Source organism: Geothermobacter ehrlichii (assembly GCF_008124615.1).
Classification (GTDB): domain Bacteria; phylum Desulfobacterota; class Desulfuromonadia; order Desulfuromonadales; family Geothermobacteraceae; genus Geothermobacter; species Geothermobacter ehrlichii.
Window position 1 is genome coordinate 1 of the sequence record NZ_VNIB01000015.1, and the last position, 87729, is coordinate 87729.

Annotated in this window: 74 protein-coding genes and 1 tRNA gene; 59 read left to right on the forward strand and 16 right to left on the reverse strand. The window is 63.1% G+C overall.

The features are described 5' to 3' along the window. The 12 genes from EDC39_RS13230 to EDC39_RS13285 form a co-directional block, all read left to right on the forward strand. Positions 1–1644 (forward strand): hypothetical protein (locus EDC39_RS13230; RefSeq protein ID WP_222862886.1); only part of this gene is annotated, 1644 nt, incomplete at its 5' end. Beyond that, complete coding sequence (locus EDC39_RS13235) at positions 1634–2845, forward strand: glycosyltransferase family 4 protein (protein WP_246140258.1); 1212 nt, start codon at positions 1634–1636, stop codon at positions 2843–2845. The genes EDC39_RS13230 and EDC39_RS13235, both read left to right, overlap by 11 nt. Next, positions 2842–4152, forward strand: coding sequence for a lipopolysaccharide biosynthesis protein (locus EDC39_RS13240; RefSeq protein ID WP_148896872.1), 1311 nt, complete (start codon positions 2842–2844; stop codon positions 4150–4152). The genes EDC39_RS13235 and EDC39_RS13240 overlap by 4 nt, the downstream gene beginning before the upstream one ends. 90 nt (positions 4153–4242) lie before the next feature. Beyond that, positions 4243–5052 (forward strand): sulfotransferase domain-containing protein, encoded by an 810-nt coding sequence (locus EDC39_RS13245; protein WP_187426804.1) that lies wholly within the window; start codon positions 4243–4245, stop codon positions 5050–5052. 191 nt (positions 5053–5243) lie between these two features. Then, a complete protein-coding gene (locus EDC39_RS13250) occupies positions 5244–5981 on the forward strand; it encodes a class I SAM-dependent methyltransferase (protein ID WP_187426805.1) in 738 nt (245 codons plus the stop codon). A gap of 137 nt (positions 5982–6118) precedes the next feature. Continuing rightward, on the forward strand, positions 6119–6919 hold the full coding sequence (locus tag EDC39_RS13255) for a glycosyltransferase family 2 protein (RefSeq protein ID WP_148896875.1): 801 nt from the start codon (positions 6119–6121) through the stop codon (positions 6917–6919). Then, complete coding sequence (locus EDC39_RS13260; RefSeq protein ID WP_148896876.1) at positions 6916–7992, forward strand: glycosyltransferase; 1077 nt, start codon at positions 6916–6918, stop codon at positions 7990–7992. Before EDC39_RS13255 ends, EDC39_RS13260 begins: the two co-directional genes overlap by 4 nt. Then, complete coding sequence (locus tag EDC39_RS13265; protein WP_148896877.1) at positions 7989–9179, forward strand: glycosyltransferase family 4 protein; 1191 nt, start codon at positions 7989–7991, stop codon at positions 9177–9179. Before EDC39_RS13260 ends, EDC39_RS13265 begins: the two co-directional genes overlap by 4 nt. Before the next feature lie 16 nt (positions 9180–9195). Next, positions 9196–10920, forward strand: coding sequence for a tetratricopeptide repeat protein (locus EDC39_RS13270; RefSeq protein ID WP_148896878.1), 1725 nt, complete (start codon positions 9196–9198; stop codon positions 10918–10920). Further along, positions 10917–12419: a tetratricopeptide repeat protein gene (locus EDC39_RS13275; protein WP_148896879.1), complete on the forward strand. Its 1503-nt coding sequence runs from the start codon at positions 10917–10919 to the stop codon at positions 12417–12419. The genes EDC39_RS13270 and EDC39_RS13275 overlap by 4 nt, the downstream gene beginning before the upstream one ends. A 103-nt stretch (positions 12420–12522) precedes the next feature. After that, on the forward strand, positions 12523–13965 hold the full coding sequence (locus tag EDC39_RS13280) for a tetratricopeptide repeat protein (protein WP_148896880.1): 1443 nt from the start codon (positions 12523–12525) through the stop codon (positions 13963–13965). Then, a complete protein-coding gene (locus tag EDC39_RS13285) occupies positions 13966–14733 on the forward strand; it encodes a tRNA1(Val) (adenine(37)-N6)-methyltransferase (RefSeq protein ID WP_148896881.1) in 768 nt (255 codons plus the stop codon). Here EDC39_RS13285 and EDC39_RS13290 read toward each other — a convergent pair. Both EDC39_RS13290 and EDC39_RS13295 read right to left on the reverse strand, forming a co-directional pair. Next, positions 14721–15224, reverse strand: a complete 504-nt coding sequence (locus tag EDC39_RS13290) for a DUF721 domain-containing protein (RefSeq protein ID WP_148896882.1) — start codon at positions 15222–15224, stop codon at positions 14721–14723. The genes EDC39_RS13285 and EDC39_RS13290 overlap by 13 nt on opposite strands. After that, positions 15221–15475 carry a hypothetical protein gene (locus tag EDC39_RS13295; protein ID WP_148896883.1) on the reverse strand — a complete coding sequence of 85 codons (255 nt, stop codon included), beginning with the start codon at positions 15473–15475 and terminating at the stop codon, positions 15221–15223. Before EDC39_RS13295 ends, EDC39_RS13290 begins: the two co-directional genes overlap by 4 nt. Before the next feature lie 139 nt (positions 15476–15614). On the opposite strand from EDC39_RS13295, the gene EDC39_RS13300 reads away from it, so the two are divergent. From EDC39_RS13300 to rplS, 8 genes are all read left to right on the forward strand, one after another. Beyond that, a complete protein-coding gene (locus EDC39_RS13300; RefSeq protein WP_148896884.1) occupies positions 15615–15878 on the forward strand; it encodes a DUF3343 domain-containing protein in 264 nt (87 codons plus the stop codon). A gap of 82 nt (positions 15879–15960) precedes the next feature. Continuing rightward, positions 15961–17304: a signal recognition particle protein gene (gene ffh / locus EDC39_RS13305; protein WP_148896885.1), complete on the forward strand. Its 1344-nt coding sequence runs from the start codon at positions 15961–15963 to the stop codon at positions 17302–17304. Positions 17305–17407: 103 nt separating this feature from the next. After that, positions 17408–17680: a 30S ribosomal protein S16 gene (gene rpsP / locus EDC39_RS13310; RefSeq protein WP_148896886.1), complete on the forward strand. Its 273-nt coding sequence runs from the start codon at positions 17408–17410 to the stop codon at positions 17678–17680. 310 nt (positions 17681–17990) lie between these two features. Beyond that, positions 17991–18224, forward strand: coding sequence for a KH domain-containing protein (locus EDC39_RS13315; protein ID WP_148896887.1), 234 nt, complete (start codon positions 17991–17993; stop codon positions 18222–18224). Next, the gene (gene rimM / locus EDC39_RS13320; protein ID WP_148896888.1) at positions 18224–18748 is read left to right on the forward strand and encodes a ribosome maturation factor RimM; all 525 of its coding nucleotides are present in this window, start codon (positions 18224–18226) and stop codon (positions 18746–18748) included. Before EDC39_RS13315 ends, rimM begins: the two co-directional genes overlap by 1 nt. Beyond that, positions 18748–19476 (forward strand): tRNA (guanosine(37)-N1)-methyltransferase TrmD, encoded by a 729-nt coding sequence (trmD, locus tag EDC39_RS13325; protein WP_148896889.1) that lies wholly within the window; start codon positions 18748–18750, stop codon positions 19474–19476. Before rimM ends, trmD begins: the two co-directional genes overlap by 1 nt. After that, positions 19466–20074 carry an RNA methyltransferase gene (locus tag EDC39_RS13330; protein WP_246140259.1) on the forward strand — a complete coding sequence of 203 codons (609 nt, stop codon included), beginning with the start codon at positions 19466–19468 and terminating at the stop codon, positions 20072–20074. The genes trmD and EDC39_RS13330 overlap by 11 nt, the downstream gene beginning before the upstream one ends. Before the next feature lie 10 nt (positions 20075–20084). Continuing rightward, entirely contained in the window at positions 20085–20432 is a 348-nt protein-coding gene (gene rplS, locus EDC39_RS13335) for a 50S ribosomal protein L19 (protein WP_148896890.1), read from the forward strand. A gap of 84 nt (positions 20433–20516) precedes the next feature. Here rplS and EDC39_RS13340 read toward each other — a convergent pair whose 3' ends face one another. Next, the gene (locus EDC39_RS13340) at positions 20517–20711 is read right to left on the reverse strand and encodes a hypothetical protein (protein ID WP_148896891.1); all 195 of its coding nucleotides are present in this window, start codon (positions 20709–20711) and stop codon (positions 20517–20519) included. A 160-nt stretch (positions 20712–20871) separates the two neighbouring features. Between EDC39_RS13340 and EDC39_RS13345 the strand changes: the two genes are divergently transcribed. The 4 genes from EDC39_RS13345 to rsmI all read left to right on the forward strand — a co-directional run bounded on the left by EDC39_RS13345 (position 20872) and on the right by rsmI (position 24856). Continuing rightward, positions 20872–21510 carry a ribonuclease HII gene (locus tag EDC39_RS13345; protein WP_246140260.1) on the forward strand — a complete coding sequence of 213 codons (639 nt, stop codon included), beginning with the start codon at positions 20872–20874 and terminating at the stop codon, positions 21508–21510. After that, on the forward strand, positions 21497–21868 hold the full coding sequence (locus tag EDC39_RS13350) for a YraN family protein (protein WP_148896893.1): 372 nt from the start codon (positions 21497–21499) through the stop codon (positions 21866–21868). Before EDC39_RS13345 ends, EDC39_RS13350 begins: the two co-directional genes overlap by 14 nt. Positions 21869–21955: 87 nt before the next feature. Beyond that, entirely contained in the window at positions 21956–23938 is a 1983-nt protein-coding gene (locus EDC39_RS13355) for an NAD(+) synthase (RefSeq protein ID WP_148896894.1), read from the forward strand. 93 nt (positions 23939–24031) lie between these two features. Beyond that, entirely contained in the window at positions 24032–24856 is an 825-nt protein-coding gene (rsmI, locus tag EDC39_RS13360) for a 16S rRNA (cytidine(1402)-2'-O)-methyltransferase (protein WP_148896895.1), read from the forward strand. 4 nt (positions 24857–24860) lie between these two features. Here rsmI and EDC39_RS13365 read toward each other — a convergent pair whose 3' ends face one another. After that, complete coding sequence (locus EDC39_RS13365; protein ID WP_148896896.1) at positions 24861–25139, reverse strand: acylphosphatase; 279 nt, start codon at positions 25137–25139, stop codon at positions 24861–24863. Then, positions 25136–27151 (reverse strand): NAD-dependent DNA ligase LigA, encoded by a 2016-nt coding sequence (gene ligA, locus EDC39_RS13370; protein ID WP_148896897.1) that lies wholly within the window; start codon positions 27149–27151, stop codon positions 25136–25138. The genes EDC39_RS13365 and ligA overlap by 4 nt, the downstream gene beginning before the upstream one ends. A 123-nt stretch (positions 27152–27274) precedes the next feature. Here ligA and EDC39_RS13375 point away from each other — a divergent pair, with 123 nt between their 5' ends. The 21 genes from EDC39_RS13375 to EDC39_RS13475 all read left to right on the forward strand — a co-directional run bounded on the left by EDC39_RS13375 (position 27275) and on the right by EDC39_RS13475 (position 53366). After that, positions 27275–28543: an HlyC/CorC family transporter gene (locus EDC39_RS13375; RefSeq protein ID WP_148896898.1), complete on the forward strand. Its 1269-nt coding sequence runs from the start codon at positions 27275–27277 to the stop codon at positions 28541–28543. 262 nt (positions 28544–28805) lie between these two features. Next, entirely contained in the window at positions 28806–29261 is a 456-nt protein-coding gene (locus EDC39_RS13380; RefSeq protein ID WP_148896899.1) for a division/cell wall cluster transcriptional repressor MraZ, read from the forward strand. 6 nt (positions 29262–29267) lie between these two features. Then, positions 29268–30212, forward strand: coding sequence for a 16S rRNA (cytosine(1402)-N(4))-methyltransferase RsmH (gene rsmH, locus EDC39_RS13385; RefSeq protein WP_148896900.1), 945 nt, complete (start codon positions 29268–29270; stop codon positions 30210–30212). A 19-nt stretch (positions 30213–30231) separates the two neighbouring features. Further along, positions 30232–30549 carry a cell division protein FtsL gene (gene ftsL, locus EDC39_RS13390; protein WP_148896901.1) on the forward strand — a complete coding sequence of 106 codons (318 nt, stop codon included), beginning with the start codon at positions 30232–30234 and terminating at the stop codon, positions 30547–30549. Then, a complete protein-coding gene (locus tag EDC39_RS13395) occupies positions 30549–32528 on the forward strand; it encodes a penicillin-binding protein (protein WP_148896902.1) in 1980 nt (659 codons plus the stop codon). Before ftsL ends, EDC39_RS13395 begins: the two co-directional genes overlap by 1 nt. A 30-nt stretch (positions 32529–32558) precedes the next feature. Then, complete coding sequence (locus EDC39_RS13400; protein WP_148896903.1) at positions 32559–34061, forward strand: UDP-N-acetylmuramoyl-L-alanyl-D-glutamate--2,6-diaminopimelate ligase; 1503 nt, start codon at positions 32559–32561, stop codon at positions 34059–34061. After that, a complete protein-coding gene (locus EDC39_RS13405; RefSeq protein ID WP_148896904.1) occupies positions 34058–35458 on the forward strand; it encodes a UDP-N-acetylmuramoyl-tripeptide--D-alanyl-D-alanine ligase in 1401 nt (466 codons plus the stop codon). The genes EDC39_RS13400 and EDC39_RS13405 overlap by 4 nt, the downstream gene beginning before the upstream one ends. Further along, the gene (gene mraY, locus EDC39_RS13410) at positions 35458–36534 is read left to right on the forward strand and encodes a phospho-N-acetylmuramoyl-pentapeptide-transferase (RefSeq protein ID WP_148896905.1); all 1077 of its coding nucleotides are present in this window, start codon (positions 35458–35460) and stop codon (positions 36532–36534) included. Before EDC39_RS13405 ends, mraY begins: the two co-directional genes overlap by 1 nt. A 1-nt stretch (position 36535) precedes the next feature. Next, the gene (gene murD / locus EDC39_RS13415; RefSeq protein ID WP_148896906.1) at positions 36536–37894 is read left to right on the forward strand and encodes a UDP-N-acetylmuramoyl-L-alanine--D-glutamate ligase; all 1359 of its coding nucleotides are present in this window, start codon (positions 36536–36538) and stop codon (positions 37892–37894) included. Beyond that, positions 37894–39000 (forward strand): putative lipid II flippase FtsW, encoded by a 1107-nt coding sequence (gene ftsW / locus EDC39_RS13420; RefSeq protein ID WP_148896907.1) that lies wholly within the window; start codon positions 37894–37896, stop codon positions 38998–39000. Before murD ends, ftsW begins: the two co-directional genes overlap by 1 nt. After that, positions 38997–40070 (forward strand): undecaprenyldiphospho-muramoylpentapeptide beta-N-acetylglucosaminyltransferase, encoded by a 1074-nt coding sequence (gene murG / locus EDC39_RS13425; protein ID WP_148896908.1) that lies wholly within the window; start codon positions 38997–38999, stop codon positions 40068–40070. The genes ftsW and murG overlap by 4 nt, the downstream gene beginning before the upstream one ends. 5 nt (positions 40071–40075) lie before the next feature. Beyond that, on the forward strand, positions 40076–41449 hold the full coding sequence (gene murC, locus EDC39_RS13430) for a UDP-N-acetylmuramate--L-alanine ligase (protein WP_148896909.1): 1374 nt from the start codon (positions 40076–40078) through the stop codon (positions 41447–41449). Further along, the gene (gene murB / locus EDC39_RS13435) at positions 41446–42354 is read left to right on the forward strand and encodes a UDP-N-acetylmuramate dehydrogenase (RefSeq protein WP_148896910.1); all 909 of its coding nucleotides are present in this window, start codon (positions 41446–41448) and stop codon (positions 42352–42354) included. Before murC ends, murB begins: the two co-directional genes overlap by 4 nt. 11 nt (positions 42355–42365) lie before the next feature. Next, positions 42366–43292, forward strand: coding sequence for a D-alanine--D-alanine ligase (locus tag EDC39_RS13440; protein WP_148896942.1), 927 nt, complete (start codon positions 42366–42368; stop codon positions 43290–43292). A gap of 19 nt (positions 43293–43311) precedes the next feature. Continuing rightward, a complete protein-coding gene (locus EDC39_RS13445; RefSeq protein ID WP_148896911.1) occupies positions 43312–44157 on the forward strand; it encodes a cell division protein FtsQ/DivIB in 846 nt (281 codons plus the stop codon). Positions 44158–44173: 16 nt separating this feature from the next. After that, the gene (gene ftsA / locus EDC39_RS13450) at positions 44174–45403 is read left to right on the forward strand and encodes a cell division protein FtsA (protein WP_148896912.1); all 1230 of its coding nucleotides are present in this window, start codon (positions 44174–44176) and stop codon (positions 45401–45403) included. A gap of 71 nt (positions 45404–45474) precedes the next feature. Next, positions 45475–46608 carry a cell division protein FtsZ gene (gene ftsZ, locus EDC39_RS13455; protein ID WP_148896913.1) on the forward strand — a complete coding sequence of 378 codons (1134 nt, stop codon included), beginning with the start codon at positions 45475–45477 and terminating at the stop codon, positions 46606–46608. A gap of 1433 nt (positions 46609–48041) precedes the next feature. After that, entirely contained in the window at positions 48042–49766 is a 1725-nt protein-coding gene (locus tag EDC39_RS13460) for a radical SAM protein (protein WP_148896914.1), read from the forward strand. A gap of 254 nt (positions 49767–50020) precedes the next feature. Further along, the gene (locus EDC39_RS13465) at positions 50021–51307 is read left to right on the forward strand and encodes a hypothetical protein (RefSeq protein WP_148896915.1); all 1287 of its coding nucleotides are present in this window, start codon (positions 50021–50023) and stop codon (positions 51305–51307) included. Positions 51308–51336: 29 nt separating this feature from the next. Then, positions 51337–51813, forward strand: a complete 477-nt coding sequence (locus EDC39_RS13470) for a cytochrome C (protein ID WP_148896916.1) — start codon at positions 51337–51339, stop codon at positions 51811–51813. A 14-nt stretch (positions 51814–51827) separates the two neighbouring features. Continuing rightward, on the forward strand, positions 51828–53366 hold the full coding sequence (locus EDC39_RS13475; RefSeq protein ID WP_148896917.1) for a hypothetical protein: 1539 nt from the start codon (positions 51828–51830) through the stop codon (positions 53364–53366). 78 nt (positions 53367–53444) lie between these two features. On the opposite strand, the gene EDC39_RS13480 is transcribed toward EDC39_RS13475, so the two are convergent. Further along, complete coding sequence (locus tag EDC39_RS13480) at positions 53445–53669, reverse strand: hypothetical protein (protein ID WP_187426806.1); 225 nt, start codon at positions 53667–53669, stop codon at positions 53445–53447. 169 nt (positions 53670–53838) lie between these two features. On the opposite strand from EDC39_RS13480, the gene EDC39_RS13485 reads away from it, so the two are divergent. From EDC39_RS13485 to EDC39_RS13495, 3 genes are all read left to right on the forward strand, one after another. Beyond that, positions 53839–54900, forward strand: coding sequence for a hypothetical protein (locus EDC39_RS13485; protein ID WP_148896919.1), 1062 nt, complete (start codon positions 53839–53841; stop codon positions 54898–54900). Between the two features lie 131 nt (positions 54901–55031). Next, on the forward strand, positions 55032–56219 hold the full coding sequence (locus tag EDC39_RS13490; protein ID WP_148896920.1) for a vWA domain-containing protein: 1188 nt from the start codon (positions 55032–55034) through the stop codon (positions 56217–56219). 36 nt (positions 56220–56255) lie between these two features. Then, entirely contained in the window at positions 56256–56663 is a 408-nt protein-coding gene (locus EDC39_RS13495; protein ID WP_148896921.1) for a hypothetical protein, read from the forward strand. A 7-nt stretch (positions 56664–56670) separates the two neighbouring features. On the opposite strand, the gene EDC39_RS13500 is transcribed toward EDC39_RS13495, so the two are convergent. The 6 genes from EDC39_RS13500 to rlmD form a co-directional block, all read right to left on the reverse strand. After that, positions 56671–56886, reverse strand: coding sequence for an RND transporter (locus EDC39_RS13500; RefSeq protein WP_148896922.1), 216 nt, complete (start codon positions 56884–56886; stop codon positions 56671–56673). Between the two features lie 2 nt (positions 56887–56888). Further along, positions 56889–57062, reverse strand: a complete 174-nt coding sequence (locus EDC39_RS15390) for a hypothetical protein (RefSeq protein WP_187426807.1) — start codon at positions 57060–57062, stop codon at positions 56889–56891. An 84-nt stretch (positions 57063–57146) separates the two neighbouring features. Then, positions 57147–59072 carry a selenocysteine-specific translation elongation factor gene (selB, locus tag EDC39_RS13505; RefSeq protein ID WP_148896923.1) on the reverse strand — a complete coding sequence of 642 codons (1926 nt, stop codon included), beginning with the start codon at positions 59070–59072 and terminating at the stop codon, positions 57147–57149. Between the two features lie 22 nt (positions 59073–59094). Continuing rightward, positions 59095–60513, reverse strand: a complete 1419-nt coding sequence (selA, locus tag EDC39_RS13510; RefSeq protein ID WP_148896924.1) for an L-seryl-tRNA(Sec) selenium transferase — start codon at positions 60511–60513, stop codon at positions 59095–59097. Positions 60514–60879: 366 nt separating this feature from the next. Further along, positions 60880–60975: transfer RNA gene (locus EDC39_RS13515), tRNA-Sec, on the reverse strand. A 203-nt stretch (positions 60976–61178) separates the two neighbouring features. After that, entirely contained in the window at positions 61179–62567 is a 1389-nt protein-coding gene (rlmD, locus tag EDC39_RS13520; protein ID WP_187426808.1) for a 23S rRNA (uracil(1939)-C(5))-methyltransferase RlmD, read from the reverse strand. A 297-nt stretch (positions 62568–62864) separates the two neighbouring features. On the opposite strand from rlmD, the gene ispG reads away from it, so the two are divergent. The 10 genes from ispG (at position 62865) to EDC39_RS13575 (ending at position 74542) form a co-directional block, all read left to right on the forward strand. Then, positions 62865–63926, forward strand: a complete 1062-nt coding sequence (gene ispG, locus EDC39_RS13525) for a flavodoxin-dependent (E)-4-hydroxy-3-methylbut-2-enyl-diphosphate synthase (RefSeq protein WP_148896926.1) — start codon at positions 62865–62867, stop codon at positions 63924–63926. Positions 63927–64027: 101 nt separating this feature from the next. Next, the gene (ppgK, locus tag EDC39_RS13530; protein ID WP_148896943.1) at positions 64028–64783 is read left to right on the forward strand and encodes a polyphosphate--glucose phosphotransferase; all 756 of its coding nucleotides are present in this window, start codon (positions 64028–64030) and stop codon (positions 64781–64783) included. After that, a complete protein-coding gene (locus EDC39_RS13535; protein WP_222862888.1) occupies positions 64780–65178 on the forward strand; it encodes a cupin domain-containing protein in 399 nt (132 codons plus the stop codon). The genes ppgK and EDC39_RS13535 overlap by 4 nt, the downstream gene beginning before the upstream one ends. Before the next feature lie 116 nt (positions 65179–65294). Further along, on the forward strand, positions 65295–65669 hold the full coding sequence (locus EDC39_RS13540) for a HEAT repeat domain-containing protein (protein ID WP_187426809.1): 375 nt from the start codon (positions 65295–65297) through the stop codon (positions 65667–65669). A gap of 25 nt (positions 65670–65694) precedes the next feature. After that, complete coding sequence (locus EDC39_RS13545; RefSeq protein WP_148896928.1) at positions 65695–67029, forward strand: UDP-glucose dehydrogenase family protein; 1335 nt, start codon at positions 65695–65697, stop codon at positions 67027–67029. A 677-nt stretch (positions 67030–67706) separates the two neighbouring features. Beyond that, positions 67707–68009 carry a ComEA family DNA-binding protein gene (locus EDC39_RS13555; RefSeq protein ID WP_222862889.1) on the forward strand — a complete coding sequence of 101 codons (303 nt, stop codon included), beginning with the start codon at positions 67707–67709 and terminating at the stop codon, positions 68007–68009. Positions 68010–68146: 137 nt separating this feature from the next. Next, positions 68147–69154: an NAD-dependent epimerase gene (locus EDC39_RS13560; protein WP_148896931.1), complete on the forward strand. Its 1008-nt coding sequence runs from the start codon at positions 68147–68149 to the stop codon at positions 69152–69154. A 1584-nt stretch (positions 69155–70738) separates the two neighbouring features. After that, the gene (gene cysQ / locus EDC39_RS13565; RefSeq protein WP_148896932.1) at positions 70739–71524 is read left to right on the forward strand and encodes a 3'(2'),5'-bisphosphate nucleotidase CysQ; all 786 of its coding nucleotides are present in this window, start codon (positions 70739–70741) and stop codon (positions 71522–71524) included. 1 nt (position 71525) lies between these two features. Then, entirely contained in the window at positions 71526–72545 is a 1020-nt protein-coding gene (gene galE / locus EDC39_RS13570; RefSeq protein ID WP_148896933.1) for a UDP-glucose 4-epimerase GalE, read from the forward strand. 1100 nt (positions 72546–73645) lie between these two features. After that, entirely contained in the window at positions 73646–74542 is an 897-nt protein-coding gene (locus EDC39_RS13575; RefSeq protein WP_148896934.1) for an ATP-binding protein, read from the forward strand. A gap of 73 nt (positions 74543–74615) precedes the next feature. Here the strand turns inward: EDC39_RS13575 and EDC39_RS13580 are convergent, their stop codons facing one another. The 4 genes from EDC39_RS13580 to EDC39_RS13595 form a co-directional block, all read right to left on the reverse strand. Then, positions 74616–74918 carry a hypothetical protein gene (locus tag EDC39_RS13580; RefSeq protein WP_148896935.1) on the reverse strand — a complete coding sequence of 101 codons (303 nt, stop codon included), beginning with the start codon at positions 74916–74918 and terminating at the stop codon, positions 74616–74618. Positions 74919–75031: 113 nt separating this feature from the next. After that, positions 75032–75937 carry a hypothetical protein gene (locus EDC39_RS13585; protein WP_148896936.1) on the reverse strand — a complete coding sequence of 302 codons (906 nt, stop codon included), beginning with the start codon at positions 75935–75937 and terminating at the stop codon, positions 75032–75034. Further along, positions 75934–83757, reverse strand: coding sequence for a hemagglutinin repeat-containing protein (locus tag EDC39_RS13590; RefSeq protein WP_187426810.1), 7824 nt, complete (start codon positions 83755–83757; stop codon positions 75934–75936). The genes EDC39_RS13585 and EDC39_RS13590 overlap by 4 nt, the downstream gene beginning before the upstream one ends. 333 nt (positions 83758–84090) lie before the next feature. Continuing rightward, a complete protein-coding gene (locus EDC39_RS13595) occupies positions 84091–85773 on the reverse strand; it encodes a ShlB/FhaC/HecB family hemolysin secretion/activation protein (RefSeq protein WP_187426811.1) in 1683 nt (560 codons plus the stop codon). A gap of 413 nt (positions 85774–86186) precedes the next feature. Here EDC39_RS13595 and gmd point away from each other — a divergent pair, with 413 nt between their 5' ends. Continuing rightward, positions 86187–87323 carry a GDP-mannose 4,6-dehydratase gene (gmd, locus tag EDC39_RS13600; RefSeq protein WP_148896939.1) on the forward strand — a complete coding sequence of 379 codons (1137 nt, stop codon included), beginning with the start codon at positions 86187–86189 and terminating at the stop codon, positions 87321–87323. Positions 87324–87729 lie beyond the last annotated feature (406 nt).

Genomic DNA, 87729 nt, shown 5'->3' on the forward strand with positions numbered 1-87729 from the left:
AGGTCATCAAGCGAATGGCTTATGGTTTCCGAGACGAGGCTTACTTCTTCCTTAAAATCCGCGCCGCGTTCCCCGGAAATCTACGATGAACCTTTCTTTCTGGTCTGGAAAGGGGCAGGATATGGCGGCATCAGCCTGTTCAAGGGACTGCTGTTATCTGCAACCGCCGGAATCCTGGTCTGGACGGCACGCTTGCGTGGCAGTTCCTGGCCGGCCATTCTCTGTTGTCTGCCGCTGTTTTTGCTGACCAGCGCGGGTTGGCTGGCCAGGCCCCAGCTCTGGACATTCCTCGGCTTTTCGATCTTTGTCTGTTTGCTGGAATATCACCGCAAGGCCGGTAGTTTGCGGCTTCTGTGGCTGCCTCCTCTGGCCGTTCTGTGGGCCAACCTGCATGCCGGTTTCATTCTGTCGTTTGCCCTTCTGGCGGCCTATCTGGTCGGCGAGCCAGGGGCCCTGGTCAACCGCTGGAGCCGGCTTGGACGAAAGGAATACCTGCTGCTGTGGGTTGTGCTTGCCGGGTTGGTGCTGGCGGCATTTCTGACCCCCTATCCGGAACAGTTTTTCAGGACCCTGGTTGCTTCGCCGAATTTGGGCGCCGCGCAGAGCGAAAGCGGCAAGGCAGTAGGGGCATTTACCGCCCTGTTCAACATGGACTGGCGGCCGACGACCTTTCGGCAGGATCGGTGGTTCTACTATGCGCTGGGGCTTGGTGCGAGCTGGATGCTTCTCGGTTGGCGGCGGTTCAATCTGACCGATTTCTGCCTGCTTGCCGGCCTGTCACTGATGGGGCTCAAGCTGAGTCGCCATACCAGTTTCCTCTTTTTCGCTCTGGTGGCTTTTTTGCCGGCGTATCTGGATACGGCCGTGATGCCGGTGGTCAGGATGGTCGGAGAGAAAGGGCGGCATTTCGGTGTGGCAGTCATCGCCGTTCTGGCAGCAACGGCGATGATCTGGCTTGCCCGGCCGATCGTGACGACCGCCGGTTTTTTCGATCTCGGGCTGCGCGAGTGGCACTATCCGGTGCGGGCAACAGAGTTCATCCGACAGCAACGGCTTCCGGGCAATCTCTACAATACCTATGACTGGGGAGGTTATCTTGCCTGGAAGCTCTATCCACGCTACAAGGTGTTCTGGGACGGTCGGCAGGATGACGCCGCTATGTTTCGTCAGGGATGGCGGGTGATGGCGGGCAAGGAGGACTGGCAGGCCATTCTCGACCGGCACCGGGTCAATGTCGTCGTCACCCGTTGTCTGACCATGGATACCGGACAGCGTTATCCGCTGCTCGATCGACTGGAACAAAGCGATCAGTGGGCCCTGGTCTACGCCGACAACTGGTCGCTGGTTTTCGTGAGAAAAAAGGCCGTTGCCGACGACTGGTTGCAAAAGTATCGTCTGGACAAGGCACGCATCTGGCAGACGCTTTACAGCGAGGCCCGACTGTCGGTGGCGGAAAACCGCTGGCGGTACAAGGCATGGTGGGAAATGGCCCGACTGGATCTTCGGCAGCGGCGTTATGCCGAAGCCCTGAACCACCTGGAAGAGTACCTGAGCCGTTCGCCACAGGGCGATCCGGTTGCCGAAAACTATTATCGCATGCTGTATCCGCTGATCAGAGGCAAGGGGAACAGGGATGGCCACTGAGCCGCAGGGACCGAGTCGTCCGTTCAGGATCCTCATGCTGGCGCCGACGCCGTTTTTTTCCGACCGCGGCTGTCATGTGCGCATTCATGAGGAAGCAGAGGCGCTGAGGCGGTGCGGCCATGAGGTCGGAATCGTCACCTACCACCTGGGGCGGGATGCAGGTGCCGGCTCCGTCTGGCGCATCCCCAACATCCCCTGGTACACCAAGACCAGTGCCGGACCGTCCTGGCACAAGCCCTACCTCGACGTTCTGTTGTTTCTGAAGGCTGTCCGGGTTGCCCGAACCTGGCGACCGGATATCATCCATGCCCATCTGCACGAAGGTGCCCTGCTCGGCGTATTGCTCGGGCGCCTCATGCGGCTGCCAGTGCTTTTTGACTGCCAGGGCAGCTTGACTGGCGAGATCCTCGAACATCGCTTTGTGAGGCAGGGGTCGTTTCTGCACAAACTGTTCAATTGGGTTGAAACCTGGATCAACAGACATGTCGACCAGATTGCAACCAGTTCGACCCGAACCATGGCGGATATGCTGGAAGTCTGGCCGGAGTTGGGGGAGAGGATTTTCGCCTTGCCCGATGCGGTCGACCTGGCGGCATTTCGACCTGTGGGCAAAGATCCGGCCCTGTTGCATGAACTTGGCATACCGGAAGATCGGAAAGTTCTGGTCTATCTTGGAGCTTTGAGCGAACCTCAGGGTACTGACCTGATGTTGGAGGTATTGGCGCGCCTGTTTCGGGAACGCAGAGATCTTCATGCCTTGATCATGGGCTTCCCCGAGGAGAAATATCGCGAAAAGGCGAAAGCTCTCGGCCTGGAGGGACAGGTGACTTTTACCGGTCGGATCGACTATGCCAAGGCGTGCAGCTACCTCTGTCTGGGCGATCTCGCACTGTCGCCCAAGCTGTCCAGGACCGAGGCGAACGGCAAGTTGCTCAATTACATGGCCTGCGGCCTGCCGTGCGTTGTGTTCGATACCCCCGTCAACCGGGAACTGCTGGGAGAGACGGGTGTCTATGCCGCCTATGGTGACGCGGATGCATTTGCCGCCAGGATTGTCGAGGTGGTCGACAATCCGGAAGACAGAATGGTGCTTTCGCGGCAGGTGCGTGAGTATGTTGAGAGGCATCATTCATGGGAAGCGAGGGTTCGCAGGCTGGTGGAAGGCTACGAAGATATGCACGCATACGATGAGATGACATGATTATAGCGAAAGATATTAAACAAAAGCTTTTGGAAGGGGGAGCCTGGGTCTTCGGTGGGAAGGTTGCGACTGTCTGTCTGGGGCTGGTGACGCATGCCTTGCTCGCACGGTTGTTGCCGATCGAGGAATTTGGAGCGTATTTTCTTCTTTTGAGCGCTGTCAATGTGGCAGTCATGCTGGCGCAGCTTGGACTGAACCAAACGGTAGTGCGGTTTATATCCGAAGCTTTAGCTGTGCGTGCTTTTGATCGAGCTGCACGAGTGTTGGGGCTAGCGATTTGCTTCTGCGTGTGTGGTGCCATCGTGGTGGCATCACTTTTCGCGTTTTTGGGGGGGCAGTGGGTTGCTAAGGTCGTTTTTTCCTCACCCCCTATGGCGGCAACGACTGGCATTGCTTCATTATGGATTGTGACCCTGGCCTTGCAACAGCTCTTTGCTGAAAGCTTTCGTGGACTACACGACATCCGTTTTGCGACAGTGTTTGGCGGGTTGATCACCAGTGTACTGGTTGTTGGTGCTCTTTTGTTGCTCTGGTTTTCGGGTTGCCGGGTGAGTCTGCATACTGTCGTCAGCTTGTGCGTGGTCGCATCCGGGGTCAGTGCTCTAATGGCCGGGATCCTTATTCTGCGGAGGCTACCATTGCGATTGGCCACACAGAAGCCCAGTGCAGGTGAGGTTTGGCATGTGGCTTGGCCGTTGCTCGGCACGAGTCTTATGCTTTTTGTGCTCACGCAGGTGGACATCTGGATTCTCGGTGCGGTGCGCGGAGCTGATGAGGTCGCGGTTTATGGGGCAGCGACACGACTTATGTCTTTGGTGTCGATGCCTTTACTTATTGTCAATGGCGTCGTGCCGCCGATCATCGCACAGATGTACACACAACGGAAAACAGCTGAACTAGAACACATACTCAGAACAACGGCGACCTTTGCCGGCGTACCGTCATTGATTGTGCTGGTAATATTTATATTTTGGGGAGGTGATGTGCTTTCAATGGTCTATGGACCAAGTTTTTCACAAGCTACGGGCATTTTGCTTTTTTTAAGTGTTGGGCAGATGGTGAATGTTTGGGCGGGGTCATGTGGTCTTACACTGATGATGACGGGACATCAGATAGAGATACTGGTGATCACGTTGTTGACAGGTTTTGTTACGACAATAATGGCGTTGATTACTGTTCAACCCTGGGGAGGACTTGGGGTAGCTGGAAGTGCAATGGGCGGGATGATTCTGCAGAATTTAGCAATGCTTGGAATGACGTACAGGAGAGTTGGGATTCGAACAAATATGAGCTTTGTATTGAGATAATGTTGATCTATGTTTGGATAAATTGCTAAATTTTCTATTGCTTGAAAATAAATGCATATTGTTTGTTAATACTTTATTCGGAGCAAGAATGTGGTCAATAGATTAAAAAAAGCTATTCGCACTTTATTTGTTGAAGAAAATGCTGGTCGAAGTGTTACCGTTTTTGATGACGACATTTTCATAGTGTCATATCCAAAGTCAGGAAATACATGGGTTCGTTTCCTTGTTGCAAATGTTGTTTATAAAGATCGACAAGTTAATTTTGGATCAATTGAGCGGCTTGTTCCTGATATATATCAGCATAGTGATTTTTTTATTAGGTGTGTGTCACGACCAAGATTTATTAAAAGTCATGAGTATTTTGATCCAAGATATAAAAGGGTTCTTTACATAGTGAGGGACCCAAGAGATGTTGTTGTTTCTTATTGGTATTATAAGGTCAAGATTAGGGAAATCAAAGATGGTTTTCCGATGGATGAATTTGTAGATAGATTTGTTTCTGGTGATTTAGATCCGTTTGGATCTTGGGGCGATAACGTTGGAAGTTGGCTTGGAGCGAGAAAATATTCGTCGAATTTTATGTTGGTTCGTTATGAAGATCTCAGTAGTGATCCGGTTCTTGTGACAAAAAAAATTGTACAGTTTTTTGGCTTAGCGAGAAATGAAAAAGACATAATTTCAGCAGTAAATAATTCGTCAATCAATCATATGAAGGATCTCGAGAAAAAAGATGGACAAAATTGGAAACCCATGAAAAAAGCTCGAAGTGATATCCCCTTTGTTCGACAGGGGTCAGTCGGTGGATGGAAGAATGTGCTATCAGATGTATCGGTTGCTAAGATTGAAAACAGTTGGCGCGAACTTCTCGTTGAGCTGGGGTATGATGTGGGGGAGGGATAATGTAAATGGCGCTTGACAAGGAGGTGCTTTGTTGTCCGGATTGCGGTGGGGCCTCGGATATTATTGGGCCTATTCCGGCTTCGATAGTTTTTGCAGGTAAGACCCTGTCTAGACCGCTACCGGGAGGGGCTCTCTGTCGTTGCTCCCGTTGCCATTTGGGGTTTCGTTGGCCCCGACTTTCAAAGGATCGTATGGACCAGCTTTATAGCCAGGGGGGGAGTGAGGTTTGGTCTGTGGGGGGCGACCGTCGTCGTGACTGGCGTGAGGCTCGTCATTGTCTGAAGCGAGTGTTGCCTGTTGGGGCACGTGTTTTGGACGTCGGGTGTTTTGATGGCGGTTTTTTGGAGCCGTTTGTGGGGGACTATCGCTGTTACGGTATAGAGATTCATCCTCGCGCGCGACGACGTGCGGAGGAGAAGGGGGTTGAGATCGTTGGCGAGGAGTTTTCTGAATTGGTGGGTCAATTCGACTGTATTACCGCTATTGATGTTTTTGAGCATGTCGAATTCCCTGGTAAGTTCTTAAGGAAGTGTCTTGCAAGTTTGACCTGTGGCGGGGTGTTGCTAGTTTCGACAGGAAACATTGATAGTTTTACGTTTCGTCTTATGGGTAGTCGTTATTGGTATTGTAATATTGCAGAGCATATTTCATTTCTTAGTCCAAGATGGGTGATGCAACTGTCCGATGATTTGGGTGTGCAGATTGAGCATATGGCTTTTTTTGCTCATGATGATGTCTCTATTGCCAGGGGTATTAAATATACTGTGGCAAACGTTGTTTATTGGCTGTTCCCTAGCCTGATTCGGCGACTCAGGAATATGGGTCTAGGTGCTAAGGATGTGCGGAGGTTCCCTGCGCTCGCTGAGCACCCTCTGCCCTGGGTGTCGTGGTCAAAGGATCATTTTCTTGTTATTTTGCGCAAGCTGTAATGTGTAAATAGACTCTATGCCGCTAGGGTAGGTTTATTATGCTCATCTGGGAAGGCATTTTGTAGTTGTATTTTTTTTGGGTAGACATGATTGTGAAATATGTGTGATGTCACTTTATATTAGTGGCTGATATATCTATGATTTCAATAATTACCATAACATACAATAGTGAAAAATTTATTGAGCAGACGATCAAGAGCGTTTTGTCACAAGATTACCCTTGTTTTGAATATATAATTGTAGATGGTTTGTCTTCTGATAGAACCTTGGACATAGTAAGAAATTATGCTCGATTAGATCATCGTATAAAATGGATATCTGAGCCTGACAGAGGCATTTCAGATGCTATGAACAAGGGGATAAGTCTCGCGACGGGCGAGGTTGTATCTCACCTTCACTCTGACGATACCTATCTGCCGGGGACTCTTGGTGTGGTTTCCGGTTTTTTTCAGAGGAATCCAGAGGCAAAATGGCTAACTGGGTGCCTTCGCTATGTAGATGAAAATGGTAAAGTTCTTTATGATGGTACCCTTAGAAATGATTATTCACTTGATAGTCTCCTTTGTAGAAACATAATATCGCACCCGGCCACGTTTATTAAGCGTGATGTATTCGCTGAAGTTGGATATTTTTCTGATAAATGCCGTTATGCCATGGATTATGATTTATGGCTAAGGATTGCTGCCAAGTATCCTGTTTCTGCTATAAACAAGGTCTTGGCTACCTTTAGAGTTCATAGTCAGTCACTCTCTACCAGTGACATTCTTGAAGCCATTTCAGAAGATTTTAAAATACGGAGGAAGTATAGAAAAATATATGGTCAGACTTATTATATTTCAGATTCTTGTCGATTCATAAAAGATTATTTAATTGCGCTGTTTGGTTTGAGTAATTATTTAAAAATTTTTCGTAGTTATTTGAAAAATATCATTGCATGAAGACTGCTATAAAAGTTTTATATCTCCTTCATGATTCGCGTCGTAGTGGTGTTCCCGCTGTAGCTTCCGCCTTTATTAAGCGTGCGACCATGGTTGGAGTGAAACCAACAGTTCTGTTTGCCTATAATGGTATCTATGCCAGTGAGCTGAAGAATGCTGGGATCCCGACTCTAACTCTTGGCTCAAGAACGCCCTTTCTATGGCGTTTCAAACGTTTTCTGATGAATGTGTTTTTGTTGCTGAAGGGGAAAGAATTTGATGTTGTCCACATCCACAGTGTCAAGCTTGCTTGCTCAGTATTGGTCGCTCGTTTACTTGGCTTGAAGGCCGTTTTTCATCTCCACGAGTTGCCTCGTCGTGTTTCGTACCTGCTTCGCTTGGCGATGGCGTCCGCCGATTGCGTGGTCTTCTGCTCTGAAACCTGCGCTGCTCATTTTGATGGCATTCCGGTCCGGAAGAAAAAAACCATTGTCAATGCCATGGCATTCGGGAGGCAATCACCTACTGTACATTCCGATAACGATGTGTTGCCGGTTGTCATGGTCGCCAGTCTTAACCGTAACAAAGGACAACATCTTCTTTTGAAAGCTTTTAGCCGATTGCGTGACCCCAGGGCACAGTTGTGGCTCTATGGCACCACGGGGCTTTCTGCCCATGGTTACACCAGGTACCTCAAACGATATGCAGCAAAACATGGGATTGCCGATCGAGTTTTCATGCCGGGACCAACCTCTGACGTTTTTTCTGTTTTTTCAAATGCTGCAGTTGTCGTGCATCCATCCTCGACTGAGTCATTCGGAATGGCATTGGTTGAAGCCCAGTCCTGCGGTGTCCCTGTCATCGCTCATGACTTGGAGGGAATGCGGGAGGTTGTTAAAAATGATGTAACGGGGTATCTGGTTTCACCTGGGGATGTGGAACAGATGGCTAGGCGGCTAGAGGAGTTGTTGTCAGACGCTGGGTTGCGGAATCGCATGGGTGCTCAGGGGTATCGAATGGTGAGGGAGTGTTTTGATATCGAGTCGCGGATTCCTGAATATCGAAAGCTTTATGAGGATATGGTCTCTCCATGAACATCGTCTTCCTCGCCCCTTTCGGCATTCGCCCCAAAGGAACGCTCATCGCCCGAATGCTCCCTCTGGCTGTGCAGTTGCAGGCCCTGGGGCATAGGGTCACTATTGTCGCTCCCCCTTACACCAATCCGGAGGATTCCGGTCGGACGGAAGTCGTCGACGGTGTCACCATCCGGAACATCTCTCTTGGTGGTGGCGGCAAGCTGGCCGCTCCCCTGGTTTACGGATATCGAATGATCAGGCTGGCTCGCAGTGAACGGCCGGATCTCGTGCATCTTTTCAAGCCCAAGGGGTATGGTGGTATGGCGGCGTTTTTTCACCTCTGGGGCGGGCTGTTTCGGGAAAGAAATGTCCCTTTGTTTGTCGATACTGACGATTGGGAAGGCCGGGGCGGCATGAACAGTCTGCACGATTATTCCCGGCCGGAAAAAGCGGTTTTCGCCATCCAGGAGCGCTGGTTGCCCCGGTTGGCCCGGGGTGTGACCGTTGCCAGCCGCACCTTGCAGACACAGGTCTGGGGCATGGGGCTTCCTGCTGAGCGGGTGCTCTATCTTCCCAATGGTGTCGACGACAAAAAAGGGGGGGACGGCGCCAGGGTGCGTGACAAACACGGGATTCCTGCGGAGGGGCCGGTCGTGCTGCTGTACACGCGGTTTTTCGAGTTCGAGCAGGAACGGCTTCACCGGGTTCTGACGCAACTGGCGGCGCAGCGAAAGGATATTTCTTTTCTGGTTGTCGGCAAGGGTCGCAATCGGGAGGAAGACCGTCTGCAGGATGTCGCTGAAAGATGCGGATTTGCCGACCGGCTGGTGATGGCTGGCTGGGTTCAGCCGGAAGAGATTCCGGACTATCTTGCGGCCGCGGATGTCGCCCTCTATCCATTGGATGACACCCTGTACAATCGCTCGAAATGCCCGGCCAAGTTGACCGAGATCATTCGTGCCGGATGCCCTGTCGTGGCCGACAGGGTCGGTCAGGTTGCGGAATACCTTCCTTCCGACAGGCTGGGGATCACCTGTTCGCCGGGAGATGTGCAGGACATGGTGGATGGAGTTCTCGATTTGCTGGCGCATCCCGCAAAGCGCAGGCGAATGGGAAGGGCCGCACGACACCATCTTCTGGAAAACTTCAGTTGGCGGGGTGCGGCCGGGGAGCTCGACCGCTTCTACCGCCGGTGCCTGGGCTGAGCGTTCCGATTCATTCATGGATTCCCACCTTCGACATAAGATTTCCCTGCTTGGGGGATGCTGGCTCGCTTTTTTCCTTCTCGCCCTCCGCCCCCTCGAGTCGTTCGATACCTTCTGGCAGCTCCAGTCGGGGAAGTACATTTTCCAGACCGGCCAGTTTCTCTACCGCGATACCTTCAGCCTGGCGGCGGATGTCTTCCGGCTCGAGCACTGCTGGCTGCACGACCTGGTGCTTTATCTGCTCCACGGACTGGGCGGCTATGCGCTGCTGGTCTTGTTCAAGGCGGGCATGATCGCCGCCTGCGGCGTTCTGCTGCTGGGGCAGGCACTGCGCCGGCAGGTGCCTGCCGAGGTGACGGTTCCGGTGCTGCTCTTGTGCCTGGTTGCTTCCGCCGATTCCTGGCTGGTGCGCCCCCAGCTCTGGACCTTTCTCTTTTCCGTTCTCTATCTCGGTCTGCTCTACGCCGGGCGCAAGCTGGGCTGGCGCGCCTGGATCTGGCTGGTGCCGCTGATGCTGCTCTGGGCCAACCTGCACGCCGCCTGTATTTTCGGGTTCGCCCTGCTGGCCGCCTTCGGAGTGGGGGAGCTGTGGCGCTGCCTGCGGCGGGAGACGAACTGGCGGCAGTTCGGCGTTTTTGTCAGTGTCGCGCTGGCGGTTTTCGGCATCTCCTTTGTCAATCCCTACAGCTGGCGCATCCCGCTGGGGCAGCTGGCGGCCCATCTCGACCAGACCAGGGTCCTCACCGGCGAGGCGGCGTCCACGCTTTTCGGCAACATGGAATGGCTGCCGCCGACTTTCGCGCAGGTGCCGCTCTTCTACCTGGTGATGGTCCTGTGGGCGCTGCTGATACTGCTGCGGTTGCCGCGTCGGCAGTGCGATGTCGCCGAACTGGTGTTCTTTCTCGGCTTTGCCTACATGGGGTTCAGCCAGATCCGGCATACCACCCTGGTAGCCCTGCTGGCCGGGTTTTTCCTGCCGCCGGCGCTCTGGCAGGTGGTGCGGACGTGGTTTGCCGACCGGCTGGAATCGCCCGCGATACGCAGGACGCTGCTGGTCCTGTCGCTGGTGCTGCTGGTCGGCCTGCCGGCCATGGCGGCGCTTAAGGGCAGGCTCGGCCTGGGGCTGAAGGCCGGAAACTACCCGGTCGCTGCCGCCGATTTTCTGCTGGAAAAGAAGTTGCCCGGCAACATCTACAATGCCTACGACTGGGGCGGTTACCTGATGTGGCGGCTGTTTCCCGATTACCTGGTCTTTGTCGACGGCCGCTCCGACAGCCGCGAATTTTTCGACAGCTCGACCCGGATCGAAAACGGGCTGCCGGGCTGGCGGCGGGATCTCGACCGCTACGGCGTCAACACCATCATCACCCGCACCTGCTTTTACGACAGCGGCGGGCCGCAGAACCTGATCAGCAACCTGGTGCGTCAGCCCGGCTGGACCCTGGTCTATCGCGACGAGGTGGCGGTGATTTTCGTTCGTGACGTCCCGGCGAGCGAAAAGGTGCGCAGGCGGTTCGGCCTGCCTTCCCGCGAGGCATACCGCACCATGCTGGCCGAGGCCCGCCGGCTGCAGCAGGAGGGCTATCCCCGGCCTCGCGCCTGGCTGGCCATCGGCCGGGCGAGCTACGCCCTGGGCGACAAGGCAACCGCCCTTGTCGCCTACCGGCGCTACCTGCAGGCGGCGCCGCAGGACCGGGAGGCGCGGATGATGGTCGATCTTCTCGGGGGAGGACGACCATGACGGAGAACCGGTTCGATCGTGTCGACCGGATATGGCTGGCCCTGCTGTTCGTGGTGGCTTTCACCGTCTTTGCCAACACCTTCGGCAACGGCTGGACCTACGACGATTTTCCGGTGATCGTCGACAATCCGGATGTGCGTTCGCTGGCTGCCTTTCTGCACGACAGCCATCCGGGAAGGCCGCTGCGCGAACTGACCTATCTGCTCGACTACCGCCTGTTCGGCTATGCTCCTGCCGGCTGGCATGTACAGCAGATTTTCTGGCACGCTCTCTGTGGAGGGCTGGTCTATCTGCTTGGTCGGCATCTGCGAATCGTCCACTGGGCTGCCGGTCTGGCGGCGTTCCTTTTTCTGCTGCATCCGATTCAGGTCGAGGTGGTGGCCAACCTGTCGCATCGCAAGGACAGCCTGGCGCTGGCCTTCGGCCTGTTGGCCATTCTGGCCTATTTCCGCTTTCTGGAGCGCGCGAAAGATGGCTGGGGCTGGCTTGTCGGGGCGGTGACCTGTTTCGGCCTGGCCCTGCTCGGCAAGCAGACGGCCGTTGTCGTTCCAGTGCTGTGGCTGCTGAGCGAGATGCTGGGGATTGCGGGACCGCGTCGGCTGCTCTGGTCGCGCCCTGCCTGGAGTCTTGCCATCGGTTCAGTGGCGGTGCTGGGCGGAGTCTGGTGGCTGGCGGGTTCCGGCAAGGGGATATCCCTTCTGGCGTCGATGCGGGATACGCTTGCCTTCAAGGCCAACTATTTCGGACCTTTTACCGTCGGCATCTATTACCTGACCATTCTGAAATCCTGGATGTTCATGGGCCTCAAGCTGCTCTGGCCGGTGAAGCTGGCGGTGGAGTACACTTTCCCGGTAGCGAAACGGCTTGCCGACCCCTGGGTGCTGGCGGGAGGGGCCGTTCTGCTGGCCGCCGGCTGGTGGCTGTGGACGGGATGGCGGCGTCGGCCAGTCGGTTGCTGGCTGCTGCTGGCGGGATGGTTCTTCTTCCTGCCGACCGCCAACCTGATCCCCATGACCTACCTGGCGGCCGACCGCTATTTCTATGCTCCTCTGGCCTTCTGGTCTCTTCTGGTCGCCTTCGTGCTGCAGAGGCTTTCCCTGTCGAGGCGGGCGGTGGTGGCGGTGTCCCTGCTGGTGCTGGCGGTCCTCGCCGGGCTGAGCTGGCGGCAGTGCGCGGTCTGGCGCTCGCCGCAGACTCTCTGGCAGCGGGTGATCGAAGTCAGTCCGGATTCGGCCTTCGCCCTGAACAACATGGGCAATCTGGCCCTGCAGAGGGGAGACCGAAAAAAGGCTGAAGAGTTTTACCGCCGCTCGGTGGCGGTCAATCCGCTCAACCCGACTGCGCATTACAATCTGGGAATGCTGGCCGAGGCGCGTGGTGACTTGCGCCAGGCCCTGGAGCACTACCGCGACTTTGCCCGTATCGATCATCCGGTCTATCGCAAGCAGCTGCAGGCGCTGCGGCAGCGGCTGCGGTATGTCTATGGCATTGTTCTCTGAGCGATAGGGAAGCATTCAGGTGCGAGGTACGAGCCGAAGAATTCTGCACAATGCCGGTTGTCACGGGGAACTCCTGCTGGTTTTGGTAACGGCCGTTGTCTGTGTGCTGATTGTCTACTGGCAGAGCTTTCATCACCCGTGGGCGCTTGATGACGGGCCGGTCATCCTGCAGAACCCCGACATCCAGTCGTGGCAGAGTTTTCTGAAAAACGCTCGTCCGGGCAGGCCGGTCAGGGAATTGAGCCTGATGCTTGACCGTGCCCTGTGGGGCATGGATCCGACCTGGTGGCATGTGCAGCAGCTTTTCTGGCATGTGTTCAATGGGGTTCTGGTCTGGGTTCTGGGAAAGAAGTTGGGGCTTGGCGGTCGTGCGGCGTTGTTGGCCAGCCTGTTTTTTCTGCTGCATCCGGTACAGGTGGAAGTCGTTGCCAATCTTGCCAATCGCAAGGACAGCCTGGCTTTGGCGGGCATCCTTGTGTCGGTTATCGCTTTGCTGAATTTTCAGAAGGGAAAGGAGAGGCAGCGTTTTTTGTGGCTGGCGCTCGCCTTTGGTGCCGGTCTGCTGGCTTGTGGGGCGAAACAGACGGCGATCGGCCTGCTCCTGCTCTGGCCGGTCATCGAGTATCTCTGGTGTGATCAGGATCGGTATTTCTTGCTGCGACATCGCAGGCTTTTTGCTTCCGCTCTGGGAGCTGGCCTGGTTGCGGTCATGGCATGGTATCTGTTCGGGGGAGGGCGCGAGCAGTTTCTTGCCGATGCCAGACGTTGGTTCTACGTTTACCAGTATTTCGAGCCGACAGACGAGCTCGATCAGCTGCTGATGGTGCTGAAATCGAGCGGTTTTCTCGCATGGCATCTCGTCTGGCCGTTGAATCTTGCTCCCGACTACATCTATCCGCCACCGGCCGGGATTCTGGAGCCCCGGATTTTTCTGACCGGGCTGGGCTGGATTGGGGTCGGCATTCTGTTGCTGGTGCTATGGCGGAAGCGCCATCCGGCCTTTTTTTCGCTGCTGTGGGTGCTGGCCTTCTGGCTGCCTGTTTCGGGTCTCTGGCCGATTTCCTATTTTGCTGCCGATCGATATCTCTATATCCCCCTGGTTGGTCTGGCCATGCTGCTGGGTGGCGTCTACGATCGCTGCAGAAAGTGGGAGAGGGTGCTTGCGCCCCTCTTCCTGCTGTGGTTGGTGGCTCTTGCCGGATTGAGTTTTCAGCAGAACCGGATCTGGTTGTCGCCGGAACGGCTCTGGAAACATGCCGTCGAGGTGTCGCCGGAATCGAGCAGTGCCTGGAACAACCTTGGATTGGTGGTGCTGAACCAAGGGCATCCGGATACGGCCGCGAGCTACTTTGCCAAGGCCATCAGCCTCAACCCCTACAATGCGAATCCCTATTACAACTTGGGGCTGGCCTATGAAAAACAGGGAAATTTGGGGCAGGCGCTCGTCTATTACCGCAAGTTCGTGGAGGGACGCGCTCCGGGGCTGGTGCGGGAACGAGAGGCATTGCGGCAGCGGCTGCGGAGAACTTACGGAATTCGTCTGTGAATGAAAATGAGTTGCCGGCAAAACAGTCATAGCGATCTGCTGCATCCCGACGAAACGCTCGACGAGCTGGGCCATACCGGCCTGTCGCTGATTCAGGCGAAGGCCGGCTACCGATTTTCGCTCGATCCCTTTCTTCTCTGCGGGTTTGCGCCGCTGGCGGAGATGGCCGGCCGGCGGCTGGTCGATCTCGGCTGCGGCAACGGGGTGATTCCGCTGCTGGCGGCCCGGCAATCGGCGGCCGCCCGCATTGTCGGCATCGAACAGCAGCCGGCGATGGTCGAGCGGGCCCGCCGCAGTGTCCGGCTGAACGGGCTCGATGACAGGATCGAGATTCTGGCTGGACGGGTGCAGGACGTACCGGAACTGCTGCCGGTGCAGAGCGTCGATCTGGTTCTGTCCAATCCGCCGTTCCGCCCACCGCGGTCGGGGCGGATCGCCCCCGACGACGAGCGGGCGGCGGCCCGGCATGAGCTGGCGGGTGGTCTGGACGATTTCGTGCGGGCGGCGGCTTTTCTGCTGAAAAACGGCGGGCGCTTCTGTCTGGTGCATCTGACCGAGCGGCTGACTGACCTGCTGACGCTGTTGCGGCAGGCCTCCATCGAACCGAAACGGCTGCGGCTGGTGCATTCCCGGCGGAAGGAACCGGCGCGGCTGGTGCTGGTTGAGGGGCGACGGGCGGGAAGGCCGGGCCTGACCATCGAGCCGCCGCTGGTGGTCTACGAGGGGGAGGGGTACAGCGCCGAGGTTCTCGCCTGTTACGGCGCCTGAGCCTGCCGGCGGGCCTTGGCGTATTCGGCCTGGCGGATTCTGGCGCGCAGCACGGCGTCGGCCAGTTCGGGATCGGCCATGGCCGGCAGGGACGCCCTGATCCGTTCCAGCTCTTCTTCGGTCAGCGGGCAGCGCAGGGGACGATGCTCGTCGTCGGCGTTCCGGGCCGGCTCGACTTTGCCCCGACGCCAGTAGATGTCGGTGATCAGTTTCTCGCCCAGTGCCTGGTTGAGGCGCTGAAGGATCTGCGGCGCCATCATCCGCAGCTGCTGCATCCAGACCGGCTGGTCGACCCGCACCTCGAGCACGCTGTCGCGGATGCGCAGCGGCCTGGCGTGCCGGGCGATCTGCGGGCCGACGACCCTTTCCCACACCTGCCAGGCGCGATACTGCCTTAGCTTCAGATCGTAGCCGCGGCTGCTCAGCAGCTCGGCGGCGATCGATCCGGCGCGGAGCGCCCGTTTCATCGGGGGGCGCTTCGGAGTTTTCATCGCGCCCTCTTGCGCATCCGCCCGCCGAGGATCTGCCCGAGGACGGCGCAGGCCAGGGTCAGCGGCACGATGCTCCAGCCGAAGCCGTAGTGCAGCCGCAGCAGGATGATGAAGGGAATCGAAATGTGAATGTAGACAAACCAGCTCAGGGAAAACTTTCTGGCCCCTTCCCGCAGGTAGCCGAGGGGCAGGTTGGCGCCGAAGGAAACGACGAGAAGGCTGGTCAGGTGCAGTGCGGCCTGTTGCGACATGGAACGCTCCCGGGGTAAAATCTGAGTGATTTTATCGCCTATTCGGCTGCCGGTCAATGCCGGGGTTGCGTCGAGGGGACGCTTCGTGCCATGATGCCGGCCGCCGGCGGGCGAAGTAGCGACGGTTGAGAGGGGTCTGATGGTTGAAGACGGCGATCTGGTCGCCATCTTTCACTCGATTCACCGGGTGATGAAGGCGGAAAAGATACTCAAGGCGCAAAGGGCGGACATCCTGTTGATTCCGGTGCCGCGAAAGCTCAGCTCCGACTGTGGCCTGGCGATCCGGATCGCCGCCGACGGTTTCGAGGCCGTCTGGCGTCTGCTGGTCGAAGCCGGCCTGAGACCGCAGGAGCTCTACCGCAGTTGCGGCGACGATTTCGTTTCGTTGGAACTGCCGGAATGAAGCCTTTTTGCTTGACAGGTGGGGGCTTCCGTCTCTATTATCTCAATCTTTGTAAAAATGCTGATTTTGCGGCCAAAGGGCGATGTTCGATAATCTGACGGAAAAATTCGAGGCCGTCTTCAAGAAGCTGCGCGGCCACGGCCGGCTGACCGAGGAGAATATCCAGGAGGCCCTGCGCGAGGTCCGCCTGGTGCTGCTCGAGGCGGACGTCAACTTCCGCGTGGTGAAGGATTTTGTCGCTGCGGTGCGGGAGCGGGCCATCGGGCAGGATGTGCTCAAGAGCCTGACCCCGGCGCAGCAGGTGATCAAGATCGTCCGCGAGGAGCTGGCGCGGCTGATGGGGGAGGGGGAGGAGAACGACCTCGACCTTGCGGCCCGGCCGCCGGTGCCGGTGATGCTCTGCGGCCTGCAGGGCGCCGGCAAGACGACCACCTGCGGCAAGCTGGCGCTGTATCTGCGGCGGCAGAAGCGCAATCCGTTGCTGGTGCCGGCCGATATCTACCGTCCGGCCGCCATCGAACAGCTCAAGACCGTCGGCCGTCAGCTCGGCATCGAAGTCTTCGACAGCCAGCCAGGCGAGGATCCGGTGCGTATCTGCGAGCAGGCGCGCGAATACGCCGCCCTGAACGGATTCGACACCCTGATCCTCGATACTGCCGGCCGGTTGCACATCGACGAAGAGCTGATGGGCGAGCTGGTCCGCATCCGCGACTCTCTCGAACCGCGGGAGATTCTGTTCGTCGCCGATGCCATGACCGGCCAGGACGCGGTGACCGTCGCCGACAGCTTCAACCAGCAGCTCGACGTCACCGGGGTGATCCTGACCAAGCTCGACGGTGACGCCCGCGGCGGCGCCGCGCTTTCGATCCGGGCGGTGACCGGCAAGCCGATCAAGCTGGTCGGCCTCGGCGAGAAGATGGATGCCCTCGAGCGGTTCCATCCCGACCGGATGGCGCAGCGCATTCTCGGCATGGGCGATGTCCTGACCCTGATCGAGAAGGCGCAGGCCGCCGTCGAGGCGGAAGACGCCGCGAAGATGGAAGAGCAGCTGCGCAAGGAAGGCTTCACGCTCGAAACCTTTCGCGATCAGCTGCAGACCATCAAGAAGATGGGGTCGCTGGAGAGCCTGCTCAAGCTGATCCCCGGCGCCGGCAAGGCGATGAAGCAGATGCAGGGGATGCAGCTGCCGGACAAGGAGCTGAAGAAGATCGAGGCGATCATCAACTCGATGACCCGGCAGGAGCGGCGGAACCACCGTCTGCTCAACGGGTCGCGCCGGCTGCGCATCGCCCGTGGCAGCGGTACCACGGTGCAGGATGTCAATCAGCTCATCAAGCGCTTCACCGAGGCGCAGAAGATGATGAAGAAGATGCAGAAGCTCGGCCCCAAAGGGCTCAAGGGAATGATGCGCGGCATGCCTTTCTGACGAATGGCGAAAACGCCGGCGCGAATGTTCGGGACAAAGAAGAGACAAATCGACAGCAGGTGCTAAGATAATCAACAAGAAGGATATCCAGGAGGATAGCAACATGGCAGTAAAAATCAGGCTGGCCCGCGGCGGCGCCAAGAAGAAGCCGTTCTACCAGGTCGTCGTTGCCGATGAGCGTTTCCCGCGTGACGGTCGTTTCATCGCCAAGCTGGGCCAGTATGACCCGAAAGTCGATCCACCCATGGTCAATCTGAAGGAAGACCTGACCCTGGAATGGCTGCGCAAAGGGGCCCAGCCGACCGATACCGTGCGCAGTCTGCTGCGCGGCAGCGGCATCTGGGCCAAGTTCAAGGAGCAGCAACAAGGGGCTTGAACCTGAATCCGGGAGCTCTCACTGGCGGATAGCACAAGTCATTGACCTGTCTGAGCGTGTCAAAAATCACCGGTGAACCTATGGGTGCACCTGAGATTTTCGACAAGCTCTTTCAAGCCAAGTACTTGCACTCTCCATCCAGCAAGCATGAACTCACGGATCCAGGTTGTGATTCCGAGGGTTGACCTGAAACAGTGAGCCATTGCCGGCGGAAGACGCGAGTTGACCGGCCAGTACTCTTCCGCCCGGCATGACCTCACCGATTCAGGTTGGAGGCCGGGCCAACCCAGACACCAAAGGACGGACCCCCATGAAAGAGCTGATCGAGTTCATCGCCAAGTCCCTGGTGGAAAACCCCGAGGCCATCACCATTTCCGAAGAGGAAGGTGAGGACGGCACCATCCTCATCAAGCTGGCCGCCGCCCAGGACGACATGGGTCGGATCATCGGCAAGCAGGGACGGACGGCCAAGGCCATGCGGACCCTGCTCAATGCCAAGGCCACCCGGGAAAACAAGCGGGCCTCGCTGCAGATCATGGAGTGATGGCGACGGAGAGTCAGCATCTGGCCCTGGTGGGCAAGGTGGTTGGCACCCATGGACTGCAGGGGGACCTGAAGGTCAGGTCCCATCCGGAAAATCAGAGCGCGCTGCTCGCCGCTACCTGCCTCTACCTGAGACAGGAGGATGGGGAGTTGTTGCGTCTGGTTCCGGTTCGCACCGGCGCCAGCCGGGGCAATCTGCTCTTTCGTTTCAGGGGATACGGACATATCAGCCGGGTCGAACATCTGGTCGGTTGCCAGGTGCTGGTCGATCCGGATGAACTGGAGCGGACCGAAGAAGAGATCTTCTGGTTCGAAATCGCAGGCTTCGAGGTCGTCGACCGGGAAAGGGGGCCGATCGGGCGCCTGGTCGACATGTTTCGCACCGCCGCGCACGGCATCTACGTGGTCGACGGTCCCTACGGGGAGGTGCTGATTCCGGCCATTCCCCAGTTCGTCGAGGGGCTGGACGCCGAGGCCCGGGTGCTGCGGGTCGACGTGCCGCCCGGACTCTATCCGGATGCGTGATGATATTTGATATCCTGACCCTCTTTCCCGAGATGTGCCGTTCGCCCTTCGCGGTCAGCATTCTCGGCAAGGCGATCGAAAAGGGTCTGATCGAGGTCCATGCCCACTTTCTCCGCGACTGGGCGGAGGGGCGTCACCTGGTCACCGACGATGCCCCCTACGGCGGTGGGGACGGCATGGTGATGAAGGTCGAGCCGGTCGCCCGCGCGCTGGACGATCTGCGGTCGCGGCGACCCGGTTCGAAGGTGTTGCTGATGACGCCGCAGGGGCGTCCCCTGACCCAGAAGCTGGTCGAGGAGCTGGCGCGGGAAAAGGGCCTGATTTTTGTCTGTGGCCGCTATGAAGGGATCGACGAGCGGATCCGCTCGCTGGTCGATGACGAGATATCCCTCGGGGATTTCGTGCTCACCGGCGGCGAGCTGCCGGCGATGGTGATCATCGATGCCGTCGCCCGGCTGGTTCCCGGCGTGCTCGGCTCGGTCCGCAGCGCCGAAGCCGACTCGTTTTCCGACGGGCTGCTGGAATATCCGCAGTACACGCGGCCGGCCGAGTTCCGCGGCCAGAAGGTGCCCGAGGTGCTGCTTTCCGGCGATCATGGCGCCATCGCCCGTTGGCGGCGGCGCGAGCAGTTGCGGCGCACCCTGCAGCGCCGCCCCGATTTGCTCGAAAGCGCCGGGCTGAGCGACGAAGACCGGGCGCTGCTGAAGGAACTGCAGAGTGGGGACTGAAGCGATGCGCCTGGCCATCGCTCTGCTCCACTACCCGGTGCTCAACCGGGCGGGCGAGACGGTGACCACGGCGGTCACCAACCTCGACGTGCATGACCTGGCGCGCAGTGCCCTGACCTACGGCGTCGAACGCTTCTACGTGGTGACGCCGGTCGCCGAGCAGCGCCGGCTGGTGAACGAACTGCTCGACCACTGGTGTCGGGGCTTCGGCGCCCGGTACAATCCGGATCGGCGGCGGGCGCTCGAACTGGTCGAACCGGTCGCGACGCTGGATGAGGCCTTGGGCGACTACGCCGGGCGGACGGGGCGGGCGGTGACGCCGCTGCTGACCGGCGCCGGCCGGCGCGACGGACGCCCGCTGCGGGATCTGCGGCGCGAGCTGCAACGGCGGCCGCACATGCTCCTTTTCGGCACCGGCTCGGGGCTCGCTCCCGAGCTGTTCGAGCGGGGCTGGCCGGTCGTGGAGCCGATCGAGGGAACAACAGATTACAACCACCTGTCGGTGCGGGCCGCTTCGGCCATCCTGCTTGACCGGCTGGTGGCCGGATGCAGAAACGACAGTCAGGACATACAAAGAAACGACAAAGCGTCAGCTTGAGGAGGAAGTCATGAATATTGTCGACCGGATCGGCATGGAACAGATGCGCAAGAACATCCCGACTTTCAAGGCGGGAGACACCGTGCGTGTGCACGTCAAGATCACCGAGGGCGACAAGGAGCGGATCCAGGTGTTTCAGGGGGTCTGCATCAAGCGGGTGAACCGCGGCATCGGTTCGACCTTCACTGTCCGCAAGGTTTCCGGCGGCATCGGGGTGGAGCGTGTTTTCCCGCTGCACGCCCCGGTGATCGACAAGATCGAGGTGGTGACCGTCGGCCGCGTGCGTCGCGCCAAGCTCTATTACCTGCGCAACCTGTACGGCAAGGCCGCCCGGATCCGCGAAAAGCGGGTCAACTGAGCAGGCTGCCGACATGAACGAAAAAAGCCCCGCCTTGCAGCGGGGCTTTTTTCGTTCGGCTGACGCCGTAGAATCGTGCCTGGCTTACCCGTGGTGCCCGGCGACACCGGCGGCGGCGATGACGTGGTTGGCCTTGGCCGCCCAGTAGCCGACGGCGATCAGCACATAGATGCCGAGGGCTACCCAGCCGCCCTTGGCGAAGGCCTTGCGGAAGACCGGCCAGTCGACCAGGAACACCAGATAGAAAGCCAGAACCAGAACACAAATTGCCAACAGCATGGCAACCTCCTCTTGCGACGCGGGATCGGTCCGTGTCCCGGCGGGCGGACGCGGAGCCGGATCCGGGTCATTAAATTTTTGCAGATTCTATAACAGGATGTTAAAAATGCCAAAACCTTTTTGCCCCCCCCTGGGCGGGTGTTCGGAGGGAGGAACTGTCGTGACCCTGGATCTTTTTTCCGAAACGGAGGAACATCCCCTCTTTTTCGAACAGCAGGCGGCCCGCCGGGGCTTTCGAACCGTAGCCGGCATTGACGAGGCAGGTCGTGGCCCGCTGGCCGGTCCGGTGGTGGCGGCCGCCGTCGTGCTGCCGGAATCGTTCGATCTGCCCGGCCTGACCGATTCCAAGCAGCTGACGGCCGTCCGGCGGCGGGAACTGTTTTACCTGATCCGCCGTCAAGCCCGCGCCATCGGGGTCGGCATCGTGGACGCCGCCGAGGTCGACCGGCGCAACATCCTTCAGGCCACGCTCGAAGCCATGCGGCTGGCAGTCTGCCGCCTGCGGCAGCCGGCCGATTTCCTGCTGGTCGACGGCATTTCGAAAATCCCCCTCGACCGGCCGCAGCTGACTCTGAAAAAGGGGGATTCCCGCTCCCTGTCGGTCGCTGCCGCTTCGGTGGTGGCCAAGGTGGTGCGGGACCGGATGATGCTCGGCTACGACCGCAAATATCCCGGATACGGCTTCGCCGGCCACAAGGGATACGGCAGCGCCGCCCACCGGCAGGCCATCGCCCGGCTCGGCCCCTGTCCCATCCACCGCAAGACCTTCGCCGGAGTCAGGGAACATGTCACCGCATGAACGGCAGACCCTCGGCAGCTGGGGGGAGCGGATGGCGGCGGCCTATCTGCGGCAAAAGGGGCTGAGGATTCTCTGCACCAACTACCGGACGCCGGTCGGCGAGATCGACCTTGTCGCCCGCAACCGGCGGCACCTGGTCTTCGTCGAGGTCAAGACCCGCCGCGGCACCGGCTACGGCTCGCCCCAAGAGGCGGTGGGCAGCCGCAAGCAGCGGCAGATCATTCGCGCCGCCCAGTGGTACATCAACGACCGCGGCGCTTCGGGGCTGCAGCCGCGTTTCGATGTGGTGGCGGTTTTGCGTTTCGGCGACGGGGCGCGCATCGAGCACATCGAGAACGCCTTCGGGCTGCCCGCCTGAGGCGGACTCGACAGCGACCGGATGATGGCCTATGCTTTGACCTGATTCAGGTTGACCTGGTTCAGGTCGGCGACAGGGATGGCGACAATGAAGGAACTGAGCGAGAAATTCACCGATTTCGGCCTGTTGCGGCTTGCGGTCGGCTCTCCCGAGCTGAAAGTGGCCGATCCCGGGTTCAACGTCGAACAGATGATTGAGCTTGCCCGACGGGCAAAAGAACGGGGCTGCCAGCTGCTGCTGCTGCCCGAGCTTTGCCTGACCGGCTACAGCTGCGGCGACCTCTTCTACCAGCCGGCCCTGCAGCGGGCGGCCGAGGTCGGCCTGCTCGAGCTGGCCGGCCTGAGCCGTGAACTCGACCTGCCGCTGGTGGTCGGTCTGCCGGTGGCGATCGATGGCCGGCTCTACAACTGCGCCGCCTTTCTGGCCGGCGGGCGCGTCTGCGGCCTGGTTCCCAAGACCCACCTGCCCAACAGCGCCGAATTCTACGAAGAACGCTGGTTCTCCGCCGCCGACAGGCTGACCGTGGCCGAGGTGGTCGTCGGCGGAACGAGTGTTCCCGTCGGCCGCGACCTGCTCTTTGCCGCCGACAACCATCCCTGCTGTCTGGTTGGCATCGAGATCTGCGAAGACCTCTGGTCGGTCGAGCCGCCTAGCGGTCGGCAAGCCGCCGCCGGCGCCGCCCTGCTGCTCAACCTGTCGGCCAGCCCCGAGGTGCTCGGCAAGCAGGGCTATCGCCGGCAGCTGGTCGCTTCCCAGTCGGCCCGCTGCCTAGCAGCCTATGCCTATGCTTCGGCGGGGCCGGGCGAGTCGAGCACCGATCTGGTTTATGCCGGCCACAGCCTGATCGCCGAAAACGGCCAGATTCTGGCCGAGACCGAACGCTTCCTTTTCGACAGCCAGCTGGCCGTCGCCGACATCGACCTGGCGCGGCTGCAGCTCGAACGGCAGCGCAACACCAGTTTCGCCGATGCCGACAGCGACGATTTCCGAGTGATTTCCTTTTCCCTCGGCCGGGCCTGCGCCGAAAGCCTGCTGCGGCCGATCCCGCGGCGGCCCTTCGTGCCCGAGGCGGACCGGGAGCGGGACGAGCGCTGCGAGGAGATTTTCGCCATCCAGACCACCGGCCTGGCCCGGCGGCTGCGGCACACCGGCAGCCGGCAGGTTGTGATCGGAGTCTCCGGCGGCCTTGATTCGACCCTGGCGCTGCTGGTGGCGATCCGCGCCTTCGACCGGCTCGGACTGCCGCGCTCCGGCATCCTGGCGGTAACCATGCCCGGTTTCGGCACCACCGAGCGCACGCGCTGCAACGCCGGCAAGCTGGCGGAACTGCTCGGGACGACACTGAAAGTGGTGCCGATCCACGCCAGTGTGCGGCAGCATTTCGCCGACATCGGCCACGACGAGAGCCGCCACGACATCACCTACGAGAACGCCCAGGCCCGCGAACGGACCCAGATCCTGATGGACCTGGCCAACCAGGTCGGCGGCCTGGTCATCGGCACCGGCGACCTGTCGGAGCTGGCCCTGGGCTGGGCAACCTACAACGGCGACCACATGTCGATGTACGCGGTCAACGTCGGCGTTCCCAAGACCCTGGTCCGCTACCTGGTCGACTGGTGCGCCGAGCGGGTTTTCGACGGGGAAACCCGCGCCGTGCTGCACGACGTGAGCGCCACCCCGGTGTCACCGGAACTGCTGCCGCCGGACGCCAACGGCGATATCGGCCAGAAGACGGAAGAGACCGTCGGGCCCTACGAGCTGCACGATTTTTTCCTCTATCACGCGGTGCGCCTGCACTATCCGCCGGCCAAGATTTTCGCCTTCGCCTGCCAGGCCTTTGCCGGCAGCTACCGGCGGGACGAGATTCTCCGCTGGCTCAGGGTCTTCTTCCGGCGCTTCTTCAGCCAGCAGTTCAAGCGTTCCTGCCTGCCCGACGGCCCCAAGGTCGGCAGCGTTGTGCTGTCGCCGCGCGGCGACTGGCGGATGCCGTCGGATGCTTCGTCGGCGTTGTGGCTGGCGGAATTGGAGGAGATTGAGAATTTCGGTGGCCTTGCATCCGAACCTTTTTGAGCAGCCTGGTCTGTCGATAATCTTGGTCGCAGATTGAATAACCGCTATCCAGTAGGGGCGCGATTTGTCGCCCCTGCGAACGGGCTCCACCCCATGCTCTATCTTGTCGCCACGCCGATCGGCAATCTCGAGGACATGACCTTCCGGGCCGTGCGCATTCTGCGCGAGGTCGATCTCATCGCCTGCGAGGATACCCGCCACAGCCGCAAGCTGCTGGAGCATTTCGACATCGCCACGCCGCTGACTTCCTTTCACGAGCACAACGAGCGGGACAAGGGGGAGAAGCTGCTGGCCGAGCTGCGTTCGGGCCGGAAGCTGGCCCTGATCAGCGATGCCGGCACGCCGGCGATCAGCGATCCGGGCTACCGCCTGGTGCGGCGCTGCCACGAGCTGGGTATCGTGGTTACCATCGTGCCCGGCGCCCAGGCGGCGGTCAGTGCCCTGGCGGTCAGTGGTCTGCCGACCGACCGGTTTGCCTTCGAGGGCTTTCTGCCGGCGAAGTCCGCCGCCCGCCGGAAGCGGCTGCGGCAGCTGCTTCCGGAAAGCAGGACACTGGTCTTTTACGAGGCGCCGCACCGGTTGGCGGCCAGCCTGCGCGACCTGGCCGAACTCTGTCCGGAGCGGGAACTGGTGGTGGTGCGGGAGCTGACCAAGCTGCACGAGGAGATCTGCCGCGGTTCGGCAGGCGAGCTGGCCGAACGCTGGCGGACGGAAAAGGTACGCGGCGAGGTGGTGCTGCTGGTGGCGCCGGGCGAGGGAGAGCGGCCCGAGATCGATCTGCCGACCGCCTTGCGGCGGGAACTGGCGGCCGGCCGCCCGATACGCGAGGTCAGTCGGGAGTTGGCTGCGGCCTACGGGATGTCCGGCAGCGAGGTCTACCGGTTGGCCCAGCGGCTGAAGGATGAAGGCAGCGACTGATCAATCAGCGGACAGAAAAATCGCCGAAGGCTTCCGTCGCCTCCTGCCACTGAACAGTGACGTCGCTGACACAGGCGGCCGGCGGTCCCTGCCGGCACCAGGCGATCAGCTCTTCCAGGGCCGTCGTCTCCCCTTCGGCGACGGCTTCGACCCGACCGTCGGCCAGGTTGCGCACCCAGCCGGCCAGCCCGAGCTGTCGGGCCTTCTCCTGGGTGCTCGCCCGGTACCAGACGCCCTGAACCTTGCCGGAAATCAGCAGGTGAACCTGTTTCTTCTCGTTCATTCCAGCTCCTCGATGCGTTGCAGAAATTCCGCCTCGCTGATGATCTCGATGCCGAGCTGAAGGGCCTTTTCCAGCTTGCTGCCGGCGTCCTGCCCGGCGACGACGGTGTCGGTCCTGCGGCTCACCGAGCCGGCGGCCTTGCCTCCCAGCCGCTCCACCATCTGCTGTGCTTCCCGGCGTTTCAGCTTTTCCAGACTGCCGGTAAAGACATAGATCTTGCCGGCCAGCGGGCCGGCATCGGCCGCCACTTCTTCCACCGGTTGCGGTTCGACGCCCAGCTGTCGCAGCTGTTCGAGAATCTCGCGGTTGCGCGGCGAGGCAAAGAAGGCGCGCAGACTTTCGGTGACGCGCGGTCCGATTTCGTGAATGGCGAGCAGGGTCTCCTCGGCGGCGGCGGCCAGGGCTTCGAGAGTCGGAAAGTGGCGGGCCAGCAGTCGGGCCAGGTGGCTGCCGACATGGCGGATGCCGAGGGCGAAGAGGAAGCGGTCGAGGGGGCGTTTCCGGCTGATGTCGATCGCCCGCAGCAGCTTGTCGGCCGACTTTTCCCCCATCCGCTCCAGCGGCAGCAGATCGTCGCGGGTCAGCCGGTAGAGATCGGCGACGCTTGCCACCAGCCCCTTGTTCAGCAGCTGGTCGATGGTCCGTTCGCCGAGACCGTCGATGTCCATCGCCTGGCGTGAGGCGAAATGCCGGATCGCTTCCTTCAGCCGCGCCGGGCAGGCCAGGCCCTGGCAGCGGGGGACGACCTCGTCCTGCAGGCGGGCGACGGGAGAGCCGCAGGCGGGGCAGCTGTCGGGCGGGTCGACCAGCCGTTCGCTTCCCGTACGTCGGTCGGTCAGCACCTTGACCACGTCGGGGATGACATCGCCGGCGCGTTCGACCACCACCGTGTCGCCGACGCGGATGTCGAGTCGGGCGATCTCGTCCCAGTTGTGCAGGCTGGCGCGGGAGACGGTGACACCGCTGACCTCGACCGGCTTCAGCACGGCGACCGGCGTCAGGGCGCCGGTGCGGCCGACCTGGACGCGGATCTCCTCTACGGTCGTCGTTGCCTGGCGCGGCGGAAATTTCATTGCGATGGCCCAGCGCGGTGTGCGGCTCTTGGCTCCAAGTTGCCGTTGCAGGGCACGGTCGTTGACCTTGACCACCATGCCGTCGATTTCGAAGGGGAGCTGCTCGCGCTGCTCCAGCAGTTCCCGGTAGCAGGCGATCACCTCGTCGGCGCCGCGGGCCAGGCGGGTTCCCGCGACGTTGGTGCGCAGTCCCCACTGCCGGAATCTCTCCAGCAGCTGCTGCTGGCTGGCGATCTCCTCGCCGACGAGTCGGCCGACTCCATAGCAGAAGATGCGCAGCGGCCGTTTGGCGGTCTGGCGCGGGTCGAGCTGACGCAGGCTGCCGGCGGCGGCGTTGCGCGGATTGGCGAACGCCGCTTCGCCCTCTTCCTCGCGCCGGCGGTTGAAACGGCGGAAGTCCTCGAGTTCGATGTAGACTTCGCCACGCACGTCGACCAATTCGGGACAGGGGCGGTTCAGGCGCAGCGGCACGCTGCCGATGGTGCGCAGGTTGTCGGTGATCTCCTCGCCGACGGTGCCGTCGCCCCGGGTCGAGCCGACGGCGAGAACGCCGTCCTGGTAGGTCAGCTCGACGGCGACGCCGTCCAGCTTCATTTCGCACAGGTAGGTGACCGGCTCGTCGCTGCCCAGGGCGCGGCGGACGCGGGCGTCGAATTCGATAAACTCCTCTTCGTCGAGGGCGTTTTCCAGCGAAAGCATCGGTTCGGCGTGCCGGACCTGCCTGAAGGACGCGAGCGGCGGCGCGCCGACCCGGCGCGACGGCGAGTCGGGGGTGGCCAGTTCGGGCCATTCCTTCTCCAGCGCCAGCAGCTCGCGAAACATCCGGTCGTATTCGGCGTCGGAAATCTCCGGCCGGTCGAGCACGTGGTAGAGATGACTGTGTCGGTGCAGCTCGTCGGCGAGCTGCCGGTGGCGGCGTCTGGCTTCGGTTGCGTCCATGTCTGGCTCCCCGGAAATCGGCCCGCGTTCGGCGCGGCAGTTCGGCTTATACCACAGGCGCGTCCGATTGCCAACTGCCTGAAAATAGGTTAAACTCCGCCTTTAGATGCTGCCGGAGTTCGCATGACCGAAGACCAGTACTGGCGCCTGGGGGCGCTTGCCATTCTTTTTCTGTTTTCCGCCTTCTTTTCCGGTTCGGAAACGGCCCTGACCGCCATAGACCGGGTGCGGATCCATTACCTCGTCGAGAAACAGCAGCGCGGAGCCAGGCGGCTGGAGAAGCTCCTTGCCCAGCCCGACCGGCTGCTCTCGGCCATTCTCATCGGCAACAATCTGGTCAATATCGCCGCCTCGGTCTTCGCCACCACCCTTTTCGTCGCCTGGTTCGGCGACCAGCGTGGCGAGCTGGCGACCATCCTGATCCTGACGCCGCTGCTGCTTTTGCTGGCCGAGGTCTGTCCCAAAACCTACGCCAAACGGAATCCGGAGCGGGTCGCCTTTTGGGTGCTGCAGCCGATCATCGTCGTCATGTGGCTGCTCACTCCGCTGGTTGGCCTGGTGACCTTTGTTTCCGGGCTGCTGACCCGGCTGGTGCCGCAGGAAGCTGAGCAGCCGGTGATTTCGGGCGACGAGATTCGCGCCATGATCAACGTCGGCGAGAAGGTCGGCGTGGTGGCTGAAGAGCAGCACCGCATGCTGCACGGCATCTTCGAGCTGGCCGAAATCAGCGTTCGCGACGTCATGATTCCGCGCACCGAGGTGATCGGCATCGAGGCGGGGGCCAGCTTCGAGGAGGTGTTGCGCATCGTCCAGGAATCGAAGCATTCACGCTTTCCGGTCTACGAGGGGGACCTGGACCACGTCCGCGGCATCATTCACTCCAAGGAGATTCTCGACTACGTGCATCGTCCCGAGGATTTCTCCCTGCCCCGGCTGGCGCGGCGTCCCTTCTTCGTTCCCGAGTCGACGCCCATCGAGGCCCTGCTCCATTCTTTCCGCAAGCGGCGCGTCCACCTGGCCATGGTGGTCGACGAGTACGGCGGTGTGGAGGGAATCGTCACCCTGGAGGACGTGGTCGAGGAGATCGTTGGCGAGATCCAGGACGAGTACGACGAGGACGAGGTGTTGATCCGGCAGTTGGAGCCGGATCGCTACCTGGTCGACGCCAGCGCCTCCATCCGGCTGATCAACCGCCGCTTCGACCTGCGGCTGTCGGAGCGGCACGCCACCACCATGGCCGGATTCGTCCTGCGTATGCTGGGCGAAATCCCCCGGGAGGGGGATGTCTGCCGGGCCGACGGCGTGGAGCTGGTAGTGCGCAAGATGGACCAGCAGCGCATCGAAGAGCTCGAGATGCGCATCCTCGATGCGTCCGAACAGGTTGGCTCCTGAGTTTTTCGCTTCTTTGTGCTTCCTGTCGGCGGACTGGTATGGTGGAAATGGCCCCAAGGCAGCGGTCCCACTTCTCTTTCCACTTCTGGACATGAATTCGACATACGACTTCCTCGTTTTCGGGTCGTTCCCACTGGAATGACACCCACCGTCGAATCGTCTAAACCCTTAAAAAATTGTCAAATTCCCTTGACACCCTGGTTGACGGCCAGTATATTTCGACCAAGGTGGGAAAAAGTGCCAGAAAAGGCCAGAAGGTGTCATGGTCAATTTCACGGGGAAATATTTCAACAGCATCGACGCCAAGGGGCGGGCGATTATCCCGGCCAGATTCCGGGAGGAACTGGCCCGCGCCTACGACGACGATCGGCTGGTGGTGACCGAAGGGGATGGCGGCCTCGACTGCTATCCCGTTCCCCAGTGGAAGGAGATAGTCGCGCGGATCGATGCGCTGGAGCCGGGGCAGTTCAAGGACGACCTCTACATGACCACGGTTTCGCCGGCGATCGAATGCAGTTTCGACAGGCAGGGGCGGATTCAGCTGACACCGGCCCTGCGTGAACATGCGGGTCTGGTGGGGGAGACGCGGGAATTCGTGGCGATCGGGGTCAGTAACAAGATTCGCATCATGACCCGGCAGCAGCATGCCGACCAGCGTGCCCAGGCGCAGGAGCGGCTGCGCCAGAATCCCCAGGCCCGGTACAACCTCGGTCTTTGATTCCTGATGACGGCGGACTTTACGCACCGGCCGGTGATGCCGCAGGAGGTTCTCGAACTGCTGGCGCCGCGGCCCGGCGGCACCTATCTCGACGGTACCGTCGGCGGCGGCGGTCATGCCCGGCTGATTCTCGAGGCAAGTTGCCCCGACGGGCGCTTGGTCGGTCTCGATCGCGACGCCGAGGCGCTGGCGGCGGCACATCGTACCCTCGCCCCCTTCGGCGGGCGGGTCTCGCTGGTTCGCTCGGCCTTCGCCGATTTCGAGACGGTGCTCGACCGGCTCGGGATCGATCGGCTCGACGGCATGCTGCTCGACCTCGGGGTGTCGTCCCACCAGCTCGACAGCGCCGAGCGCGGCTTCTCCTTTCGCCGTGACGGCCCGCTCGACATGCGGATGAACCGCGACGAGGGGGAGACGGCGGCCGAGGTGCTGGCCAGCCGCAGTGCCGACGAGCTGGCCCGGATCTTCCGCGAGTACGGCGAAGAGCGCTACGCCCGCCGGATCGCCAGGCGGATCGTCGCCGAGCGACAGGTCGCCGAACTGCGGACGACGCGCCAGCTGGCCGAGCTGGTGGCGCAGGTGGTGCCCCCCTCGCGGGACAGCCGGCGCATTCACCCGGCTACCCGGGTCTTCCAGGCGTTGCGCATCGCCGTCAACGGCGAGCTCGAGCAGGTGGAGCAGGGGGTGCGGCGCGGCATCGGGCGGCTGCGGCCCGGCGGCCGCCTGGTGGTCATCAGTTTTCATTCCCTGGAAGACCGGCTGGTCAAGCGGATCTTCCGGGATGCGGCCCGCGGCTGCATCTGTCCGCCGCGGCTCCCGGTCTGCCAGTGCGGCCGGGTACCTGAAGTGAGGTTGCTGACCCGCAGGGCGCTGCGGCCCTCGGCGACCGAAATTGAAGCGAACGTACGCTCCCGCAGCGCGGTGCTGCGGGCTGTCGAACGGCAGGGATGACGCTGCCGTGGAGGGATGCATGGCTGATCAGCTGACTCGGTCCATACCCAAGGTAAATGGATTCAGCCTGCAGCGGCCCAGCCTGTTGCCGCTCTTCCTCTTTCTCGGGCTGGTCCTGGTTGTTGCGCTCTTCTTCGTCTGGACCCGCCTGCAGGTGGTCAATCTCGAATACGACATCTCCCGGCTCGAGGGGCAGTTGCGGCATCTGCGGCAGCAGTCCCGCCAGCTGAAGCTGGAGGCGGCGAGCCTGAGCCGGCCGGATCGCATCGAGGCTCTGGCCCGGAAGGAGTTGAAGCTCGGGTTCCCCGGGCCGCAGCAGATCATTCCGGTTCGCTGATGAAACGGCCGGGTGACGGGAACCACTGGCGCATCCGGGGATTCGGGCTGCTGTTCGTGCTGGCTTTTGTCGCGGTGGCGTCCCGGGCCTGGTACCTGCAGATTCACTGTCGTGACCAGTGGCTGAAGAGGGCCGAGAACCAGCATCAGAAGGTCATTCCCCTGACGCCGCAGCGGGGAGCGATCTACGACCGCAACGGAGAGGAGCTGGCGCTGAGCATCGAGGTCGATTCCATCTACGTCAATCCCTACCAGGTCAAGGACGTTGCGGCGACCGCCCGGCGGCTTGCCCCGCTGGTCGGGATGCGGGAAAAGGCGGTGTGGGCCAAGCTGGGTAGCAAAAGACGCTTCGTCTGGCTCAAGCGCCAGGTGTCGCCGGTCGAGAGCCGTCGGGTGCGCAGCCTGAAGCTGCCAGGCATCCATTTCATCAAGGAGCACAAGCGCTACTATCCGAACGGCTCGCTCGGGGCACAGGTGATCGGTTTCACCGGCCTTGACCCGCACGGGCTCGAGGGGCTGGAGCTGGCCTACGACAGCGTGGTGCTCGGCGAGGGCGGCTACCTGATCACCGAGCGGGACAACCTCGGACGCGGCATCGCCGGTGACGAGGGGGCGGTCAACGGCGCCAGCAACGGCGGCTCCCTCTACCTGACGCTGGACAAGAACATTCAGTATATCGCCGAGAAGGAACTGGCGGCGGCGGTCAAGGCCCTGCAGGCCAGGGCGGGCACGGTGGTGGTGCTCGACCCGCAGACGGGAGCGGTGCTGGCGATGGCCAGCCAGCCCGATTTCAATCCCAACGCCTTCAACCGCTACGGTCCGCAGAACTATCGCAATCGGGCCGTCGCTGACGCCTTCGAGCCCGGTTCGACCCTCAAGACCTTCCTGCTGGCGGCGGCTCTCGACAAGGGGGTGGTCGGGCCGAAGGACCGGGTCTACTGCGAGAAGGGGAGCTACCGGGTCGGCGGCAAGGAGATTCACGACCATCATCCCTACGGCTGGCTGACGGTCGGCGAGGTGCTCAAATACAGCTCCAACATCGGCGCGGCCAAGATCGGCAAGGCCCTGGAGCGGAAGCGTTTCTACCGGGCCCTGCGCGATTTCGGATTCGGCAGCCGCACCGGCATCGGCCTGCCGGGCGAAGCCGAGGGCAAGTTGCGGCCGCCGGAGGACTGGTTCGAGGTCGACCTGGCCGCCATCTCCTTCGGCCAGGGGATGACGGCGACGCCGCTGCAGATCGCCACCGCCATGGCGGCCATCGCCAACGGTGGCTATCTGATGCGGCCCTACATCGTCGAGCGGGTGGTGGACGGCTATGGCCAGACCGTCGAGTCGCACGGCCCCAGCATCGTCCGCCGGGTCATTTCGGAACGGACCGCCGACACCGTCCGCCGGATGCTCGAAATGGCGGTGGAAAAGGGCGGCACGGGCACGCTGGCGGCGGTGCCCGGGTTCAAGGTCGCCGGCAAGACGGGGACGGCGCAGAAGGTCGATCCGGTGGCGGGCGGCTACGCCGTCGACCGCTATGTGGCGAGTTTCGTCGGCTTTGTTCCGGCAGAAGAGCCGAAGCTGGTCATACTGGTTCTGATCGACGAGCCGAAAGGCAAGTCGTACGGCGGCCTGGTGGCGGCGCCGGTCTTTTCGCGCATTGCCAGCCAGGCCCTGGCGCAGCTGAAGGTTGCGCCGAAACGGCCGGTACGGGACCGGAGGCTGCGACCGTTGCCGCAACTGGCGCGCAACCGGATGCCGGCGCTACCGGTCGCATCGGTGGCCGGCGGTAGCGACGGCGCGCCGCTGATGCCCGACTTCACCGGCATGAGTTACCGGCAGGTGCTGCAGACCATGGAGCGGACGGGGCTGAATGTCAGCCTGCGCGGGTCCGGACGGGTGGTGGAACAGTTTCCGCTGCCCGGTCGTGCCGTTCCCCTCGGCAGCGAGACCTGGGTCAGGCTCTCGCAGCCCTTCGGCCAGAATCTCTGACCGCGAAGGACGCAAGAAAGGATCGTCCTGGTGAAACTGAGCGAACTGACAGCCGGCATCGAAGGCCTTCGCATCGACGGCAATCCGGAGGTGGAGGTTGGCGGCATCTGCTATGACTCGCGGCGGGTGAAGCCGGGCGACCTGTTCTGCGCCCTGCGCGGCGCGGTGACCGACGGCCACCGGTTCATTGACCAGGCGGTCGAGGCCGGCGCCGGCGCGGTGCTGCGCGAAGACGGTGAGCCGACTGCCGGCGTCACCACCCTGCAAACGGAGAATGGGCGGGCTGTCATGGCGGCTCTGGCGGCGCGCTTCTACGGTCATCCAACCGCCGGCATGAAGGTGGTCGGCATCACCGGCACCAACGGCAAGACGACCGTCAGTTACCTGTTGGAAAGCCTACTGAACGAGGCGGATGAGCACGTTGCCGTCATCGGCACCGTCGCCTATCGTTTCGGGTCGCGCCTGCTGCCGGCGCCGAACACCACGCCGGAGGCGGTCGACCTGCAGCGGCTGGCGGCCGAATTCAGGGAGCAGGGCTGTACCGCCCTGGTGATGGAAGTCTCGTCGCACGCCCTGGCCCAGCAGCGGGTGGTCGGGGTGGCGTTTGACGTCGGGGTCTTCACCAACCTGACCCCCGAGCATCTTGACTATCACCGCGAGATGGAGAGCTATTTCGCCGCCAAGAGGTTGCTCTTCGCTCCCGAAGGCGGGGCGGCCAGGGCGGTGATCAACATCGACGACCCCTGGGGAGTGCGGCTGGCGAAAGAACGCCCGGACGCCGTCACCTGCGGTTTTGACGCCGCCGCCAGGGTGCGGATCGTCGACGCCGAGCTCGGCATGGAGGGGATCCGGGCGAAACTGGCGACGCCGGCCGGCGAGCTGAGCATTCGCTCGCCGCTGCTGGGCCGTTTCAATCTGGCCAATCTGGTCTGCGCCGCCGGCGTGGGGGTCGCCCTGGGCATGGATACAGAGCGGATCGAACGCGGGCTGGCGGCGCTGCAGCGGGTTCCGGGGCGGCTGGAATCGGTCGAAAACCGGCTCGGAGCGCGGATCCTGGTCGATTACGCCCACACCGGCGATGCCCTCGAGAAGGCCCTGGAGACCCTGCGCGACCTGCGGCCGCGGCGGCTGCTGACCGTCTTCGGCTGTGGCGGTGACCGGGATCGGGGCAAGCGGCCGCAGATGGGTGAGGTCGCCGCCCGGCTCTCCGACCTGGTGATCGTCACCTCCGACAATCCGCGCAGCGAGGATCCGCAGCGGATCATCGCCGACATCCTGCCGGGTCTCGAGCGGACGGAGGCGAAGCGGCTGGCGACGGCAGAACTGCCGGAGGCCGGCACCACCGGCTACCTGGTGATTGCCGACCGGCGGCGGGCGATCGAGACGGCGGTGGCGCTGACCGGCCGTGGCGACATTCTGCTGGTGGCCGGCAAGGGACATGAGGATTACCAGATCATCGGTGCCCGGAAGATCCACTTCGACGACCGCGAGGAGATCCGGCGGGCGCTGGATGGAAGGACAACCAAGGAATGAAACTTTCGGTACGCAAAATAGCGGAAATCACGGGCGGCCGTCTGTCGCCGGCCGGTGCCGAGGTGGTGGTGAGCGGCATCTCCACCGACAGTCGCACCATCCGGCCGGGTGAGCTGTTCGTTCCTTTGCGCGGACCGAAGTACGACGGCCACGATTTTCTGCTGCGTGCCCTGCAGAACGGGGCCGCCGCCTGCCTGAGCGAGGAAGTGATCGCCGGGCTGAAGGTGCCGGTGATCCAGGTGGAGGACAGTCTGCGGGCTCTCGGCGATCTCGCCGCCGCCCACCGTCGCGGCTACCGGGGGCCGCTGGTGGCGGTGACCGGCAGCAGTGGCAAGACGACCACCAAGGAGATGCTCGCCGCCATTCTGGAGCGGACGGCGCCGGGGCTGAAGTCAGCGGGCAATTTCAACAACCTGGTCGGTGTTCCGCTCACCCTGTTCGGTCTGCGGCCGGAAAGTCATCGCTGGACGGTGATCGAGATGGGCATGAGCGCTCGGGGCGAAATCGCCCGCCTGGCGGAGATCGCCGCGCCCACCCTGGGGCTGATCACCAATATCGGTCCGGCCCATCTCGAAACCCTGCATGGCCTCGACGGCGTGGCACGCGCCAAGGGCGAGCTGTTCGCCGCCCTGAAGCCCGGCGCTGTCGCCGTGGTCAATGCCGACGATCCCCGGGTGCTCGCCCTGCCGGTGGCCAACGGTGTGCGGCGGATTCTCTACGGCCTGTCCGGCGACGCCGAGGTCAGGGCCGAGGATGTCGAGGCCCGCGGCCGCCAGGTCCGGTTCCGTCTCCACATCGGCGGGCAATCGGCCGAAGTGGTGCTGCCGGTGGCCGGCCGGTTCAATGTCAGCAACGCCCTGGCCGCGGTGGCCGCAGCCAGGGCGCTCGATGTTCCCCTCGACGTCATCGTCGCCGGCCTGTGTGGCTTCAGTCCCCTGCAGGGACGCATGCAGCTGCATACCCTGGCTTCCGGCGCCCTGCTGCTGAAGGACGACTACAACGCCAATCCGCTGTCGATGGGAGCGGCCCTCGAGGCGCTCGACCAGCTCGAGGGCGGCGGCCGTCGCATCGCCGTTCTCGGCGACATGCTTGAGCTCGGCGACGAGAGCCGCCGGCTGCACCGCGAGGTCGGTGCCCGGGCGGCCCGCCATTGCGACCTGCTGCTGCTGCTCGGCGACATGGCCGAGGCGATGGCCGACGGCGCCCGTGCCGCCGGCCTGTCAGCCCGCCGCATCCGGATCGCCGCCGACCATGACGAGGCCGCCGGCTGCCTGGCGCGGGTGCTGCGCAAGGGCGACCGGGTTCTGGTCAAGGGATCGCGCGGCATGCGCATGGAACGCATCGCCGACCGGCTGTTGTCCACCGACGACGGCAAGGCCGGGAAAGGGGGCGCCTGATGCTCTACCATCTGCTCTATCCCCTGCACGAACATTTCTCGGCCTTCTACGTCTTCAGGTTCATCACCTTCCGCACCATCTACGCCGCCATCACGGCGCTGGTGCTCTCCTTCATCATCGGCCCCTGGCTGATCCGCAAGCTGTCGGAGCTGCAGATCGGCCAGCAGATCCGCAAGCTTGGTCCGGAGTCGCACTTCAAGAAGGAAGGGACCCCGACCATGGGTGGCACCCTGATCCTGTTCGCCATCGTGCTGCCGACCCTGCTCTGGGCCGACCTGACCAACATCTTCGTCTGGATCGTTCTCTTCGTCACCGTCAGTTACGGCATCGTCGGATTCGTCGATGACTACCGCAAGGTGAGGCTGAAAAACACCGAGGGCCTGCGCCCGCGGCAGAAGATGTTCTGGCAGCTGCTGGTGGCGCTGCTCGCCGGTGTCGCCCTCTACCTGCATCCGGACTTCGACAGCACCCTGAGTGTCCCCTTCTTCAAGGGCGTGCGGCCGGATCTCGGCCTGTTCTACATCCCCTTCGCCGTTCTGGTGGTGGTCGGAACCAGCAACGCCGTCAACCTGACCGACGGTCTCGACGGCCTGGCCATCGGGCCGATGATCATCGCCTCGAGCACCTACCTGGTCTTCGCCTACGTCGCCGGCCATGCCAGGGTAGCTGCCTATCTGCAGATCAGCGCCATCTCCGGTGCCGGCGAGCTGTCGATCCTCTGTGGTTCGATGGTCGGCGCCGGCCTCGGGTTCCTCTGGTTCAACACCTACCCGGCCCAGGTCTTCATGGGCGATGTCGGCAGTCTGTCGCTGGGCGGCGCCCTGGGGACCATCGCCGTCATCACCAAGCAGGAGATTGTGCTGGTGATCGTCGGCGGCATCTTCGTCATGGAGGCGCTGTCGGTCATCTTCCAGGTGGCGTCCTTCCGGCTCTGGGGGCGGCGGATCTTCCGCATGGCGCCGGTGCACCATCATTTCGAGCTGAAAGGCTGGCCTGAGCCGAAGATCATCGTTCGGTTCTGGATCGTCAGCATCATCCTGGCCCTGGTGGCTCTTTCGACCCTGAAGCTGAGGTGAGATGCAGGATTATGCGGAAAAACGGATAGTCGTCATCGGGGCGGGCCGCAGCGGCCAGGCCCTGGTCCGCTTTTTCTGCGAGCGGGGAGCGCAGGTGGTGCTGACCGACCGCCGGCGGCGTGACGACCTGGCGCATCTGGCCGAGCGCTGGCCGCAGCGCCTGACCCTCGATCTCGGCGGGCATGACCGGCGACATCTGGTCGGGGCCGACCTGGTGGTGCTCAGTCCGGGGGTACCGTCCGATCTGCCGCTGCTGCAGCAGGTGCGGCAGGCCGGGATTCCGGTGCTCGGCGAGGTGGAGATCGCCAGCCGGCATCTGCAGGCCCCGCTGGTCGCCATCACCGGCACCAACGGCAAATCGACAACCACCGCCCTGTGCGGCGAGATGTTCCGCTCGGGTGGCTGCAAGACCTTTATCGGCGGCAATCTCGGCACCCCCCTCATCGAGGCGGCGGCGACCGGAGGCTGGCAGTGGCTGGTGGTTGAACTGTCCTCCTTCCAGCTCGAAACCATTGAGCGGTTCCGGCCGAAGTACGCCATGCTGCTCAACATCAGCAGCGACCATCTCGACCGCTATGACGACATGGCGGCCTATGTCAGCGCCAAGAAGCGGATTTTCGAGAACCAGGGGGGCGATGACGTCGCCGTTCTCAATGCCGGCGACCGGCAGGTGATGACTCTGGCCGGGGGACTGGCCGCCCGTCCGGTCCTCTTTTCGGCGGAGAAGGATCTGCCCGAGGGGATGTCGCTGGACGCCGCCGGCAACATCCTCTGGCGCTGGCAGGGGCGTGAGCTGCGTTTCGACACCCGGCAGCTGCTGCTGCGCGGCCGGCACAATGTGGAGAACGTCATGGCGGCGATGATACCGCCGCTGCTCGAAGGGATTGATCCCAAGCTCGTCTGGCGAACGGCCTGCCGGTTTCCCGGCCTGCCGCATCGCATGCAGCTGGTGCGTCGCCTGCGCGGCGTCGACTGGATCGACGATTCGAAGGGGACCAATGTCGGCAGCGTCATGCGCAGCCTGGCCGGTCTGCGGCCGCCGGTAACCCTGATCGCCGGCGGCAAGGACAAGGGAGGCGACTTTGCCACTCTCGCCCCGCTGGTGCGCGACCGGGTCGGCCATCTGCTGCTGATCGGCGAAGCCGCCGACCGGATCGAACGGGAGCTGGCCGGAACGGCGCGCATCGTGCGCTGCGCCGACATGGCCGAAGCGGTGAAACGGGCAGCGGAGCTGACCCCGGCCGGCGGCACCGTGCTGCTGTCGCCGGGTTGTTCGAGTTTCGACATGTTCAGCAGTTTCGAGGAGCGCGGCCGCGTCTTCGCCCGGCAGGTGAACGCGCTACCGGAGGAGGGGGCCTGATGGAGATCCGGCGCGGACATGACCAGACCCTGCTGATGCTGGCGACGGTGCTGACCTGTTTCGGGATCGTCATGGTCTATTCGTCCTCGTCGATCATGGCGGCGGAAAAGTACGCCGACGGCTTTCTCTTTCTCAAGCGCCAGGGGATCTTCGCCTGTATCGGCCTGCTGCTGATGGCCGGTTTGATGCACGTCGACTATCATCGGCTGCGTCGGCTGGCGGTCCCCCTGCTGCTGCTCTGCACCCTGCTGCTGGTGGTGGTGTTCATCCCCGGGGTCGGGGTTCGCGCCGGCGGCGCCAGCCGCTGGATCCGGCTGCCCTTCTTCTCCCTGCAGCCGTCGGAGCTGGCCAAGCTGGGGCTGGTCGTCTTCATGGCCCATTCCCTGGCGCGCAAGGGGGAAAAGATCAAGACGCTGAAGGTCGGTTTTCTGCCCTACATGGTGCTGCTGGCCGTCCTGCTCGTCCTGGTGCTGGCCCAGCCCGACCTGGGTGGCGCGGCGACCATGGGAGTGGTGGCCCTCTGCCTGCTGCTGGTGGCCGGTTCGCGCTGGCGCCACCTGTTCGGGGTGGTGGTGCTGGCGTTGCCGTTTCTCTACTTTCTCGTGATGAACGTCGATTACCGCCGCCGCCGGATCATGGCCTTTCTCAATCCCTGGGACGATCCGACAGATACCGGGTTCCAGATCATCCAGAGCTGGATCGCCTTCGGTACCGGCGGCTGGTTCGGCAACGGCCTCGGCGAGGGGAAGCAGAAGCTCTTCTTCCTGCCGGAGGCCCACACCGATTTCATCTTCGCCGTGGTCGGCGAGGAGCTCGGATTCGTCGGGGTGGTGGTGACCGCCGCCCTCTTTCTGGTGCTGGTGCTGCGCGGCATCCGCACGGCGGTGCACGCCCCCGACGAATTCGGCCGCTATCTGGCCTTCGGGCTGACGGTGCTGATCGGCATCGAGGCTTTTACCAATTTCGCGGTGGTTCTCGGACTGTTGCCGACCAAGGGTCTGGCGCTGCCGTTCCTCTCCTACGGTGGCACCAACCTGGTCTGCACCCTGATGGAAGTTGGCATTCTGCTCAACATCTCGGCCAAGCTGCCGGGGGAGGTGCGATGAGAGTGCTGCTGGCAGGAGGAGGCACCGGCGGCCATCTCTTTCCGGCCGTGGCCCTGGCGCAGCAGTTGCTGGCCGACGAGCCCGGCTCCGAAGTGCTGTTCGTCGGCACCGAGCGCGGCATCGAGGCCCGGGTGTTGCCCGAGCTGGGGCTGCCCCTGGCGACCATTGACATCGTCGGCTTCGTCGGCAAGAAGCCGGTCGAGAAACTGGCCGTGGCGCCGAAACTTCTGCGCAGTTTCCGGCAGTCGGGGGCGATTCTCGACCGCTTTCGGCCGCAGGTGGTGGTCGGCGTCGGCGGCTACGCCAGCGGACCGGTGCTGCTGGCCGCCCGGTGGCGGCGACTGCCGCTGGTGATCCACGAACAGAATGCCCGCCCCGGACTGACCAACCGGCTGCTCGGCCATCTGGCCGACCGGATCTGTATCAGCTATCCGGAGAGCGCCGGGCATTTCGGGGGGCGGACGGTTCTGACCGGCAACCCGGTGCGGCGGGAGATGACCGAACACCGGCCGTTGCCCGACGGCGAGCCGGAACTGCTGGTCTTCGGTGGCAGTCGCGGTGCCCGCGCCATCAACCAGGCGGTACTGGCCTGTCTGCCGCACCTGGAACTCTGGCGTGGGCGGCTGCGCATCGTGCACCAGACCGGCGAGGAGGACCTGGAACAGGTGAAAGAGGGATACCGGAAGCAGGGCTGGACGCATGCCGAGGTTGTGCCCTTTATCCGCGACATGGCTTCGGCCTATGCCCGGGCGCACCTGGTCCTGTGCCGGGCCGGGGCGACAACCATCGCCGAGCTGACCGCCTGCGGCCGGCCGTCGATCCTGGTCCCCTATCCCTATGCCGCCGGCGACCACCAGACCGCCAATGCCCGCAGCCTGGCGGAACGGGGAGCGGCCCTGATGCTGCCGCAGACGGAACTCGAGGGAAAGCGGCTGGCGACCCTGATCAGCGACATGCTTTCCGATCGGCAGCGGCTGCTCGACATGGCGGGAGCGGCCCATGCCCTGGGACAGCCGCGGGCGGCCGAGCTGATTCTCGACCAGTGCCGGGCCGTGGCCCGGAAAGGATAGAAACCGTGTACGGAAAGATTCGCAGAATCCATTTTGTCGGCATCGGCGGCATCGGCATGAGCGGCATCGCCGAGGTGCTGCTCAATCTCGGCTACGAGGTCTCCGGGTCTGACCTGCGTCAGAGCGAGACGACCAGGCGGCTGGCGAAGCTCGGCGGGCGCATCGCCTTCGGCCACGCGCCGGACAACCTGGGCGACGCCGACGTGGTTGTGACCTCGACGGCGGTGCGGGCCGACAACGTTGAGGTGGCCGAGGCCCAGCGCCGGCACATTCCGGTCATTCCGCGGGCGGAGATGCTGGCCGAGCTGATGCGCATGAAGTACGGAGTGGCGGTGGCCGGCACCCACGGCAAGACCACGACCACCAGCATGGTGGCGACGATCCTGACGCGGGGCGGGCTCGATCCGACGGCTGTCATTGGCGGCCGGCTCGATGCCTTCGGCTCCAACGCCAAGCTGGGACAGGGCAAGTTCCTGGTCGCCGAGGCGGACGAGTCGGACGGCTCTTTTCTCCACCTGAGTCCGACCATCGCCGTGGTGACCAACATCGACGCCGATCACCTCGATTTCTACGCCGACCTGGAGCAGATCAAGACCACCTTTGTCGATTTCATCAACAAGGTTCCCTTTTACGGGCTGGCGGTGCTCTGCCTGGACGATCCGAACATCCAGGAGATCATGCCCCGGGTGAAGAAGCGCTATCTCACCTACGGGCTGGCGTCGCAGGCCGATCTCTACGCCACCGACATCCGCTACCAGGCCAGCGCCACCCGATTCGCCGTCCATGACCGCAACGGGCGTCTGGGCGAGATCACCCTCGGCATGCCGGGCCGGCACAATGTGCTCAATGCCCTGGCGGCGATCGGGGTCGGCCTCGAGCTGGGGCTCGATTTCGACCGGATTGCCCGCGGCTTTGACGGCTTTGGCGGTGTTCAGCGCCGGTTCCAGATCCTCTCCACCGCCGGCGACATCATGGTGGTGGACGATTACGGGCATCACCCGGCCGAAATCCGCGCCACCCTGGCAGCGGCGCGCAAGGGCTGGCCGGAGCGGCGCATCGTCGCCGTCTTCCAGCCGCACCGTTTCAGTCGCACCAGGGCCCTGTTCGAGGAATTCGCCACCGCCTTCTACGACGCCGACCGGCTGCTGGTCACCGACATCTACCCGGCCGGCGAGGAGCCGATCGAGGGGGTGACGGCGCAGCGGCTGGCCGAGCGTGTGCGCAACCACGGGCATCGGGACGTGAGCTGGGTGCCCGGCCTGACCGAGGCGACGGCCGAACTCGAGGCCTCGCTCGAAGCGGGCGACCTGGTGGTAACCCTGGGAGCCGGCAACATCGGCCAGGTGGCGATTGAGCTGGCAAAGCGCCTGTCGGCATGAACGAGAGTTTGCGGCAGCTCTTTGACAATCTCGGTGAACTGGGCGGCGAGCTGCGCCGCGACGAGCCCCTCGCGGCACACTGCAGCTGGCGGGTCGGCGGACCGGCCGATCTCTTCTACCAGCCGCAGCGGCTCGAACAGCTTGAACGGGCGGTGTGCCTGGCGGAAGCCGCCGGTGTTCCCTGGCTTGTGCTGGGAAACGGCAGCAACCTGCTGGTGCGTGACGGCGGCGTGCGGGGCCTGGTGATCGAGACCGGCGCCCTGAACCGCTGGCGGCTGCGGGATGACGGCGGGCTGGAGGCCGAATGCGGCGTTGCGCTGCCGGAACTGGCCCGCGCCACCGCTGCGGCCGGCCGGGCCGGCCTGGAGCGGCTGGCCGGCATTCCCGGAACCCTCGGCGCGGCGGTGGCGATCAATGCCGGCGCCCACGGACAGAGCGTCGGCGATGCCGTGCGGCAGGTTGTCGTGCTGCACGAAGGACGGCGGCAGCGGCGGACGAAGGCGGAACTCGGTTTCGGCTACCGGCAAAGCGCCATCGGCGACAGGGAGGTGGTGCTGGAAATCCTGCTGCAGCTGGACAGGAAAGAGCCGGCGGCGCTGCTCGAGGCCATGCGCGCGGCGCTTGACGCCCGGCGGCAGGCGCAGGCGGTCGAGGGGCCCAACGCGGGCTCGGTGTTCAGGAATCCGCCGGATGTGGCGGCCTGGAAGCTGATCGACGACGCCGGCCTGCGGGGGCTGCGCCTCGGCGGGGCGATGGTGTCGGAGCGGCATGCCAACTTCATCGTCAATTGCGGTGACGCCCGGGCGGCCGAGATTGAGGAGCTGATCGAGCGGGTTCGGCAGCGGGTGAAGGCGCACAGCGGTGTTGCGCTGGAAACCGAGATCCGGATCGTCGGTGAAAGGTGAGAGCAATGGCCCTGGACAGGGAAAGCTTGCGACAGAAGACCATCGGCGTGCTGTGTGGCGGTCTTTCCGCCGAGCGCGAGGTGTCGCTGCGCACCGGCGGCGAGGTGCACCGGGCGCTGCAGGAAGCGGGATACCGGTCGGTGCTGATCGACGCCGGTCGCGACCTGGCCGAGCAGTTGCGGGCCGAAGGGGTCGAGATCGCCTTCGTCGCCCTGCATGGCCGCTTCGGCGAGGACGGACGGGTGCAGGGGCTGCTCGAGATGCTCGGCATCCCCTACACCGGCAGCGGCGTGCTGGCGTCGGCGCTGGCCATCGACAAGGTGGCGACCAAGAAGATTCTGCTCTACCACGAGCTGCCGACTCCCGGATTCGTGGTCTTCCGCCGCGGTGACGACCGCGAGGCGCTGCTGGAGCGCTGCCGGCACTTTCCGCTGGTGGTCAAACCGGCGCGCGAGGGTTCGACCATCGGCATCAGCATCGTGCACGACCGCGACGAGCTCGCTGCCGGACTGGACACCGCCCTCGAGCTTGACGACCAGGTTCTGGTTGAGGATTACATCGCCGGCATGGAAGTGACGGTGAGCGTGCTCGACGACGAGGCGCTGCCGATCATCCAGATCGTACCCAAGGGCGGCTTTTACGACTACAAGGCGAAATACACCGCCGGCCAGACCCGCTACATCCTGCCGGCGCTGCTGCCGCCGCTGGTCTACCGTCGCCTGCAGCAGGTTTCCGTCGAGGCCTGCCGGATTCTCGGCTGCCGCGGCGCGGCGCGGGTCGATTTCATGGTGCAGGAGCGCGAATTCTACATCCTCGAGATCAACACCGTTCCGGGAATGACGCCGACAAGCCTGCTGCCGAAGGCGGCGCTCAGGGCCGGGATGAGCTTCACCGAGCTGGTAGTTCGCATGCTGCTCGATGCGGATCTGGACAAGTAGGGGGCGATGAACGACGACCATGCGCGACCTGAAGGACGGAAAGAAGCGGTCCAGAACCCGCGCCAACCGGCGGGTCAGGAAGAAGGAGCCGCGCAACTGGGGACAGCTGCTGCGACGGCTGACCCGGACCGTCCTGCTGCTGGCCTTTGCCGGTCTGGTCGTCGTCGCCGGGTTTCTCGCCGGTCGCCTGCTGCTCGACTGGGGCTATTTCAAGGTCGACACCATCCGGGTCGTCGCCAACGAGCGGGTGTCGAGAGACGAGATCGTGGCGCTGTCCGACATCCGGCCGGGCGACGGGATCTTCGACCTCAACCTGGAGCGTATCGGCCGCAAGATCGAGGAGAATCCCTGGATCGCCGCCGCCCGGGTCCGGCGGATCTTTCCCGGCGAGGTGGTGATCGAGGTGAAGGAGAGGGTGCCGGGAGCCATCCTCAGCCTCGGGTATCTCTACTATGTCGACTGGGAGGGCGAGATCTTCAAGCTGCTGTCGCCGGAAGACCGGCTCGACTATCCGGTGATCACCGGCATCACCCAGGAGGACCTGACCCGGCAGCCCGACCGGGTCAGGCGGCGGCTACGCCAGGCGATGCTGCTGCTGCGGCAGCTCAAGGGACGCCGTTCGCTGACGCTGGAAGATATTTCGGAGGTCCATGTCGGCCGGGACGGCGGCTTCGAGCTGACCACCTATGTCGGCGGGGTGCCGATCCGCCTCGGTTACGGTCATTTCGCCGCCAAGCTGGACCGGCTGGAGAAGGTCTACAAGGAACTGAGGCCACAGCTTATGGCCCTGAAATATATCGATCTCAACGTATCTGACCGGGTGATCGTGAGCGTGGCGACGCCGCAAACGGTTGGGAAGGGTTAGCAAGGGGGTAGCCATCATGAGCAACAAGAGAGAGAACCTGATCGTCGGTCTCGACATCGGTACGACCAAAATCTGCGCCATCGTCGCCAGCGCCACCGACGAGGGGCTCGATATCGTCGGCATCGGTCTGGCGCCGTCGAAGGGCCTGCGCAAGGGGGTGGTGATCAATATCGAGAGCACGGTCGAGGCGGTGAAGAAGGCCCTGCAGGAGGCCGAGCTGATGGCCGGCTGCGAGATCAAGTCGGTTTTCGCCGGCATCGCCGGCGGGCACATCAAGGGCTTCAATTCGCAGGGGGTCATCGCCATCAAGAACCGTGAGGTGACCGGCGAGGACATCCGCCGGGTGATCGACGCCGCCAAGGCGATCGCCATCCCCATGGACCGCGAGGTGATCCACATCCTGCCCCAGGAGTACATCATCGACGACCAGGACGGCATCAAGGAGCCGCTGGGCATGAGCGGTGTCCGGCTGGAGGCGAAGGTGCACATCGTTACCGGCGCCGTCGCCAGCGCCCAGAACATCATCAAGAGCTGCCAGCGGGCCGGGGTCGACGTGGCCGACATCGTGCTCGAGCAGCTGGCCTCGAGCGAGGCGGTGCTGACTCCGGACGAGAAGGAACTGGGAGTGGCGATGATCGACATTGGCGGCGGCACCACCGACATCGCCATCTTTGCTGACGGCGCCATCAAGCACACGGCGGTGCTGTCGCTGGGCGGCAATCACCTGACCAACGACATCGCCGTCGGCCTGCGCACGCCGATGCACGAGGCCGAGGTGCTCAAGCAGAAGTACGGCTGCTGCCTGACCGCCATGGTCGGCAAGGACGAAACCATCGAGGTGCCCTCGGTGGGTGGACGGGAGCCGCGGGTGTTGTCGCGGATGCTGCTGGCGGAGATTCTCGAGCCGCGGGTGGAGGAGATCTTCACCCTGGTCAACCGGGAGATCGTGCGCAGCGGGTTCGAGGACCTGATCGCCTCCGGGGTGGTGCTGACCGGCGGAAGCTCCATCCTGCCCGGCATGCCCGAGCTGGCCGAACAGGTCTTCAACCTGCCGGTAAGGCGCGGAGTGCCCAAGGACATCGGCGGCCTGACCGACGTGGTCAACTCGCCCATCTACGCTACCGGGGTCGGCCTGGTCAAGTACGGCAGCCGCAACCTGCAGGCGAAGAAGTTCAGCATCGGCGAGGACAACCTGTTCGACCGGGTCATCCGGCGGATGAAGGAGTGGTTTGGAGAATTTTTCTAGTTGAAGCGGAGAATGAAGCCAACCGGTGAAGGAAGGGAGAACCTTCACCACAGACAGGAATGGAGGGAGTCATGTTTGAATTTGATGAAACCATGGACCAGAGTGCAAAGATCAAGGTGGTTGGAGTCGGTGGCGGCGGCGGCAACGCCGTCAATACCATGATCGCTTCGGGCGTCAGCGGCGTTGATTTCATCGTCGCCAACACCGACGCCCAGGCGCTGCGCGCCAACAAGTCGCCGATGAAGCTGCAACTCGGCAGCAAGCTGACCAAGGGGCTGGGGGCCGGAGCCAATCCGGAAATCGGTCGCGAGGCGGCTCTCGAGGACCGGGCGCGGCTGGTCGAGCAGCTCGACGGCGCCGACATGGTCTTTATCGCCGCCGGTCTCGGTGGCGGCACCGGCACCGGCGCCGCGCCGGTCATCGCCGAGGTGGCCAAGGAGGTCGGCGCCCTGACCGTCGGCGTGGTGACCAAACCCTTCACCCACGAGGGCAAGCAGCGTATGGCCAAGGCCGAGCAGGGCGTCAAGGCCCTGAAGGAAGTGGTCGACAGCCTGATTCTGATTCCCAACGACCGGCTGATCGGCCTGGCGGGCAAGAACATGAGCATTCTCGACGCCTTCAAGCCGGCCGACGACGTGCTGCGGCAGGCGGTGCAGGGGATTTCCGACCTGATCACCACCCACGGCATGATCAACGTCGACTTCGCCGACGTCAAGGCGGCGATGAGCGAGCGCGGCATGGCGATGATGGGCATCGGCGTCGGCTCCGGCGAAAAGCGGGCCGTCGAGGCGGCCCAGGCGGCCATCTCCAGCCCGCTGCTGGAAGATGTCGACATCTCCGGCGCCAAGGGGGTGCTGGTCAACATCACCGGCTCGTCCAGCATGACAATGGAGGATTTCGAGGAGGTTTCGCGCATCATCCACGAAAAGGTCCACGAAGAGGCCAACATCTTCATCGGCCTGGTGATCAACGAGGAGATGGGCGATGCCATCAAGGTGACCGCCATCGCTACCGGTTTCGGCGGCACCTTCGATGCCGCCCGGCGGGATACGGACGAAATTCGTCCCCTGTCCCGCGCGAAGGAAGATCTGGACATGCCGACCATTCTGCGCAAGCGCAGGGAGGAGACGCCCCGCAGTTTCGGCGCGATGGTCGAAGAGGACGAGTACGACATCCCGACCTTTTTGCGCAAGCGCGTCGACTGAGGCGGGTCGCACAGACAGTTTGTCCCCTTGTCGCCGTCGGTTCGGCCGGCGGCGGGAATGATGGTTGATCTGAATGCACGGCTGCCCCGGGCCGGTCTTCTCCGCCCGGCCGCAACGGGGAACCCGTATTGGCATGCAGTGTTGACGACTCCCTCGTCGGGGACCGCAGAAGCGGTCCCCTTTTCTTTTTTTCGGGGACGAACCCCTGGATCTGCGCCCACCCGCGTTCAGGACAGCTTTTTGCGGCCAGACGGTCGGGAACATCATCCGGGGTCGCAACCCCGGAGCAACCGCATCCGACCGCAGGCCGCAAGCAAAATCAAAAGCAAAACCGGCGGGACGCGCCCCGCCAGGCGCCTTACTTTTTTCAGCGCGAAAAAAGTAAGCAAAAACGCTTGTTTTTATTTCTGCCACGAAGGTCTGTGGCCCTTTTCAACCAGTTGCCCAGACAGACCGCCCTTTCTTCGTGACCACAAAAAAAGCATCGTTCCCGGGCTCGCTGCGCTCACACGGGCCAGTTTGTTCGGAGGTGCCCCAACGGAATGCCCGTCCTGGCACAACCGTTCCCGTCGGGGCCGCGGCGGTGCGGTCTGGCCCATCGAGCGGCCTGCCGCTCGTTTGGAAAGCCTTTCTGCCGGCCCGATGAGCCGGCGTTCCGGGTTGAGCCGACGTTGTAATGACCCACCGAACCCTCGCAACAGCAATGCCCGCCGCAGGCGCAGGGCCCTTTTCTGCGTCCTCTTTTGGGCCGGCAAAAGAGGACGGCGCCGTCCGGGGGCGCAACCCCGGATCAACATCCATCGACCGCAAGGTCGCAAACCATCAAAAGCAAAACCGGCGGGTCGCGCCCCGCCAGGCGCCTTACTTTTTTCAGCGCGAAAAAAGTAAGCAAAAACGCTTCTTTCTATTTCTTCCGCGAAGGTCTGTGGCCCTTTTCAACCAGTTGCCCAGACAGACCGCCCTTTCGCCGTGACCACAAAAAAAGCATCGTTCCCGGTCTCGCTGCGCTCACACGGGCCAGGCGGTTCGGAGCGGCCCCATATTGTATCGCTTGTCTCGACAACAACCGTTCCCGTCGGAGCTGAGGCGGTGCGGTCTGGCCCATCGAGCGGCCTGCCGCTCGTTGGGAAAGCCTTTCTGCTTGCCCGAAGAGCCGGCGTTCCGGGTTGAGCCGACGTTGTAACGACCCACCGACCACTCGCAACAGCAATGCCCGCCGCAGGCGTAAGGCCCTTTTCTGCGTCCTCTTTTGGGCCGGCAAAAGAGTAAGGCGTCGTCCGGGGACGCAACCCCGGATCAGCCTCCATCGACCGAAGGTCGCAAACAAAATCAAAAGGAAAACCGGCGGGACGCGCCCCGCCAGGTGCCAGTAAAACGTTGAACTCCCGCAAGCCTTCTTTACCCTCACCCCTTTCCCGTGCCAAGATAACCACATGGCATCGCAGAAACTGATCAAGAAGGCCCGGAGGCGGTTGGCGGAAGAGACCGGCTGTCGCGCCAACCCCTGGGGCGGCCGGCTGAGCGTCGCCCTGGTCTTTCCGAACACCTACGCCCAGGCGATGAGCAACCTCGGTTTTCTGACCGTCTACCAGCTGCTCAACAACCGCGAGGACTGCCTGGCCGAGCGCTTCTTTCTGCCCGATCCGGCCGATTTGCGCGAACATCGGCGCACCGACACGCCGCTCTTTTCGCTGGAAAGTGGCCGGTCGCTGACCGACTTCGATCTGGTCGCCTTTTCCATCTCCTTCGAGAACGACTACCTCAATCTGCCGACGCTGTTCGAGCTCGGCCGGCTGCCGCTGTGGCGCCGGGAACGGACGCGGCGCCATCCGCTGGTGGTTTGCGGTGGCGTCTGCGCTTTTCTCAATCCCGAGCCGCTGGCCGACATCATGGATCTCTTCGTCGTCGGGGAAGGGGAAGTAATCTTGCCACCGATGCTCGAGGTTCTACAGACGGGTAGCGGCCGGCAGGAACTGCTGGAGGAACTGTCCCGGATTCCCGGGGTCTATGTTCCCGCCGCCTATGGCGAGCGGCTGCTTGCCGACGGCGGCCGCATGGCCGGAGATCCCCTCGGCGGCGCGCCGGCCCGGGTTCGCCGGCAGTGGCTGCGCGATCTCGATGTTCATCCGACGGTCGCCGCGGTTCAGACCCGGCAGACCGAGTTCGGCGACATGTACCTGATGGAGGTCTCGCGGGGGTGCGGTCGCGGTTGCCGTTTCTGCGCCGCCGGCTATCTCTACCTGCCGCCGCGCGAGCGCAGCCTCGACCGGCTGGCGCGGCAGGCGGAACAGGGACTGTGCCACCGGGAGCGCATCGGCCTGGTCGGGGCTGCGGTGTCCGACTATTCACGGCTGGAGGAGCTGAGCCGCTTGATCCTCGAGCGCCAGGGATGCATTTCGGTAGCCAGCCTGCGCATCGACTCCCTCACCGCCGACGAGGTCGCCACCCTGCATGCCTCCGGCCACAAGACTCTGGCCCTGGCGCCGGAAGCAGGCAGCCAGCGGCTGCGCGACGCCATCAACAAGCAGTTGACCGAGGAGCAGATTCTGCGCGCGGTCGACCTGCTGGGTGAGGCGGGCATCCAGAACCTCAAACTCTATTTCCTGGTCGGACTGCCCGGCGAAAGCGAGGCCGATCTGGACGAAACCGAGGCGCTGATCGCTGCCATCCACCGCCGCTGGCAGGAGCATGGCCGGCATCGCGGGCAGATGGGACGGCTGATCCTGTCGGTCAATCCCTTCATCCCCAAGCCGGTGACGCCGCTGCAGTGGATGCCGCTGGCCCGGCCGGAGACGCTGAAGCGGGCGCGGAAACGGCTGCGCGACCTGGTCGGGCGGCTGGCCAACACCGAACTTAACTTCGAGTCGCCCCGTTCGGCTCTGCTGCAGGCCTTTCTTTCCCGCGCCGACCGCCGGGCCGCCGGCCTGCTGCCCGACCTGGCGGCAGGGCGGCATCTCGAAGACTGTTGCCGCGAGGCGGGGATCGATCTGGCGGCGCAGCTCTATCGGGAACGGGCCGGTGACGAGCCATTGCCCTGGGATATTGTCGATATCGGCGTCGACCGCGCGGTGCTGCTCGAGGAATATCGACGCTATTGCGCCGGGCGGCTGACGCCGCCCTGCCGTCCGGACTGTCGTCGCTGCGGGGTGTGTGGCTGAGCCTCTGTGCCCCCGTCTCAAACGCAGCTCCGGGATCGTGTTTTCTCCCTCCTTTTTTGCCCATCCCCCTCCTTGCCAGTCGACAAACACCTGCTAAGATTACCGGGTAAGTTATGTATTGTTGAGACTGATCCGGGTTCTTTCGGTCCGGATGCAGGTTAAACGGTTGTTGCCCGTTGTTAGGGCCGTCTCCCCGCAGGTTTTCAAATTCGCATCAACCGCCGGCGTGCGCCGTGCGGGCGAGGAGGTTCACCATGAGTGTGCGTTGCTGTCTGGCCAAGGCTGCCCCGCTGTGTGCCCTGGTTCTGCTCCTGTTCGTGCCCGGGCCGGCTCAAGCCGTGGAGCTGCGTATCCAGTCGGATACCATCGTTCGCGGTTTCGAACGCGATCCCGGCACCGGAACCGACGAAGCGGTCATTCCCGGTTACGAATACCTCCAGGCCGATGTCGGTTCCCTGAGCGAGGCCGGTCTGTCCTTCCACTTCTACGGCTGGGGGCGGGCGGATTTAGCCGACAATGGCTTCTACAGCGACACCACGGCCGGCGAAATACTCTACGGCTACCTCCAGTACCGGGATTCCGCGACGGGACTGCAGGCCCGGCTCGGTCGGCAGTACCTGTTCGCCGGTGTCAGCAACGAGGCGGTCGACGGTCTGAGCCTGGCCGCCGACCTGGGGCCCCTCTTTTTCCTCAGTCTCTATGGCGGCCAGCCGGTCGGTCTCGATTCGACCGGGGGCAGGGACGGCGACAGCATCTACGGCGGTCGTCTGGCCGTGCATGTCGCCGACTGGGGCGATGTCGGCTTCTCCTACAAGAATATCGACAACGACAGCGACACCGCCGAACAGATGGCCGGCATCGATCTTTCGCTCTATCTGCCCGGCGGCATCAGTCTGTTCGGCAATTCGGTCCGCAACCTGGAGACGGACGGCTGGGCCGAGCATTCCTGGGAGCTTCAGTACGACATGGGAGCCTGGCGGTTGCGGCCTCTGGTGTCGATGTTTGAATACAGCGATTACTTCGGCACCGGTGCCAATGCCGTCAATCCCTTCCGCTTTCTGGCGGCGAGCGGCGAAAAGATCACCGTTTACGGCGCCGATCTCACCCGTCGGGGCGAGGTCTGGACCCTGGGGGGCAAGGTGCGTGCCTATTCCTACGACCAGGCCGGCGACAACGCCTATTATGCGGTTCTCGCTTCCTGGCACGGAGAGGAAGATACCGAACTGGGCGGCGAACTCGGTTTCATGGACGGCGACACCGACCGGCAGGGGTATGGGCAGGCCCGGCTCTATGCCTATGTCGGGGGATTGCGCGGCCGCTGCTGGGTCGACTTCGTCTCCGGTGACCTGGTCTACTACTGGTATGATCAGTCGATTTACGGGGAGGATGCCTCGTTCTTCGTCTCTTTCGGTACCGGCCGCACCTTTCTCGACGGTGCCCTGCAGTTGAAGGTTTCGGGTGACTACAGCAGCGATCCCTACTTCGATGACGATGTGCGCGGCCTGTTCACCCTGACCTATGCCTATGACCACGGCCAGTGATGCCGTCTGTGCCTGACAGGAGTTTTGCCATGCTGAAACGAATCCCTGTTTCTCCCGTTCTCGTTCTGGTTGTCCTGGCCGGTCTGCTGGCGGCCTGTGCCAGTCTTGGCGGCGGTCTGGAGCTTCCCGTCAGCCATCCTTCGGCGGCGGACCTCGGTGAGAAGCCCGTGTCCTGCACCAATTGCCACGATTCCGCCGACGGTCCCATCCGCTTCGAACGTTTCGTGCATGGTCCGTACTGGGGGGAGAGCCACAGGCAGGCGGCCTACCAGCAGGACAGGGTATGCGCCATGTGCCATCAGACCAGTTTCTGTAACGATTGCCATGCCACCCGGGTGGAGCTGAAGCCTTCGCTCAAGGACCAGACCGGCACCCGTCGGCGGATGCCGCACCGGGGCGACTATCTGAGTCGGCACCGGATCGACGGCAGGGTGGATCCGACCTCCTGTTTCCGCTGCCACGGCAATCCCAAGGCGGCTCGGACCTGCGCGCCCTGTCACGGATGAAAGGAGGCCAACGGATGACGCGATACGGATTCTGGATTCTGGCGGGATTGATACTGGCAGGTTTTGTCGCCGGCTGTTCGAGCGGCAATTCCGACGCGCCGCTGGTCGACCAGGCGCATCCGGCGGGCTGGATTCATCAGCATGCTGATGCGGCCATGGCCGGCCTGAGCGACTGCCAGCTCTGCCACGGCATCGATTTTACCGGCAGCGGTGGTGTCATCGGCTGTCTCGACTGCCATTTCGACGGCCCTCCCTTCACCGTGCACCCGGCGGCCTGGACCGATGTCCGGACCGATCACCAGGGATTTGCCGGAAATTACAGCTGGACCACCTGCGCCACCGCGGCCTGTCACGGTGTCGAACTGGGTGGCGGGACGGTCGGCCCGAGCTGTTTCAACAGTTCGACCCAGTGTCATGCGGCCACGGGTGGCGACCCGCCGGCACCGCATGTGGTCCCTTACCCAACCGTTGCGACGGATCCCGACTTTCACGGCACCGACGCCAAGGCCGACCTGGTCTACTGTCGCAACTGTCACGGCCGGCCGCTGAACGATTTCCGTGGCGGTTTCGTCGCCGACCTGTTCGCCGACGCCACGCCGGAAATCAACACCAACGGCAACTGCAGCCTTTGCCATCCGGAGGCCACCGCCCATCCGGCGGATTGGGATGGCGTCGATACGACCCTGGCACATTTCTCCTCCGGCAACCTGGTTGGCGCCTGCACCCTCTGTCACAATCTGACCGTGGACACCACCCCCGGCAACACGACCGCCGGTCCCTTTGCCGGGGCGCCGAGCTGCTTTTCTGCGTCGTGGGACAGCCCCAACGGCACCAGCGGCTGCCATGCTGACGGCCCCACGCCGCACACCCTCGATGGCAGCTACCTCGCCGGCAGTGTGCACGGACCCGACGCCAAGGCCGATCTTGATCACTGTCGTGATTGCCACGGTGACACGACGACGGATGTCAATCCGCGCTACAACAAGCTGATCACCGACGTCAACGCCACCGGCAGCATCGTCAATCCCGGCAACGGCTGCGAGGGGTGCCACAACGACGCCACCGCCCATCCGTCCATCGGGGTCGGCATGGGGCTCGGCAACGAGAGGGAGGTGGTCAACTGGTACGATGTACCCGGACAGCGCCACAACGACGCAAACATCTCCGCCACAACCTGCGGACTGTGCCATTCGGAGATCGGCTCCGGCAATGTCGGCGGGCTTTGCACCGGCTGTCATGTCAGTGTCCCCACCGGCGCCAACGCTTCCGGCTGCGTCTCCTGCCACGGCGCGCCGCCGGACGGAGCGACCGCGCCCAACCGGGTTGGTCGTCACGACAAGAAAGACCATCAGGTCTCCTGTGACGTCTGCCACACCAATAACGGACCCGGTTCGGCGGCGCATTTCACCCGTCCGCCGGATCCGCAGCGGGCTGATCTGAAGAATCAGGTCGATGCAGTGGACGGGGATCTGACCTTTACGCTCGATGCCAGCAATGTCACCTGCACCAATACATGTCACGGGAAGAACCATAACAACGAAACCTGGTATTGATGGGTGAATGGCCACAAAAAAACGGCCCCGGAAGGGGCCGTTTTTTTGTGTGCGAGCCGCGAAACGCGATTTTCGATTCTAGCTTCTCGAACCGTGATTCCTGCCTTCACTTTTGGCCGCTTCTTCTTTCCTTTCCCCTTTTTCCCCGGTGGCGACCCGTCGCAAAAGGCTGGTCGGGTCGAGCAGGTTGCGTTTGGTCTCGTCGACTTTGCGGGCGATACCGAACAGCTTGCCGGCCATGGCGGCGGCACGCCCGGGCCCCAGCGCCAGAATCAGCACCAGCAGCAACAGGGCTATTTCCATCCAGCCGAATCCAAACATGTCGGCATGGTACCCCGGAGAGCGCGGGCAGGCAAGGATGGACAAGATTTTTTTCTTGCGCTATTCTGACCGTAATTGTCAGCTATTGGTCTGGGAGGCAGAGGAGTCAGGAGTCAGGCGTCCTGAATTCCCTATCCAAAGGATTTCTCACATGAACGTCGAACAGATGAAACTGGTGCTGAAGGAGATTCTGTCCAAGACTGATCTCACGCCCTGCATCGTCGGCCATCGCGGCGTCGGCAAGACCGCCGGTATCATTCAGGCGGTGCGTGACCTCGGTCGGCGTTATGTCTCGTTGCGGCTGGGACAGATGGAGGTCGGCGACCTGGTCGGTATCCCCTACCGCGAAGGGGATGTGATGCGCTGGTCGCGGCCGGGCTGGTGGCCCGCCGATGACGATCCGGAAACGGTCGTTCACTGCGACGAGCTGAACCGTGCCCAGCAGGAGGATACCCTGCAGGCGATCTTTCAGTTCGTCGAGCCCCCGGCGGAAGGGATGTGCCGCGCCCTGCATACCCACCGCCTGCATCCGAAACATCGGGTGGTGGTTTCGATCAATCCGCCCGATGGCAGTTACCAGGTTGCCACCCTCGACCGGGCACTGCTCGACCGGATGGTCCTGATCTATGTCGAAACCGATTACCAGTGCTGGGCGGGTTATGCCCGGCGGCAGAATTTCGATGCCGAAGTGCAGGACTTTCTCGCCGCCAGCCCTGCGTTGCTGGCCCGCCAGGGCAACCCGCTCGACCTGCAGGTGGAGCCGACGGAGCGCGCCTGGGAGATGGTCAGCACCCTGCGCCGGCATTGCCGGCTGCCGCGCGAGCTGGAGATGGAAGTCTACGCCGGCGTCGTCGGCCGGGAGGCGGCGGTGGCCTTTCTGCGCTGGTGCCAGGAACGGCGGCAGCGACCGGTGACGGCACGGGAGATCCTCGATTCCTGGCCCCAGGTGGCCGATCGCTGCCGGGCCCAGAGCCATGACGCCCAGGCCGCCACCCTGGGTAGCCTGGTCAGCGAGCTGCAATTGCGGTCGGAGCTGGCCGGGGAACAGGAGAAAAACCTGGTCGCCTATATCGATTCGCTGCCGCGGGATTTGCGCTTCGGACTGGTCAAGAGCCTGCTCAAGATCCCGCCGGTGGCGGCGGTGCTGGCCAAGGACGAGTATGATGCCGTGGTCTACGAGGCGATCGCGGCGCTGAGCCGCGAGGCGTCCTGAAAAACGTTGACCACCCGTTCGCTTTGCTCACTGGAGACACCGAGCGACGAGAGAACCGATGGGGCTGAGCACGAAGCGTTTTCGGTTGCCTTTTCTCTGTGCCTCCGTGTCTCCGTGGTGAAATTTTCAGAATGGAAATCCTCCAGAACGCCATCATTCGCCTGCTGAAGCGGGCTCCCTTTTACGGCCACCTGCTGCTGGGGTGCGACCGGCGGCTGGTTTCCGGCGAAGCCCTCGGCATCACCCTGCGCGGCGGCACGCCGGTGCTGGTCTGCGGCGAGGATTCCCTGCCCCGCTTCGGGCTCAAGCAGCAGGAGGCGTTGCTCGAACATCTGGTGCGCCACCTGCTGCACCTGCATCCCGTGCGTGGCCGGGGATGCCATCCCCAGGTCTGGGACCTGGCCTGCGATCTGGCCATCAACCCCGATATCGACCATCTGCCGGATAGCGTCGTCCTGCCGCGGACCTGGGATCTGCCCGATGGGCTGGCGGCCGAGGAATACGCGCTGCTGCTGCGGCGCCGGTTCGGCCTTGGCAGCCAGCGGGGGGAGGGCGCCGGCGACGAAAGACGGGCGGCCAGGGGGCGGACCGACGCCGGTGACGGCGCGGCATCGGCCGAGCTGGCGCAGGCCGCCGACGAGCGGGCCCGGCTCGACGATCACCGTATCTGGAGCGAGGCTGACGGTACGCCCCGGCGCCTGGCCGAAGAGGTGGTGCGGCAACTGGTGCGGGACGCGCATCGCAAGAGCGACGGCGAGGTTCCGGACAGTCTGGCGACGCTGGTCGAGGGGTTCCTGGCGCCGCCGGCCATCCCCTGGCGGGATGTGCTGCGCCAGTTCGTTGCCACGGCCGGCCGCATCGGCCGCAAGAGCACCTGGAAACGGGAGAACCGGCGCTTTGCCCACGTCACCCCGGGCCAGCGCAAGCGCCGCCGCCTCAATCTGCTGATCGGGGTCGACGTATCCGACTCGACCATGAAGCCGGAACTGCGCGAAGCCTTTGCCCGTGAACTGCTGCGCATCGCCCGTGCCTCCGACAGCCGGCTGACCGTCCTTTACAGCGGCAGCCGGATCCAGCGGATACGCAGCTTCAACAGCAGCCAGGCCGTGCTCGAAGTTTATCATGGCGGCGGCTTTACCGACCTGCGTCCGGTTTTCGAATACGGCCGGACGATGCAGCCGCCGCCGGCGGCCGTCATCTACCTGACCGACGGCTACGGTGAGGCACCGGAGAGCATGGATTTTCCCACTCTCTGGGTGCTGACGGCCGACGGCCGGCGGCCGGCGGACTGGGGGGTGGAGCTGCGGCTCGAACCCTGAACCGGGATGGAAAAAACGGACGGAGAGGATGGAAGCATGCAACAGACTGAAGCGATGACTGAGGAGTCGGTACGGCGGCTTTTCGAACAGGCCGGGGCGCGGGTCGCCTCACGCGGCGGCCGCACGGAAAACTACGGATCGCCGCGGGAGTTCTCTTTCGAGGTGCGGGCGCAGTTCGCCAACGGTCTCGGCCTGCACGTGGTCGCCCGTCAGTACAACTACCGGGATCCCTGGGAGGCAACCGGCCGGGTGAACGACCTGGTCGATGTCACCCTGCTCGAAGGGCAGACGCCGTGCCGGCTGCCGAAGGGGCATCCCTGGTTCCAGCAGGGTGAAGAGGAGGTCGACGTCGATGCCGACGGCCTGCGGGAGATCGTGCGGATCGTTTCCGGACTCAATCCGAAGATTCTCGCCCTGCAGCGTTTGACCGGCGATCTTGACTGAGCTGTTGCTATGCCCTGAGCCGGGCCAGTTTCAAGGCCAGCAGGACGACCGGGGCGGCGTGAAACGCCAGGTCGAAGATGTCGATGCCGTGACGCAGCCGGCCGGCTGCCAGCATCCGCAGCTTTTCCAGCAGGTGCGGTTCGGGTGAGAAGGGCGCCAGCCCGAGCAGCAGGGCGGCGATGACGAGGGGAAGCCAGGGGATCTGGTCGAGAAACCGGCCCATGGTCAGTCGTTTCGTTTGTTGCCGCGACCGTCGAACTCTTCCAGCCGCTTTTTCAGCTCGTCGCTCAGGGTCACCTGGCCGTCCAGAACGCACCCCGGCCGGCCGGGGATGCACTCCCCGCCCAGCTTGCGGCAGGTGCCGCTGTCGTGGTCGAAATTCTTGCAGCTGAAGGTCATTCTCTGTTTCGTTCCGCTCGGTTCCTGCGGAATGAATCCGCATAAACGTTTATCCGCAAATAGTGAAATATCCTCGAAACTGCTTCATTTTTCCTGTTCATCCTTGGGCAGTTTCCAGGCGACCCGAACGTCGCCCCGGCGCAGGGTGTACTTGCGGAGATCCCAGTATTCGAGCAGGGCCTGCACCAGTTTGCGGGCCGAGCCGAAGATGTCGCGGAACTCGGCCAGGGTCAGGGTTTCGTGGTCGGCGAAATGTTGCCGCAACAGGCTGAGGGCCTGGTTGTAGGTTTCGCGGTGCAGGGAATTTTCCGCGTTCAGGCGCACCAGCTTGCCCTGGTCGAACAGCAGCTGCAGCAGCGGTTCGGCCTGTTCCAGCTCGAGCCCGAGCTGGGCGGCCATCTCGCGGTGGTTTTTCGCCTGCGGGCCGGCCTGGCGGTAGAACCGTTCGAGACGGTCGAGCTGTCGCTGAAGCTCGGGTGCGATCTCGATGCTGAAGTCCGCCCTGGCGACCAGCTCTTCTTTGGCCACCAGTTCGCCGGCGTCCAGCAGCGCCGCCAGCACCGCGTCGAAGGCCTTCTGCCGCAGTCGTGCAGGAAGGACTCCCTTCAGGGCGGCGCGGGGCATCCCTGACTGCAGCGGGTTGTCCCGGTGCCATCGGTCGACCGTTTCGAGCAGGGACCGTTGCCACAGGCGCACAGTCTCTTCCGTGGCCCACTGGTCCGCAAGCCGGCGCACCCGGCCGGCTTCCTCCAGGGCGCGCAGGTGGTCCTCGATCCGTTCGCGGCCGAGTCCGGAGGCCTGCTCCAGCTCCCTGAGCGTGGCGCAGGCCAGTTCCTGGACCTTCTGCAGCAGGAACGATTTTTCCCCCGACTCGAGTTCCTCCAGCGCCGCCAGCACCTCCCGGCGGAAGCGCTTGTGACGGTTCGGGGCGGGGTCGACCACCAGGCCGCCGCCGATGGTGGTGACCGGCGAATAGGAGCGGATGATGAACCGGTCCAGGCGGTGGGCCACCAGCGGCCGGTCGAGGTGGATCTGCACGATGGCGCTCTCTCCGGGGCGCAGCACGTCGCGGTCGAGCAGGGCGACGATGCCGACCGCCCGGGCCGTTCCCAGCATCAGGTGCACCGGATCGCGAAAGCGCAGCGGCCGGAGCGCCTCCGGCAGCAGGTCGAGGCGGGCGTCGAGGCGGCGGGTCGGGGCGAAGATGCCGGGAGTGGCGACCACCGAGCCGCGGGGGACCTGGTTCCGGTCGAGGCCGGCCAGGTTCAGGGCGACGCGCTGTCCGGCGACGGCCTCCGCCACCTTGCGGCCATGCACCTGCACCTCGCGCACCCGCACCCTGACATCCGCCGGCAGCACGTCCACCTGGTCGTCGGGCCGCACCCGCCCTGAAAGGAGGGTGCCGGTGATCACCGTGCCGAAGCCGGCGACGCTGAAGTGCCGGTCGACCGGCAGGCGCAGGGGGCCGTCCGCCGGCTTGGGTTCGATTTTGCGGACTTCCTCGGCGATGGTGCGGACCAGCTCGGGAATGCCTTCGCCGTGCAGGGCGGCCACCCGGCAGCAGGGGGCGCCGTCGAGAAAGCTGCCTGCCACTTCCTCCCGGATCTCTTCCTCGACCAGCTCGATCAGGTCGTCCTCGGCCTGGTCGCACTTGGTCAGGACGATAATGCCACGTGGAATCCGCAGCAGCTTGAGAATCTGCAGGTGTTCCCGCGTCTGCGGCATGACCCCTTCGTTGACGTCGACCACCAGCAGGACCAGGTCGATGCCGCCGATGCCGGCCAGCATGTTGTTGATGAAACGTTCGTGACCGGGGACGTCCACCACGCCGGCCAGGGTGCCGTCGGGCAGCCGAAAGGGGGCGAAGCCGAGTTCGATGGAGATGCCGCGCTTTTTTTCCTCTTTCAGCCGGTCGGTTTCGACGCCGGTCAGGGCGCGGATCAGGACGGTCTTGCCGTGATCGACATGGCCGGCGGTTCCGATGATGACATGCTGCTGGGGACGGCTCATGCGGAAAACTTCACGTATCGGGTCAGAGGTTGTCGAAGGCGTCGGTCAGGGCCTGAAGCAGCCGCCGGTCCTCGCCGGGCAGCACGGTGCGCAGGTCGAACAGGAGACGATCCTCCTGCACCCGGCCGACGACCGGCGGCCGGCCTTGCCGCAGACGGCGGTTCAGTGCCGTCACGCTTGCCGAGCGCGGCCGGACGGCGAGGGCGTATCCGGGCAGCTCGGTCAGCGGCAGGGCGCCACCGCCGACGCGGGCGGTCGTACGGACGACGGATATTTCGGCCCGTTCGCCGAGCGCCTGCATCCGTTTCGCCAGCCGCCGGCAGCGGTCGGCCAGGGTGCGGGGTGTCATCTGCAGCAGTCTCAGCACCGGGTTTTCCCGCAGCAGCCGCTCGCGGTCGAGATAGAGCCTCAGGGTGGCCTCCAGCGCGGCCAGGGTCATCTTGTCGATCCGCAGGGCCCGGGCCATCGGATGGCGCCGGACCTTCTCCACCGCCTCCCGCCGGCCGACGATCAGTCCGGCCTGGGGACCGCCAAGCAGCTTGTCGCCGCTGAAGGTGACCAGGTCGAGGCCCGCCGCCACCGATTCCCTGACGGTCGGTTCGCGCGGCAGGCCGAAGTTGCTCAGGTCGATGAGCATGCCGCTGCCGAGGTCCTCGATGACCGGCAGGCCGTGCTCGCGGCCGAGTTCGACCAGTTCGGCGGCTGCAACCTCGGCGTGAAAACCGACGATGCGGTAGTTGCTGGTGTGGACCTTGAGCAGCAGGCCGGTGCGCTCGCCTATCGCCTGCCGGTAGTCGCGCAGGTGGGTCTTGTTGGTGGTGCCGACCTCGCGCAGGATGACGCCGCCGGCAGCCATCACGTCCGGAATGCGGAAGGCGCCGCCGATCTCCACCATCTCGCCGCGGGAAACGATCGCTTCCTTTCCCCTGGCCAGGGTGGTCAGGGCCAGCAGCACGGCGCCGGCGTTGTTGTTCACCACCGTGGCCGCCTCGGCGCCGGTCAGGCGACAGAGCAGATCCTCGACGTGGCTGTAGCGGTGGCCGCGTTCGCCGCTGGCGAGGTCGAATTCGAGATTGCTGTAGCCGCGGGAAACGGCCGTGACGGCCTCGAGTGCCGCCCGGCACAGGGGCGAGCGGCCCAGGTTGGTGTGCAGCAGGGTGCCGGTGGCGTTGATGACCGGCCGCAGGCTGGGCTGGTGGAGCTGCCGCGCAAGAATGGCGGCCCGTTCGGCCACGGCGTCGGGGCCGGCTGCCAGGTCGGCCGGAAGCGCCTGGTCGCGCAGAATCTCCTGCCGCAGCCTGTCGACGACGCGCTGGCAGGCCTCGAGCAGCAGCGGGTGCGGAATCTCCGTTTCGAGCCGGCGAACCGCAGGAGCCTTGAGCAGCCGGTCGACGGCCGGCAGTTTGCGTAACAGCGCCTGTTTGTCGGTTGTCTGTGGCATGTCGGCTCGATCCGGTGCGTGGAGCGGGCAAAAAGGAATTTAATCGTATATGTCTAACGCAGAGTCACAGAGGGGCTGAGACGGAGAGAAAAAGCAGGTTCTTTTCCAGGTCGAAGAACAATCAGCGTTCTCTCTTTTTCAGCGCCTCTCCGTTAAAAATGTGTGCTCGCTTCGCTTCCCCTCTCGAGCGAAGTGCGAATATCTATGGCGGGAGTAGATGGGAATCGCCGCCTACGTCGCCGCCGTCCTGGCGGTTCCTGCGTCGGCTCCCCTCCGCTCGCTGCCGCCGGCATCCTGCCGGCTTATCGTCCACAGGACGCGCTCGTTTCGCTTCGATTCCCATCCGAAGCGAAGTGCGAATATCTATGGCGGGAGTAGATGGGAATCGAACCCACCCGGGACGGGATACGCCCCACACCGGTTTTGAAGACCGGGCGCGCCACCAGGCCGCGAGCTACTCCCCTGTGTTTTCGTGTCGTTCCGGCCAGGCTGTCCATCGGCCTGCCATCAGAATAGTGATTTTTGCATGGACGGGCAAGCAAAAGTGGCACCCCAGGTCCACCGACTGTTTTGGGGCCGAGGGGCCGAAACGGATCCGGATGCAAGGGGCGTCCCCCGGTTTGGACAGAGGCGTGGTGGGAGGCCCGCATCAGCGGCGTTTCCCTCTATTTACGCCTTCCGCCAGGCTCCGGCATCAGCAGCGCCAGACTTTCGACATGCGCCGTCTGCGGAAACATGTCGTAGGCGAGCAGGTGGTCGATGCGGAAGCCTTTTTGCCGCAGCAGGGCCAGGTCGCGCGCCAGGGTCCGGGGGTTGCACGACATGTAGACCAGCGCCCGTGGCCGGAAGCCGGCCAGCATGTCGAGCACCTCGGGATCGCATCCGGATCGGGGCGGGTTGACGGTCACCGGGCTGCCGGCGGGCAGTTGCGCCAGAAGGTGCGGCAGCAGCTTTTCCGCCGCGCCGGCGAGAAACCGGCAGTGGGTTAATCGGTTGCGCTCGGCGTTGCGGCCGGCGTAGCCGACCGCTTCCGGCACCACCTCGACGCCGGTCACCGAGAAGCCGCGGGCGGCCAGATGCATGGCGATGCCGCCGATGCCGCAGTAGAGGTCGAGGGCCTGCTCGCCGGGACGCGGCGTCAGCCAGTCGGCGATCTGCCGGTACATGCGTACCGCCTGGTCGTGGTTGACCTGCAGAAACGAGGTCGGGCCGATATGGACGCTGAAGTCTCCCAGCCGGTCGAGCAGGTCTCTGGCTCCGGCCATTCTCAGGGTTTCCCGGCCGAGGATGACGTTGCCGGTGCCGGCGTTGACGTTCTGGTGTACCGCCACGACCTCCGGTACCCGGCGCCGCAGCCAGGAGACGAGGGGATTGATACGTTTGAAGTCGCGGCGGTCAGTCACCAGGGTGACCAGGGCCTTCCGGTTGGCCGGGCTGACCCTGACCAGCAGGTAGCGCATCAGGCCCCGCTGCTGTTTCGGGTTCCAGACCGGCAGTTTCTGGCGGCCGATTTCGTCCTTCACGGTCCGGGCGATGCGGTTGATCAGGGGGTGGTGCAGGGGACAATCGCTGATGTCGACGATGTCGTGGCTGCCGCGCCGGTAGAGGCCGATGACAATTCCGCGGCGGTTGCGGCCGATGACCAGTTTGGCGGTGGTGCGGTAGCCGAAATCCCGGGGCGCCGGGACGATGTCGGGCAGATGCAGGTCGTGCAGGCCGTGTTCGGCCAGTGCCGACAGGACCAGGTCTTTCTTGGCGGCCAGCTGGCTTTCCGGGTGCAGTTCGATGAGGGGACAGCCCTGGCAGACCGCCGCCTTGCGGCAGGGGGACGGCCGGCGACCGGCGACGGGTTCGAGAATCCGCCGCAGTTTGCCCACCAGCCGCCGCGGGCCGCGATGGACGATCTCCACTTCGACCTGTTCGCCCGGATAGGCACCGTAGACCAGCAGTTCCCTGCCGTCACGTTCGGTGCGGCCGAGCCCCTCGGCGGTAAGGCCGTCGATCCGGATCTTGTGGATGTCGCCGCCTGCGGCGGTACGGCGATCGGGTTTCATGGCGCTCCCCTGGGGTGAGTGATAGGCGAACATAAGCCCGTTGTCGCGGTTCTGTCAAATTCCTTTTCTCGACCTGAATCTGTGAGTTCATCACCGGCGGATGGCACAAGGCCAGGCACTGCACTCTCCATACGCGTGAACTCATTGATTCAAGTTGACCCTCTGTCAGGCAGGCCGTACACTGCCATGGAATGGCAGCCTGTTCACGATTTGTGCTCTGTTCATTCGCTAAAATTGTGATGAACAGAAGGGGAACTGTGAACACATCCTTGGGGTAAAAAAGCGGAAGCTTTCGATATGACAAGAAAAACCCGTCAGATCATGCTTGGCGACCTCGCCGTCGGCGGTGGTGCGCCGGTTTCGGTGCAGTCGATGACCAACACCGATACCCGCGACGCGGCCGCCACCCTGGAACAGATCCGGCGGCTGGCCGCGGCCGGCTGCGAAATCGTACGCTGTGCCGTTCCCGACATGGAGGCGGCACGGACTTTGGGGGCGATCGTCGCCGACAGTCCGATGCCGCTGGTGGCCGACATCCATTTCGACTACCGGCTGGCGTTGCAGGCGCTGGAGCAGGGGGTAGCCGGGCTGCGCATCAATCCGGGCAACATCGGCGAGCGCTGGAAGGTCGAAGAGGTGGTCAGGGCCTGCGCCGAAAGGCGGGTGCCGATCCGTATCGGCGTCAATGCCGGTTCCCTCGAAAAGGAGCTGCTCGACAGGTACGGGCATCCCACCGCCGAGGCGATGGTCGAAAGCGCCCAGGGACATGTCCGTATTCTCGAGGATCTGGGTTTCGACCTGATCAAGATCAGCCTCAAGGCCTCCGACATCGACCGGACGGTGCGGGCCTACCGCCTGCTGGCGGAAAAGGTCGACTATCCGCTGCACATCGGCATCACCGAGGCCGGCACCACCTTCAGCGGCACCGTCAAGAGCGCCGTCGGGCTTGGCATCCTGCTTTACGAGGGGATAGGCGACACCCTGCGCGTCTCCCTGACCGGCGATCCGGTGGAGGAGGTGAGGGTCGGTTTCGAGATCCTCAAGAGTCTCGGCCTGCGCCAGCGGGGCCCGATCTTCATCAGTTGCCCGACCTGCGGCCGCTGCCAGATCGATCTGATCGAAACCGCCGAAGAGGTCGAACGGCGGCTGCACGACCTGCCGGTGTCCCTGACCATCGCCGTCATGGGCTGCGTGGTCAACGGGCCGGGCGAGGCGCGCGAGGCCGATCTCGGCATCGCCGGCGGCCGGGGGCAGGGGCTGCTCTTTCGCAGGGGAGAGATTCTGCGCAAGGTGCCCCAGGCCGAGCTGGCTGACGCCCTGGTCGAGGAGGCCCGCCGTCTGGCCGCCGAAAGGGACTGACCGCCATCCGCTTCTGGCAACTTTTCCGCGCTCTGTTATGCTACTGCAGAGCTTTTTTTCGGGACAACTGCATCTCAACAGAAATGACGAAGCAAGGTGGTATGGACATTCTCGGCATTGACGTAGGAGGCAGCAACATCAAGGCGGCCGTGGTCGACACCGCCCTCGGTCGTCCCCTGCAGGCGCCGGTGCGGGTGCCGACCGAACGGCCGGCCACGCCGGCATCCATCGCCCGCCAGATCGCCGGCATCGCCCGTGATTTCGACTGGAAAGGGCCGGTCGGCTGCGGCCTGCCCGCCGTCGTTCGCGGTGGTACCGTTCTGACCGCGGCCAATATCGATTCCTCCTGGATCGGTACGGCGGCCGACAGGCTGTTTGCCGAATGCCTCGGCCTGCCGGTGACGGTTGTCAACGACGCCGATGCCGCCGGCCTGGCGGAGATGCGTTTCGGCGCCGGCCGCGACCAGGCCGGAACGGTGATCCTGGTGACCATCGGCACCGGGCTCGGTTCGGCCGTCTTTCATGACGGCGTGCTGCTGCCCAACACCGAACTGGGACACCTTCCCCTCGACGGCCGTGACGCCGAAGAGCTGGCTTCGGACCGGGCACGCAAGCGGGACGACCTGAGCTGGGAAGACTGGGCCGGGCGGTTCAACCGTTACCTGGCCCTGCTCGAAGGGCTCTTCTTTCCCGATCTGTTTCTGCTTGGCGGCGGTCTCAGTCACCACCACCGGCATTTCTTTCACCTGTTGCGGGCCAGGGCGCCGATCCGCCGGGCCCGCCTGCTCAACGATGCCGGCGTGGTCGGAGCCGCCCTGGCGGCGCGGGCGGCCCTGGACGGGGAGGAACTGCCGTGAAGAAACAGGAAACCATGCGGGTCACCCGCCTCTACACCGGAGATGACGGGGAATCCCGCTTCGAGGATATCGAGGTCGAACTGGCCGATGCCGGTCCCATCGGCTTTCTTTCGCCGGCCGTGCCGGTCGGGCGGCTCATTTTCCGCCTGACCGACGGCGACTACGACTACGACTGGCACAATGCCCCGGAGCGACAGTACGTGATCATGCTCGAGGGCGAAGTCGATATCGAGGCCGGCAGCGGCGAGGTGCGACGGTTTGGACCGGGCGACATCCTGCTGGTCGAAGATGTCGACGGCCGCGGACACCGCAGCCGGGCAGTCGATGGCCGGCCGCGCCGTTCGCTCTTCATCACCCTGCCGCCGAAAGACGATGCCGGGTCGCCCGGTGATTGACAGGATCCCGTGAGAAAGGCAAGATAGCGCCGTTTCCGACCGCGGTCGTTTTCGGCTCGACCGGCTGCGGTGATCTGACGTTGTTTTGCTCTGTTTTTTATCCGATGGAGGTGGACGTGTCCCTTGAATCCCTGCTCGAGAGTCTGAAAACCGGAACCGGTATCCGCCGCTCGCGTGCCGCCGCCGAGCTGGGACGGCTCGGTGAGGCCGCTGCGGCTCCCGCCCTGGTCGACGCCCTTGACGATGCCAACCCGACAGTGCGCAGCAATGCCGCCTTTGCCCTGGCCGAACTGGGAGTGAAGGAAGCGGCGCCGCACCTGGTTCGGCTGCTGCGGGACCAGGACGAATGGGTGCGCAAGAGCGCGGCCAAGGGACTGGGACTGCTGCGGGCCGAGGAAGCGGTGCCGCATCTCGAAGAAGCACTCAACGACCGTTCCGAACTGGTCCGTCGCAATGCCGAACGCAGCCTGCGGCAGATCAGGGAAAACTGACTTCGCGCGGTGAAAGGATAACTCCATGCGTCTGACCGTCGTCGGAACCGGCTACGTCGGTCTGGTCACCGGGGCCTGTTTTGCCGAAATGGGCCTGACCGTGACCTGTGTCGACATCGATGAAGCCAAGGTCGCGGCTCTGCGCCGGGGCGAAATCCCCATCCACGAACCGGGACTCGAGCCCCTGGTCAAGAGCAATGTCGCCGAGGGGCGACTCTCTTTTTCCACCAGCCTCGCCGAAGCGATGCAAAACTCCAGCATCCATTTCATTGCCGTCGGTACGCCTCCCGATGATGATGGCAGCGCCGACCTGAGTCATGTGCTGGCCGTCGCCCGCGATATCGGCCGCAACCTGGAGAGATACGCCGTCATCGTCGACAAGTCGACGGTGCCGGTCGGCACCGCCGACCGGGTGCGGCAGACCATCCAGGCCGAGCTGGACGCGCGCGGCGTGGACATCGAGTTCGACGTGGTGAGCAATCCGGAGTTTCTCAAGGAAGGGGCGGCGGTCGAGGACTTCATGAAGCCGGACCGCATCATCATCGGTACCGACAGCGAGCGGGCGGCGGAAAAGATGCGCCAGCTCTACGCGCCCTTCAACCGCAACCACCAGCGGACCCTCTTCATGGGCGTGCGCGACGCCGAGATGACCAAATACGCCGCCAACGCCATGCTCGCCACCAAGATCTCCTTCATCAACGAGATCGCCGTTCTCTGCGACCGGCTGGGGGTGGATGTCGAAAACGTCAGGCGCGGCATCGGTTCCGACCAGCGTATCGGCTACCACTTCATCTATCCGGGCTGCGGCTATGGCGGCTCCTGTTTCCCCAAGGATGTCAAGGCGCTGGTTCGTACCGCCCACGAAAGCGGCGTCGAGCCGACCCTGCTGCAGGCGGTGGAGGCGCGCAACCAGGCCCAGCGCCGTCTGTTGTTCGACAAGATCGTCGAGCGCTTCGGCGCCGACCTGTCCGGGCTGCACTTCGCCGTCTGGGGACTGGCCTTCAAGCCCGGCACTGACGACATGCGCGAGGCCTCCTCCCGGGTGCTGATCGAGGCGCTGACCTCTGCCGGCGCCAGCGTGTGCGCCTACGATCCGGTGGCGATGTGGGTTGCCCGGCGCGAATTCGCCGAAGATCTCTTTGCCGACGGCCGGTTGCAGCTGGCCGAAAACCAGTACGACGCGCTCGACGGTGCCGACGCCATGGTACTGGTGACCGAATGGAAGCCGTTCCGTTTTCCCGATTTCGGGCAGATGAAGCGGCGGATGCGCCGGCCGGTCATCTTCGACGGCCGCAACCAGTACGATCCGCGGATGGTGAAGGAGGAGGGGTTCGAGTATGCCGGTATCGGTCGACGGTGAAGGGTGACGGGTGCAGGCTCCGGGTCCCCCAGTCCCCAGCGCCCGCCTTTTTCCTTTATCTACGTTCATCAGCGTTTATCTGCGTCCCATAAACGCCTTTGATTTTTCAAACCCAAAAGACCAAAGAGGATGCTGATTGACGCTGATACACGCTGATTTGAAAACCCAAAATCCTTACTTTTCCGACCTTTAGCCTTATCGGCGTTCATCCGCGTCCATCCGCGGCTAAAAAACAGGTTTTATTCAACCGCCGATGCACGCTGATACACGCCGATGAAAACATAAAAGCATCTATTGCTTTTCAGATTTATCTACGTTCATCAGCGTTTATCTGCGTCCCATAAACGCCTTTGATTTTTCAAACCCAAAAGACCAAAGAGGACGCTGATTGACGCTGATACACGCTGATTTACTCCCCCCTGTGCTTTTTCAGGTCTTTGACTTCTCCTGCGTTTTCATCCGTGCCCCAAAAGAGCTTTTTTGCCATCTCGTTTTTCATTTTTTTTCGCGGTTTCGGGCGAAATTTGAGATTTTTTTGAGAATTGCCCATTAAGATAGGCTCAAAATCCCGCGTCGGCAAGCGCGACATGGATGTTGTCAACAGCGCGGGAAAGGGGGGATGCAGGACGGAACCGGCGTGCGGGATGACAAATCCATCGAAATCATGGAGGATGAAGATGAAAAGGATTCTTGTCGTTCTTTGTCTGGCCGTCGCCCTGGTTTCTCTTTCCCTGCCCGTTCCGGTGCTGGCCGCGCCGCAGGGACAGGCCGCCGTCGCCGGCGAAAAACAGGTGAACATCAACACCGCCGGTTCCGAGGAACTGGTGCTGCTGCCGGGAATCGGCAAGGTGACGGCCGAGCGGATCGTCGCCTACCGCGAAGCGAACGGTCCCTTCGCCACGGTCGATGACCTGGTCAAGGTCAAGGGGATCGGCAAAAAGACCCTGGAAAAACTTCGCGCTTTTCTGGTGACTGAGTGACTCGCCGGCCCGCCGAAATCATCGGCGGGCTTTTTTTACGTGCCGAAATGGGGTAGAAAGAACATCCGGATGGTCATCGAACCTTCATTGACCATAAAAGTCTGATGGACGGGGAGCCTCCCCGGGGAGTGGTACGCATGAAGATACTGGTGACCGGCGCCGCCGGTTTTATCGGTTTTCACCTCTGTCGCCGGTTGCTCGAGCGGGGAGACGAGGTGGTCGGTCTCGACAACCTCAACGACTATTACGACGTCAACCTGAAGAAGGACCGGCTGGCGCGACTGGTGCCGCACGAGCGGTTTCGCTTTGTCGAGATGGATCTGGCCGACCGGCCGGGCATGGCCGCCCTGTTCGCCCGCGAAGGTTTTCAGCGGGTGGTCAATCTCGCCGCCCAGGCCGGTGTCCGCTATTCCCTCGAAAATCCCCACGCCTATGTCGACGCCAACCTGGTCGGCTTCGTCAACGTCCTCGAAGGCTGCCGGCACAACGGGGTGGAGCACCTGGTCTTCGCCTCGTCGTCCTCGGTCTACGGCGCCAACACTACCATGCCCTTTTCCATCCACCACAACGTCGACCATCCCGTTTCCCTCTACGCCGCTACCAAGAAGGCCAACGAGCTGATGGCCCACACCTACAGCCACCTTTACCGGCTGCCCTGTACGGGTCTGCGTTTCTTTACCGTCTACGGACCCTGGGGCCGGCCGGACATGGCGCTCTTTCTCTTCACCCGCGCCATTCTGGCCGGCGAGCCGATCAAGGTGTTCAACCACGGCCGGATGCGGCGCGATTTTACCTATATTGACGACATCATCGAAGGCGTGGTGCGGATTGTCGACCGCGTCGCCGAACCGAATCCCGACTGGTCGGGGGACCATCCCGATCCCGGCACCAGCGCCGCCCCCTATCGCAACTACAACATCGGCAACAACAGCCCGGTGGAGCTGATGCACCTGATCGCCACTCTGGAGCAGGCCCTGGGCCGGGAGGCGAAGAAGGAGTTTCTGCCTATGCAGCCGGGGGATGTGCCGGCGACCTGCGCCGATGTCGACGACCTGGTGCGGGATGTCGGGTTTCGTCCCGACACGCCGATCGAGGTGGGGGTGCAGCGCTTCGTCGACTGGTATCGGGAGTACTACGGAGTTTAGACCGATTTTGCGTCCTTCGGTCGGATGAGGTTGGTCCGGGGTTGCGCCCCCGGACGGCGCCGTCCTCTTTTGCTGGCCCAAAAGAGGACGCAGAAAAGGGCCTTACGCCTGCGGCGGGCATTGCTGTTGCGCGGGTTCGGTGGGTCGAGGCAAGGTTCGGACCTGCCAGGTTGCGTCGGTGCCCCGGGCCGGCAGAAAAAGCTCCCCAACGAGCGGCAGGCCGCTCGATGGGCCGGGATGCACTGCCGCAGCCTCAACGGGGACGTTCCTGTATCGAACAGCCGTTTCCGTCGAGGCACCTCCGAACCGTTTGGCCCGTGTGAGCGCAGCGAGCCCGGGAACGATGCTTTTTCTGCTGCCACGAAGAAGATGCCAGCTTGTTTGGCGGCAGCGTTGAAAAGAGGCACCGGCTGTCGCGCCAGAAATAGAAAAAGCGTTTTTGCATCCTTTTTTCGCGCTTGAAAAAAGTAAGGCGCCTGGCGGGGCGCGACCCGCCGGTTTTGCTTTTGATTTTGCTTGCGACCTTGCGGTCGATGGACGTAGATCCGGGGTTGCGCCCCCGGACGGCGCCTTACTCTTTGGTGCTCCAAAGAGTAAGCAGAAAGAGCTTCGCCTGCGGCGGGCATTTCTGTCGCGAGGGTTCGGTGGGTCATTACAACGTCGGCTCAACCCGGAACGCCGGCTCTTCGGGCTCACAGAAAAATCTCCCCAACGAGCGGCAAACCGCTCGATGGGCCAGATCGTACCGCCTCAGCCCCGACGGGAACGTTTGTTGTCGAGACAAGCGGCACACATGGGGCAGCTCCGAAAAAACTGGCCCGTGTGAGCGCAGCGAGCCCGGGAACGATGCTTTTTTTGTGGTCACGGAGAAAGGGCGGTCAGTCTGGGCAACTGGTCGAAAAGGGCCACAGACCTTCGTGGCAGAAATAAAAACAAGCGTTTTTGCTTACTTTTTTCGCGCTGAAAAAAGTAAGGCGCCTGGCGGGGCGCGACCCGCCGGTTTTGCTTTTGATTTTGCTTGCGACCTTGCGGTCGGATGAGGTTGGTCCGGGGTTGCGTCCCCGGACGACGCCGTCCTCTTTTGCCGGCCCAAAAGAGGACGCAGAAAAGGGCCTTACGCCTGCGGCGGGCATTACTGTTGCGCGGGTTCGGTGGGTCGTTACAACGTCGGCTCAACCCGGAACGCCGGCTCTTCGGGCTCACAGAAAAATTTCCCCAACGAGCGGCAAACCGCTCGATGGGCCAGATCGTACCGCCTCAGCCCCGACGGGAACGTTTGTTGTCGAGACAAGCGGCACACATGGGGCAGCTCCGAACAAACTGGCCCGTGTGAGCGCAGCGAGCCCGGGAACGATGCCTTTTTGTTGCCAAGGAGAATAGACCAACCTTCTTGGCCGTAACGTTGAAAAAAGGCACCGGCTGTCGCGCCAGAAATAGAAAAAGCGTTTTTGCATCCTTTTTTCGCGCTTGAAAAAAGGATGGCGCCTGGCGGGGCGCGACCCGCCGGTTTTGTTTTTGATTTTGTTTGCGACCTTGCGGTCGGAAGGACATCCCGAAACCGAACGTCACTTTTGGAGCCTGCACATGCTGGAAACCATTGCCGCCATCGCCCGCGAGGCCGGTTCGGCGATCATAGAGGTCTACGCCGGTGATTTCGCCGTCGAACTGAAGGCGGACGCCTCGCCGCTGACCCGCGCCGACCGCGCATCGCACGCGGTCATCGTCGAGGGGCTGCAAGGCGCTTTCCCCGACATCCCCATCCTGTCGGAGGAAGGGCGCGACATTCCCTTTGCCGAGAGACGCTCGTGGCGGCGTTTCTGGCTGGTCGATCCTCTGGACGGCACCAAGGAATTCATCAAGCGCAACGGAGAGTTCACCGTCAACATCGCCCTGATCGAGGATGGCGTGCCACTGCTCGGCGTGGTCCATGTGCCGGCCATCGGGACGCTCTACGCCGGCCGGGTGGGCGAAGGGGCCTGGCGGCAGCGGGAAGGCGAACGGCCCGAGCCGATCGCGCCCCGCATACCGGCGGCCGGCGCCGGCCTGGCGGTGGTCATGAGCCGTTCCCATCCTTCGGCGGAACTCGACGCCTACCTGCAACAGGTCGATGTCGCCGAGGCGGTGCCGGTGGGCAGCTCGCTCAAGCTCTGCGCCGTCGCCGAGGGACGGGCCGACCTCTATCCCCGGCTCGGCCCGACCATGGAATGGGACACGGCTGCGGGGCAGGCGGTGGTCGAGGCCGCCGGCGGCCAGGTGCTGACCGCAAACGGTCAGCCGTTGCGCTACAACAAGGAAAATCTGCTCAATCCCTGGTTTGTGGTCAGTTCCGCCGGTTGGCGACCGCCATTGCCGGTGCTCGAGGAGGGGTGAGATGCAACCGATTCTGGTGACCGGCGGCGCCGGCTTCATCGGTTCCCATACCGTGCTCGAACTGCTTCAGGCCGGCCACGAGGTGGTGGTCGTCGACAACCTGAGCAACGCTTCGCTCGTCGCTCTCGAGCGGGTGGCGGAGCTGACCGGCCGCACGGCCCGGCTCGAAGTGGCCGACATCCGTGACCGGCAGGCTCTGAAGCGCATTTTCGCCGACTGTCGCCCGCGGGCGGTGATCCATTTCGCCGGCCTGAAGGCGGTGGGTGAATCGGTGGAAAAACCGCTGCTCTACTACCAGAACAACGTCGCCGGCAGCGCCGTGCTGTTCGAGGTGATGGCCGAGGCCGGCTGCAGGACCCTGGTGTTCAGTTCTTCGGCCACGGTCTATGGCGATCCGGCCGAATTGCCGATCCGCGAGGATTTCCCCACCGGCCCCACCAATCCCTACGGACGCAGCAAGCTGTTCATCGAGGAGATGCTGCGCGATTTGCACCGCTCCGACCCGGCGTGGCGCATCGCCATTCTGCGCTATTTCAATCCCGTCGGCGCGCATCCCAGCAGCCGGATCGGCGAGGATCCCAACGGCCGGCCGAACAACCTCTTTCCCTTCATCACCCAGGTGGCCGTGGGCAAGCGGCCACGGCTCGATATCTTCGGCAACGATTATCCGACCGTCGACGGCACCGGCGTGCGCGACTATATTCACGTGGTCGATCTGGCCATCGGCCACCTGAAGGCTCTCGACCGGCTCGACCGCGCCGACGGTCTGGTCTGTGTCAATCTCGGCACCGGCCAGGGCTACTCGGTGCTGCAGATGGTGGAGGCCTTCGAGCGGGTGAACGGGGTCAAGATTCCCCGCCGGATCGTCGCCCGTCGCCCGGGCGACATCGCCGCCTGCTGGGCCGATCCCGGCCTTGCCGAGCGCGAGCTGGGCTGGAAAGCCGAGCGGGGCCTGGACGAGATGTGCCGCGACGGTTGGAACTGGCAGCGGAACAATCCGGACGGGTACGGGATGGAATAAAGGGAAGGAGACTTCCCTTTTCGGGCATCTTGCGGATGGAGGCATGTTGAATGCCCGGGAATCGGCTTTTGCGACCTTCGGTCGGTTGCCATCAATCCGGGGTTGCGCCCCCGGACGGCGCCTGACTCTTTGGCGCTCCAAAGAGTAAGCAGAAAGAGCTTCGCCTGCGGCGGGCATTGCTGTCGCAAAGGTTCGGTGGGTCGAAGGTCCGCTTGTCCTACCAAGGAGCGTTGGTGCTCCGGGCCGGCAGGAAAAGCTCCCCAACGAGCGGCAGGCCGCTCGTTGGGCCGGGCCGTACCGCCGCAGTCCCGACGGGAACGGTTGTACCAGGATGGGCGTTTCCGTTGAGGCAGCTCCGAACAAACTGGCCCGTGTGAGCGCAGCGAGCCCGGGAACGATGCTTTTTCTGCTGCCACGAAGAAGATGCCGGCTTGTTTGGCGGCAGCGTTGAAGAGGCCCACAGGCCTTGGCGACTGCCATAAAGCCCAGCGTTTTTGCTTACTTTTTTCGCGCTGAAAAAAGTAAGGCGCCTGGCGGGGCGCGACCCGCCGGTTTTGCTTTTGATTTTGTTTGCGCCCTTGCGGTCGATGGAGGCTGATCCGGGGTTGCGTCCCCGGACGACGCCGTCCTCTTTTGCCGGCCCAAAAGAGGACGCAGAAAAGGGCCTTACGCCTGCGGCGGGCATTGCTGTCGCAAAGGTTCGGTGGGGCAAAGGTTCGTTTGTCCCGTCAAAAGAGCTTCAGCTCTTCGGGCCAACAGAAAGGCTTTCCCAACGAGCGGCAGACCGCTCGATGGGCCAGGTTGCACCGCCGCAGCCTCAACGGGGACGTTCCTGTATCGAACAGCCGTTTCCGTCGAGGCAGCTCCGAACAAACTGGCCCGTGTGAGCGCAGCGAGCCCGGGAACGAATGTGTTTCCTGCTGCCACAAAGAAATAACGGTCTGCTTGACGGAACAGTTGAAAAGAGCCACAGACTTTCGCAGCAGAAATAAAAACAAGCGTTTTTGCCTACTTTTTTCGCGTTGAAAAAAGTAAGGCGCCTGGCGGGGCGCGACCCGCCGGTTTTGCTTTTGATTTCCTGAAATCGGGAGTTGCCTGCCATGATGAATCTCAAGCCTGAAGTTGTTGCCCAACTGGAACGCGTGCTCAGTTCGGTGGAGATGTTGCTGCCCAAGGCACTGCCGCCCATCGACTGGTCGACCTGCCTGGCCGCCAACTGGCGCCGGCGCTCCTTTTCCGGCTGTCTCGAACCGGTGAAGAGAATCGATCCGACCACCCTGGATCAGCTGATCGGCCTGGAAGAACAGAAGGAAATTCTGCTGCACAACACCCTGCAGTTCGTCGAGGGTCTGCCGGCCAACAACGCCCTGCTCTGGGGCGCGCGCGGCACCGGCAAGTCGGCTCTGGTGCGTGCCCTGCTCAACGAGCTGGCTCCGCGCGGCCTGCGACTGATCCAGATCGAGAAAGAAGATCTCGATTCCCTGTCCGAGGTCTTCGCTGCCGTCGCCGACCAGCCCTACCGCTTCATCCTGCTGTGTGACGATCTCTCTTTTGAACTGGGAGAAAAGAGTTTCAAGATTCTCAAGAGCGCCCTTGACGGGTCGGTCTACTGCGCGCCGGACAACGTGCTGATCTATGTCACTTCCAACCGGCGCTTCCTGCTGCCGGAGCTTGGCAGCGACTATCTCGGCGGCAAGTACGTCAAGGGGGAGCTGCAGCCGAGCGAAACCCAGGAGGAGAAGGGCTCGCTGCCCGACCGGTTCGGGCTGTGGATTCCGTTTCACGTCTTCAACCAGGACCGCTACCTCGAAGCGGTTCGGCTCTGCATCCAGCGCCTCGCCGGACAGTACGGCATCGACATCCCCTGGACCAAAGAACTGGAAAAGATCGCCATCAAGTGGTCGCACGACAAGAGCAAGCGCTGCGGCCGCACTGCCCTCCAGTTCTCCAAGCACTATGTCGGCCGTTACTTGCTCGAAAAGGGGATCAAGGCGTAGCCTTGGGAAAGGGGACAGGGGCAGCCCCTCCTGTCAAAGGGGCTGTCCCTGTCGATTCCCGGGCAACAGGTTCTCACTGCCAAAGATACGAGTTCGCCCTGTCGTTGCCCCGGATGCGCAGAACCTTGCCGTACTGGGCGACGATGTAGGTCATGTTCCTGCTCACCCCCACCAGGCTGCTGCTTTCGGTAAAGCAGATGAAGAATCGCACGTCATTGAGGGTGCCGTCGGTGAGGGCCTTCAGCCTTTCATCCTTTTCGTACTGGTTCCCCCTCTGACAGTGAATGTCCTGCCGTTCAAGATCTTCCAGCGTCTGCTCCAGGTTGGCGCCGACGTAGCGGTCGCCGGTCACCGAGGCGATGCGTGACGCTGTCATGAGGTTGCAGCCTGAGAGTGCTAGCAGCAGCGCTGCAGTCAAAAAAATCGTTAGGAACTTCATCGGTCTCCTCCATGAGATTTGTTGCGGGCCTGTATCTGCCTCGGTCTGACTCACTCCGTTTTTTCCTCACACGGCCTTGCCACCCGGTCCGGCCCCATGAAGGTGCAGCGCTCGAACGGGGTGCCTTTGAGCGGGTAGGGGTTGCCGCTGGCTTCACGTCTGGCTCGTTCGGCGAGGTTGCGCAGGTAATGATCATAGACACAGGCATATATTGAAATATATTCGTCTCCAAGACACTTGATCTGGGTCGGCCCGAAATGTCTTTCCCACCAGGTCGGTGGCCTCATCGGTCTGTAATCATCGGTGTTCGGAACCGGAGGCGGGTTCGGGTTGAGTTTCAGTGACGCGAAGACCGGTTCCAGGATCTTTTCCAGGTCGAAGGCTTTGCGGCCGCGCGGTACCCATTGGGTAATAAGGATATCTACAGGACGGCGATCTGTTTGGCCTGGAACTACACACATGTACTCAAGAGTTTCATCTCTGGCGCCGATGTTGGCATTGGCAATCGGCTGCGGGTTGCCGGGGCCGTAGTCGATCTGCCATTCTCGCACGCATTGCAGGCCGGCTTTTTCCACGATGCTGATCTGGTAGCTCGGATTGGCCTTGAGCATCCTGGATTTGTGGTTGACATAGTCATCCCGAAAACGTTCGTAGATATAGTTGACGTCATCCCAATAGCCTTCCAAGTCAAAGAGCATATAGTGGTATGAGAAAACATTGATCCCGGCGATACCGAAGTCTTGTCCTTCATAAGAAAAAGTAACATCCTGGGTTTCTGGTGTGTATGAATATTCCCAGTGCTTATCCAAATAAATGTCAAACTCGAACCTTCCGATGTTGAAGTGGTCTCCTGCATCGGAACAGCTACCCATGATATGCTCTTCAGAATCGAAATCCGGTATTGTGATGCAGCCGCCCAGCGATAACAGGGCAAGCAGGATAAGAAATTTTCTCATGGTTTTGTTTTCCCTGGCAGCAGATTTTTTACTTTAGGTTCTCGGGGGCGAATGAGATCAATGACAGGCTGTTCACCGGCACAGAAGTCTCCCTGGCAGAGATAGTCGGAGTGCATTTCTGTCAGATTCGTAAAGGACAGGATTCCTCCAAGGAATTCAGGCAAAGTTTTGACATTCAAACCGAAAACGGAGCTGATCGGGTCGCTTTGGGGCAAACCGAGGACCTTGCCATCGGCATGCTGAAAACTCCCTTTGTTTTCGATCCTGGCATCTGTTATCGTTTTCTCCAAGTCTTTGGCATTGACCGGCGCCCCAAAAAACTGGAATTGCCAAGATTTGTCCAATTTCAAGTCTTGCAATGCCCGATAATTGAGTAAGGCTCCCTGGCTGTGCGACGCAGACTTCAAGTTAAGTTGGGCTTTTTTTACTGTTTCGTAAAATTTCTCCACATCCCTCGCATTGCCCGATTTGATGATCTCCCCCAAGAACTTGTCCCAGCCGCATTCGAGCAAGTCGGCGATCAGGCCGTGAGTCGGGTTGTAACCCTGGACGAACCTCATCGCTCCGGTCTGCTGGGCTCCATTGCGGATTGCCTCGACCAGCGTGTTGTTGATGCCGTTGGTGGAGACATAATCGGAAAAGTTTTTCAGCAGGGCAACCTGACTTTTGTCGGTGGGATCGAAATCTTCGTAACCATAGTATTTCAGTAGCGCTTTTGCCTCGGTCGGGTGTTTTTCCAGAATTGCCACGGCCTTGTAGTACATCATGTCGCCGGTCAAAAGAACCGGCAACTGGGTCAGCAGACCGCCGTAGTTCTCACCCGAAGCGACCAGACTGCTCTTCCCGAGTTTGTCCAGCAGGCTGTTGACCTGCCGAACCAGTTCCGCCTCGGTTGTGTCCCCCTGGGCCTCCAGCCTGTCATCCAGCAAGGACAGGTTATGGGCGGCCCTGCTCGCTCTTTGCCCATACTGTTTGAGGGTTGTTCCCCACTCTTCCCCCTCGCGCCTCAGTGTTTCCACCGGTTGCGTTGCCTGGTTGACCGCCTTGCCCAGGCTGTTGTCGCTCGCATAAAACTCGTAACGGTTCCCCTCGTCACGGGTGATTTCAAAGGCGCGGGAGGGATCCCTGTTCAGGCCTTCAAGGGTCTGTTCCGGTTCGTTCCGCACAACGATTTCTCCGGCGCCGACGGTCGCGCGGACGTCCTGTTCGCGTTCATGGTTGCCGTAGCTGCCCGAGGCGGTCCAGGACCCGAAGTCGCGCGATCCTTTGCCGGTGCCTGCATTCTGCCCGGTATCCACCTGCCGGTCGGCCTCCGCGGTTTTGGCGCCGTCATTCGTGGCTGTCGAAGATGAAGAGCCGGAGAAACTGACGCCGCCTCCCACGCCAGCGGACCAGGAGGTTTCCTTGTCAACACCATGTATGTCGCGATACCCGAGGCTGCCGGTCTCAAGGCGCAGATCATTGTCGAGGGACGCCACCATGCTGCCGTCGAGCTGGGTGTGGCCGCCGACGTTTATGTCTACCCGATCATCGCCGACCACGGCGCTCTGCTCCTCGACCCAGTTCTTGCGGCCATCCGCTTTTCCATACCCGGCGGAGAAACCGAAACCGCCTGTGCCGATGGTCAGGCTGCCGCGGAGTTGCCGTCCTTTTGCCGAGCCAGTATCAATTTGGGAGGCAAGAGTCAGGTCTCCTCCCACCTCCATTTTGACTGTAGCGCCTTCCAGCCGGCCGCCGGAGATGTGGGTGTCTTTACCGCTGGTGACCACCAGTCTGTCTCCTGCGTTGAGGTGAGCATTGTGGCTGGTCTCGCCTGTGCGGTCGAGTTCATTTCGTGCACCGCTGGCGCTGACATAGAGCCCGGCCATAGCCCCCGTCGCAGTGGTCCCGAACCCGAACCCAGCCTCTTTGCCAATGGAACGCTGGTCAAAGCTTGAAGTCGAGGCGTCGGTGGCTGCTGTGATGTCAAGGTTGTGCCCGGCCGCAATGGTCAGATCTTCGCCGGCAGCGATTTTGGTCCCCTCGAGCCGCATGTTTTCATTGCTGGCCATTCTGATGTCGCCTCCGGCTTGCAGACTGCCGCCGGCGCAGTGCTCCTGGTGGCTGGAAGACGAACCCCTCGATCCGCTCCCCCCGGCACCGATGCTGGCTGCTCCCTGTTGCCCCCGCAGGAACATGCCTGCCTGAAACTCCTTCTGCCTGCTGTCCCGGTTCCACTGGTCAACCTGTGCCTGCCAGTCGATGTTCCGGCCACGGACCTCCAGGTCGCCACCGGCGACAACCGAGGTTCCTTCGGCGACAACGTCTCTGGAGCCCGCCACCGACACGTCGCCCCCGGAAGCGATGGTCACAGCCTGTGCGGTTCTGCTGCTGTCGGTTGTCACCATGTGACTGCCGCCGATCCCGACCGTGACAGTGAGGGATGGAGACTTGAGGGCATCAACGGCATCGATGGTCTGCAGGGCACGCGACGCCCCGGTTACCGCGTTGTTGCTGTCGGCCGTAGCCTTTGCACTCTGCACAGCATTGCCGACTCCGTGCTGCAGCCGGGATGTGAAGCCGATACGGCTGGATTTGCTGAAACTACGCCAGGTCTCAAGGTTGTAGGCCACCAGGGTCCGCACGTCACCGCCGGAGCGGATCGTGACTTCGCCGCCGGCGGCAAGATCAGTTCCTCGGATCACGGCATTCTGCCCGGCCTGCACCAGCAGATTTGCCCGGGCGTCGATCCTGCCCGGCGAGACCGTCTGCATCCAGCCCTCGAGACCCGATTTTGTGCTCTCTCGCCCGGCAAAGATTTCAAACCCGTCGCTGTCTGCACTCATCCTGAAGCCCGTCATGCTTCGTTTGTGCAGGTGGTCTTCCCGGCTCTGCACCTCGGCATTGGCAAGGGTGATCTGATGACTGCTGCCGAGAACGACATTGTTGCCGGCCAGCTCAGCACCTTCCGTTGCCAGTTTCGTCCCGGCGGCGATCACCAGGTCCCCCTTGGTAACGGCCCGGGTGCCGACCTGTTCAACCTTCTGGCTGTGATCCAGGTCGGACGCGGACTGGGCCAGGCTCAGGGAGCCGTCCGACAGGCTCGGGATTGCCCGCCGCTTGCGACTGGTGGTTGTTTCGGCGCGGGCCTGGGTTGCCGTCGCCAGTTTGACCTCTCCCTTGTCCCCGGTTGCGAGCAGGGTCATACCGCCTGCTGAATCGAGCTGTGCCCCCCTGGTAACGATGACCCCTTTGGTACCGTTCGCCCGCAAGACAAGGTCACCGCCCGATTCGATCCGGGTGACCCGCGCCGTCTCTTGCAGCAGGTTATGGCTTGCCTCCCGGGCCTTGAGGAGCCTCGTTTTTGCCGAAGCGTCCCTCTCCCAGTGGCTGTCGGTTTCAGCATCGAGCCGGATGGCGCCTTCCCCGGAGCTCAGCTGCACCTCTCCCCCCGCAACCTGTGCTGCGGTCAGGGTGATGTCACGACCTGCCTCGATGTCGATCCGGCCGCCCTCAAGCCGGCTGCCGACCACCGTGGAGTCGGATTGCAGCTGTTCCCGCATTCGGGAAGAGGTCAGGCTCCTCTTCCTGCTGTAATCATAATCAACCCGCTCCTTGCGGGCGATGTCGAGGACGATGTCGCCGCCGGCGGCGAGCTGCAGGGTGCTTTCGGTACCTGCGCTGACGCGGCTGCCGGTCAGGCGCAGATCGCTGTTGTCTCCGGCCGCGACCAGGGTGACATGGCCTCCCGCCTGCAGGCTGTTGGCGTGACTCTGCTCCTCCCTGTGCTTTCGGCGTACCGTTTTCCTGTCACCCTCGGCGGCCAGGTGTTCGGCGTTGACGGTCGCGGCGGCGCCGATGGTGATCCCTTCCTGCGCCAAGGCGGTCAGGTTGCCACCGGCCTGCAGCCGGGCCGCCTCGGTGCGCAGGGAACCGCCGGCCTGCAGGTGCAGATGGTCACCCGCCTTCAGCTCGCTGGCGAACAGGTCCTGCTGCTGTCGGTGGTAGCCGTAACCCGCCTCGTTGCGCTCGGTCCGGTCCTCCTCGCGGATGGCGGTCAGCTCGATGTCGCCGCCGGAAGCCAGCTTCAGGCTGCCGCCGGCATCGAGGCGCGCGCCCTGCAGTCGGATCGCTTCTTCCGCGTGCAACAGCAGGTTGCCCGTGGCCGTGACCTCGGCGGTTCGTCCTTTCCGGTCAGCGGTGACGCGGGTGCCGTCGCGTTCGGTTTTGAGGCGGCGGGTCCGGGTCTGCAGTTCGATAGCGCCGTCCGCCCGCAGTGCGACCTCGTCGCCGGCGATGCGGCCGGAAAGGTTGCTCAGATCGCCGCCGGCGTCCAGTTCGACCTGGCCGCCGGTAATCTCACCGCTGTTGACCAGGTCGCCGGCGCGCAGGCGCAGGTGTTGCCGGCCGGAGATCATTCCGTCGTTGCGAATCTCGTCGATGGTCACCACCTCCAGCTCGTCCGCCGCCAGCAGGCTGCCGTCCGGCCTGAGGTCGTCCGGGCGCAGCCGGGCCAGGTAGAGGGTCGGCACCAGCGCTTTTTCCCGGCGGCCGTCCGGCAGGGTGACGGTCCGTTCCACCAGCCAGAGGATGTCGTGGGTCAGGGCGGCGGTCTGCTCCGCCGTCAGGGCGACTCCGACGGCCAGATCCAGCTCTTCGGCGGCCGCAACGCCGGCTTCCATCAGTCGGCGGAACCGCTCGAAACCGCTGCCGGCGTCGGCCGTGCTTGAGCTGCCCTGTTCGGCCGCCTGCCGGGCGACCAGACGCTGTTCGTAGAAGCCGTCGCCCAGGCGACGCAGGGTCCTGGCCGGATCGAGCCCAAGCTGCTGCAGCATCCAGTCGCTCGACAGAAAGCTGCCGTAGTCGGCAAAGCGCGGATCGGTTTCGATCAGGTAGCCGGCCTCCGGATCGGGGGTCGGGTGAAAGAGCCCCGTCGGTGGCAATGTCAGGCCGGTGTCGCTGGCGGACGGCGTTGTCGTGGACAGATCGTCGATCATCGCGCCGCTGGCGGTCACCGGGGTGTTCTCCAGGCTGCCGGCAAAGACCTGCAGCCGGCTGCCGGCTCGCATGCTTGCGGTGAGGGCGTCGACGACCCGCGTCTGCACGTCGTCCGGCCAGGGCCACCAGACGGCGTTGTAGCCACAGTGGCTTTCCAGAAAGCTGCAGGGGTCGTCCCAGACCACCAGGGACTCGGTTTCGGTGCGGGTCGTCTCCAGCAACCGGTAGCCGCGGTTGATCACCCGGCCGTGACTGACGGCGCCGGCGGCAAACAGATCTCCGTCGATCGTCACACTGCCGCCGGCGGCGACGGTGCCGGCGTCGTTGGTCAGCAGGCTGCCGACCAGAAGGGACAGGTCGCCACCGGCGATCATCACCGGTTCGGGCGTGATCAGCGAAAACCGGTCACGCCAGGAGTAGCTGGTGAGGCGACGCCGTGTTTCGTGGTGTACCACCGGTTCTCCCTTGGCCATCAGCACCCTGCTGATTTCGTCGCCGGGATGGATATGGCGGCCCGGATCGTATCCGGGGTAGTAGGTGATGCCGGCCGCATCGCCACTCTGGCTGAAGCTTTCGTACCAGGCGGCGATTTCCTTTCGCTGCTGAATCAGCACGTCTTCCGTCCAGCAGTACTGGCCCATTTCCGGATCGGTAAAACAGCTTGTCTGCTGTCCAATCCCGGGAACGTCGGCATGAAAGCGGATGAACTTTCCGTCCGGGTCGTGCTGCACGATGTCGGAAACCGGAACCGTCTCGGTGCGCACGTCGCTGAAGTGCTGATATTCGACGATGGTGCCGCAGACATCCGAATCGCCTTCGAGCCAGCAGCCATAGTAGCTGACCGCCCGGTCGTAGCCGGGATAGAGGCCCAGGTCGAGCCGGACGGTGTCGATCAGGTCGGTGGCGATGCGTATCTCCTTGCGGCGGTTGTCGATCCGGTCGGCGGCAAGCAGCAGGTTGCCATCCGCTTCGATCAGGCTCCCCTCGTTGACGATGCTCTCGGCCGGGATCGAGGCGTCGCCGCCGTCGATCCGCAGGTCGCCAAGACTGAAGAGGGTGGCCTGATCGAGATTGTCGACCCGCCGGGCGGCCAGATGCAGGCTGCCGGTGGCGGCGATCAGGGCGTCGGGTCCACGATTGACGATATTGCTGGCGCTCAGCTCGGCGCGATCCGCCAGCATACCGCCCCGGTTGCTGATGCCGGCGGCACTGCCGGTGAGCAGCCCGGCCTCGATACGTCCTTCGTTGGCCAGTTCGCCGGCCAGCGAAAAAGTCAGCTCCTGAGCGGCCAGCAGGCCGCCGCCGACGTTGTCTGTTCCGGCGGCGAGCAGCGAGAGCGTACCGTCGGCGAGCAGACTGCCGGCATTGTCGAGCCGGCCGCCGAGTCGCAGGTGCAGTTCGCCTGCCTGGGCCACGCCCCCGGCCGGGTTGCTCCAGCCGTCCACCAGGTCGATGGTCATCGACATCCCGGCCAGCAGCAGGCCGCTGCCGGCGACGGTCTGCGCCCGCAGGCCGATGTCGCCTTCGCCTATCACCCTTCCCGAACCGTTCTCCAGAATGCCCTCCAGATCGAGTGTCGCCGGTCCCGCGCTCCAGATCGTCCCTGCAGCGTTGTCGAGATCGCCCGCAAGCCCCAGCTCGAGACCTTCGGCGACCAGCTCGCCGTCGCGGTTGACCATTTCGCCGGCGGCAATAGCTGCCCCTCCCGTCGCCAGCAGGCTTCCGTTGCTGTTGTCGAGCCGTCCGGCGAGGGTGATCTTCAGCCCGGCACGGCCGTCGGCCTGTCCCGCGGCGTCGAAGCCGGCGGCTATCAGGCCCGACTGCGTCAGGGTCGTCCCGCTCAGGGTCAGTCCGTTTTGGCCGACCAGAATCCCCTGCTGATCGATCGCTCCCTCGCTGTGCAGCTGCAGCTCGCCCCGGGCCCAGGCTCTGCCCGTCATCTCCAGGTTGGCGGCGGCGAAACGCAGGTCGCCACCGCTCTGTGCCCGGCCGGCGAAATGCAGGTCGCCGTCGGTCTCGAGCTCCAGCCGATCTCCGGCCGCGGCCAGATCGCCGCTCACCGCCACGCCCAGCCCGGCCTCGGTGCCGATCAGGCGGATGCGGTCGGCGTAGAGGCCACCGAGCAGACCGACGTCGACGGCCAGACGCGGCTTCTCGCCGGCCTCGCCGGGCAGGATATCGATGCCCAGATCGCCGTACCCGATCCGGTTGCGGCCGGCGATCAGGTTCAGCTCGCCGGCGTGCAGGGCGCCGTTGACGGCCAGCGACCGGGCCAGCAGGTCGACCCGGCCGTCGGTTGCCAGTCCGTCGCCGGCGACGGCGATGTCGCCTTCCTCGACCTGCAACCCGGTCAGCCTGCCGGCGGTGTCGAATTCCGGCCGGCCCGTTGTCAGCGTCACCCGGCTGCTGTTGATGAAGCCGCAGCCGTCACAGGTAGTGCCGTTCGGATTGGCGATGATCAGCTCGGCCTGCTCGCCGGCGATCTCGGCGAAGCCGTTCAGCAGTGACCGGTCGGTGCCGGTGACTTCGTTGAGAATCAGCCGCGCCGTACCGTCGGCCAGGTTCGGATTGCCCTCCACCCAGCCGGCCAGTTCGGTGCGCGCAAGAAGGCGGGCGTTGTTCAGCACCAGCCCTTTCGGATCGATATCGAACCGTCGGTAGCGGTTGTGCGAAACGCCACCGGCATTCGGCCGGTTGATCTGCACCAGTGGCAGGCCGTTGGCTGTCAGCTCGATTCTCGGCCCCATCCGGTCGGCGGCCACCGGTCCGGCCGCAGCCAGGCCGGGTTGCAGCAACAGAAAAAGACACAGACTTCCCGTCACCTTCTTGCGCAGTCGTGACATGATCCCCTCCATGGGATTAGGCCGATGTGCCAGGGTGATGCGTTTATTCAGTTTATGGATGCCCGGCCCGGATGAGCCGCATGCTTTTTCAAAGCCGTCAGGGTTTTGTTTTCATTGGCATTCATCCACGGCTAAAAACCAAAGATTTTTTTAACCGCCGATGACGCCGATGCACGCAGATTGAAAATCCCAAACAGTAATTTCTGTTTTTACTTTTCTCCGCGGCTCTGCGCCTCGAGTGAGCAAAGTGAACGGGCGCGAGGCCCTGGGTTTACCTTTGTCCGCGTCCATCTGCGGCTAAAACCCAGGACGCCGATTGCATCAATGGAAATATCAAATTCCCCAGCTCATCCGCACGGTGACCGCCGGTTGTGCGGTTCGCAGCCGGTCCGGCTTTTTCAGCGGCCAGCCGGCGAAGGCTTCCAGGCCCAGCCTGTTCCATCTGCCGCGCAGTCCGACAACCGCTCCGGCCAGTTCCTGTCCGCCCGGCACGGCCGCCGACGGTCCGCCGACGCGACCGTAATCCAGTCCCGCGAACAGATCCGGCCAGGATCGGGGCAGATCCAGTTCGGTTTCACCCCTGGCGAAGAAGCCGCGTTCGGCGCTCAGGGTCTGTTCACCGTCGAAACCGCGTACCGTCCAGGGGCCGCCGATGGCGATCTGGTCGGCTGTGAACAGCGGCGTCGCACTGTACTGGACGTGCAGAACAACCTGGGAATTCAGCCGCAGCGGCCCGGCCTGCCAGGGGTGTTCCAGGTTCAGGTCAAAGGTCTGCAGCCGGTAGAAAAAGGTCGGGTCTTCCGGCTGCCGGCCGGGAAAATCCCGGCGGGCGCCGAACCAGGGCATCCCCCGGCGGTGGGTCAGCTTCCAGTAGAGGAGGGTTTGGCCGAAACGGACCGTTTGCCTTAGGCCAACGCCCAGATCGGTCTGCCGTCGCCGCTGTACACCGATCTCGACATCCTCGATGAAGCCGCGACTGGAGCGGGTGGCCAGGGAAAGATCGATGTCGAGTTTCTGTTGCCGGTCGCGGCTCAGCGTCCGGGAGAGGAAGACGCCGAAACGTCGGCTTTCGCCGCTGCTGGTGAAGTCCTGGTTGATGCCGGCCACCGTCTGCCGCCAGCTGTCGCGGGAGAGATCGATGCCGAGCCGCCACCAGCCGAGAGGCAGGCTGTAGGCGAGGCGCAGGTTTTCCGCCCGGTGACGGTTTACGTCTCCCGGCGTTCCCGTCCAGTCCAGGTCGAGCTGTCCGCTGTGGGCGAAGGGACTGTCCAGTTTCAGGGTCGTGCCCGTGCGCCAGGGGCCTGTTGCCCGGGAGCCGGTATTGTCCAGGGTCAGGGAGAGCCGCCACGGTCTGTTCTGGCGGACGTGGATCAGCAGGTCGCTTTCCCCCGGCCGATCCCCCGGTAGCAGGTCGAGACGGACATCCCGGCTCGGCAGCTGCATCTGTTCCAGCCCCTGTTCGAGGGCGCGGATGTCGATCAGATCGCCTGGTCGCAGGGGGAGGGCGGCCGTACTGAAAGGGCCGGTGACGCCTTCGACGCGGATGGCGCGCAGCCGGCCGGGGATCAGTTCCAGCCGCAGCCGGCCGGGGGCCAGGTTCTGGGCGGGGATGCCGACGCGGGTTGTCGTGTAGCCCGCCTCGAGCAAAAGCGAGGTCAGGTGCCTGACCAGCCTGTTGATCCCTTCGACGCCGACGCAGCGGCCGCGCAGGGTCGCCATCGCTTCCTGCAGAAAGGCGAGTTTCCCGCCCGGTTTCAGCAGGTCGGCCGTTTCCGGGTGTTCGGTCTGCAGGGCGGCAGGAATGGCGATGGTCGGTTCGGTGATGACAAAGCAGCGTTCTTCGGCCGGCAGCTCGAAAGGAACGGCTTCGACCTCGCGCTCCAGCCGGGAGGCCGGCGGCGTGCGCTCCACCTGTCGGCGTTCGTACTCCCGCTGCTGGCGCAGGCGCTGCTCTTCACTGGCGGTGTCGGTGACGGCGGCCAGTGCCGAGGTGGTCGGGACCAGCAGAAGAAGCATGAGGGGCAGCAGGACTGCCAACGGGAAAAGGGGCCCCGCCGTCTGGTTCGGCGGGGGTGCACATCCATGTGCCATAAGCCCTCCATGAGCAACACTGCATGGCATAACGGCCACATATCATTGCATAGTAGCGGAATGGTATACAGGTGTCGCGAAAGCTGTCAAGCGCCCGACATTAATGAAAGTTATTTTTTCGAGACTGTCGAAAGAGAATTTGCTGGCATGAAACGGCTGGTCGCAGGTGAGGTGAGGGGCATTCGTTGGGCGCCCGCTGATTTTTTTTGAGATTTTTTTGCGATCCCGGTCCTATAATGCCGCGGTTCCGACGATCCGCTTGACCATCCATCGTCTCGGTTTTAAGGTACGGTCACGATCAACCATTTTGCCCTGGCGGCAGCAACGGAGAAACAATTATGGCGAAAGTCGCACTGATTACCGGCGTCACCGGCCAGGACGGAGCCTACCTGGCAGAATTTCTCATCGGCAAGGGGTACATCGTCCACGGCATCAAGCGCCGGGCCTCCCTGTTCAACACCGACCGCATCGACCATCTCTACCAGGACCCGCACGTCGAGAACCGCAACTTCATCCTGCACTACGGCGATCTGACCGACTCGACCAACCTGATCCGCATCATCCAGCAGGTGCAGCCGGACGAAATCTACAACCTGGCGGCCCAGAGCCACGTCGCCGTCTCCTTCGAGACGCCCGAATACACCGCCAACGCCGATGCCATAGGCACCCTGCGCATTCTCGAGGCGATCCGTATTCTCGGGCTGGAGAAGAAGACCCGCTTCTACCAGGCGTCCACCTCCGAGCTGTACGGTCTGGTGCAGGAGATTCCGCAGAAGGAAACCACTCCCTTCTATCCGCGTTCGCCCTACGCCGTCGCCAAGCTCTACGCCTACTGGATCACCGTCAACTATCGCGAGGCCTACGGCATCTACGGCTGCAACGGCATCCTCTTCAACCACGAATCTCCCCTGCGCGGCGAAACCTTCGTCACCCGCAAGATCACCCGCGCCATGGCCCGTATCGCCCTCGGCCTTCAGGACTGCCTCTACCTCGGCAACCTCAACGCCCTGCGCGACTGGGGGCACGCCCGCGACTACGTCGAGATGCAGTGGCTGATGCTGCAGCAGGATCAGCCGGAGGATTTCGTCATCGCCACCGGTATCCAGCACTCGGTGCGCGATTTCGTCAACGCCGCCGCCGGCGAACTCGGCATCAGCCTGTGCTGGCAGGGCGAAGGCGTCGACGAGACCGGGATCGTCGAGGCGATCGACACCGGCAAGGGCGCGGTCAGCGAGGAGCTCGCCGCCCGGCTGACCGGACAGACCATCGTGCGCGTCGATCCGCGCTATTTCCGCCCCACCGAGGTCGAAACCCTGCTCGGCGATCCGAGCCGGGCGCACGCCAGGCTCGGCTGGCAGCCGAAGACCAGCTTTGCCGAGCTGGTGGCCGAGATGGTGCGTGCCGATCTCGAGACCGCCCGCCGTGACGAACTGGTGAAGCGGCACGGGTTCAGGGCGTTCGATTATCACGAATGAGATACGGGATGAGATATTTGCGACTTTCGGTCGATGGAGGCTGATCCGGGGGGGCGCCCCCGGACGGCGCCTTACTCTTTGGCGCTCCAAAGAGTAAGCAGAAAGAGCGTCGCCTGCGGCGGGCATTTCTGTCGCGAGGGTTCGGTGGGTCGAGGCAAGGTTCAGACCCGCCAGGTTGCACCGCCGCAGCCACAACGGGGACGTTCCTGTATCGAACAGCCGTTTCCGTCGAGGCAGCTCCGAACAAACTGGCCCGTGTGAGCGCAGCGAGCCCGGGAACGAATGTGTTTCCTGCTGCCACGAAGAAATAACGGTCTGTCTGGGCAACTGGTTGAAAAGGGCCACAGACCTTCGTGGCAGAAATAAAAACAAGCGTTTTTGCTTACTTTTTTCGCGTTGAAAAAAG

Coding starts and splice junctions, on each gene's coding strand:
- EDC39_RS13235 (WP_246140258.1), top strand. CDS start 1,634: ATGGCCACTGAGCCGCAGGGACCGAGTCGTCCGTTCAGGATCCTCATG.
- EDC39_RS13240 (WP_148896872.1), top strand. CDS start 2,842: ATGATTATAGCGAAAGATATTAAACAAAAGCTTTTGGAAGGGGGAGCC.
- EDC39_RS13250 (WP_187426805.1), top strand. CDS start 5,244: ATGGACCAGCTTTATAGCCAGGGGGGGAGTGAGGTTTGGTCTGTGGGG.
- EDC39_RS13255 (WP_148896875.1), top strand. CDS start 6,119: ATGATTTCAATAATTACCATAACATACAATAGTGAAAAATTTATTGAG.
- EDC39_RS13260 (WP_148896876.1), top strand. CDS start 6,916: ATGAAGACTGCTATAAAAGTTTTATATCTCCTTCATGATTCGCGTCGT.
- EDC39_RS13265 (WP_148896877.1), top strand. CDS start 7,989: ATGAACATCGTCTTCCTCGCCCCTTTCGGCATTCGCCCCAAAGGAACG.
- EDC39_RS13270 (WP_148896878.1), top strand. CDS start 9,196: ATGGATTCCCACCTTCGACATAAGATTTCCCTGCTTGGGGGATGCTGG.
- EDC39_RS13275 (WP_148896879.1), top strand. CDS start 10,917: ATGACGGAGAACCGGTTCGATCGTGTCGACCGGATATGGCTGGCCCTG.
- EDC39_RS13285 (WP_148896881.1), top strand. CDS start 13,966: ATGAAAATGAGTTGCCGGCAAAACAGTCATAGCGATCTGCTGCATCCC.
- EDC39_RS13290 (WP_148896882.1), bottom strand. CDS start 15,224: ATGAAAACTCCGAAGCGCCCCCCGATGAAACGGGCGCTCCGCGCCGGA.
- EDC39_RS13295 (WP_148896883.1), bottom strand. CDS start 15,475: ATGTCGCAACAGGCCGCACTGCACCTGACCAGCCTTCTCGTCGTTTCC.
- EDC39_RS13300 (WP_148896884.1), top strand. CDS start 15,615: ATGGTTGAAGACGGCGATCTGGTCGCCATCTTTCACTCGATTCACCGG.
- ffh (WP_148896885.1), top strand. CDS start 15,961: ATGTTCGATAATCTGACGGAAAAATTCGAGGCCGTCTTCAAGAAGCTG.
- rpsP (WP_148896886.1), top strand. CDS start 17,408: ATGGCAGTAAAAATCAGGCTGGCCCGCGGCGGCGCCAAGAAGAAGCCG.
- EDC39_RS13315 (WP_148896887.1), top strand. CDS start 17,991: ATGAAAGAGCTGATCGAGTTCATCGCCAAGTCCCTGGTGGAAAACCCC.
- rimM (WP_148896888.1), top strand. CDS start 18,224: ATGGCGACGGAGAGTCAGCATCTGGCCCTGGTGGGCAAGGTGGTTGGC.
- trmD (WP_148896889.1), top strand. CDS start 18,748: ATGATATTTGATATCCTGACCCTCTTTCCCGAGATGTGCCGTTCGCCC.
- rplS (WP_148896890.1), top strand. CDS start 20,085: ATGAATATTGTCGACCGGATCGGCATGGAACAGATGCGCAAGAACATC.
- EDC39_RS13340 (WP_148896891.1), bottom strand. CDS start 20,711: ATGCTGTTGGCAATTTGTGTTCTGGTTCTGGCTTTCTATCTGGTGTTC.
- EDC39_RS13350 (WP_148896893.1), top strand. CDS start 21,497: ATGTCACCGCATGAACGGCAGACCCTCGGCAGCTGGGGGGAGCGGATG.
- EDC39_RS13355 (WP_148896894.1), top strand. CDS start 21,956: ATGAAGGAACTGAGCGAGAAATTCACCGATTTCGGCCTGTTGCGGCTT.
- rsmI (WP_148896895.1), top strand. CDS start 24,032: ATGCTCTATCTTGTCGCCACGCCGATCGGCAATCTCGAGGACATGACC.
- EDC39_RS13365 (WP_148896896.1), bottom strand. CDS start 25,139: ATGAACGAGAAGAAACAGGTTCACCTGCTGATTTCCGGCAAGGTTCAG.
- ligA (WP_148896897.1), bottom strand. CDS start 27,151: ATGGACGCAACCGAAGCCAGACGCCGCCACCGGCAGCTCGCCGACGAG.
- EDC39_RS13375 (WP_148896898.1), top strand. CDS start 27,275: ATGACCGAAGACCAGTACTGGCGCCTGGGGGCGCTTGCCATTCTTTTT.
- EDC39_RS13380 (WP_148896899.1), top strand. CDS start 28,806: ATGGTCAATTTCACGGGGAAATATTTCAACAGCATCGACGCCAAGGGG.
- rsmH (WP_148896900.1), top strand. CDS start 29,268: ATGACGGCGGACTTTACGCACCGGCCGGTGATGCCGCAGGAGGTTCTC.
- ftsL (WP_148896901.1), top strand. CDS start 30,232: ATGGCTGATCAGCTGACTCGGTCCATACCCAAGGTAAATGGATTCAGC.
- EDC39_RS13395 (WP_148896902.1), top strand. CDS start 30,549: ATGAAACGGCCGGGTGACGGGAACCACTGGCGCATCCGGGGATTCGGG.
- EDC39_RS13405 (WP_148896904.1), top strand. CDS start 34,058: ATGAAACTTTCGGTACGCAAAATAGCGGAAATCACGGGCGGCCGTCTG.
- mraY (WP_148896905.1), top strand. CDS start 35,458: ATGCTCTACCATCTGCTCTATCCCCTGCACGAACATTTCTCGGCCTTC.
- murD (WP_148896906.1), top strand. CDS start 36,536: ATGCAGGATTATGCGGAAAAACGGATAGTCGTCATCGGGGCGGGCCGC.
- ftsW (WP_148896907.1), top strand. CDS start 37,894: ATGGAGATCCGGCGCGGACATGACCAGACCCTGCTGATGCTGGCGACG.
- murG (WP_148896908.1), top strand. CDS start 38,997: ATGAGAGTGCTGCTGGCAGGAGGAGGCACCGGCGGCCATCTCTTTCCG.
- murB (WP_148896910.1), top strand. CDS start 41,446: ATGAACGAGAGTTTGCGGCAGCTCTTTGACAATCTCGGTGAACTGGGC.
- EDC39_RS13445 (WP_148896911.1), top strand. CDS start 43,312: ATGCGCGACCTGAAGGACGGAAAGAAGCGGTCCAGAACCCGCGCCAAC.
- ftsA (WP_148896912.1), top strand. CDS start 44,174: ATGAGCAACAAGAGAGAGAACCTGATCGTCGGTCTCGACATCGGTACG.
- ftsZ (WP_148896913.1), top strand. CDS start 45,475: ATGTTTGAATTTGATGAAACCATGGACCAGAGTGCAAAGATCAAGGTG.
- EDC39_RS13460 (WP_148896914.1), top strand. CDS start 48,042: ATGGCATCGCAGAAACTGATCAAGAAGGCCCGGAGGCGGTTGGCGGAA.
- EDC39_RS13465 (WP_148896915.1), top strand. CDS start 50,021: ATGAGTGTGCGTTGCTGTCTGGCCAAGGCTGCCCCGCTGTGTGCCCTG.
- EDC39_RS13470 (WP_148896916.1), top strand. CDS start 51,337: ATGCTGAAACGAATCCCTGTTTCTCCCGTTCTCGTTCTGGTTGTCCTG.
- EDC39_RS13475 (WP_148896917.1), top strand. CDS start 51,828: ATGACGCGATACGGATTCTGGATTCTGGCGGGATTGATACTGGCAGGT.
- EDC39_RS13480 (WP_187426806.1), bottom strand. CDS start 53,669: ATGGAAATAGCCCTGTTGCTGCTGGTGCTGATTCTGGCGCTGGGGCCC.
- EDC39_RS13485 (WP_148896919.1), top strand. CDS start 53,839: ATGAACGTCGAACAGATGAAACTGGTGCTGAAGGAGATTCTGTCCAAG.
- EDC39_RS13490 (WP_148896920.1), top strand. CDS start 55,032: ATGGAAATCCTCCAGAACGCCATCATTCGCCTGCTGAAGCGGGCTCCC.
- EDC39_RS13495 (WP_148896921.1), top strand. CDS start 56,256: ATGCAACAGACTGAAGCGATGACTGAGGAGTCGGTACGGCGGCTTTTC.
- EDC39_RS13500 (WP_148896922.1), bottom strand. CDS start 56,886: ATGGGCCGGTTTCTCGACCAGATCCCCTGGCTTCCCCTCGTCATCGCC.
- EDC39_RS15390 (WP_187426807.1), bottom strand. CDS start 57,062: ATGACCTTCAGCTGCAAGAATTTCGACCACGACAGCGGCACCTGCCGC.
- selB (WP_148896923.1), bottom strand. CDS start 59,072: ATGAGCCGTCCCCAGCAGCATGTCATCATCGGAACCGCCGGCCATGTC.
- selA (WP_148896924.1), bottom strand. CDS start 60,513: ATGCCACAGACAACCGACAAACAGGCGCTGTTACGCAAACTGCCGGCC.
- rlmD (WP_187426808.1), bottom strand. CDS start 62,567: ATGAAACCCGATCGCCGTACCGCCGCAGGCGGCGACATCCACAAGATC.
- ispG (WP_148896926.1), top strand. CDS start 62,865: ATGACAAGAAAAACCCGTCAGATCATGCTTGGCGACCTCGCCGTCGGC.
- ppgK (WP_148896943.1), top strand. CDS start 64,028: ATGGACATTCTCGGCATTGACGTAGGAGGCAGCAACATCAAGGCGGCC.
- EDC39_RS13545 (WP_148896928.1), top strand. CDS start 65,695: ATGCGTCTGACCGTCGTCGGAACCGGCTACGTCGGTCTGGTCACCGGG.
- EDC39_RS13555 (WP_222862889.1), top strand. CDS start 67,707: ATGAAAAGGATTCTTGTCGTTCTTTGTCTGGCCGTCGCCCTGGTTTCT.
- EDC39_RS13560 (WP_148896931.1), top strand. CDS start 68,147: ATGAAGATACTGGTGACCGGCGCCGCCGGTTTTATCGGTTTTCACCTC.
- cysQ (WP_148896932.1), top strand. CDS start 70,739: ATGCTGGAAACCATTGCCGCCATCGCCCGCGAGGCCGGTTCGGCGATC.
- galE (WP_148896933.1), top strand. CDS start 71,526: ATGCAACCGATTCTGGTGACCGGCGGCGCCGGCTTCATCGGTTCCCAT.
- EDC39_RS13575 (WP_148896934.1), top strand. CDS start 73,646: ATGATGAATCTCAAGCCTGAAGTTGTTGCCCAACTGGAACGCGTGCTC.
- EDC39_RS13580 (WP_148896935.1), bottom strand. CDS start 74,918: ATGACAGCGTCACGCATCGCCTCGGTGACCGGCGACCGCTACGTCGGC.
- EDC39_RS13585 (WP_148896936.1), bottom strand. CDS start 75,937: ATGAGAAAATTTCTTATCCTGCTTGCCCTGTTATCGCTGGGCGGCTGC.
- EDC39_RS13590 (WP_187426810.1), bottom strand. CDS start 83,757: ATGTCACGACTGCGCAAGAAGGTGACGGGAAGTCTGTGTCTTTTTCTG.
- EDC39_RS13595 (WP_187426811.1), bottom strand. CDS start 85,773: ATGCTTCTTCTGCTGGTCCCGACCACCTCGGCACTGGCCGCCGTCACC.
- gmd (WP_148896939.1), top strand. CDS start 86,187: ATGGCGAAAGTCGCACTGATTACCGGCGTCACCGGCCAGGACGGAGCC.